This window comes from Labrenzia sp. CP4, from assembly GCF_001579905.1.
GTDB lineage: Bacteria > Pseudomonadota > Alphaproteobacteria > Rhizobiales > Stappiaceae > Roseibium > Roseibium algicola.
Genome location: NZ_CP011927.1, coordinates 2,826,263 through 2,941,605, shown reverse-complemented (window position 1 = coordinate 2,941,605; position 115,343 = coordinate 2,826,263). Strand labels below are relative to the sequence as shown.

Genomic DNA, 115,343 nt, shown 5'->3' with positions numbered 1-115,343 from the left:
CTTGCCCATGGCCCCCATGAACAGCAGCAGGCAGACAACCGTCATCGCTGCATGCGGATCAAGATGGTAGCCGAGGAAAGTCATCACCTCGCCGTGCTCCTGGATGAAGGACGGCGCGTCGTTGAAGATGGTGGTGAACTCGATGCTCTGGAACAGATAGAAGACGCCGAAGATGCCGAGCGCAAATCCGAAGTCACCAACGCGGTTGACGACGAATGCCTTGATGGCGGCCGCATTTGCGGACGGTTTCTGATACCAGAAGCCGATCAGAAGATAGGAGGCAAGGCCCACACCTTCCCAGCCGAAGAACATCTGCAAAAGGTTGTCTGCCGTCACCAGCGACAGCATCGCGAAGGTGAAAAGCGACAGATAGGCGAAGAAACGCGGCCGATGCGGGTCATGGTGCATGTACCCGATTGAGTAGACATGCACGAGCGCGGACACAGTGGTCACGACGATCAGCATCACAGCGGTCAGCGTGTCGACCCTGATGGACCAGGACACCTTCAGATCACCGGTATCGATCCAGCGGAACAGATCGACGATCTGCATTTCCGAGCCGCCGAGCCAGAACCCGAAGAAAGTGATCCAGGACAGCAGCGCAGCGAGGATCAGGAGACCACTCGTAATATATTCACTGGCCTTGGCGCCGATGGCGCGGCCGAAAAGACCGGCGATCAGGAAGCCGATCAGCGGCAGGAACAGGATTGCGGAATACATCAGCTCCTACCCTTTCATCACGTTGACGTCTTCCACGGCGATGGAGCCGCGGTTCCGGTGGAAGACCACCAGGATCGCAAGGCCGATGGCGGCCTCTGCGGCAGCCACGGTGAGAACCAGCATGGTGAAGATCTGGCCCATCATGTCGCCGAGGAACGACGAAAAGGCGACAAAGTTGATGTTCACCGACAGCAGCAGCAGTTCGATAGACATCAAGATAACAATCACGTTTTTCCTGTTCAGGAAGATCCCGAAGATCCCGATCGTGAACAGGATCGCCGCGACCGACAGATAGTGCGACAGACCGATTTCCATGGGCGCCTCGCCGTGCTCCCCTCGTTTACCCCAACCGGAAACAGCACGGAGGAGCGTGCCGGTTCCCGGACTTTCTCGAAAACGCAACCAGGTTGCGTCAGATACCCTTGCCCGTTTCCACCTTGCGGACCTCAACTGAGGCTTCGCGGTTTCGCGCAACCTGGTCCGGAATGCTTTGACGTTTGACATTCGGCTTGTGGCGCAGGGTCAGGACGATTGCCCCGATCATGGCCACCAGAAGAACCAGGCCAGCGACCTGGAAGAAGTAGATGTACTTGGTGTAGAGCACAGACCCGATCGCCTGGATGTTGCTCACGTCGCTAAGTGCCGGCATCGGCTCTGCGCCATGCCCGAGAACACCCGGTGCAATGATCCAGGCCCCCAGACCCATCAGCAGCTCGACCATCAGGATCACGCCGACCAGCGCGCCGACCGGCAGATACTGCAGGAAGCCCTGCCGCAGTTCGACGAAGTCCACATCAAGCATCATGACGACGAACAGGAACAGCACCGCCACCGCGCCGACATAGACGACCACCAGAAGCAGGGCCAGGTATTCGGCGCCCAACAGAATGAAAAGACCAGCGGAATTCACAAACGCCAGGATCAGGAACAGAACCGACGTCACCGGATTGCGCGACGCGATCACCATGAATGCTGACGCCAGGGTGACGCCGGCAAACAGGTAGAAAAAGAGGGCTTTCAGGATCATTTCGAAGACCTGCCTGTCGTGTGGCCTTGCGGCCGGAAGTGCGGTGCCCGGCCGGATTGCCGGGCTGGAAACCATTGTTGGGTATGCTCCTAACGGTAAGGAGCATCCATTTCAATGTTACGGGCAATTTCGCGTTCCCAACGGTCGCCGTTCGCAAGCAGCTTTTCCTTGTCGTAGTAAAGCTCTTCGCGGGTTTCCGTGGCGAATTCGAAATTGGGGCCTTCGACAATTGCATCCACAGGGCAAGCTTCCTGACAGAAGCCGCAATAGATGCATTTGACCATGTCGATGTCGTAGCGCGTGGTACGGCGCGTGCCGTCGTTGCGCCGCGGTCCGGCCTCGATGGTGATTGCCTGTGCCGGGCAGATGGCTTCGCACAGCTTGCAGGCAATGCAGCGTTCTTCGCCGTTCGGATAACGGCGCAGGGCATGCTCACCCCGGAAACGCGGGCTCACCGGGCCCTTCTCGAACGGATAATTGACCGTTGGTTTCGGCTTGAAGAAGTAACGCATCGCCAGAACGAAGGCCGACACGAACTCCTGCAGAAACAGCGATTTGACGGCTTGACTAAGTCCCATCGCTTTTAGCCTCTCTTTCCTCAACCAGCCAGCTGACTGGCGGCCCAATAACCGATGATCGGGAAACCGAACACCGGAACTCCAAAAACCAGTGCGCCCAGGAGCGCCTTATGTCTGGCCGCGACACCACCGTCGCCGCCAGCTTGTCTGTTCTTCGTCTCCGCCGCCTGAAGCATTCCCTTCAGGATCTTCCAATCGAGCCAGCCGACATAAAGACCGACGGCGGCACCAATTGCACCGGCGAGCGAGATAGTCACGCTGCGCCCGGTGCCCAGCCCATGATCATCAGGACTGCGGCGACCACCACGACCATGGCCAGCGACAGCGGCAGGAAGACTTTCCAGCCCAGGCGCATCAGTTGGTCATAGCGGTAACGCGGAACCATTGCCTTCACCATGGCGAACATGAAGAAGCCAAGGAAACACTTCAGCAGGAACCAGACGATGCCCGGCACCCAGGTGAACGGTGCAAAATCGAACGGCGGCAGCCATCCCCCCATGAAGAAGATGCTCATAAGCGCGCACATCAGGCAGATGGCGACATATTCACCGAGCATGAACATCATGTACGGGGTTGAGCCGTATTCCACCATGAAGCCGGCAACCAGTTCCGATTCCGCTTCCGCAAGATCGAACGGCGGACGGTTGGTTTCAGCCAGAGCAGAGATGAAGAACACCACGAACATCGGGAACAGCGGCAGCCAATACCAGTTCAGGAACGACAGCCACGGCACACCCAGCATGTTGGCAAGGCCGGTTTCCTGTGCCTGCACGATACCAGTCAGGTTCAAGGTGCCGGCACAAAGCAGCACTGTCACGATGACGAAACCGATGGAAACCTCATAGGAGACCATCTGCGCGGCCGAACGCAGCGCTGACAGGAACGGGTATTTGGAGTTGGAAGCCCAACCACCGATAATCACACCGTACACTTCCAGCGACGACACTGCGAAGACGAAGAGCACACCGAGATTGATGTTGGCAATCACCCAGCCGTCGGCAACCGGAATAACGGCCCAGGCCGCCAGCGCCAGAAGCACGGATACCAGCGGAGCCAGCAGGAACAGAACCTTGTTGGATCCAGACGGGATCACCGGTTCTTTCAGAACGAACTTCAATAGATCGGCGAAGCTTTGCAGCAAGCCCCAGGGACCAACCACGTTCGGGCCGCGGCGAATCTGCACGGCAGCCCAGATCTTGCGATCCGCGTAAAGCACGTAGGCGACAATCACCAGAAGCACGACCATCAGCAGAATGCTCTGGAATGCCATCCAAAGGAACGGCCAACCGTAGGTCGTCATGAACTCAGCCATATCGGTCCCCTACCCCTTATTCTGCTGCTTCTGCCGCTCGCGTCTTGGCGAGCGCCGAGCACTCGGCCATCGTCTTGGACGCGCGAGCGATCGGGTTGGTCAGGTAAAAGTCGCGGATCACGTTGGCGAAGCCTGCGCTATCCATCTTGGCCTTGGCGTTGCCAAGCTTGGCGATATCGCCAGCATCACCTGCCTCGATCGCATCGATGCCCGTCATGTGCGGAACAGCTTCGAACAACTTTGAGCGCAATTCGGCAAGAGAGTTGAACTCAAGCGTCTGGCCAAGCACCGCGGACAATGCGCGAAGGATCGCCCAGTCTTCGCGGGCATCTCCCGGAGGGAACGCGGCCCGGTCGGCCATCTGGACGCGACCTTCGGTGTTGACGTAGATCGCGGATTTCTCCGTATAGGCAGCGCCTGGCAGGATAACGTCGGCGCGGTGTGCACCGCGGTCACCATGCGTTCCCTGGTAGACAACGAAAGCGCCTTCCGGAACTTCAACTTCGTCGACACCCAGCAGGAACAGCACGTCAAGTGCACCCGGCTCCAGCATGGACCCTGTGTCCTTGCCGCCCTCGCCCGGTACGAAACCGAGATCGAGAGCACCAACCTGGGACGCTTCGGTGTGCAGGATGTTGAAACCGTTCCAGCCGTCCTTGACGACACCAAGCGCCTTGGCGGCTGCAGCAAGCGTCGCGAGCACTTCAGCCCCATCCGGACGGTTCAGCGCGCCCTGGCCGATGATGAACATCGGGCGTTCGGCCTTTGCCGGAGCGTGGTTCACGAATTCCTTCAGGCTATCCGGACCGGCACCCAGATAAGTTACCGGATAGGTCAGATCGGCATTTTCACCAATCAGGCCAATGGTCACGTCGCCTTGGACCCAACGCTTGCGGATGCGAGCGTTCAGAACCGGAGCTTCCTGACGCGGATTTGTGCCGATCAGCATGATCGCGTCAGCGTCTTCAATGCCCTGGATCGTGCTGTTGAAGAGATAGCTTGCGCGGCCGTTCTTCGGATGCAGCGGAGACCCCGGGAAACGGCTGTCGATGTTGGCAACGCCGAGCTTGTCCATCAGCGCCTTCAGCGCGAACATGTCCTCAACGCCTGCCATCTGTCCAGCCAGAGCACCGATTTTGTCGGCGCTCGCGCCTTTTACCTTTTCGGCGATGATCTGGAACGCTTCACCCCAGGAAACGGGCTGCAGCTTGCCGTCCTTCTTGGCGTAAGGCCGGTCGAGGCGCTGGGTCTTCAGACCGTCCCAGATGTAACGGGACTTGTCGGAAATCCACTCCTCGTTGACCTCTTCGTTGAGCCGCGGCATCACCCGCATGACTTCCTTGCCGCGCGTGTCGACACGGATCGCGGAACCGACCGCGTCCATCACGTCGATGCTTTCGGTCTTGGTCAGTTCCCACGGACGGGCGTGGAATTCGTAAGGCTTGTGGGTCAAGGCACCAACCGGGCAAAGATCTGCCACGTTGCCCTGCATTTCCGACGACAGGGCCGCTTCGAGATAGGTAGTGATTTCCGCATCTTCGCCACGGCCGACCAGACCCATGTCGGTGACACCACACACTTCCGTGGTGAAACGCACACAACGCGTGCAGTGAATGCAGCGGGTCATGATCGTCTTGATCAGCGGACCGATTTCCTTGTTCTCAACGGCGCGCTTGTTCTCGTGGAACCTGGAACCGTCGACGCCATAGGCCATCGCCTGGTCCTGCAGATCACACTCGCCGCCCTGGTCGCAGATCGGGCAATCCAGCGGGTGGTTGATGAGCAGGAACTCCATCACGCCTTCGCGGGCCTTCTTGACCATCTCGGACTTGGTCTCGACCACTGGCGGCTCGCCGTTCGGGCCCGGACGAAGGTCCTTCACGCCCATGGCACAGGAGGCGGTCGGCTTGGGCGGTCCACCCTTCACTTCCACCAGGCACATGCGGCAGTTGCCGGCGATAGACAGCCGGTCGTGGTAACAAAACCGCGGAACCTCGGCGCCCGCCTCTTCACAGGCCTGAAGCAGCGTGTAGTCCGCCGGGACATCCACTTCCTTGCCGTCGATGATGAGCTTCGTCATCCGTTGCTCTCCAAATCCCGTTCCGCTTACTCAGCCGCCACCATGGTCGAAGAAGACTTCGACTTGGCGACATAGTCATCGATGCGTTGCTCGATAACAGGCCGGAAATTCTTGATCAAACCCTGGATCGGCCAGGCGGCCGCGTCCCCGAGTGCACAAATCGTGTGGCCTTCGACCTGCTTGGTCACCTTGAACAGCATGTCGATTTCCTCATAGGAGGACTCGCCCTTGACCATTCGTTCCATCACACGCCACATCCAGCCCGTGCCTTCGCGGCACGGTGTGCACTGGCCGCAGCTTTCGTGCTTGTAGAAGTAGGACAGGCGGGCAATGGCCTTGATGATATCCGTCGACTTGTCCATCACGATCACGGCTGCAGTCCCCAGGCCGGAGCCAAGACCGCGCAGCGTGTCGAAATCCATCGGCGCGTCCTTGATCTGCTCTGCCGTGAGGCACGGAACAGACGAACCGCCCGGAATAACCGCGAGAAGGTTGTCCCAGCCACCGCGAATACCGCCGCAATGCTTGTCGATCATCTCGGCAAACGGAATGCCAAGCTCTTCTTCGAAGGTCGACGGCTTGTTGACGTGGCCGGAAACACAGAAAAGCTTGGTGCCGGTGTTATTCGGACGGCCGAGCGCCGAGAACCACGCAGCACCGCGGCGCAGGATGGTCGGAGCAACCGCGATCGATTCAACGTTGTTCACCGTGGTCGGGCACCCGTAAAGGCCGACGTTTGCCGGGAACGGCGGCTTCAGCCGCGGCTGGCCCTTCTTGCCTTCCAGGCTTTCCAGCAGCGCGGTTTCCTCGCCACAGATGTAAGCGCCGGCACCATGGTGAACATAAATGTCGAAGTCGTAACCGTTCTTGTTGTTCTTGCCGATCAGACCGGCGTCATAAGCCTGATCGATCGCAGCTTGCAAACGCTCGCGCTCGCGGATGAATTCACCGCGAACATAGATGTAGGCAGCAATGGCACCCATCGCATAACCGGCAACAAGGCACCCCTCGACAAGCGTGTGCGGGTCATGGCGCAGGATCTCGCGGTCCTTGCAGGTGCCCGGCTCGGATTCGTCGGCGTTGACGACGAGATATGCCGGGCGGCCATCGGATTCCTTGGGCATGAACGACCATTTCAGGCCGGTCGGGAAACCGGCACCGCCACGGCCACGCAGACCTGAATCCTTCATTTCCTGAATGATCCAGTCGCGCCCCTTGTCGATGAGGCCCTTGGTATTGTCCCACTGTCCGCGCTTCTTCGCGCCTTCCAGGCCCCAGTCGTGGAGACCGTAGATATTGGTGAAGATCCGATCCTGATCCTTCAGCATCTCTTCCCCCTAGTCTTCGCTCTTGGAGGAGGCCACTTCACCGGCTTCCACGCGCTTGGAAAAATCTGTTTCACCGCCGGATGCCAGAACCTTGGCCTGCTCAATCCAGCCATCACGTTCGATACGGCCCTTGAACTTCAGGCGGCTGTCGACCCAGGCAACTTCCTGCGGCCCCCATGAGGCCACCTGATCGAAGTGGAAAAACCCGAGTTCGTTCAGTGTCGCTTCCAGTTTCGGACCGACACCCTTCAGCTTCTTCAGGTCGTCCGGCTTGCCGCCGCGCGCTTCCTTCAGAAGTTCAGGTTCTTTTTCCTGACCGTCGGTGCTTCCACTGGTGTCGGCTGTGCGGGCAACTTCAACTTCGGCACGGTCGTCGGAATCAGGCTTACCCTTGTTCTGACTGCGCGCTGCAGGCGTAGCTGCTTTTTCGGCCTTTGCTTTCTTGGCCGGTTCAGCCTTTGCCTCAGCCTTCTTGGGCGCAGCTGCCGCTGGCGCTTCACTTGCCTTGGTCGACTTGGCTGCATGCGCCGCCTTTACCTTGGCAACAGCATCTTCTGCAGGGGTCGGCACGCCATCATAGTCGTTGCCACCTGCATTGATCGGTGCGCCGGCAAAAGCATGAGACGCCTTTTCCGAACCATCGACAAGGTGGGGAACCGGCAGCTCACCCTTCGTGTTGTCATCGATTTCAGTGAGCGACGTCTGACCGCCTTCGGCCATTGCAAAACGGCGGCCGTTCTGCGGGCCCGGCGTTACTTCCTTGCCGGCGGCGATATCGTCGATCAGCTGGTTGAAGCTGTCTTCCGTGAGGTCTTCATAGGTATCCTTGAAGATCTGCACCATCGGCGCATTTACACAGGCTCCAAGACACTCGACTTCTTCCCAGGAGAACATGCCATCCTCGGAAATCTCGTGCATGTGCTTGGCAATGCGGCTCTTGCAGATCTTGATCAGGTCTTCCGACCCGCGCAACTGACACGGCGTCGTGCCACAAACCTGAATATGGGCCTTCTTGCCGACCGGCTGCAGCTGGAACATGGTGTAGAACGTCGCCACTTCCAGAACGCGGATCTTCGGCATGTCGAGCAGGTCCGCGATATAGCGGATTGCCGGCTCACTCACCCAACCTTCGTTCTGTTCCTGCGCACGCCACAAAAGCGGAATGACCGCGGAGGCCTGACGGCCTGCCGGATAACGGTCGATCAGCTTCTTTGCCCAGTCGAGGTTCTTCTCGGTGAACGCGAAGCTTTCTGGTTGTTCCGCGGCAAGTCGGCGAACTGCCATGGTGTTATCCCCGTTCTGTCAAAATGACCGGAGCCGGACGGGCGGCTGCCAGGGTCGAAAATTGGTTGTGTGCCGTCCGCATCAGCGGTCGACCTCACCGAACACGATGTCCAGAGACCCCAGCACTGCCGAAACGTCGGCAAGCATGTGCCCGCGGCACAGGAAGTCCATGGCCTGAAGGTGGCTGTAGCCAGGCGCCTTGATCTTGCAACGGTACGGCTTGTTGGTACCGTCCGCGACCAGATAGACGCCGAACTCACCCTTGGGTGCTTCAACGGCTGCGTAAACTTCACCAGCCGGGACGTGATAGCCTTCGGTGTAGAGCTTGAAGTGGTGGATGAGCGCTTCCATCGAACGCTTCATTTCACCGCGCTTCGGCGGCACGATCTTGCCGTCGATGGACGAGACCGGACCAGTTTCGACCGTCAGCTTTTCCAGGCACTGCTTCATGATCCGGACTGACTGGCGCATTTCTTCCATGCGGATCAGGTAGCGGTCGTAACAGTCGCCGTTCTTGCCGATCGGAATATCGAAATCAAGTTCGGAATAGCATTCGTAAGGCTGCGACTTGCGCAGATCCCAAGGTGCACCGGATCCACGAACCATCACGCCGGAGAAGCCCCAGGCCCAGGCATCGTCAAGGTCGACAACGCCAATATCCACGTTGCGCTGCTTGAAAATACGGTTGTCGGTCAGGAGACCTTCGATGTCGTCAAGCGTCTGCAGGAACGGATCACAGAAGTCCCAGATGTCGTCGAGCAGGTCACGAGACAGATCTTGGTGAACACCGCCCGGACGAACGTAAGCTGCGTGCATGCGGGCACCGCAAGCACGCTCGTAGAACACCATCAGCTCTTCGCGGGGCTCGAAGCCCCAGAGCGGCGGTGTCAGCGCGCCCACGTCCATGGCCTGCGTCGTCACGTTCAGAAGATGTGACAGCAGACGACCGATTTCCGAATAAAGGACACGGATCAGCTGGCCGCGCTTGGGCACTTCCACACCAAGCATACGTTCGACTGCAAGCGCAAAAGCGTGTTCCTGGTTCATCGGCGCCACGTAGTCGAGGCGGTCGAAGTAAGGCACAGCCTGCAGATAAGTCTTCTGCTCGATCAGCTTTTCGGTGCCACGGTGCAGCAAGCCGATGTGCGGATCCACACGCGTTACCACTTCGCCGTCGAGCTCAAGCACGAGGCGCAGCACGCCGTGCGCCGCCGGGTGCTGCGGACCGAAGTTGATGTTGAAGTTACGAACCTGAGCCTCAGCCATTTTGAGGTTCCTGCATTTTTTGCGTGAAATAGGCGATGACTTCGGGACCGGTCATTCTGCGGGTTTCATTAGCGAAAGCGTAGTTTGCCGGCTGTTCGTCAACGAAAATTTCGGACGTGAATTTGAAAACGGACGGATCGTCAAAGGCTTGCGCGGAAACGCTCACGTGTGAGCCGTCGGCCATGCGCCACATCAGCGAGGAACCGCACTTGCTGCAGAAAACCCGCTCGCCGTAGTCGGATGACTTGTAGACGCCGAGGGCATCGTTGCCTTGAACGTCCAGACTGTCCATCGATCCGCAGCTGACAGCCATATAGGTACCACCAGTCCAGCGGCGGCACATGGCGCAGTGGCAGACTCCCATTTCGCCGTCCACCGGCGTTGCGGCAAACCGCACCTCGCCGCAAAGACACCCACCTGAAAGCCGTTCGCTCATCCCTGCCCCGCCCTTCAGTTGGTCGTTGCCTTCTCGTCACCGGGCAGCACGTAGTCCGTGCCTTCCCAGGGCGAGAGGAAGTCGAAGGAGCGCATTTCCTGGTTCAGGCGTACCGGTTCGTAGACAACGCGTTTCTTCTCGTCGTCATAACGAACTTCGACAAAGCCCGTAACCGGGAAATCCTTGCGCAGCGGATATCCGTCAAAACCATAGTCGGTCAGGATGCGGCGCAGGTCCGGATGGCCGGAGAACAGAATGCCGTACATGTCGTAGGCTTCACGCTCGAACCATTCAGCACCTGGAAACAGCGGGGTCAGCGAAGCAACCGGCGTATTTTCGTCGGTTGCGACCTTCACACGAACGCGCTGGTTCTGAACGGGAGACAGGAAGTGGTAGACAACGTCAAAGCGCTTCTCGCGCGAAGGGTAATCCACACCGCAAATATCCGTCAGATTGACGAACTTGCACGAGCTGTTGTCGCGCAGAAAGCGGATCGCATCGAGAATGTCGGTCGCGTTTACGGTCAGCGTCAGCTCACCGTATTCGACCTTCCAGGACACAAGGGACTCACCCAGACCGAGCTCGATATGCTCAGCGAGTTCCTTCAACGTCTCGTCCATCGTGTTCGACCTCACTCGTAGATCTGCAGCGTTCAACCGGTTCCGATTGAGTGCCGACTGCCGATCGATCCAGTTTGCCGGGTCTTTGTTGCGCCCCGCTGGACGCGACCCGGAGAGTCAGTTGAACGGGCGCCAGGCGCCCACTCCCTCAAAAATCCGCCGCCTCTTCGGCGGCAGATCCTTATCTTTCGATAGTGCCCGTGCGGCGGATCTTCTTTTGAAGCATCAACACGCCGTAGAGCAGCGCCTCGGCTGTCGGAGGACAGCCTGGAACGTAGATATCGACCGGCACCACGCGGTCGCAGCCGCGCACCACAGAATAGGAATAGTGGTAGTAGCCGCCACCATTGGCACAGGACCCCATGGAAATGACGTACCGCGGCTCAGGCATCTGGTCGTAGACCTTGCGCAGCGCAGGCGCCATTTTGTTCGTCAGCGTGCCGGCAACGATCATCACGTCCGACTGGCGCGGTGAAGCGCGCGGCGCGAAGCCGAAACGCTCGGCGTCATAGCGCGGCATCGACATCTGCATCATTTCAACGGCGCAGCAGGCCAGGCCGAAGGTCATCCACATCAGCGAGCCGGTACGGGCCCACTGGATGAGGTTGTCGGTGGAGGTTACGAGAAAGCCCTTGTCGGCCAGTTCGTTATTGACTTCCAGGAAGAATGCGTCATCCGCGCCGACAGGCTTGCCCGTATTCGGGTCGATAATACCCTGCGGCTGCGGTGCGACGAGCGGCTCGGTCGTGGTCAATCCCATTCCAGCGCTCCCTTTTTCCATTCGTAGATGAAGCCGACGGTCAGGACACCGAGGAAGACCATCATGGACCAGAAGCCGTACCAGCCCAGGTCACCGAACACGGTTGCCCAGGGGAACAGGAACGCGACTTCCAGGTCGAAGATGATGAAGAGGATCGAGACCAGATAAAAGCGCACGTCAAATTTCATGCGTGCATCGTCGAAAGCGTTGAAGCCGCACTCATAGGCCGACAGTTTTTCCGGATCCGGATTCTTGTAGGCCAGGATGAAAGGCGAAATCAGCAGCGCAAGGCCGATCACCAGCGCAATGCCGATGAACACGACGATCGGGACATATTCCCGCAAGAGTTCTTCCATGTCTTTCGCGTCCTTGCATATGGAGGCGGATCGGGAGGCGATCCGGTGCCAGGGCTGCGCGCCCCGTTGCCTTCATTATACCGGCAGGTCACGCTGTGCCCGTCGGCGTTATGAAACCAACATGCGAGCGCACGCTTAGCTTACGACTTGGTGCAACGCAAGACCCACATGCGGTCAAACTCTTGCCATGTTTGCACCTGTTTCGCACCTACCCCCGACAAATCCTTAATTTCAGCCAGTTTGCAGGAAGGCAAAAACTTTGCACAACCCTTCAGGAAATATGCCGCACCTGCGTTCGTTTTCCACCCCCCTCGCAGAATCGAAGCAAACGCCAGACAAACACCAAAAGAGCTGAAATTTGAATGGACTGCGTCGCCCCTGCCTTGAACGCATGATAGCCATCTTGGCGACAATGCCAAGGGGTTGCCTGTCTGCGCGGCAAAGCGCTCGCTTTGCGCGAGGCTTGATGTTTTCGATTGAACAGTCTGGGGAAACAAGAGGTACCGTGAGTGGCGCGAGTGACGGGGCTCGAACCCGCGACCTCCGGCGTGACAGGCCGGCACTCTAACCAACTGAGCTACACCCGCACATTCACGGTATATGCGCCAATTCCCGAAAGTACCAAAGCACTTCTATGGGAAGTGGCGCGAGTGACGGGGCTCGAACCCGCGACCTCCGGCGTGACAGGCCGGCACTCTAACCAACTGAGCTACACCCGCTTCGTCAGGCAACGCGTTGTCGCCCTGAAGTGGCGCTGATGTACGGCGGCTGGTTTTGGAAGTCAAGCACCCTATTCCGTCCGAATTGCCGTTTTTTGACAAAGAAGCGCCCAATCGCAGGTTTTCCCCAGAGCCGCCTTGCCGATCAATGTGGATAACTTCCTGTTTCGTAATGGAATTATCCGCGTTGCCACGGACTGTTTTCCGATTGGCTTAGCCTCAAACACATTCGCCAGCTCATAAAAACGACCTGAGCCACGCAGATTCTCGTTCTTCAGCCGTGTTTTATTCAGCCGGCACCAGCCGCGTATCGCGCAACAGGCCTTCTCTGGCAAGAATAGGCACCGCCGCAGCTGCGAACAGCGAATTGATTTCCTTGAGGCTGCGCATGACCTCCAGATGGGCGTTGCTCGATTCCATGCTCTGAAGCGTTTTCGATTTCAGCCGCTCCAGATGCCGGTTATGACTTTCGCGTTCCAGGGTGCGCATCTTGTCCTTTTCTGCAATCAACTCGCGCGCGGATGCGACATCCGCCGAAACGAGCACATTGAGGGCAAGCTCCATGTTCGCCAGAACACGGTCGTGCATCCAGGTGAGCTCCTTCAGCCCCTCCTGCGAAAAGCTGATCTTGTTCTTCTGCAACTCCAAGGCAAGTTCGAGAAGGTTCTTTGCCACAAGATCTCCAGCGCGCTCCAGATTGACCGCGAACCCCACCAGTTCCATGCTGCGCTCAGCCTGTTCGCCGGTCAGCTCCCCACGATTCACCTCTGCGATGTAGAGTTTCACCGAAGAATGGATCGCATTGACCTGCTTATCCAACTGCTGCAAGCGCCTGATTTCCGGCTCACTGCCCTTCTCCAGCATCATGAGAACCGGTCTTGCCATCACCTCGACCAGTTCCCCCATACGCAAGAGTTCGCGCGTTGCACTGGCCAGGGCAAGCCTGGGGTTGCCGACCAGTTGCTTGTCCAGCGCGCTTTGCGGTGTCAGCCGGTCCGCCTCTTCTTGTTCCTCTCTGTCCGGCACCAGGCGTTCAACCAGCCAGGCAACCGGTCTTGTCAGTGGCAGGCAGACGAGAACAAGCAGGAGATTGAAAAGCACATGAACGGCAACGATCTGCTGGGCCGGATCATTGCTGATCGAAGCCAGAGGCAGATCTTGGAATTTTAGCGCCAGCATGACCAGCACAGCACCGGTGGACCTGAAGAGAAAATTGCCAAGCGGCAGAAGCTTGGCCTTGCGATCCATTCCCCGTGTCAGCCAGAGCGCGACGATGCCGGCGCCAATGTTCGCCCCCAGAACGAGTGGAATCGCAGCCTCGTGCGGCAGGCCGGTCTTTTGCACCAGGGCTGCGATCATCAGCACGGCCGCCACGCTGGAATGCACCAGAAACGCCAGAAGCGCCCCAACCGCCATCGCCGTCGGTGTGTCCTGCGCAAGGAAGCCGGCAAACTGCGGCATGAACCGCGCTTCCTTCAACGGCGTCGTCGCTTCGCCGATCATTTGCAGCGCAATCAGGATGAAAGCGATTCCCAGAAGAATGCGTCCGATCTGTTTCGCGGACCGAGCGTCGAGCTTCAGGAACAGCCACGCTCCTCCACCCAGGAGCAACGGCACCAGCCAGCTGAGATCGAATACCAGAAACTGTACGACAAGCGCCGACCCGAGATCAGCGCCCAGCAGAACCGCTAGTCCGGCAGCTGTGGAAATGAAGCCGGATGTCGCAAATCCCGCCGCCAGGATCGCAACCGCCGTCGCACTTTGCAGCAAAATAGCAACCGCAGTTCCAGACAAGGCGCCGGCAACCGGTCCGGAGGACGCTTTGCCGATGGCGCGTCTCAACGTTGGCCCGGCCGCCCTTTCAAAGCCTGTCCGAACCATGCGAACCGCGTAAAGGAGCAGCATGACTGCCCCGAACATCTTGATGAAAACTAGGATTCCCATCTTGCCAAGTAGCTACCTTTAAACGAGTTTTTTATTTAGCCGCAGAAGTTTATCGGACAAAAAGGAAAAAGAAAACTCACCATTCGAAGGCCAAACGAAATCAACCCGCCACCGAGATACCCAGCAACAGCGGCAAAGCAAAATGACTGTAAATGTGCGAATTTCCGAAACAGCGAACTGCCTGGCAATGTGAGAGCGGCAGCAAACAGCAGAAAACACCCCGGTGCGCAGGCACCCTGGTTACAAGTGACGGATTTCATAAGGGGAATGGTGGGCGATGAGAGACTCGAACTCCCGACATCTTCGGTGTAAACGAAGCGCTCTACCAACTGAGCTAATCGCCCTCAACGAGGTGAGACGCCTTTTAGGGGCTCGTTTGCTGCTTGGCAAGAGCAAAATCTCAGATTTCCGTTTCAATGATAAAGCCTGTGGATGACGGCTCCGAAAACCGGCAAACTGACCGCTTCAAAAGCTTGAGAAAGCCGCACCCATGGTGACATCCCGCCGGTTGTTTCTGACTGGAATTCTGGCAGCCCTCACCGGCCTGCCGCTGTCTGCCAGAAAAAGCTCATCACAATCCGTGGCCGGACAGAGAGTGGTTGTTGTCGGTGCCGGCATCGCCGGTCTGGCTGCTGCAAGAACACTTGCAGATGCAGGCTTCTCCGTAACCATGCTTGAGGCTGGTAACCGGATCGGCGGCCGTCTGCATACGGACAGTTCGTTAGGGGCACCTCTCGACCTTGGAGCAAGCTGGATCCATGGAACACGGTCCAACCCCATCACAGCGCTCGCGCAGCGCTTCTCACAGCCGATGTTCGAGTGGGACTACGACAACGAGGAGGTCTTCGACCTGACCGGCAACGGTGGCAGAGCAGTCGAACGTTTCGAGACTTTCGCGAACGCCCTGGAAGATTTTCTGGACGACACTGAAACCTCCCTCACCCGGATATCGGCAGCCAATACCATTGAAAAGATACGCCGGCAACGAGCCCTGTCGAGCCTCACTGACGCTGAACTCGGCTTCATGGCGCATATTCTGCTGGAGCAGGAATTTGCAGCCCCAGTGAGCAACCTTTCGCTTGCAGCCGTTGAAGAAGGCGGTGCCTTTGAGGGACCCGACGCCGTGCTTCCGCAGGGCTATGACAAGATTGCATTGGGGGTGGCGGAGGGATTTACCATCCAGACCGAAACCGTCGTGACCCAAATCGACCATTCCCAAAGGGGCGTTTCGGTAAGAACTGAGAACGGTGTACTGGAGGCCGATTTTGCAATCTGCGCAGTGTCTCTGGGTGTCCTGAAGGCTGGCGACATCGTCTTTTCACCTGGTCTTCCTGACAACAAGCGCAACGCCGTCAATTCCCTGCGCATGGGCGTGCTTGATAAAATCTATCTCTCGTTCCCGGAAGCCTTCTGGGATGAAACTGTCCACAACTTCGGTCGCATATCCGGCAAGCCTGACACTTTTGCCTACTGGCCGAATCTTTCGCCCGTGACCGGAAAACCGATTTTATGTGCGCTGAATGTCGGCGAATTTGCTCAGAACCTTGAGACACTTAGTGAAGAGAATCGCAGACAGGCGGCCTTCGAAGCGCTTCAGACCATGTTCGGCCGCGACATACCGCCGCCTGACGCCAGCATTAGTTCCGCCTGGCAGCAAAACGAACGAACGCGAGGATCCTACTCGTTCCTGCCTGTCGGGGTGGAGCCGCGAGCAAGAAAAGCACTGGCTGCCGACCTCAATGGAAGGGTCTTCTTTGCGGGAGAAGCCACCGCCCAGGACTATCCGGCAACAGTGCACGGCGCCTGGCTTTCCGGCCAGCGCGCCGCACGCGACGTGATCGCAAGTGCCCGCTAAGTCTATTGGAACTTATAGGCGAACTGGAGCATGTCGGTGAGCCCGCGCTGCGGGTTGTCCGCGGCAAGTCCGTTCTGATTGAAGAACTGAACCAGACGGGCAATCCCCTGCTGGTCGTTCGGTCCTCTTGGCGGCGGCTGATCCATGAGCTTGGCGGCAATGATCCAGGACATCGTCCGGCGAAGGCGATTCTGATTGGCACTGAATTCTGGATTGCTGGCTGCTCGCTCGAACAAACCGCCCCACGCCTGATTGACGGCATCTTTGATGGCTTCGATGCGAATGAACCCGGCTTTATTGGGACTACGTGCCTTGTTGAGCAGGTGGTCGATATTGTACCCGGCAAGATCCGACGGCGCGGCCTTGATGCCGTAGACCTGCTCGACAAAGCGTAGCCAGGCTTTCTGATAGGACGAATAACCCGCCCTCACCCATACGCTGGCATTTTCGTCCGCGTTTCCGGGTTTCTGCACGATGGCTACGTTCTTCAGGCTGCTTCTACCGGCTTTTCCGGTCTGGACGTCCTCGTCGAAATCGTCGAGGAACACGAGTCGTCCAAGTGCCTCGGGGTGTTCCACCTGAACCTGCACCAGGGGGTCACGGACCCAGGCATCAAATAGCGCGCGTTGGCGCCGGCGGATCAAGGCTTGCAGTGACATTCCAAATCCTGTCGAGCAATTGGCATCACCTCACGACAAACGCAATATAATGTAGCAATGGCAATTCGCCAGAGCTCAATCAAAAATAGAAAATAGGCAAGGAAAAACCCCGCATCCGTTTCCGGATACGGGGTTGAGCGAAGAAATCGCTCGTGAGCGCTATTAGGCGTTCACGGCGTCCTTCAGGCCTTTACCGGCCTTGAACTTCGGCGTCTTAGAAGCCGGGATCTGGATCGTTTCGCCAGTCCGCGGGTTACGGCCTTCGGTTGCTGCACGTTCGGAAACGGTGAAGTTACCAAAGCCGATGATGCGGACTTCGTCGCCGCTCTTCAGCGTAGAGGTGACAGCTTCGAAAGTTGCGTCAACTGCTTCGCCTGCCTGCGCCTTGGTGAGGCCGGTCTTTTCTGCAACAGCTGCGATCAGATCGTTCTTATTCATAGCAGATACCTTTCTAAGAAACGGCAGAGTGCCGACGATTCCTGTCAGCGCCGTTGCGCGAAATTCGGTTGAATTGAACTGAAACGCAAGTGGTTTTTTCGCAGAAAACAGCCATTTTGACCGATTATTCAAAAGAAAAGCCCCGGTTTTCCCGGGGCTTTCCAATTTGTGCGCTGCAATGTCGCGATTAGTGGGCAAGAACACCGGAGGTATCATCGTCCTTTTCTCGCGCCTTGGTTGCAGCTTCGTGAGCTGACTCATCCCATTCGATGGCCTCCGGCAAGCGAACAAGAGCGTTTTTCAGCACTTCTTCCATGCCCGAAACCGGGATGATCTCAAGCGAGTTCTTGACCGAGTCCGGGATATCCGCCAGATCCTTGGCGTTGTCTTCCGGGATCATAACCAGCTTGATTCCGCCACGAAGGGCAGCAAGCAACTTCTCCTTCAGACCACCGATCGGCAGGATGCGACCACGCAGGGTGATTTCACCGGTCATGGCAACATCCCGGCGAACCGGAATACCGGTCATGGTCGAGATCACTGCCGTAGCCATCGCGATACCGGCGGACGGACCATCCTTCGGGGTAGCCCCTTCCGGAACGTGAACGTGAATGTCCTTCTTTTCGAAGGTCGGCGGTTCAATGCCGTAATCAATCGCACGCGAGCGGACATAAGATGCCGCCGCAGAAATCGATTCCTTCATCACGTCCTTCAGGTTGCCGGTGACGGTCATCTTGCCCTTGCCGGGCATCATCACGCCTTCGATGGTGAGAAGCTCACCGCCGACTTCGGTCCAGGCAAGGCCGGTAACCACACCGACCTGGTCTTCCAGTTCAGCTTCGCCGTAGCGATACCGCGGCACACCAAGGTATTTCTCGACGACCTCGCTGGTCACCGTGATGCTTTCCTTGTCGCTCATCAGGATGTCCTTGACCGCTTTACGGGCCAGGGTTGCCATTTCACGTTCAAGGTTACGCACACCGGCTTCGCGGGTGTAGCGGCGCACGATGAAGTGAAGCGCTTCATCCTCGATGGTGAACTCACCTTCGCGCAGGCCATGATCCTTCTCAGCTTTCGGGATGAGGTGACGGCGGCAGATTTCCACCTTTTCCTCTTCCGTGTAACCGGCGATGCGGATCACTTCCATACGGTCCATCAGCGGGCCCGGAATGTTCAGCGTGTTCGCCGTGGTCACGAACATCACATCCGAAAGGTCGTATTCGACTTCCAGATAGTGGTCCATGAAGGACGAGTTCTGTTCCGGATCCAGCACTTCCAGCAGAGCCGATGACGGGTCGCCGCGGAAGTCCATGCCCATCTTGTCGATTTCATCGAGCAGGAACAGCGGATTGGACTTCTTGGCCTTCTTCATCGACTGAATGACCTTGCCGGGCATCGAGCCGATGTAAGTACGGCGGTGACCACGGATTTCCGCTTCGTCCCGCACACCGCCGAGCGACATGCGTACGAATTCACGGCCGGTCGCCTTCGCAATCGACTTGCCGAGCGAGGTCTTGCCGACGCCTGGAGGACCAACGAGACACAGGATCGGACCACGCAACTTGTTGGCCCGGCTCTGGACCGCCAGATACTCCACGATCCGTTCCTTGACCTTTTCAAGGCCATAGTGGTCGGTGTCGAGAACCTTTTCGGAGAAGGCCAGGTCGTGCTTGACCTTGGACTTCTTGTTCCACGGAATGCCGATCAGCCAATCCAGATAGTTCCGCACGACGGTCGCTTCCGCGGACATCGGGCTCATCTGTTTCAGCTTCTTGATTTCGGCCGCAGCGCGTTCGCGTGCTTCCTTGGTCAGCTTGGTCTTCTTGATCTTGTCTTCGAGTTCGGCAACCTCGTCGCGGCCGTCCTCGCTGTCGCCAAGTTCCTTCTGAATGGCCTTCATCTGCTCATTCAGATAGTACTCGCGCTGGGTCTTCTCCATCTGCCGCTTGACGCGGGAACGGATACGCTTTTCCACCTGCAGGACGGAGATTTCGCTCTCCATCATGCCCAGGACGCGCTCAAGCCGCTCGGCGACGGAAACGACGCCAAGGATTTCCTGCTTTTCCGGAATCTTGATCGCAAGATGGGAAGCTACCGTGTCGGCGAGCTTGGAATAATCGTCGATCTGGTTGATCGCGCCCAGAACTTCCGGCGAAACCTTCTTGTTCAGTTTCACGTAGTTCTCGAACTCGGACACGACCGAGCGCGCAAGCGCTTCCACTTCGATGTTCTCGCCATCACGCTCCGGCAGAACCGTTGCGGAGGCCTCGAAATAGTCGGCACGGTCGGTGTATTCGCCGATCTGTGCACGGGCACCGCCTTCCACCAGAACCTTGACCGTATTGTCGGGCAGCTTGAGAAGCTGCAGCACGGTCGCGAGCGTGCCGACATTGTAGATCTGGTCAGGCTTGGGATCGTCGTCAGCTGCATTCATCTGTGTTGCCAGAAGAATGTGCTTGTCGGTGGTCATCACCTCTTCGAGCGCCTTGATTGACTTCTCGCGGCCGACAAACAGCGGCACGATCATATGCGGGAAGACAACGATGTCGCGCAGGGGCAAGACGGGGTAGACAGACGTGCTGTCCTGATCTGTGGCGCGAATTTCTGCGTCGCTCATTTTTTTTCCTTTCTCAGCGTGTCCCGGCCCCACTCGGTAAAAGGCAGCCAAAACACTGGAAAACGGCTCCGAACCGGTAGGTCCTGAAGGCCAGATCACGGCACCCCAGATGGGCGCGCCGACAATCCGCATAAGCCGTCCTTAGGTCTATTAGGTGGACACCAGACCTGCCGGTGTCAAGGCAATCGGTTGCTGCCCACAAGTCTTGTCTGTTGACGACTCATTGCACCAGTGGAAAACGGCCCCGAACAAGCGCATGACCGCCCAAAAACAAAATGCCGCTCAAGTTGAGCGGCATTTATTCACGGTTTCTTGAAACAGCCTTCAGTGCCTCAGGCGCTGGTAGCCGACGTTTCTTCCCGGTCTTCGTAAATATAGAGCGGGCGTGCCTCGCCCTTCACGACTTCCGGTGAGATCACGACTTCCTTGACACCCTTCAGGCCCGGCAGCTCGTACATCGTATCGAGCAGGATGGCTTCCAGGATCGAACGCAGGCCGCGTGCACCGGTCTTGCGTTCGATGGCCCGGCGAGCGATCGCCTTGAGGGCTTCCTCGTGGAAGGACAGTTCCACCTGTTCCATTTCGAAAAGACGCTGGTACTGCTTGACCAGAGCGTTCTTCGGCTCCGTCAGGATCGTAACCAGGGCTTCCTCGTCGAGGTCTTCCAGGGTCGCGATAACCGGCAGACGGCCGACGAATTCGGGGATAAGGCCGAATTTGAGCAGATCTTCCGGCTCAAGTACCGAGAAGAGTTCGCCAATCCGGCGATCTTCCGGTGCATGGACCTGCGCTTTGAAACCGATGGACGTCTGCGTGCCACGATCGGAAATGATCTTGTCGAGGCCCGCAAAGGCGCCGCCACAGATGAACAGGATGTTGGTCGTGTCCACTTGCAGGAATTCCTGCTGCGGATGCTTGCGGCCGCCCTGGGGCGGCACGGAAGCAACGGTGCCTTCCATGATCTTCAGAAGTGCCTGCTGAACACCTTCGCCCGAAACGTCGCGGGTGATCGACGGATTGTCGGCCTTGCGGCTGATCTTGTCGACCTCATCGATGTATACGATGCCGCGCTGCGCGCGTTCGACGTTGTAGTCGGCGGACTGCAGCAGCTTCAGGATGATGTTTTCAACGTCCTCACCCACGTAACCGGCTTCGGTCAGCGTGGTGGCATCAGCCATGGTGAAAGGCACGTCCAGAATGCGGGCAAGGGTCTGCGCAAGCAGGGTCTTGCCGCAACCGGTCGGGCCGACCAGAAGGATGTTGGATTTCGCCAGCTCGACATCGTTGTTTTTCGATGCGTGATTGAGGCGCTTGTAATGGTTGTGAACGGCGACCGATAGAACCTTCTTCGCGCTGCCCTGCCCGATGACATAGTCATCCAGAACGTCGCGAATTTCCTGAGGGGTCGGGATCCCGTCCCGTGACTTCACCAGCGAGGATTTGTTCTCCTCGCGAATGATATCCATGCACAGCTCGACACATTCATCGCAAATGAAAACAGTCGGGCCGGCGATCAGCTTGCGAACCTCATGCTGGCTCTTGCCGCAGAAGGAGCAGTAAAGCGTATTCTTGGAATCGCTGCCGCTGGCCTTGGTCATGTAGTCAACCTCGCGTTTACGGGGAGTGTTTCCCCTTATCTCTCCGGTTGCGGCCAAATTATGACTGAACCGGTTCTGAAGCGGCGCACAGTCGCCACCTCACCATGTAATGTCATCATGCTTCGCCATTAAAAATCAATATAGGTTTAAGGCGAAGATGAAAACCCGGCATCACCTGGGGATTTTCCGGCTTTAAGCGTGGAAATTCAATCCATGATTAAAGCCGGGTAAGTCCCTCACTTCTCTTCGTCGCCGCCAAGCGTGTTGCGGTCGGTGATCACCTTGTCGACGATCCCGAATTCCTTAGCTTTGTCAGCGGTCATGAAGTTGTCACGTTCCAGCGCCTCCTCGACCTGGTCGAGGGTGCGTCCGGTGTGCTTCACGTAGATTTCATTCAGCCGGCGCTTCATGGCCAGGATTTCCTGTGCATGAAGCATGATGTCGGCAGCCTGACCGCGGAACCCGCCGGACGGCTGATGCACCATGACCCGCGCGTTCGGCAGGATATAGCGCATGTCTTTCTCGCCTGCGGCAAGAAGAAGCGAGCCCATGGAGGCTGCCTGGCCGATGCAGAGCGTCGACACAGCCGGACGGATGAACTGCATGGTGTCATAGATCGCAAGACCGGAGGTCACGAGACCTCCCGGCGAATTGATGTAGATCGCGATCTCTTTGGTCGGGTTTTCAGCTTCCAGATACAGAAGCTGTGCGCTTACCAGGGTTGCCACGTGATCCTCGACCGGGCCGGTCAGGAAGATGATGCGCTCCTTCAGCAGGCGCGAATAGATATCGAAGGCCCGCTCTCCCCGGTTGGTCTGCTCGACAACCATCGGCACGAGAGTGTTCATGTAGATATCGACAGGATCCTTCATACCTCATCCATATGCTTGAGATGTTGCCCGGAGGGTCTCCGGGCAGGAAACAGGCCATGAAGCGCATCGATTCAGGGCCTGACTCGAAAAAAGCGACACCCCGTATATATGGGATGTCGCCCTCAACGCAAAGTCATGACAGATGCGGCGTGAATGCAAGGTTAAATCTGCGGCCACATCTGGGGATAGACGGGAAAACCAACCGGCCAATCTGGCCGCTTTCGAGAGCCTACCCTCGAAAGCGGATTGACCTTAAGCCTCGTCTTCTTCCTCGGCGACCAGCTTCTCTAGCTCTTCCTTGGTCACCGTCTTGTCGGTCACCTTGGCGAGTTCCAGCATGAAGTCGACGACCTTTTCTTCGTAGATCGGCGCACGCAGGGAAGCCAGAGCCTGCTGGTTGTTCTTGTAGAATTCGAACACCTGCTGTTCCTGGCCCGGGAACTGGCGGACGCGGTCGTAAAGAGCGCGCTGCAGTTCTTCGTCGGTCACCTGGATGTTGTTCTGCTCACCGATTTCGGACAGAACCAGGCCGAGACGAACACGGCGCTCAGCGATCTTGCGGTATTCCGCCTTCGCTTCTTCTTCCGTGGTCTCTTCGTCTTCGAAGGTCTTCTCGTTGCGCTTCATGTCTTCTTCGACCTGGCGCCAGACAACATCGAACTCGGAGTTCAGCAGTTTTTCCGGCAGATCGAACGAATAATGCTCGTCCAGCTTGTCGAGCAGCTGACGCTTCACGCGCTGGCGGGTCATCTGACCGAACTGGCCTTCGATCTGGCCGCGGACGATTTCCTTCAGCTTGTCGAGAGACTCAAGGCCGAGGTTCTTAGCGAACTCGTCGTCGACCTTGGCTTCACCCGGTGCGGCAACTTCCTTGACGACGATGTCGAAGGTGGCAGCCTTGCCGGCCAGATGTGCAGCCGGATATTCTTCCGGGAAGGACACTTCGATGACCTTCTCGTCGCCAGCCTTGACGCCAACAAGCTGCTCTTCGAAGCCCGGGATGAACTGACCGGAACCCAGAACCAGCATGCCGTTCTCGTCGGCACCGCCCTCAAAAGGCTCGCCGTCGATCTTGCCCAGGTAGGACATGGTCACGCGGTCGCCGTCTGCAGCCGCGCCGTCTTTCGCATCGAACGGTGCGTTGTTCTTGGCGATCTGGGAAACTTGCTCGTCGACTTCTTCTTCAGCGATTTCAACGACCGGACGCTCGATTTCGATACCGGCGAAATCAACGATCTCGAAGCTCGGCAGAATGTCGTAGGTCATCTTGAAGGAAAGATCGGCGTCACCAGCCATGATCTTCTCAGCATCTTCTTCCGGCAGATCGATTTCCGGGGTCAGAGCCGGGCGCTCGGAGCGCTCCTCAACAGCCTTCTGGGTGGTTTCCTGGATGGTGTTCGACAGGATCTCGGCCATGGCCTGACGGCCATACATCTTTTTCAGATGGGCGAGCGGAACCTTGCCAGGGCGGAAGCCCTTGATGTTGGCCTTGGATTTCAGGTCGGCCATGTAATCGTCGAGCTTGGCGGCGAGATCACCAGCCGGAATGTCGATTTTCAGCTCACGCTTGAGGCCCTCGGAGAGGGTTTCGGTTACCTGCATGGGTTTTGTCGTCCTCGGTCCCGAGCGGCAATCCGCCCCGGAGGTTTCGTTTTTAAAATCCCGTGTGCCACATCGCCTGCACTCCCCTTTTGCCGGGAGCGTTCAAACGGCCATGCATCGCCTTGAAGAGACTCCAAGACGCACGATGGGAGCGCGATACTGCGTAGGCCCGAAAGTGTCAAGGGGAGAGCGGGGTTTTGCTGGCGTAAATCGCCTAAAATCAGCTCTTTCGACCAAGTGATTTGGTCTCTTCCAGGAGCCGGAAGCCAATTCCGCCAACCTCGCCGGCCTGCAGTAAAGAACCGCTCCCCGTCACTGATGTTGACAGCCTGATGCCAGACCACGCTAAACCAGAGCTTGACCAGAGCTTGACCAGACCGGCCCGCACTGCTGAAGCCACACGGAATGCAAATTTGCGCTGCGCAACAACTCCGCTCAGTCAACAGTGCCCCACCAGGCCTGACGCTTGGTGATCAAAAACCGGCGACCAAATACGAGGGTTCTCGACAAAAAGCACAACGTCGAACGACAAGCGCCGAATGCGCACAGGACGGAATTCACTTTGAAGAATGGTGCGGATGGAGGGACTTGAACCCCCACGCCTTGCGGCACCAGAACCTAAATCTGGCGTGTCTACCAATTTCACCACATCCGCGTCGCAACAAGTGGCAAACCACCCTGCGATTGAAGCGGGGCCTCTATAGCATCGCTGATTTTCCCGTCAAAGGAAAAAGCAGTGCCCTGCCTCACCGTAAATCGGATTTCTCCACAAGTGCGCGAAGCGCGGGTTTCAGGGCACTCTCAAGATCTTCAGCGATCAGCCCCGGCCCGGCCTCGCGGCCTGCTTCGCCATGTAGCCAGACGGCCATTGCGGCCGCCTCGAAGCCTGAAACACCCTGCGCAAGCAGACCAACTACAATTCCGGCAAGCACATCACCAGACCCGGCCGCTGCAAGCCATGGAGGTGCGTTGCAATTGATTGCCATACGCCCATCCGGCGCAGCGACAACACTGTCCGGGCCCTTCAGAATCACGACTGCGCCGGACATTCGTGCTGCCTCCCTGGCACGGGTCAGCTTGTCGCCGGCAAGTTCCGGGAAAAGGCGAGCAAACTCTCCCTCATGCGGCGTCAGAACGACCGGCGCCTTATGCGACCTGATGCTTTCGAAAAACGGAGCGCGATCAACGGCGCAACTCGTCAGACCATCGGCATCGAACACACTTGCCCGGTTACAGTCCAGGATCTCCGCTACCGCCGATCGGGTCTGTTCACCAACACCATAACCCGGACCGATCAGTACCGCGTTGAGACGCTTGTCCGACAAGAGATCGCGAATACCGTTTTCAGAGGCAACCTTCTTCAGCATTACCGCCGTCAGATGGCCTGCATTGACCAGAAGCGCATCCGGCGGTGACGCCAATGTTACGAGCCCCGCCCCCGCCCGCAGCGCAGCGCCAGCCGACAACCGCGCAGCGCCGGTTGCCGTGACCGGACCGCCAAAGACAACCGCATGCCCTTTGGAATATTTGTGACCGGTCGGCGCGACTTGTGGCCAATGGTCAAGCCAGAGGTCCGGCCCATTGATAAAAGTATCGGGCGCGATTTGATCGAGAACGGTTACGTCGATGCCAATCTGCGCAACTGTAACCCGGCCGCAGGCTTGACGACCGGGATAAAGCAAATGCCCAGGCTTTTGCCGAAAGAACGTGACCGTCTCTTGCGCACTGACAGTCTCACCACAGACAACACCGTCTGCGCCTTGAACTCCGGATGGAAGATCTACCGCAAGAACAGGTGCCCCGCACTTGTTGACAGCTTTCACCAAAGCTTCGGCGACACCACCTAAAGCGCGGTCCAGCCCTGCCCCAAAGAGAGCATCCACGATCAGATCGGCGCCATCCAATAAAGCACCTAGATCGCTCGCGATATGATCGCCCTCAACAGAAAGTGCATAAGAAAGCCCCATGCGCCGAAAGGCTTCAAGCGCATCCCCCTTCAGAGCATCGGGCGCTTTGAGCAACCTGACATCAACGCCGTATCCGGCGGCCGCCAGACAACGTGCCGCAATGAAACCGTCACCGCCATTGTTGCCGGGACCGCAAAGAATGACTATCCGACCTGAAGCCGGAACCATTCGCGCCGCAGCACGTGCCACAGCCTGGCCGGCCCGCTCCATGAGTTCGATACCTGGAACACCACCCTCAATGGTCAGTCGATCGGCTTTCGCCATCTCCTGCGGGGTCAGCAAAACATAATTCAGGACCTTGCCATGCTGGCTCATTTTTAGGCAGTCCCTTCCATGTTCAAACGGCGCTTGAGAATGCACTCAGGCAAATCGTGGCCCAGCAGCCGATTCTCAGACCAGAGGCACGGAAATCCGGATGGCGACACCCTTCTCGGTGAACTGCCGATCGATCTTGCCATTCATCTCACCAGCCACCAGCGCTTCCATGAGCCTGCTGCCGAAGCCAAAATTTTTCGGAGCTTCGATCACTTTCCCGGTCTCCTCAAGCCAGTCGAGCTCAAGCTGCTTGCCTTTTTTGGCCGGCGAGACCTTCCAGATAACCTCGAAACGTCCGTCATCAGCAAAGACATCGGAATATTTCATCGCGTTTGTCGCAAGCTCGTGAAACACAAGACCGAGCGCATGGGTGCCGGTCTCGTTCAATTGAACGGCCGGTCCTGCAAGCTTGATGCCCTTTGCCCCCTCACCAAACACCTGCTCCAGTTCCTGCAGAAGCAATGCTTTCAAGTCCGCCTTCGACCACCTGGACCGGGTCAACAGATCCTGCGCATTCGCCATGGCCTGCAGGCGAGAGCTGAACGAATCATTGAATTCCTCCAGGCTTTCGGAGGCACCGGCGGTCTGGCGAGCAATCGCGAGAATGCGGGCAATTGAATTCTTGATCCGGTGCTTCATTTCCTGAAGCATCAGATCCTTTTCCTGGATCGTCTTTTCAGACATTTCCTTCAAGCGCTGATTGGCCTCCCTTGCCCGCAGGCGGGAGCGAATCGAAACCGCGAGCGCAGCGGAGAAAAGCAAAGATATCGACCCGAGCATGAAGGTACGCCAATAAAGAAAGGCGTTGTCCTTTGAAGCAGCTTCGATAACGGAGATTTCCCAAACCCGTCCGCCGACTTCTATCTGCCGCGTCACGAGATTTTCAGCTTCCGCGGCGCGCGCCTCATAGTCTTCAGAGGTGTACAGGTGCTCCGGCTGCTCGTCCGTCACGTCGGTCGTGTTGACAAGAACCGGTACCGGGGTCGGAGAAGTCAGGGCAGCCTTGTGCAGGTCCCCGGCACGGAAAGGCGCATAGACAAAGCCCTGGATGCTTTCTTCGCCGTTCAGTTTTTCTCCGGCAGCTTCCTCTTCACTTGCCAGCGGGAGATACGCCAGGAATCCCGTCTGCTTCTCCTCCGTGATTTCCTGAACCAGCATGACAGGGGCTGATACCTTGACTGTGAAGGTGTCTGCGGACGCCAGCATGGCCTTGCGACGGGTTTCGTCACTGAACATGTCGAAGCCGAGTGCAGCCTTGTTTCGCAGGTCCAGCGGTTCAAGAAGTATGATGGGGGTACGATGCGCCTGGTCCGTCTCGGGCCAGACCTGACGTTCCAGTTCGTAATTCTGCTGCAATGCCAGGCTTGCTTCATCTTCCCTGCCGGTCTGCATCAGCTTGGCAAAGCCGATACCCTGCATGCCGGACAAATGCCCCTTCAGGAACAGGCCAAGGGCAAAGCTCTGGAATTTGGCCCTCGACATGGCTCCGCCATCCGCTTCGAAAAACGAATGCGTCGCAGCAATGAGAGAAAAGTTCTGCTCGGTGCGCCCGCGGATCCGGTCGACAGCCTCTTCTGCGAGTATTTCGAATTCCCGCCGCTCAACCGCTCGCTCCCTGTCCAGAATGACGTAGGTCAGCGACAGGCCGATAGCGGCACTTATCACGAACACAAGAAGGGGAATGTGTCTTTTCATCGCCGCGGGCCTGATCCGGGAAGAAGGTATGGAGAAACCAGAATTAGGAAGTTTTCACGATGCAAGCAACAAAAATCACTTGTAGAACCAACAACAAATTTCAAAATATCATCATAACATTTGTTAATTTCAATATTCATTGAAGTATTTAAAAACAACCATTCCGAGAACGCCCTACAACCGTCGACCAGCCGAATGAGTTACTGCGAGAAGTGAAGAATTTGAACGCAGAATTCAAGCCCGAAGCAAGTCTTCACCCACTTCCCGCCGAACGTTGTACTCAGTCTTCGGAAACACCATGCTGTAATCTATTCCGTCAGGGGAGATGCTCAATTCGGCAGACCCGCTCAGGGATTGCGGCAGCACTGTTTCGAGCAGCAAGGCGGAAAATGCGGTTCTGTCACCATCTGCTTCACCTGCGGCAAGCGCCTTTTTGGTGTCTACCCTGCCCCTCTCTCCTGCATTCCAGTTGAGAACGAGGCACAACCGGCCCTGCCTCATCACCGTTTTGCAGGTGAGCAATATTCCCTGGTCAGCCGAAGCCCAGCCGACGTCCAGTGTTGCGGCGATCAATTCATGCAAGCCCAAGCCGATGTAAAGCGCAGCATTGGGGGTCAGCAAAGGGTTTTCGCCCGTCATGGAGATGGGAATGACCCGCTTTGAATCAAACAGCGTGCGTTGAGCTCGGGCAAGATCGAACAGGCGAACACCGAACCAGTCAGCTTCCGTCACAAGATCCTGTGAATTTGAAAGGGAAAAGATCCGCCCCTGAAACTCGGCAAGAAACTGCTCGAGCGACCCGGCGTAGCGGGCGGACTGGCCTGCCAGGCTCTGGATGACAGCCAAAAGGTTCTTCGATCTGTGACTGACTTCCAGCAGCAAATCCTTGAGTGCCTGCTCTCGTCGGCGGCTTTCCGTAACATCGACAATGGTTGTCAGCACCTGGGTGATGCCTTCAACACCGGCAATCGTTTCGATGTGAATCTCGAAAACGTGGCCACCTTCAGCCATCACCTCGAGCTTTTCCGACCGCCCCGTCTGCAGCACTGTCTTCTTGGCGTCGTCGAGCTGCCTGCCCACGGATTGACCGAAGACCGTTTCGTCCTTCGGGATTTCTCCCTCGGGCACCGACCATATGTGAGGCAGGTTCGCGATATAAAGGTATTGAAGCGCGTCGTCCTGCAAGGTGACGCAGGCACGCGAACGAAGCAATGCGAGAATGAGATATTCTCGAAGCTGCTCATCAGACTGGCTGGCGTTATGCCATGTGAGCCTGCGCACGGATAACCTCACATTAAAATCAAAAGAAGCGAACCCCGATGGCGTTTCGTGGGTCCAGGATATTCGTGACTACCTTCGTAGCATGCCCGCAATCAGGGAAAGCACAAAAACTGCAAGGAACAGCCCGATCAAGATTTGTGCAATCGAAGCCGACATGCCCGCCATTCCAAAAAACCCGAACAAACCCGCGACGAGAGCAATGGCCACCACAGCCAAAGCGTAGAAAAGCATAGCCGTCTCCATATTCCAGTTCTTCTGCAACGCGTAAGGGCGGGGATGGTTCCTCATTCCGGAAATCAGCCAGGAACTGCCCGTACATCGGAGCAACGCACCCGGCAGCGCCGGCAGGAGCTGTCGATTGACTTGAGATTGTGCAAAATCATGCAACCACTGAGCAGGGCAATCTCATCCGATTGCTAAAATTCAGCCTATTTTTTAGGCTCTTTGCTTATTTTGTGATCATATGACAAATGGGATAGGCGACTGACCACCACCCCGCTGATGGAATTTGCCGCTTTTAGTGGCGGATTTCCCAGCGCGGGTAAAATTTACGGGTTGTCATGGCCGTTTGGCACACATCGTGCTTTATAGGTTGCAACGGTCCCTTCCGGGCCCGACCGGGTCGTTTTGTCCCGCAGGATCGGAAAAGGGCACGCCGAAATTATCCGGCCTTAAAAGTGGAGAGAGACACAAGGTGATGAAAAAGATCGAAGCGATCATCAAACCCTTCAAATTGGACGAGGTCAAAGAAGCTCTGCAAGAGGTCGGTCTCCAGGGCATCACCGTTACGGAAGCCAAGGGCTTCGGCCGTCAGAAAGGCCACACGGAACTCTATCGCGGCGCTGAATATGTCGTGGATTTCCTGCCGAAGGTGAAAGTGGAAATTGTACTTGGCGACGACATGGTCGAGAAAGCCGTTGACGCAATCAGATCCGCTGCGCAAACAGGCCGCATTGGCGACGGCAAGATTTTCGTTTCAAATATCGAAGAAGCAGTCCGTATCCGTACCGGTGAATCCGGCATAGACGCTATCTGACCCACCCATTCCGGCATTTGCCGGCAATCCGAATTCCGGTCCCACGCAACGGAGCCAAATTTAAGACACTCTGCCGGGCCGGAACAGTACCCAACCGTTCACATGAAAAACTAAAGGGATGGACATTATGACCACTGCCGCTGAAATCCTTAAGGAGATTCAGGAAAAAGACGTGAAATTCGTCGACCTGCGCTTTACCGATCCTAAGGGTAAAATGCAGCACGTCACCATGGACGTAGTACTCGTTGACGAAGACATGTTCGCTGAAGGCGTCGCTTTCGACGGTTCGTCAATCGCAGGCTGGAAGGCCATCAACGAGTCCGACATGATGCTGATCCTGGATCCGGAATCCGCACACATCGACCCGTTCTTCGCACAGTCCACCATGGCGATCTTCTGCGACATCGTCGACCCGGTCACCGGTGAAGGCTACAACCGCGACCCGCGCATGACCGCGAAGAAGGCAGAAGCCTACGTGAAGTCCGGCGGCTTCGGCGACACCATTTTCGTCGGCCCGGAAGCTGAATTCTTCATGTTCGACGACGTCCGCTTCACTGCCGACCCGTACAACACCGGCTTCCTGCTCGACAGCTCCGAACTACCGTCCAACATGGGTTCCGAGTACGAAACCGGCAACCTGGGCCACCGTCCGCGCACGAAGGGCGGCTACTTCCCGGTTCCGCCGATCGACAGCGCGCAGGACATCCGTTCCGAAATGCTGTCCGTCATGGCCGAAATGGGCGTTCCGACAGAAAAGCATCACCACGAAGTGGCTGCTGCACAGCACGAACTCGGCATGAAGTTCGATCACCTGACCCGTTGCGCCGACAACATGCAGAAGTACAAGTATGTCGTCCACCAGGTCGCACATGCTTACGGCAAGACGTCCACCTTCATGCCGAAGCCGGTATTCGGTGACAACGGCACCGGCATGCACTGCCACCTGTCCATCTGGAACAACGGCGAGCCGACCTTTGCCGGCAACCAATATGCCGACCTTTCGGAAAGCTGCCTGTACTTCATCGGTGGTATCCTGAAGCACGCCAAGGCCCTGAACGCCTTCACCAACCCGTCGACCAACTCCTACAAGCGTCTAGTCCCGGGCTACGAAGCACCGGTTCTGCTGGCCTATTCCTCGCGTAACCGTTCGGCTTCCTGCCGTATTCCGTTCACCGCCTCTCCGAAGGCTAAGCGCGTTGAAGTTCGCTTCCCGGATCCGTCCGCGAACCCGTACCTCTGCTTCTCCGCCCTGCTGATGGCCGGCCTCGACGGGATCAAGAACAAGATCCACCCGGGCGACGCGATGGACAAGAACCTCTACGACCTTCCGGCCGAAGAGCTTGCAGAAATCCCGACCGTTTGCGGCTCCCTGCGCGAAGCACTGGAAGCAGTCGATGCAGACCGTGAGTTCCTGAAAGCCGGCGGCGTGTTCGACGACGACCAGATCGATGCTTACATCGAACTGAAGATGGAAGAAGTCGAGCGTTTCGAAATGACCCCGCACCCGGTCGAATTCGACATGTACTACTCTGTCTGATCCCTTCGGGTTCAAACATGCGGAAAGGCCGGGCATTTGCCCGGCCTTTTTGTTTTCCGAGCATCCCGCTTTCCATGCCTCAGCGCAAAAGTGAGTTGGTTACCACCGACGGTTCCTCAAGCAGCCTTGGCCAGCCTGACAAGCCCCACGAGAAAATCGCGAGCGACCTAGGCGTGCCCGTCAAGCCAATCCGCAAGAGACGGCCGTTTGCTACGCCCCCTCCCACGCATGGCGGGAGACGCGATCATCGCATTGAGTACAGACTCCTGCGTCGTTTCAGCTGCTGCCTGAAACAGGACATCGATCTTGTCTTCCTTGAGAATATCGCGAACGACGAAATCGCCCTCCTCGAAATGGGCAATCTTGCAGGCAGTTGAAAAGGCAAGTGCGATATCGCCGCTTCCATTGCCGTAGTAGGCACCCAGCCGCGCCAAACCCGCCCCGGCTCTGCGGGCAATGCGTTTCAGTTGCCGGCTTTCAAGAGGCACATCAGTCGCCAGAACAACGATGACCGAACCGCGTTCTTCGCTATGGCGCGCCTCCTTGGGATGCGGTCTGCGTCCATCCGGCAGGACAAGGTCTCCGGGGCGGCCGAAATTGGCAAGCACCAGGGCGGCAAGTCTGTGCTGACGGCCTCCAAGCTCAAAGAGGCGGGAGGCCGAACCGATACCCCCTTTGAAGCCGAACGCGCTCATGCCCGTCCCTGCCCCGACACTGCCCTGCTCCACCGTCGAACCTGCAGCCTTCAGAGCCGCTTCCGCATCGGCTTCGCTCAAGGCCATTGCCTGAATATCGCTCAGGTAGCCGTCATTGCACTCCATCACCACCGGATTGATGGTGCCTGTGGACCGGCCTATTTCAGGATTTTCGGCAATTGCCCTGCGGATGAGCGCATTCACACCGGTTCCAACGCCAAAGGTGTTGGTCAGAAGGATCGGCGTTTCCAGTGTCCCGAGTTCATCGACCTGTATCAAACCAGCACTCTTTCCGAAGCCGTTGATCACCTCGACGGCGGCAGGAAGTTTCTCGCGAAAGAGATTGCCCGGGTGCGGCACGATTGCCGTGAAACCGGTTCTGAGGTCGCCCTCGCACATGGTTCTGTGCCCAACCGCAATACCATCGATGTCCGCAAGGGTATTCAGGGGGCCGGGTTCCAGAGTGCCGCATATGAGGCCATGAACGCGAGTGGGAGAGAGCGAGGGAAAGGAAGACATGGAACACCGGACGAATAATTTCACTGTCCCGTGTTGAAAAGGAGGTTCAACCAAATCTCAAGACGAAAAAGCCTCCCGAAGGAGGCCATTCGCTTGTGCTGTGGATGAGATCAGTAACAGACGCGCTGGTATCCGACGACGATATACCGACCATGGTAAGGGCTCCACCGGGTCACGGGCCGGTTCTGGCAACGGACCGGCTGGTAGTAGCGCGGCTGAGCCTGGGAGGCGATGATAGCGCCGGCAGCAAGGCCGATGATGGCACCTGCAGCAATCGCGCCACCATGACGGTTCTTGGCATGAGCTTCGTTCGGGGTAATGGTGACGGCAGCGGTTGCCATGGTGGCGACTGCGACGGCGGCTATTGCAAACTTGCGAAACATGACGGCTCCTTTCAATTGTTGAACAGCGGCTTTCGTTGCGCTGCTAATGAATTGAATGTAGGCGCCGCCTGCTATGTTGGCTGTGACTGTGATCACGCTGCGTCACTTTCGCCAGTGTGTGTGACGGGGCGTGTTGGGAAAACGTTGGGGACCTGGGGTCTCACAAATAAGTAGGAGTTATCCATGTGGGTGATTATGGCCGTATCCATTCAGCTTTTGAGCGGTCCCAATGTCTGGCCGGTCGCCGATGAAGGCACTTTTCAGGATGAAGCGGAATGTCAGGCTGCCTTGAGCGAAGCCGTTCCGCGGACACTCTCGGAAGGCATGCGCCTTGCCTGGGAGGGGGGCGAACTGAAATTCGTCTGCGTGAAGGTGCGCGCCAACGGCCAGGTCGGCAACTAACCAGCGGCAGAGCGCTGCAGCGTCCTGATTTTCCGGCAGGCGCAATTTACAAGTCCTGCGGCACGCGCTAGAGCACGACCGCAGGAATGCCGGCAGGCACACAAGACGGACGGACAGGCGACTATGAGCGAGTTCAAATCGGACTTTCTAAACGTTCTTTCAGAACGCGGTTTCATTCATCAGATCTCGGACCCGAAGGGCCTGGACGAGCTTTGCGCGAAAGAAACCGTAACGGCCTATATTGGTTTCGATTGCACCGCACCGAGCCTTCATGCCGGGTCTCTCGTGCCGATCATGATGCTACACTGGTTCCAGAAGACCGGCCACCGGCCGATTGCCCTCATGGGCGGCGGCACCACGCGCGTCGGTGATCCGTCCGGCAAGGACGAATCCCGCAAGATGCTCACCGAAGAGCTGATCGAGGACAACAAGGCCGGCATCCGCAAGGTCTTCGAGAAACTTCTCACCTTCGGTGACGGTCCGACAGACGCCATCATGCTGGACAATGCGGACTGGCTTCTGAAGCTCAATTACGTTGACTTCCTTCGCGACATCGGCCGGCATTTCTCGGTCAACCAGATGATCCAGCGCGACAGCGTGCGCCTGCGTCTGGAACGCGAACAGCATCTGTCCTTCCTCGAATTCAACTACATGCTCCTGCAGGGCTACGACTATCTGGAAATTTACCGTCGCACCGGTTGCCGGCTACAGATGGGCGGCTCCGACCAGTGGGGCAACATCCTGTCCGGCACCGATCTCGTTCGCCGTCTGGCAGAAGTCGAAGCCTTTGCCCTCACCTCTCCGCTTCTGACCACGTCGTCGGGTGCAAAGATGGGCAAGACTGCCGCCGGCGCTGTGTGGCTCAACGAAGAGCAGCTTTCCGCCTATGACTACTGGCAGTACTGGCGCAACACGGAAGACGCCGATGTGGAGCGTTTCATGAAGCTCTTCACAGTTCTTCCTATGGACGAAATTGCCCGTCTTGCGGCACTGCAAGGCTCGGAGATCAACGAGGCCAAGAAGATACTGGCTACGGAAGCGACTGCCCTGATCCATGGTCGGGAAAACGCTGAAGCTGCTGCCGAGACCGCCCGCAAGGCATTTGAAGAAGGCCAATCCGCCGAAGGCCTGCCAACGGTAGAAATTGCCAAGGCCGAACTGGAAGCCGGTATCGGTGTGCTTTCCGCATTCGTGAACGCAGGCCTGTGCGCCTCGAATGGAGACGTCCGCCGCAACATCAAGGGTGGCGCGGTCAAGATCAACGACAAGGGCGAGCAGGACGACAAGCGCCAGATCACGCTTGCTGATCTGACCGGCGACGGCATCGTCAAACTGTCGCTCGGCAAGAAAAAGCACGTGCTCCTAAAGCCGGTCTGAGCTGAAGCACTCCAGAACTGACAAAAAAGCCGGGCACCGCCCGGCTTTTTTGTTCGGCAATAAGAGAAACAGGAACAAAGGCCTACGGTGGCAGACTGGTGCGCCGGACATCGGCTAGTGCAATTGCTCAGTTCGCCTGAAACTCGAACATCTTGCGGAAAATGCCCGGTGCTATCGCCGAAATCGGGTTGACCGAGAGCACCGGGTCGGACACCGAACCAGACAAGCGATAGGTCACACCGATCAGGCCTTCTCCGGAATTGCCACCGAGCGCAAAGCCCAGCAGCGGGATCTTGGCGAAAAAATTGTTGAGAGCGTAGATCGGCACGAAGGTACCGGTAAGGTTGAGCGTCTGCTGCGACAGATCCACCGAGCCGCTGACAGTTCCTCCCAGTGCATTGCCCTGGAGAGCTCCGCGACTGATGGTCAGCAATTCGCCTTCCCGTGAGAAATTGATATCCAGCGTTTCGAAACTGGCGGTGTCCGCAGCTTCGTTGGTATTGATCGCACGCCCGTCCGGGATGCGATTAGAGCGGTTCTGCTCGCGAATACGCTGAATGGCCGGATCTTCCGTGATCCGCAGTGAGCGCACGTTGAAATCGCCGACCCAGCTGTTCTCGTCGGCCATCGCCACATTCAGGACCCCGGTTCCACCGCGCATACGCTTGTAGAGGTCAAGGAAACGCAGTGTTGCGCCTGTGTTTGCAAAACGGCCAATTGCCGCCTGCGTGCCGCCCTGGTCCGTCACCGTGAATTCGAAATTCGCACGGCCGTTCACAAGTCCCTTCAAGTCCGCAGAGACCAGTCCCTTGGCACCGGTATCGATCTTGCCCGAGAATTTCTCGATCGCCTGATTATTGAACCCGGTGACACGGTCAATATTGGCGGCAATTCTTGCACCGCCCGAAAAATCACCCGCTCCCTTGCTGCCGCCGGGGCTCCGCATGCTCTTGATCAGGCCGCGCCCGTCAAAGGAAGATCCGGCGAAGATGATGTCGTAGCGTCCGTCCGTCGCCTTCTGGATATCGACTTCGACATTGTCGCCCGGACGCAGCTTGAATGTATTGAACGATGCGCTGACAAGATCGCCGGCCATCGACAGTTGCATCGAACCGGCAACATCGACGCCCTCTGATACCAGCTTGAAGTCCTTCACACGGCGCTGTGTGTCCGTCTCAACCAGCTTGAAAGACGCCGTTGCGGGAACACCCTTGGCTTTTTGCCAGCCGAGCGCCTGCAGCCGGACATCCGTCTGTTTCAGGTCGATGACGAATTCCTGTCCGTCGCTGACCTTTGCAACGCTCAACGTCATGTTGCCTTGGAGAAAGGCGGTCAGATCCACCCCCTTCTCTTTCAGCTGCTTCGCGTTGAGCGCAACAACAACATCCTGTCGTGCCGCAACACCGGATTCGCCCAAGGGCACCACAAGGTCGATATCGGCCTGCAATCCGTCGAGTATCCCCTTGCCGGTAATCGCGACCTGATCCTTGTTGGCCTCCAGCGCAACATCCGACTTGCGCACCGTGTGCCCCATGATCGGATTGCTGTCCGAGAAATTCGTCAGACGGCCTGTCGCCTGCCAGTCGATATCGGCAAGATCGATTTCATTGCCCAAGGGAAACGAAGCAGTGAATTCAAGTTCTCCCGCCCCTTCGACGCCATCATTCTTCAGATCAGCCCGGTCCAGCACGCGGAAAGGCGCACTGTTGACCATCGCACCAAGGTCGCTCGCCGATCCCTCCATGCGGGTCTTCACGCTTGCCATCTTGCCGTCCCGCAAAGGCAGGTTCTGGATCGCGAAGACACCATCCGGCAGGGTAACCTCGCCACCATTTGCGGCCGTCGCCGTTCCGCCTGTCGCGGTCACGGTCAGTGTCTCGTTTTCAATTGTGAGCGTACCGTCGAGGCCATCAATCTGCGGAACGTCCCCAACAGGCGTGACTGCACCATCGGAAAACGTCATGTCCAGGCGCATGTCGTCCCCCGCCCAGCCCGGGTCCGGATCCCGCGGATCAAATGCCGGCGGGCGGAGCGCGCCCGTATAGGAAACGGTCTCGATCAAGCCGCTTTTCAGGCGTTCGATGATCCAGCGGCGCGCCGGCGGCACAAGCGTGATCGGCCAGAGCTGCTTTGCCACTGCAACCGGTATCAACTCCCCATCAGCGGCCAGCGCCAGATAAGGTCCTTCCGGTGTAATCTGCAGCGAGGCGACACCATGCACGACGGCCTTGCCCGAGCGAGCCGTGAAGCGGTCGACGGAGAGCAATTTTTCAAGCGGATCGAAACGCGCACGAATCTGGACGCCGTCCAGCATATGCGGCTCTTCGGGAACATCGGCTGAACCGAACTGCGGATATTCCGAATCCAGATTGATCTGCCACTCGGGACTATCACCAGCAACCGGCGAAACAGACCCCGTGAAGAAGATGCGTGAATTGCCGCGAATGACGTGCGAACTGGTAATTTCAATTGCGTCTTGTCCCGCCTCGAACAACAGGGACAGTGCTGCATCGTCAAAAGCGACCAGTGTCTTGCCAAGCTGGAACCAGCCGTTGCGCACACGCGCAACCGCATTGGCGGAGACGAACTTACCATCGCCTGTCAGTCTGCTCTCGATTTTGGCGGAGGCCGGAAGTCCCAGCCCCTTGCCCTGCACCGATTTCGCGTTTGGCCCCAGCAGTTCGGCAAGGGTGATTCCGTTGACCACGACCCCGATGCTCTTGGCATTCGCACCCGGCGGCGCGTTGCGCGCAAGCTCCAGTCGCCAGGTGGAGATATTGCCGGCAACTCGCGCGAACGCCCGTATCGAACGGTTGTCGTCACGCAGGATGTCCGCGTCAATGCCTCGGTATCGTCTGGGGATGGAACCGGCCAACTCGAAAGAAGCGTCACGGATCTTGACGAAGCTGAGGCCTCGGCGGGCAAACTGATCGTCCACTACATCGCTGACCCTGTCGACGGCTTCCATGAGCGGCCCCATTTCCGGAAACTTCGCCGGCCCGCCAGCCAGGACAATCCGCACATGGGGCCTTGTCAGGATTAGAGACGAAAAATGGAGCTTCCCGGAGAGCAGTGCATCCCGGTTCAGCGGCGCAGTCAGTTCAGGAAGACTGATGCTTACAGGTGACCCACCGGCGATCTCCGCCCTGGCATCCGAAATCAGGATATTGATGCCGTCCGGCGCAGTAAAATCGACACTTGCGCTGCCAATGGAAAGTTCAACCTGCCCTCGGGTGCCTTGATAGGCCAGCAGGCTGCTTAGAAGCGGAATGTGCACCGGCCCGGTTGCAAACAGAATGGCGATCCCGGCTACAAGACCAACCAGAACGGCGGCGACGACGTAGCGCAAGCGCTTGCGTTTTTTCGGCGTCACTTTGGCCGTGTCCTGAGATCCGCCGGTTTTAGGCAAATACGTCAATCCAATCTTTCGCCTGCATGCGTAAGACAGGCGCTTGGGTTCGGGTTCGGAGCAAAGCGCCGGGTTACCTCACTACAGCTCCGGACGAGTCGCTGAGCGATTGATGATACTGCGAAAGCTTTGCTAAAAGCGACCGCAGCCATTGTAGACGCAGCCGGAAACCGGCATTAACGCACAAACTTTGACAGAAGGAAGGCATGATGAGCGAATTGGCCGTCGGGGATGTCGCACCGGATTTCGAACTGGAAGGTGATGGCGGCAACAAGGTGTCGCTGAGCGCCCTCAAAGGAAAACCCGTCGTAGTGTATTTTTATCCCAAGGATGACACGCCGGGCTGCACAAAGGAGGCTATTGCCTTCACTGAACAGTCCGATGCATTTGCCAAACTTGGCGTTACCATTATCGGGCTCTCGCCTGACACAGCCGCCAAACACGACAAGTTCATCGCCAAGCACAATCTGGCGATCAGACTGGGGGCGGACACGGAAAAGGAAGTCGCGGAGGCCTATGGGGTCTGGGTGGAAAAATCCATGTACGGCAAGAAATACATGGGTGTGGAACGCACCACCTTTCTCGTCGGTGCAGACGGCAAGATCGCCGAGATCTGGCGCAAGGTGAAAGTTCCAGGGCACGCGGATGCCGTTCTTGAGGCTGCGCGGGCCCTGTGAGTTCCCCACTGGAAACGGCAACCGGCAGCGCCTGGAAGGTGACCGGAAGGGACAACTTGCCGCACACTCTGGTTGCCGGAGCGCGAGCAATCGTGTGCGCTTCCGATACAGCCGAAAAAGTGCGGCTTGCCTATGCTGTCTCCAGGGCCTGGTTTCAGCGTGAACTCGCTCTCGGATCTCCCTCGAGAGATGGTGCGATGCCGGATCGGCCGGGCCGGCCGGAAAAACCTGTTCTGCTTGCACCGCGAGACATGCCAAAACGCAGCTTGAAGGGCAAGGCGGGCCGCCTTGCCCTGATTCACTCCCTGGCACACATCGAGCTCAATGCAGTGGACCTGACATGGGACCTGATCGGACGCTTCGCGCACGTCACGCTGCCCAGGTCCTACTATGACGACTGGGTGCGAGTCGGGCTTGAGGAAGCCAAGCATTTTGCCATGCTGCAGGAGCGCCTGGCGAAACTGGACGCCACCTACGGAGACCTGCCTGCCCACGACGGTCTCTGGCAGGCTGCGCAGGACACCGGACACGACCTTGCTGCCCGCCTTGCCATCATCCCGTTGGTACTCGAGGCAAGAGGCCTCGACATCACGCCACCGATGATCGAAAAAGCCCGCGAAATCGATGACGAAGACACCGCCAAATGTCTCGACATCATCTATCGGGACGAGAAAAACCATGTCGCCTTTGGCGCAAAATGGTTTCGGTTTCTGTGTGACCGGCAGGGAATCAGGCCTGAGTCGGCATTCCACACCTATGTGCGCCGTCACTTCAGGGGTCCGTTAAAACCTCCCTTCAACGATCGCGCGCGTTCCGAAGCCGGACTAACTCCCGGTTTTTACAAGCCTCTTGCGCCTCTCATCGGATAAATTTCACTGCCGTGAAGACGAATTATTAACCTTACCAAATTCTAATCAGGCTCAGATCTTTTGCAGAATGCAGGCAGTGACTGAGTGACAATGCAACAGCGCCAAGAATCGACGCGGACCTATCAAGCCCCCCGGACAGAGCCACATCATCCGGTTCTGGAAAAGGGCGAGAAGACGACCACGTACAGTGTAAGGCCGGTTCATCTTATTTGCGGTGCAATCGGCTGCGTGACGGCAACCTTGGCGGTTGCAGGCACAATTGGCTACTACGCCCTGCGCAGTGACATGATAGCCGAGGCCAGCGCTGAAAGAACAGAGCTGGTGCTGGAGTATCAGGACCACATCGACCGCCTGCGTACCGAGATTGCAAATCTGACGAGCCGCCAGATGGTCGACAGGGAAACCGTCGAGATCCAGGTAATGGACGTTCTGCGCCGGCAGCAGGACCTCAATCAGCGCCATGCCATCGTGGCCGACCTGGTTGCCAGGGCAGAAAGCGTCGGTATCTACCTCAGCAACGACAAGCCCCTGCCCCCGGAGAAACCTTCGCTCGACGAGCGCAACCTCGCTTCCCTGGATGGTAGCGACAAATCTGCAATCGGCGGCGAAAGCGAGTTGATCGAGGAACCGGTAAAGGCATTGGGATTGCGCGATGGTTCCACAAGATCCTTCGATCCTCTGGCTATTCTGCAGCAGCCGGCAACCGATACCGCAACGCCGGATACCGACGTAAAAAAAAAACTCTGAGAAACAGGCTGCCCTCGACGCGGTAAAGGCCGACATCTCCATGATGGACGAAGAAAGTACGGCGGCCGTCGATGCGATCACGATCGCGACGGAAGGCCGTATTGAGGACATCCTCCGCATCACGCGCTCTATCACGCCCGGCCTCAACGCCACACTGCGTGAAAAGACCTCCCTCGGCGGCCCGTTCCAGCCGATAAACGACGAGAACTTTCCAGACCGTCTGGACCGCGCAAACACAGCCCTGGACACACTGCGACGCGTGAAATTTACCGCACTGCGTCTGCCGATCAAACGGCCGGTCCGGAACGGCTCCGTGTCAAGCACCTACGGCCCTCGGGTTGATCCGTTCCTGGGCCGGCTGGCCATGCACACTGGCATCGACTTCAAGGCCCCTTACGGCGCACGCGTATTCGCAACGGCACCCGGCACAGTGATCAGCGCGGGACGTAACGGTGGCTACGGCAAGATGGTGGAGATCCGTCATGCGAACGGGTTCGTCACCCGCTATGCTCATATGAGCCGCATCCAGGTATCGGAAGGCGACCATGTTCTGGCGGGCGATCTCGTCGGCAATGTCGGCTCCACCGGTCGCTCCACAGGTCCACATCTCCACTACGAGATCCGCCGGCATGACAAGCCCGGCAATCCGGCAGCTTTCCTGGCGGCAGGCGATCGCTTCTCGGCACTCGACCTTTGAAGGGTGAACAAGGCCGAAACAAAAAAACGGGGCCGAATGGCCCCGCTTTCAATTGTATTTTCCACTGTGCCGTTAGTCGATATCGGCGACTTCGACCGGATCTCCACCAAAGACGCGCTGTGCCAGCGCAGCTTCCATGAATTCATCCAGATCGCCATCGAGAACATCGCCCGGAGACGTGCTCTCAACGCCCGTGCGCAGGTCCTTGACCAACTGATAGGGCTGAAGCACGTAAGAGCGGATCTGGTGCCCCCAGCCGATGTCGGTTTTCGAAGCAGCTTCGGCGTTGGCCGCTTCTTCGCGCTTCTTCAACTCCGCTTCATAAAGGCGGGCCTTCAGCATCGACCAGGCCGTTGCCCGGTTCTTGTGCTGTGAGCGCTCGGACTGACACTGCACCACGATACCGGTCGGCTGGTGCGTGATACGCACGGCGGAATCGGTCGTGTTGACGTGCTGACCACCTGCACCGGAGGCGCGGTAGGTATCAATGCGGCAATCACTTTCGTTGATGTCGATCTCGATGGAATCGTCAATCACCGGATAGACCCAGGCACTGGAGAAGCTGGTGTGGCGGCGGGCGTTGCTGTCATAGGGCGAAATCCGCACGAGGCGATGCACGCCCGATTCGGTCTTCAGCCAGCCATAGGCATTCTCGCCCTTGATCAGCAAGGTCGCAGACTTGATGCCCGCTTCTTCACCGTCATGATATTCCAGCACTTCGACCTTGAAGCCTCGCTTTTCCGCCCACCGGCGGTACATGCGAAGCAACATGGACGCCCAGTCCTGGCTCTCGGTACCACCGGCACCGGAGTTGATTTCCAGGTACGTGTCGTTCGCATCGGCCTCACCGGACAGCAGCGAATTGAGCTGCAGCTGGTTGACCTTGCCCTTGAGACCACGAAGCGCTTCCTCGGCATCGGTAATGACGGACTTGTCGTCTTCCATCTCGCCGAGTTCAATCAGTTCGATATTGTCGGAAAGGTCCTGCTCCAGCGACTTGATGCCACCAATGCTGTCATCAAGCTGCTGACGCTCGCGCATCAGCTTCTGGGCCTTGGACGGCTCATTCCAGAGGTTCGGATCTTCGGAAAGGGCGTTCAGCTCTTCAAGTCGGACGACGGCTTGATCCCAGTCAAAGATGCCTCCTCAGCAGGCTTATGGCCTGCTTGATTTCATCGACGATCGCTTCCATTTCGGCGCGCATCGGATACCTCGCTTTTGATGTGAAGCGGCCCGGTCTCCAGCAAGAGGCACCGGGCCGAGAATTGGAGCGGGACATTACCCAAGCAGGACTTCACTGTAAACCGTCGAAAAGGATCTCGCGATGACCTGACAGTCGGCCAGCCCCTGCAAGAACAGACGGGCTAGTAAAGACCGCCTGTACCGACCGTAACGGCCTGTTGCGCTTCCGGAGAAACCGCAGTCGGAACTCCCATGGTGTCCTGGAACCCGATGACGGAGTAACTGTCCGGCGGGGCCATGCCCGGCTTGAAGGCTTCCAGAATCGACCCCGGATCGCCGGCAGCGGTTCTAAGACCGGTACGGCGGTTGATCGGGATCAGCTGAAGACCCTTGGGTACACGGAATTCCACCGGCGGCTTGTCGGCCAGAGCAGTCTTGACGAACTCGGTGAAGATCGGCGCCGCCACCTGACCGCCGGTTGCCCCGCGGCCCATCGGTTTCGGATTGTCGAAGCCCACAAACACGCCCACCGCAAGATCCGGTGTAAAGCCCATGAACCAGGCGTCTTTTTCGTCGTTGGTGGTGCCGGTCTTGCCGGCGACCGGACGACCAACCGCACGAACGGACGTTGCCGTACCGCGCTGAACCACGCCTTCCATCATAGATGTGATCTGATAGGCAGTCATCGGGTCGAGTACCTGCTCGCGGTCGTCGATCAGGGTCGGTTCGTCCTGGCCTTCCCACACATCCTGCGTACAGCCGTCACAGATACGGCTGTCATGCTTGTAGATGGTGCGGCCGTAACGGTCCTGAATACGGTCGATCAGGGTCGGTCGAACTTTCCTGCCGCCATTTGCGATGGTCGCATAAGCGGTGGTCAGCCGCAGCACGGTGGTTTCCCCCGCACCAAGTGACATGGACAGAACCGGAAGCATGTTGTCGTAAATGCCGAAACGCTTCGCATATTCTGCGACCAGCGGCATGCCCATGTCCTGAGCGAGCCGAACAGTCATGACGTTCCGCGAGAGCTCGATACCTGTGCGCAGGGTCGACGGACCGTAGAATTTGCCGCCGTAGTTCTGCGGGCGCCATGTGCCGAGACCCGGGCCCTGGCTGATTTCCAGAGGCGCGTCCATGATCACGGAAGACGGCGTGTAACCGTTGTCGAGAGCGGCTGCGTAAAGGAACGGCTTGAAGGACGATCCTGGCTGCCGGTAGGCCTGCGTTGCACGGTTGAATTCACTCTGCGCAAAGCTGAAACCACCGACAAGTGCAAGGACACGGCCGGTATAGGGATCCATCGCCACCAGAGCACCCGACACCTTCGGGATCTGACGAAGCTCATAGGTTCCAGGCGCAACCGGGCTTTCCTGGACATAAACAACATCGCCAGGCGTCAGCACATCGGAAACGGCGCTCGGTGCCCTGCCCTTGACCCGGGCCCATTTCATGGTGCTCAGGAACATCGGGCCGGTCTTGCGTTCTTCGGAAAGCTGGCCACTGACCTGCCGTTCCGGCTGAACGCCAATCTTGGCCTCTTCACCGCCAGCTTCCAGAACCACCGCGAGTTTCCACTCCGGCAGATCGCTCAGGGCTTCCACCTTGGCCAGATCGATGCCCCAGTCGGCACCAAGGGTGATCTTGTCGACAGGGCCATTCCAGCTGCCACGCTGATGATCGAAGGCAATCAAACCGTCCATCAACGACTTGCGGGCCAGTTTCTGCATTTCGGGGTCAAGCGTCGACCGCACCGAAAGCCCGCCTTCGTAAAGGCGCTTGTCGCCGAAGATGTCAGCCACTTCGCGGCGGACTTCCTCGGTGAAGTACTCGGCAGCAAACAGGCGAGAGCCGGTTTCACGCGGCTTGACGACAATCGGTTTCTGTTTGGCTTCCTCGCCGTCCTGAGCGCTTACGTAACCATCTGCGATCATACGGTCGATCACGTAGTTGCGGCGCGCAATGGCGGCCTCTGTCTTCCTGTAAGGATGATAGTTGCTCGGACCTTTCGGCAGCGCTGCCATATAGGCGATTTCTTCAAGCGACAGTTCGTGAACCGACTTGTCGAAATAGATCAGCGAAGCGGCCGCGACGCCGTAGGCCCCGAAGCCGAAATAGATCTCATTGAGATAGAGCTCGAGAATTTCGTCCTTGGTATAGGCCTGCTCGATGCGCAGGGAAAGGACCGCTTCTTTCACCTTGCGCTCATACGCGGCGGAACGGCGTTCACGCTCTTCGCTCACGAGATCGGACAAGAGGAAGTTCTTTGCGACCTGCTGCGTGATGGTCGAAGCGCCTTCCGGACGACGGCCGGACCCATAGTTCTGGATGAAACGCACCGCCGCACGGGCAATGCCTTCCGGGTCAACACCAATGTGGGTGTAGAAATTCTTGTCTTCGGCTGCGACAAACGCCTGCTTGACGCGATCCGGGATCGCCTGGATCGGCAGGAACATGCGCCTTTGAGTCGCGTATTCGGCCATAAGACTACCGTCAGCGGCATGCACACGCGTCATGACCGGTGGCTCATAGTTCTTCAGGGCGGTATAATCCGGCAGATCCTTCGTCAGGTCCTGCAGGTACATCCAGACCCCGGCGGCAATCAGCAGCGCAAAGATCGCGCCGATTCCGAACAGGTAGCCAAAAAACTTCACCAAAAATTTCATACCGCGGGCTCGTCTTTCCCCGTTCTTAGCGCTTCCAGCTTTTTAACACGGAAACATTTGCTCAGCATCACCGATGCCGACAGTCGCACAAACTTGTCTGCCTTCCTCGTGCACCAATATGGCGATGCTGAGGCAATCGCCAGTGCTAACCTGCCATTTTGAAAGCAATGCAAGGATTTTTACTGTGACGGTGCTGCTTGTTGCCGCGCAAGCCGCGGCCGGAAAAACCCGTGAACAGCCTCGGTCATGGCATTCGCCATGCGTTCACGCCATTCGTCGGAAATCAGAAGCTTCTCGTCATGTTCGTTGGAGAGATAGCCGAGCTCGACCAGCACCGAGGGCACATCATGGGCTTTCAACACCCGAAAACCCGCAGAACGATGCGGATTGTTGATCAGCCGGACAGCGCTTTTCAGCTCGTCCACCAGCGACCTGGCGAAATAGACCGAAAACGACCTCGTTTCGCGTCGCGCAAGATCGATCAGGATATCTGTCACCTCTGTTGGCTCTTCCGTCAGATCCACACCAGCGATGACGTCCGACATGTTTTCCGATTGGGCCAGATCTTCGGCCAGTTGGTCCGACGCCCTGTCTGAAATTGTGTAGACGGTTGCGCCACGCGCCAATTTCTGACCGCGCCGGACAGAATCGGCGTGAATGGAGACGAAGAGATCGGCTTCGAGTTCATGACCGATTTCAACTCGGCGCCCCAGCGGGATGAATGTGTCATCATCCCGGGTAAGTTGAACGTTGTAGAGCCCGCTTTCGTCCAGCTTTTCCTTGAGCAGTTGAGCGAAGTCGAGAACGATCGCTTTTTCGAGAGTTCCGTGGACGCCTGTCGCCCCGGTGTCGATACCGCCATGCCCCGGATCGAGGACGATCAGCGGCTTGTCTCTGTTCTTTGGAGCAGTCAACCGGTCACTTTTCGGTGCGGAATCACTCCCGGCGACGACGCGCTTGGGCCTTGAGGTCTCGACAAAGGTGTCGAATTCGTCGGCTGTCGCGCTGACAAGGTCCACAACAAGCCGCGCAGGCTGGTCATCGACAGCCGGCAGGAAAAATGTCTTGTCGACCTTCACCGGTCCCGTCAGGTCCATCACCACACGGGATCTTCCAACCGCAAAGAGGCCGAAGCGCCAGTCGGTGACAAGCCCTCGCCCGCTCTCGCCAGAATCGGCCGGCAGCGAAAATGTCACTTCGGGAAGGTCAATGATCAGCCGGGCCGGATTGGCAAGGCCGGAGATGGTCGGTGTCACCTGACGGTTCATATCAAGAACGAATCGCGTGCGCGCCTCGTCTCCCGCCACGCGCGCTCCGGTTACCCGGGCCTTTTCCGGTTCGGCAGATGCGGCGCAAGTCAGGCCGGCAAACGCAGCAACGCAGATGCTCAAAACCACTGCGAAAGACGTCGCCAGTCTCAAAACAGTGCCCGGTCCCTGGTCTACTTGCGGTTTCATTCTGTCCTTGAACTCAATTATTTCGGCCATGTCGCTCGAAAACTTCGCGTGTTGAGCCCCCGTCAGCCCTGTCATACGCCATCCGCCACGCAAGGAAAATGCCATATCCAATTCACATTGCTTGCAATGCGCTGCGACGGAACGTAAAAGTACCTTACGGATTTCGGTTTGAAACCGATACCTTTCCAGATAGCTGACATGGGTGTCTATCCACAACGCTATCGCATTCCCAGGCCTTCTAACGACAGAACAGAGGCCGTTCTGCCGCTTAAAGACAAGCCCTGGAAGACAGTGGATCTGGTATCGGCACCTCTTTGAGACCGCCCCGCCTCGCGACGTGTTGCCCTTACAAAACGGCAGTTTCCCCGGCGAGGTTTTCGGCGGCCGTTAGGAGCGGACCCATTCCGGAACCGGATGCAAGCCCATTGGCGAAGCCAGGCTGCATACCGGCAGAAGGTACAACGACTTAACTAAAGGGCCTGCGTTGCCTGAAGGACCCGCGCGATGCACATGGTGATCAACATACAGCAAGGTACCGCTTCAGCGGCTGCTTGCGTTGATCATACGACCGCGCCGGGCGCAGACGCTCTTTCTCATCTTAGCAAAACAAATACGGCAGACATCCTCCTGCTGCGCGATGCGCGTTTCGCACATGCGCCCATGAGTGCTGCCGTGGAGAAGTTCAATAATGGCAAACAAAATGCTGATCGACGCGGGCCACCCGGAAGAGACCCGGGTCGTCGTCGTGCGTGGCAATCGGGTTGAAGAATTCGACTTTGAAGCAGCTAATCGGAAGCAACTGCGCGGTAACATATATCTTGCCAAGGTAACCCGGGTCGAACCGTCCCTGCAGGCCGCATTCGTCGAATATGGCGGAAATCGCCACGGGTTCCTCGCTTTCAGCGAAATTCACCCTGACTACTATCAGATCCCCGTTGCCGACCGGGAAGCACTTCTGGCTGCGGAAGCAGCCGACAGACAGCGTGATGATTCGGACGGTGAAGAAAAACCAAAGCGCCGCCGCCGCTCCCGTGCAGCACGAAACGAAGCTGCTGAAACCGTTGCCAGCGACAAGGTTGAGGCGGATACCGCAGAAGGCGACGAAGAGGCCGTAAAAGCCACGGAAGAGCCTGACGCAGTTTCCGAAGAGACTTCAGCCGACGAAACGGATGGCGAAGCCGTATCCGCGCGCAGCACGGACGAAGACGCCTCCGACGAAGATGACGACGAAGCATCCTCTTCCGAGGAAGAAGCGGACGAAGAAGAAGAGGCTCCGGTTCGCTCGCGTGGCCGTGGGCGCGGTCGTCGCCGCCAGCGCCAGAACGACGATGACGATGATGCCGACAATGATGTCGACGCCGTCGAATCCGTCGGCGCGGAAGATGCGATGGAAGAAGTTCCTGAGCGCATTATCCCGCTGCGCAAGCAGTACAAGATTCAGGAAGTCATCAAGCGTCGCCAGATCATTCTGGTGCAGGTAGTCAAGGAAGAGCGCGGCAACAAGGGCGCCGCACTGACGACTTACCTGTCGCTCGCAGGCCGCTATTCCGTGCTGATGCCGAACACCGCTCGTGGCGGCGGCATTTCGCGCAAAATTACCCAGCCGACTGACCGCAAGCGACTGAAGAAGATCGCCTCCGAACTGGATGTGCCGGAAGGCATGGGCGTGATCCTGCGCACCGCCGGTGCAAGCCGGACGAAGGCCGAGATCAAGCGCGACTTCGAATACCTGATGCGGCTTTGGGAAAACGTTCGCGAGCTGACCTTGAAATCCAGTGCTCCAAGCCTCGTCTATGAGGAAGGCAGTCTGGTCAAGCGATCGATCCGCGACCTCTACAACAAGGACATCAACGAGGTCCTGGTTGCGGGCGAAGAAGGCTACCGCGAGGCCAAGGACTTCATGCGCATGCTCATGCCGAGCCATGCGAAGAACGTCCAACCCTACCGCGACCCCTCGCCGCTGTTTATCCGCTACGGTGTCGAACCGCAGCTCGATGCAATGTTCTCGCCGCAGGTTACGCTGAAGTCCGGTGGTTATATCGTCATCAACCAGACCGAAGCTCTGGTCTCGATCGACGTGAACTCCGGCAAGTCAACCCGCGAACACAATATCGAGGACACCGCGCTCCAGACGAACCTGGAAGCGGCGGAAGAAGTGACCCGACAGCTGCGCCTGCGCGATCTTGCCGGCCTGATCGTCATCGACTTCATCGACATGGAAGAGTCGAAGAACAATCGGTCGGTCGAACGCAAGCTGAAGGATTGTCTGAAGAACGACCGCGCCCGCATTCAGGTTGGCCGGATCTCGCACTTCGGCCTGCTGGAAATGTCGCGTCAGCGCATCCGCACCGGCGTTCTGGAAAGCTCGACCACGCCTTGCCCGCATTGCCAGGGCACCGGCATGATCCGGTCTGTGGAATCCGTTGCCCTGCACGTGCTGCGTTCGGTTGAGGACAACCTTCTGAAAGGCGCGTCCCACAACCTGATCATTCGCACCACTACGCAGGTAGCGCTCTATATCCTCAACCAGAAACGTTCGAACCTGGTCGATCTGGAAACCCGCTTCGCCATCGATGTCGAAGTGCATGCGGACGACATGGTCAATGGCCAGCTCTACGTTCTGGAGCGCGGTGCACCGGTCGATCGCGACCGTGTGCCGATGCCGGTTCCTGCGATTGTCCAGCCGGATACGATCGAGATCATCGACGAAGACACCGAACAGCCGGACATCGAGGAATTCGCTCAGGAAGACGACAATGACGGCCGCCGCCGGCGCCGCCGGCGCAAGCGCCGGAGGGGTGGTTCCGATAACCAGCAGGACGATGGCGAATCGCGTCAGGTCAACGCCGAGGCAGACGATGCCGATGGCGATGACGAGCAGCCGCAGGAAGCCCGTTCCGGTGGTGATGAGGACGGTGACGATGAACCGCGTCGCAAGCGCCGCCGTGGACGCCGTGGTGGTCGCCGCGGCCGTCGCAACGGTGACGATATGCAGGCAGAAGGTGGCGCTGAAAACGACGGCGAGACCAATGACGAAACTCGCGAAGCCGCTTCCTCTGAAGAACAGCAGGACGATCAGACCGGTTCTGAAGCCGTAGCCGTCGCCGAAAGCGGTCAGGAATCAGAAGCTGCGGGTGCCGCATCACAGGATGGTGCCCAGGCCGATGAGGCAAAGGCCGTCGATGGCGACACGGTTTCGGACGCTAGCGGCGAAAGCCCTGCGGAAGAAACTGCGCAGCAGGACGGTGCCGCCGTTCCTGTAGAGGCCGATGCGGCAGATGAGACACCGGTGATGGCTGAAGCTGACACCATCGTGGTCGAAACGCCGACTTCCGAACAGCCGATTGCCAGCGAAGCCGATGCCGATGCCGAAGAAGAAGCACCTGCGCGCAAGGCGCCGGCCGAGCCTGTCGTAACCAGCGAAACATCTGGAGACGACGACAAGGAAGACAAGCCGAAACGCGGCGGCTGGTGGCAGCGTGGCCGGTCGTTCTTCTGAACCGGTGACATCAACCAGCTTTGAATTGGAAAAGGCGGCCAGTGTGCCGCCTTTTTTGTTGTCCGATGCGATCGATGATCAGACTGCTTTGAGAAAACCTCTGAGCTTCTCAAGCGCCAACTTCATATCGTCATGCGCACCTGCAAAGGAAAAGCGCAAGAACTCATGACCGTGCACGGGATCGAAATCGACACCGGGCGTTGCCGCGACACCTGCCTCGTGCAGCATACGCCTCGCGAAATCGAGACTGTCCGAGCTGAACTGGCTTATATCTGCATAGATGTAAAAAGCCCCATCTACCGGCAACAGCTTGTCGAGACCGATTTTCGGCAACCCGTCGAGAAGCAAGGCGCGGTTGGCAGCATACCCTGCCTTGACCGCTTCCAGTTCCTGCACCGAGTTGAGTGCTGCTCCCGCAGCGATCTGGGACAGCTCCGGCGGAGAAATATAGAGGCTCTGGGCAATCCGCTCTGTTGGGCGCACCAGTTGCTCCGGCAACACCAGCCAGCCAATGCGCCAGCCCGTCATGCAATAGTATTTCGAGAAACTGTTGACGATAATGACATTCTGCGATGTTTCCAGCGCTGTCTTCTCTTCACCGTCGTAGCAAAGCCCATGGTAGATCTCATCCGAGATGAACCATATGCCCGCCTCGTCGCAATAGCGGATCAGGTCTTCCAGCGCGTCGGCCGTCATCATCGTTCCGGTCGGATTGGCTGGACTGGCAACCAGGACGCCTTTCACAGGACCTTCTTTTTGAGCCTCTTCCAGATGCGCTGGCGTCAGGCTCCACCGGGTTTCCTCCCCGACTTCGATCTCGACCGCAACGAGACCAAGGGCTTTCAGGATGTTGCGATAGGCCGGATAACCGGGAGCCGTCAGGACAATTCGGTCCCCGGGATCAAACGCGGCAAGGAAGGCGAGATTGAAACCGGCGGATGAGCCCGTGGTTGCCATGATCCGCTCGACAGGCACGTCGACGCCATAGGCCGTTCGATAATGCGCAGCCAATGCCTCGCGCAATGGGCGGATGCCAAGCGCTTCGGTGTAGCCGAGACGACCATGATCCAGAGCTTTTCTCGCCATATCCAACGCAGCCTTGGGCGCCGGGGCCGATGGCTGCCCGACTTCCATATGAATGATCTTGCGCCCCTGCGCTTCCAGACGTGCCGCTTCGGCAAGAACATCCATTGCGATGAAGGGGGCAACGTCACTGCGGCGAGACGGCTGAAAAAGAGGCTGGTTCATGTGTCCTGAAAATCCGGCTGAGAAACTGGCTTCACCCTATCGCGGATTTTTCCATCCGATGCAACGCGTGCGACCAGTTGAAACTTTTGGGCTGTTCCGGCACGACAACGGCCCGGCACCTTACCTTTTTGTCATGCCGGCTTCCTTGACCCGCATCGCACACCTCCATACCTTCGCCACACATCCATGTCCCAGGATAACATCTGAGCAAAGATGAGCCTGGAAAGCGTTCCGGTCCGGATTGGAGTTTTGCACCTGTGCCTGGTTCCGCCATTTTGAAAATCGATTTTCCTCGCAGCCTTGCGCGTAAAGCGGTCGCACTTGCCTGTGCAAGCGCCCTCGCCCTGCCTCTTGTTTCGGTACCAGCGATGGCACAGGGGCGCAGCCTGCCGCTCGTGCGCGATGCAGAAACGGAACATCTTCTGAAGGACTATGCGACGCCGATCTTCAAGGCTGCCGGCATTTCCAATTCAGAACCGGAAATCATTCTGGTCAACGACAAGAGCTTCAACGCTTTCGTTCCCGACAGCCGCAGGATGTTCATCAACATCGGTGTCATCATGGAATCGGAAACACCCGGTGAAGTGATTGGCGTGATTGCCCATGAATCGGGCCACATCGCCGGTCGTCATCTCGTGCGCCTGCGTGCCGCTGCCGCCAATGCCCAGATCATCTCTGTCATCGGCATGATTCTCGGTGCGGGGGCCGCGGCAGCCGGTGCGGCCTCCGGGTCCGGTGAGGTTGCTTCGGGCGGTGGCGCTGTGATCATGGGCTCGGGATCCGTCGGCCAGCGGTCGTTCCTGTCCTATCAGCGCGGCGAAGAAGCCGCAGCCGACCGGGCCGCACTCAAATACCTGAGTGCCACCGGACAAAGTCCGCGCGGCCTGCTGAAGACCTTCGAGCGCATGTCGGAACAGCAGATGTTCACCCGCAAATACGCCGACCCTTATGCCCAGAGCCACCCGATGGCACAGGACCGCTACAACAGTCTGGCGACCGACGCGCAGAAATCGAAATACTTCAACCAGCCGGAAGACTATGTACTGCAATACAGGCACGACATGGTGCGGGCCAAGCTGTTCGCCTTCACCAGCCATCCGTCCGCCACGTTGCGAGCCTATCCGCGCAGCGACAAAAGCCCTCAGGCACAATACGCACGCGCTATTGCCGCAATGAAGAGCCGGGGAAAAGGCGCGGTCAAGGAGATAGACGCCCTGATCCGCACGCAGCCGAACAACCCCTATTATTACGAGCTCAAGGGGCAGGCCCTGATCGAAGGTGGCGATCCCAAAGGCGCGATCGCGCCCTTCCGCAAGGCTCTGTCGTTCAAACCAACCGAACCGCAGTTCCTCACCTGGCTCGGGTATGCGCTGGTTGCTTCGAATGACAAGTCCAATCTGCCGGAGGCAGAACGCATCTTGAAGGAGGCAATCCAGCGGGACCAGAACTCGGGCGTTGCCTACAGTCAGCTGGCCATTGCCCACGGCCGCCAGGACGAGCGTGCGGAAGCTGATTTGGCAACTGCGAAAGGCCTGATGGTAAGTGGCGATTTCCAGGCTGCGAAACGCTACGCGGCGCGTGCTCAAAAAAGTTTGAAGAGAGGAACGCCGGCATGGCTTCAAGCGGACGACATTGTAGCGTACAACCCACCTAATCTGCCTAACAACGGCCGCTGATATCTCAGACACATATGGGTGCCGTTCGAACGAAAGACGGTTACCTGAGGAGCCTTGAATGACCGACACTTCCCCGAAGATCCAGATCCTGAAGACCGGGTCGCTCTGCCCGCCGATGCTGCTGCGCGTTCTGTCGGCTTGCGCGCTTGCGCTTACCCTGCTGGCTGGCCCGGTTGCCGCTCAGGATCTGAACCGTGGTGAGATTGAAAAAATCGTGCGGGAATACCTGCTTGAGCATCCTGAAGTGATTGCCGAAGCGCTGACCGAACTCGATCGCCGTGAAAAGGAAGCTGCCGAAGTTGCGCGCGTAGAAGCCCTCAACGAAAGCGCCGACGTTCTTTTCAATTCGTCGCGGCAGGTGGTGCTGGGCAATCCGGAAGGGTCTGTCACCCTGGTCGAGTTCTTCGATTATAACTGCGGCTACTGCAAGCGCGCGCACGGCGACATGGTCAAGCTGATCGATGAAAACCCCGACCTCAAAGTCGTCCTGAAGGAATTCCCGGTTCTCGGCCAGGGCTCTGTCGAAGCTGCCCAGGTGGCTGTCGCGGTCAACTCTGTGGCGCCAGAGAAATACGGCGAATTCCATGAAAAACTGCTTCTGAGCCGCGGCCAGGCGAACCGGGCCAGCGCCCTCGCGGCAGCGACGTCCGTCGGCATTTCGGAAGACGATCTCCTGGCGTCCATGAAAACGGACGAAGCCGGCCAGACGATTGAAGAAGTCTACTCCCTGGCCAACCGTCTCGGCTTGACCGGCACTCCGTCCTATGTGGTCGGCAACGACGTGGTCATGGGCGCGGTCGGTTATGAGGAACTGAGCCAGAAGCTCGACGCGCTGCAGAATTGCGGCCAGACCACTTGCTGAACCTGTGAGCCGAAACAGTGTTTCGGCGTTCACTTGCCTGTTGGAAACCCCCATTCCTCATGTCAGTGAGAAATCGGGGGTTTTCCTGTTCCAATTGAATCCCTATAAGAAGCGTGGCTCGCCTCCAGGAAGAGACGGGCCGAAGATCTTTGTCCGCCCAACAACGGCGGAGCAAGAGCGTGGTTGCGGCCCCGGCCTTACGGACCCTGATCGAGTTGCAGGGCTGGATATTTCGGGTCTGACCCCATCCCGGTATGGAGCGGTCGCCCGGCGAGCCGGCCAGCTGCGTGTCTTGCGGACCGAGTATGAGAGCCAAACATGATGCGTAATGATAACAAGAAATTCGACACGGCCCTGATCCGGGACCTCGCCGTTCTCCTGGATGAGACAAATCTCTCGGAAATCGAACTGGAACAGGGTGACACGCGCATTCGCGTGGCCCGTCAGATGACGATCAGCGCACCGGTGAACGTTGCAGCACCTATGGCCGCACCGACAGCACCGGCCGCAGCGGCTTCCCCGGCAGCAGCAGCGCCTGCCGCCGAACCGGCCCACGCCGGCACGACCGTAACCTCGCCAATGGTCGGCACGGCCTATCTCGCCGCCGAACCGGGCGCACCGGCCTTCATTCAGGTTGGCGACAAGGTAGTGGAAGGCCAGACGATCCTGATCATCGAAGCCATGAAAACCATGAACCACATTCCTGCCACCAAGGCGGGCACCGTCAAGCAGATCCTTGTGGACGACGCTCAGCCGGTGGAATTCGGCGAACCGCTTATTATCGTCGAATAAGGAGCCGTTGTGGCCATGTTCTCCAAGATTCTCATTGCCAACCGCGGCGAGATCGCCCTGCGCATCCTGCGCGCTTGTAAAGAGCTCGGCATCTCCACCGTTGCGGTTCACTCCACCGCTGATGCGGATGCGATGCATGTGCGCCTGGCAGACGAAAGCGTCTGCATTGGCCCGCCTGCCGCGCGCGACAGCTACCTGAACATCCCGCAGCTTCTTGCGGCTTGTGAAATCACCGGAGCGGATGCTGTCCACCCGGGTTACGGCTTCCTGTCGGAAAACGCCCGTTTCGCGGAAATCCTTGAAGCACACGGTATCGAATTCATCGGCCCGACCGCTGAACACATTCGCATCATGGGTGACAAGATCCAGGCCAAGCAGACGGCCAAGGAGCTTGGCATCCCGGTTGTTCCTGGCTCCGACGGTGCCGTGACGGCTGGTGACGACGCCCACGCGATCGCCCGCGAGATCGGCTATCCGGTTCTGGTAAAGGCAGCTGCAGGTGGCGGTGGCCGCGGCATGAAGGTTGCCCGCACCGAAGCCGAGCTTGATACTGCCCTGTCCACTGCACGTTCCGAAGCAAAAGCTGCCTTCGGCGACGACGCGCTCTACATGGAAAAATATCTCGGCAAGCCTCGGCATATCGAGATCCAGGTACTGGGCGATGGCAAGGGCAATGCGGTTCACCTCGGTGAACGTGACTGCTCGCTGCAGCGCCGCCACCAGAAGGTGCTCGAAGAAGCTCCCTCCCCGAGCCTCAATGCCAGCCAGCGCAAGGAAATCGGCGAGATCGTCGCTGCTGCCATGCGCAAGCTGAAGTATCGCGGCGTCGGCACGGTGGAATTCCTCTATGAGAACGGCGAGTTCTATTTCATTGAAATGAACACCCGTCTGCAGGTTGAACACCCAGTTACGGAGATGATCACCGGCATCGACCTCGTCAACGAGCAGATCCGCATCGCCGCAGGTGGATCGCTGGATATGACCCAGGACGACATCACGTTCGAAGGTCACGCCATCGAATGCCGCATCAACGCGGAAGATCCGGTCAACTTCACGCCGTCACCAGGCACAATCACCTACTACCACCCGCCGGGCGGTCTGGGTGTTCGCGTCGACAGCGGTGTCTATCAGGGCTACAAGATCCCGCCTTATTATGACAGTCTGATCGGCAAGCTGATCGTTCATGGCCGTAACCGAGTGGAATGCATGATGCGTCTGCGTCGTTGCCTGGACGAATTTGTGGTTGACGAAATCAAGTCGACTATTCCGCTTTTCCGCGATCTGGTGGAAAATCAGGACATAGCGAACGGTCAGTACGACATCCACTGGCTGGAACAATATCTGGCGAAGAAGTCCAGCTGACCGGATCCTGGGACGAGTGCCGGGAGCATCGCGTGTTCCAAGGAATGCGCATGAGGTGCTCCGGCACTCCGGCCGATCAGATTTTGGGTGCTCAAGTCGACACCTGCTGATCTGCTCATCCCGTCTGGTAAGTGAGGCCTCATGGCTGGTTACAAAGACGACATCATCATGGAAATCACACCGCAGGTGCTGTTGAAAGCCTATGCCTGCGGCCTGTTTCCGATGGCAGAATCTGCCGACGACCCCGGCCTCTTCTGGCTGGAGCCAGAGCGTCGCGGCATCCTTCCCCTCAACAACTTTCACCTGCCTCGCCGCCTGCGCCGGACGATTCGCAACGACGTGTTCGAGGTGCGGGTCAGCACGGATTTTCAGGGCGTTATCGATGGCTGTGCCGAGCCCATGCCCGGACGCCAGAAAACCTGGATCAACCGGGAGATCAGGCGCCTCTACGGCGAGCTTTTCGACATGGGCTATTGCCACACCATTGAAGCCTGGCAGGATGGCGAACTTGTCGGAGGGCTTTACGGTGTCAGCCTGAACGGCGCCTTTTTCGGCGAGAGCATGTTCACTTTCCGCACCGACGCTTCCAAGGTATGCCTTGCGCATCTGGTTGCCCGGCTGATCGTCGGCGGCTATTCCCTGCTCGATACTCAGTTCGTAACCGAGCACCTCAGCAAGTTCGGCACCGAGGAAGTTCCTCAAGCTGCCTATAACGAACTGCTCAGCGAAGCTCTGAAGCTGGAAACCGATTTCTACGCCCTGTCACCGCAAGCCAGTGGTGAGGAGGTTTTGGCGGTGCTCGATAGTTGGTACGAGCGTTAGTTTTGCGCTCAGGCGTCACGCGATTTTTGACACTTCTCGTTTCAATGGGCCTCACTGCTTCACCGTTCGCCATCGCAGGGTGCAACCCTGCAATTTTAGCTGCGTCATCGACAACCATCTAGCCCGTACAAGACCTGACAGTCAGGTCCTCTTGGCAGAGTCATGGACGTCCAAGAAGTATGGACGAACAAAAAAGCCCCGCAATTGCGGGGCTATTTCATTCCTGATTTTCGCAATGCGCGGTTATCAGCTGCCCGGGGTCCAGGCTTCATAATCGCCGGTCACATCCGGGCGTTTTTCCGGGGTCAGGATGGAACCGTGCGGCCGGTAAGCGGCCGGAGTGCCCGTCGGATTGGCCTTGTGACCCTGCTGCCAATGTTTGGCGTGATAGGTTTCTTCGGACGGCGGCGTATCAACGCGGTGATGCATCCAGCCGTGCCAGCCCGCGGGAATGGCAGAGGCTTCGGCAAGACCGTTATAGATCACCCAGCGCTTCTTGCCTGCGCGTTCCTTGTAGTACTTGTTACCGAACTCATCCTCACCGACAAACTCACCCTTGCGCCACGTGAAGAAGCGGGTGCCCATTGTCTGGCTGTTCCACCAGGTGAACAATTCTAGCAGCAGAGTTTTCATGGCCCTTTGAAGGTCCCTTGATTGCAAGTCGGAAACATCCGTTGCCCCGCCAACATGACAGGACGGAATTTCGCGGACTATGGCGACAACGGCCGCATCTGTCCAGACTTGGCAGCCAGAAAAGAACGGGATTTTGCGCCTGCGGGCCGATTGCGGCAGTCACGCCCGGTGCACACCGCACCCATGTGGTCACAAACAGACTGCTTCAGTGAAGTTTCAAACCCTTGAAGGGTGCAAAGCCGGCATTGCGGATATGTTTGGCAGCGGCGGAATGCTGTTTGGGAGGCGCTTCCTTCTTCACACCGGCGAAGACCTTTTCCGGCTCTTCTTCCTTGGTGTCGAATGCCGCCTCAACGGCTCCTTCCACTTCCGCACGCTTTTGCGTGGCAACGCGGTGGTGCAGCCGGGCTCCGGCAAGCGACTGCATCTTTTCCGCCTGTTCATCCATGGCCTTTTGAATGCCATAGATATTGTAGAAGCCGGAGTTCTCCAGGATCATCGGCCGGTCGTCTGCAAGAAGCCACTTGAGGCGCTTGAAAAGCGTCGACGGCGAAACCGGCTTGACCAGCACATGGTGCGCACCTGCCCGCAAGGCCTTGTCGACCAGCGGTCGCGTGCCATGTGCCGTAATGAAGAGAATCGGCACATAACAAAGCGGCTCCATGTGGCGATGCCGCACCAGACGCAGGAACTGGTAGCCGGATGTCGGCGCCATGCGCCAGTCCGTGAGAATCACGTTGGGTGGTTCGGCGAGACTTGCCTCGAGCGCTTCGTCGACCGAATCGAACACCCGCACGCGCGCAACCTTGAAGCTGAGCAATATCGACCGGAGAATCGTCTGCATCGGCTTGCTGTCCTCGACGACGACAGCATCGATGTCCTCCATCGCTAGTCCGAATGCGGCGTGATGTTTCATGAATTGCGGACCTTTTTCCCTATCCCGTCATCATGAAACCAGACCCGGCTTAAACCCGGTTGAAATCGATCACCGCCATTTTCTTCAAATTTTCATAAAATGCGGTCTATCGTCATCCACAGGGTCTTGTGCCTTCCTGGCGGGCACTCCTTCGCCGGGAAAGCAAGCGCTAAATCCCTTGCTAAAACGCTGTCCCCGCTCCGTTCCCCATTATCCACACGACCACACAAGATTTTGCGTTTGCCCACAATCCAGGCACTAGCTGTTGTCACTCGGTCCTTGACCTTAAGAATTCGTTTACATTAGTTTCTCATCATTGCGATGTGCGTAGTCGGGTGCCTATCCGGGCGCTCCGGTCATCCAAAACCATCAGTATCCAAGAGTACCGCTCCAGGTCTTTGACCCCAAAGCCGGGAGACGGGTTTTGTTGTGCCGACTTCAAGGCGCATGTCGTGACAAACCTGTTGATGACCACTATATATAGTGGATAGAAACACAAGATACGCTACATACAGGCTCGAAGCCTGTAACTTGCAGGGCGGCATTCGAGAACAGAGGCAGGCGGCCACGCCAGTTCGGATGCAATGCGGTCAAGCCCGGTTCGGGGGAACCGGCTGTAATCTAAAAGGGGACTTGAGAAGATGCGGATCGAGCGGCGCTACACCAAGGAAGGTCAATCGCCTTACGCCAGCGTAGAATTCCGGAACGCTACCAGCGAAATCCGGAATCCTGATGGATCCATCGTGTTCCGTCTGGAGAACATTCAGGTCCCGACCCAGTTTTCACAGGTCGCGTCCGACATTCTGGCTCAGAAGTATTTCCGCAAGGCCGGCGTGCCCGCCAAGCTGAAGGCCGTAGAAGAAAACACCGTTCCGTCCTGGCTGTGGCGCCATGAGGCCGATGAGGCCGCACTGGCAGACCTGCCAGAGGACGAGCGCTACGGCTCTGAAATTGACGGTCGGCAGGTCTTTGATCGTCTAGCTGGAACCTGGACCTACTGGGGCTGGAAGGGCGGTTATTTCGACAAGGAATCCGACGCTCAGGCTTTCTACGACGAACTGCGTTACATGCTGGCGACCCAGAAGGTGGCGCCGAACTCTCCGCAGTGGTTCAACACCGGCCTGCATTGGGCCTACGGCATCGACGGCCCGGGCCAGGGTCACTTCTATGTCGACTTCCAGACCGGCAAGCTCGTCAAGTCCAAGAGCGCCTATGAGCATCCGCAGCCGCATGCCTGCTTCATCCAGTCCGTCGGCGACGACCTGGTGAACGAAGGCGGCATCATGGACCTTTGGGTCCGTGAAGCGCGCCTGTTCAAATACGGCTCCGGCACCGGCTCCAACTTCTCCCACGTGCGTGCAGAAGGCGAGCGCCTGTCCGGTGGTGGAAAGTCCTCCGGCCTGATGAGCTTCCTGAAGATCGGCGACCGGGCAGCCGGCGCGATCAAGTCCGGCGGCACCACCCGCCGCGCGGCCAAGATGGTCGTTGTCGATGTCGACCATCCGGATATCGAGGAATACATCAACTGGAAGGTCAAGGAAGAGCAGAAGGTGGCCGCGCTCGTCACCGGCTCCAAGATCTGCCAGAAGCACCTCGGCGCAATCATGCGCGCCTGCGTCAACTGCGAGGCGGACAACGGCGACTGCTTCGATCCGGCCAAGAACCCGGCGCTGAAGCGTGAAATCCGCGCAGCCAAGAAGATGATGGTGCCGGAAAACTACATCCAGCGCGTCATCCAGTTTGCAAAGCAGGGCTTCACCAAGATCGAATTCCCGACGTTCAACACGGACTGGGATTCCGAAGCCTATCTGACGGTTGCCGGACAGAACTCCAACAACTCGGTGCGTGTGACCGACGGCTTCCTGAACGCCGTTGTTGACGACAGCACCTGGGACCTGACCGCCCGCCGCTCCGGTGACGTTCTGAAGACCGTCAAGGCCAAGGAACTTTGGGAACAGATCGGCTATGCCGCCTGGGCTTCCGCTGATCCGGGCCTGCAGTACCACACCACGATCAACGACTGGCACACCTGCCTTGCCGATGGCGAAATCCGTGCATCCAACCCGTGCTCGGAATACATGTTCCTGGACGACACGGCCTGTAACCTGGCGTCCCTGAACCTGATGCAGTTCCGCCGGGAAGACCGGTCCTTCGACATCGACAACTACGAACATGCCGTCCGCCTGTGGACCATCGTTCTGGAAGTCTCGGTGCTGATGGCTCAGTTCCCGTCCAAGGAAATTGCAGAACTGTCCTACAAGTTCCGGACCCTCGGTCTCGGCTATGCCAACATCGGCGGCCTGCTGATGACCTCCGGCATTCCGTACGACAGCGACGAAGGCCGTGCACTTTGCGGCGCCCTCACCGCGGTCATGACTGGTGTTGCCTATGCCACTTCCGCTGAAATGGCAGGTGAACTCGGCGCCTTCCCTGGCTACAAGAAAAACGCAAGCCACATGCTGCGTGTCATGCGCAACCACCGCCGCGCCGCCTACGGCGAAGCGGACGGCTACGAAGGCCTCAACACGGCTCCGGTTGCTCTTGACCACGTATCCTGCCCGGATCAGGTGATCGTCGAGCGGGCCAAGAAGGCCTGGGATCGTGCCCTTGAGCTTGGCGAGAAGAACGGCTACCGCAACGCCCAGTCCACCGTTATTGCCCCGACCGGAACCATCGGTCTGGTCATGGACTGCGACACCACCGGTATCGAGCCTGACTTTGCGCTGGTGAAGTTCAAGAAGCTGGCCGGCGGCGGCTACTTCAAGATCATCAACCGCGCTGTTCCTGAAGCCTTGCGCAAGCTCGGTTACACCGAAAGCGAGATTGGCGAGATCGAAGCCTACGCCGTTGGCCATGGTTCCATCGATCAGGCACCGGGCGTCAACCCGTCCGCGCTGAAGACCAAGGGTTTCACCGACGAGAGCCTGACCAAGCTGAAAGACGGCATGAAGTCGGCCTTTGACATCAAGTTCGTCTTCAACCGCTGGACCCTCGGCGACGAGCAGATGAAGGCCCTCGGCGTTACCGACGAGCAGCTGGAAGATCCGGAATTCGATCTCCTGACCTTCCTCGGCTACTCCAAGGCTGACATCGAAGCCGCCAACACCCACGTGTGTGGTGCGATGACCCTGGAAGGGGCACCGTTCCTGAAGGAAGAGCATTATCCGGTCTTCGACTGCGCCAACCCGTGCGGCCGTATCGGCAAACGCTTTCTGTCGGTGGAAAGCCACATCCGCATGATGGCAGCGGCCCAGCCGTTCATCTCCGGCGCGATCTCCAAGACGATCAACATGCCGAACGATGCGACGGTGGAGGACTGCAAGGAAGCCTACATGCTGTCCTGGAAACTCGCGCTCAAGGCGAATGCCCTTTACCGCGACGGTTCCAAACTGTCCCAGCCGCTCAACGCCCAGCTACTGGCCGATGAGGACGAAGACGAGGACGAGGCCCTCGAGGCTCTGGCCGCCAAGCCGATGGCTGCAAAGGCCGAAGTGGTTGCCGAACGCATCGTCGAGCGGATCGTCGAACGCGTTGTCCGCGAACAGGAAAAACTGCCGACCCGCCGCAAGGGCTATACCCAGAAGGCAAAGATCGGTGGTCACACCATCTTCCTGCGCACCGGCGAATATGACGATGGCCGCCTTGGCGAAATCTTCCTCGACATGAACAAGGAAGGTTCGGCTCTCCGGGCATTCATCAACAACTTCGCGATCTCGGTTTCGCTTGGTCTGCAATACGGTGTGCCGCTCGAGGAATATGTCGACGCGTTCACCTTCACCAAGTTCGAACCGGCCGGCATGGTCCAGGGCAACGATGCGATCAAGAACGCCACGTCGATCCTCGACTACGTGTTCCGCGAACTGGCAGTATCCTACCTCGGTCGTCACGACCTTGCCCACGTCCCGCCGGAAGCCTTCAGCGGCCCGGTCAGCGCTGGCGCGGTCAAGACCATGGACAAGGGCAGCTCAGGCGGTGTGGTTTCCCACGGCCTCGTCCGCGGCCAGACCGAGCGGTTCCGTCTCGTCGCCGGCAACGAGCCTTCCGGCGAGATCACCGAAGCGGTGAAAGTGGAACTGGGCACAACAATCGCCGCCCAGACCTCCGCCGTCGCAACGGCTTTCGCCCGCGGCTCGGAAGCAGCTGCCGCTGTCGAAGTGACCTCGGCCCCTGCCCCACAGGTGAAAACCGCGGCTCAGCAGATCGCCCAGGCCCGAATGAAGGGTTACGAAGGCGAGAGCTGCTCGGAATGCGGCAACTTCACCATGGTGCGCAACGGCACCTGCCTGAAGTGCGACACCTGCGGCTCCACCAGCGGCTGCAGCTGACGATCAACAGACTTCTGGCCGGCACCGGCCGGAAGTCTGAATTCGATCGCACACAAAGCTTAGCCGGGAGTTCGCCCAGGCTGGTTCCCACTGGCCACAGCGCGGCTCCCGGCGCCCAGACGAAAGAACCCGCCCATCGGAAACGATCGGGCGGGTTTTCTTTTTGTCAGCACCGGTTTCCGCCATTCCATGCCACGGTTCTCGATACCATCGGCATTCGAAGGGCCGCTGACAGACCATGAGCGAGTAGCCAAAGAGAATCCCGCAAAAAGAGCCGGTTTCCAGGGTGACGATCGCAGGTTCGAGTAGTGCTTCCCCATCGTCGCTTTTTGGCAAATTTGCAAAACAGACCACCTGATTGATCAAGATTAATTACCAAGCCCGAAAAATGGGTGCAAAATGAATGCAACTTCTCGCTAACCGGGAGACGGTCGAGAACAATAATTGGCCTGATCGCAGATCCGATGAAAATCTCATCCTGATCATGAAGGAAGGCAAGATTTACAAGAACACGATCAACCAGGATCGGTTCTTGTCGAACGAGCACGCCAGGAGACCAACATGAAGTGCCCCACCAGATATGCGGCCGGCTTTTCACTCGTGGCGTCCATTGCCTTCGGCGCAACTGCCTTGGCGGAAGAGCCGCAGGATTTCTCTTCCAAGCAAATGAAAGGCGTCGAGCAGATTTCCATCGACGTCGACCTCGATGGCGCGGTGGAGCGACTATCCAAGGCCGTGCAGTTTCCGACGATCTCGAACCAGGACCGGGACGACTTCGACACCAAGGCGTTTGAGGACTATCACGCGTTCCTTGTCGAGGCCTATCCGGAGGTACACAAGGTCTTGAAACGAGAAATCCTCGGTGATCCGCGTCCCTACAGCCTGCTTTACACCTGGCAAGGCAAGAACCCGGATCTGGAGCCAGCCCTCTTCTACGCCCATCAGGATGTGGTGCCAGTGCCGGCGGACTCGCGAGATCAGTGGGAACAAGATCCTTTCTCCGGGGCAGTTGCAGACGGATACATCTGGGGACGTGGTGTCCTTGACGACAAGAACCAGATTCACGGCATTCTTGAAGCCGCTGAAATGAAGATCAAGGAAGGCTGGCAGCCGGAACGGACGATTTATTTCGTCTTTGGCCAGGATGAGGAAGTCGGCGGCCCGGAAGGGGCCAGATTTATTGCGGAGACCCTGGAAAAACGCGGCATCAAGCGATTTGCCTTCGTCATGGATGAGTCAGCTCCGCTGGTGCCCGGTCTGTTCCCCGGACTTCCAGACAATACGGCGCTGATCGGCATAGCGCAAAAGGGCTACGTCAGCCTTGAACTGGCGATGCATGGGGTCGGAGGTCATTCATCGCAGCCGCCCGAGGAATCGAATATCGGCATTCTCGCAAAGGCGATCACCAAGCTGGAAGCCGCGCAGTTTCCCTACCGCATTCATCCTGCGCTGCGTCATCAGTATCGTTACCTCGGGCCTGAACTGGATGAAGCCTATCAGCCGCTTTATGCAGCCGTTGCCTTCGGCAAGGACGGCGAAATGACCGATCTCGAAAAGCAGTTTGTCGAGGTCATGGCCGGCGATCAGGTCACCCGGGCCATGATGCATACGACAATCGCCGTCAGCATGTTCAATGCCGGCATCAAGGATAACGTTCTGCCACCTTCAGCGACGGCAGTCGTGAATTTTCGCCCCATGCCCGGCGACACGCCCGAGGTCATCATCCAGCACGTAAAGGATGCCATCGGCGACGACCGCATAACCATTCGGGACATCTCCGCCTCGACACCTGCAACCGCCATGGCTGACCCCGAAGGCCCCGGCTACAAGGCACTGGAAAAGACCATTCGCCAGATCTGGGGCAATGATCTCGTCGTGGCGCCGTTCTTCGTGATCGGCGGCTCGGATTCAAAACACTTCCAGGCCCGGCCGTTCGCTCCGGACGTTTTTACCATCACCGGCATCCAGCTTGAAAACACGAAGGAATTTGAAGGTTTCCATGGCGTCAATGAGCGCATCAGGGTCGATGAATACGGCAAGACCATCGGCTTCTTCTACCAGATGATGGACAATCTGGACGACCTGTGAAATCGGGCCCAGCATTGTTTGGCAGAACTGCAGGGACAACGGTAAAGATAGTACCAAATAAGCCTTTTCGGAAACGCGGGCATCCAGCGGGCGAACACAAGGGGCAAATACCGATCTCAATACCGCCTTTTTGACCGGGGCGTTCGTCTTCGAGCTGAAGGATTGCCTAGCAAAATTGCTTTCGGCAACGCGTCGGGCGACTTGCGTTCAAACGCTTTTTACGACCGAAACCAGAAACAACCAATAGATGTTCCTCGGCCTCTGTAGAAGTTGGTTTGGATAGATCTTTGAAAGCTCTGGCTTCTTTTGGAAATCGACTGCGCAATCCTGAAGTTATCCCTCTGCAAAGACGGATCTGGTTTTGCGCCGCTCGCCTGTCTTGAAAAAGGCCACATGTACATGTGACTTGAGGTCTTCATGGCCTGCTGAACAAGATAAAAATTTGCCCAGTCAGCGCTAGTGTTTCATGCTTAGCGGGATCGTCAGGGTGAGATAGGCCGACGTCCCTTCCAGACGATTTTCCGCAGCGAACTCCCGGTAAACCTTCACGCGTGTCGAGACCGGTGTCTGGCCGAGCTGGAAATTGTAGCCCGCCGTGCCGCCAAATGCGGCAACGCGTCCCTCGAAATCGCCGAGCCTGGCGCCGGATCCGCTGTCGGCTGTAATCTGGTCGTAGTAATAGCCGACCAGCCCCGCCGAGAACTGGGGTGAAAAGGTTTTGGTGAGCGCCCCTTCGAAGTGAAATTCCGTTCCGGTGGTGTAGTTCGTGGCCGGGTTTTCGCCGTTGAAAGTGAAACCGGCAACACCGGAAACCTCCCAGCCGCTTTTGGGATCGAACCAGGTTACGCCACCGTTGATGTCGAGCCCCCAACGGTTGAAGGCAACGTTGGCAATCTCGCCTTTCTGGTAGTCCCCCACCGGCACATTGACGAGGAAACCCGTCGTCCAGTGCCAATTGCCGTTGTGCCAGCCCAGCGAGGCGCCAACCACTGGGTCACCAATCGTGAACACCGTATCGCTGACAGACGCTCCGAGAATTCCGCCGGCATCAAGTGAAGCATCGACGGATTGTCCACCCCAGGGAACCGTCGCCTGCAAGGCAAGGCTGCCCCCAAGTACGCTTGTCGGCACAACCCACAAGCCAGTTGCGAGATCGATATAGGCGGTCGCGTCGACATTGCCGATAACCCTGCCGCCAACAGGCAGGTCACGGCTCGCCCCGGCAGACCCGGAATAGAAATAGACGTCATTTTGAAAGTAGACACCCGGCCCGGGCAGCACCGCTGCAAATGGCCCCTTCGACCCAAGTAGATAGAACCCGACACCGCTCTCAGCCGAGTTCGCCAACTGCGGTGTGCCTGCTAGACACATCAGGCCTAACAGGGACACCTTCAAGGCGAGTGCCTGCCTGCGTGCTTTTCCGGTGCTTGTCTCACTCACGTCCGCCTCTCCTGCCTCAAAAGTCGCTACGGGTATGCTGCTTGACCCCGAGTGTCGAATTCAACTTGCTTGCGCGCTTACCACCCCTGTTACAGATGGTTCTGTGCACGAAGGCAGATTTCCATCCCTTACTCGCCGCCTGCCTGGCCACCGTTTTCAAAACAAGTTGCCAGAAACCCGAAGAAAAAAGAGCAACTTCAATTTGGTGGCGAAGCTCCAGTATGCAATTTTTCCGGGATATTTTCCAGCAGCGAATTGGGCTTCGCTGTGCGCGTTACATCAATGCTCCCTAATCTGTCTGGTCGGTGCAACTTTGGAAGTCATTGCCACTATATCCCGAAATCAGCAGCTCGGCTTCCGGCTGCACATAACCGCCTCATTCGGACACTCAAGTTAACTCACACCCAAAGTTTGCATGCGGAATTTTTGCAATCCATTTGACGTATGGGATCATTAGGCTGTTTGATGGACATAGCATTCGTGAAGGAGCCGTGTGATGTTGAAGTATATTGCGGCAGCGGCACTTGCTGCCTGCCTGGCCCCGGTAGCTGCCACAGCCCAGGAACCAGACAAGCCAAATATTCTCGTCATCTGGGGGGATGACGTCGGGATGTGGAACATCTCGGCATACCACCGAGGCATGATGGCAGGCGAAACGCCGAATATCGACAGGATCGCAAACGAAGGCATGCTCTTCATGGATCATTATGCCCAGGCGTCCTGTACCGCAGGCCGGGCGGCCTTCATCACGGGCCAGTACCCGCTTAGGGTCGGCCTGTCCACCGTCGGTCTCCCAGGTGCGCCGCAAGGACTTTCGACCGAAGATCCGACATTGGCCGAGATGCTCAAACCCCTGGGGTACCGCACCGGACAATTCGGAAAGAACCATCTTGGTGACCGGGACGAACATCTACCCACCAACCACGGGTTCGATGAATTCTTCGGGATCCTCTACCACCTGAACGCCGGGGAATATATCGAGCAAGTGGATTATCCGGCACAGGCTTTCGAAGATGCGAACCTGGCACAGCGAGGCATCATTCACAGCTTTGCAAAAGCAGATGGTGGTCAGGAGATCGAGGATCTCGGGCCCTTCGGCCAGGAAGTTCAGCGCAACCTGGACCAGGACGTGCTTGAAGAAAGCAAGCGCTTCATTACGGAGGCTGTCTCTGCCAACGAGCCGTTCTTCGTCTGGCACAACACCACCCGCATGCACTATCGCACCAACCTGAACGACCATTATGACGGCATCACCGGCACCGGCAATGTTTATGCCGACGGTATGGTGGAACTGGACGACGACGTGGGTGAGCTTCTGAACCTGCTGGACGAACTCGGCGTCGCCGACAATACGATGGTGATGTTCTCCACCGACAACGGTGCGGCGTCCAATTCCTGGCCCGACGGCGGCAACCAGCCTTTCCGGGGGGAAAAGGGCGTGGGCGGTTATGAAGGCGGCTTCAAGGTGCCCATGGCAGTGCGCTGGCCCGGAGTAACGCCGGCAGGAACCACCACCGGCGAACTTATGACCATGGAGGACTGGATCCCGACCATCATGTCTCAACTGGGTCAGCCCGACATCAAGGAACAGCTGCTGGCAGGTGCGGACATTGGCGGCAAGACATTCAAGGTTCATCTGGACGGCTATGACCAGACCCCGTTGCTGACCCAAACCGGGCCTTCCAACCGGATGGAGTTCTTCTATTTCACTGAAACCACTTTCCACGGCCTGCGCTTCGGGGAATGGAAGTTCCTGTTCACCAGCCAAGACCGTTGGTTCAACGGCAACCAATACGAAATGACCTCCCCGTTGATCACGCGCCTCGATCTCGATCCCTTTGAACGGTTCCACGACGCCCGGGGATTTGACGAATGGCAGGAGAACAGGTCCTGGGCCATCGGTCCAGCACTCGGCCTGGTGAACAAGTTTGTTGCCTCCTTCGAGGAATTCCCGCCGCGGATTGCCAGTTTCTCCACGTCTGTTGAGGACATGTCGAAGCGGATTATGAACGCTGCACCGCCACCGCAGTAAGCCTAAGCAAGCGGCGGATCTTCAATTCCACGAATACAGCCTTCCGGACTACAAAGTCCGGAAGGCAAAAACGCGAGGCAACAGGCGCGGCGCGCGAAGAGCACCGGGAGGTCTGACAACCCGAAATGAAAATAGAGATCGCTCAACCTCCTTCCTGCCCGCGCGCAGTACCACGTGTTACCACTCTCGCTGCCAATCAGCTTCGGAAAGCCAGAAGTCCGTCCGACGTATAGGCGTCCCCGGAGGCGGATCGCACTTTGCATGGCCCCACCGATGACATGATGCCTTGCTGCGTGATATTTTCCACTTCTGGAGGAGCCAGATGTCTGAGGTTCTGCTGTTTCACCATGCGCTTGGCTTGACTTCCGGGGTGCTGAAGTTTGCAGACGATCTGCGACAGGCCGGCCACAAAGTGCACACGCCGGATTTGTTCGAGGGTAATACGTTCAACAGCATCGAGAAGGGCCTCGCCTTCATCGAGGAAACCGGCTTTGACGAAATGCGTGAACGCGGTGTCCGTCTGGCAGATGAACTCCCCCACGATCTCGTCTACGCGGGTTTCTCGTTTGGTGTGCTACCGGCGCAGAAGCTAGCTCAAACCCGGCCTGGAGCACGGGCTGCCTTGCTGATCCACTCCTGCCTGCCGATCAGCGGTGACTGGTCTTTTGGGCCCTGGCCTAACGGCGTCCCTGTTCAAATTCACGCAATGGACAATGATCCTTTTTTCGTCGGCGAGGGTGACATCGATGCCGCGCGCGCGATCGTCGAAACGGCAGAGGATGCGGCTCTTTTTCTCTATCCCGGAGAGGAGCACTATTTCGCTGACAGCTCGCTACCATCGTTTGATGCAGAAGCGTCTGCCCTGCTCACCCGGCGGGTCATTGAATTCCTGCAACGCGTCTAAGGAAACCAGGAGGCCAAACTGCTGCGGTTGCTGCTTCTGACACCGGACAGTCTTCTTGACCCGCATGGCGTCCTCAGACCCTTCGTCTGTGAGGCACTGGATGCGATTGGCCAGATGAGAGGTGAAACAGGAGCTCGGCTTGCCTTTGCGCTGGTTGTTCGCTCGTCGAATGACGCAGCTGCAGTCCTGTCCACCTTGAGAGAGTTACGGCTTCCAGCTGGCCCGTCCCAGGTCATTGAGACGAATAAACCCGGCGTTGACGCAACAATCCTGGGAGAATTGCAGGAACGTTTCTCAGTAAATGATCCCGCATCGGAATGTGTTTTGATCGACGCCGGACCCGGCAGCACGGACGCCGCTCTTCCGCCAGGTTTGCCGAAACTTCTTCTGGAAGAGACTGGCGCCGATGGAATGTCTGGCTGGCCTGCAATGCTATTGAAGATTGCCCGGAAAACCGGAAGAAACGCGGCCGAAAATCTGCAACTGGTGCTACCGGTTCTGGCGGCCGCGGAAGGTGTTGTCGACCTCCTGCAAGTTTCGTTCCGCCCGGAGCGGATCGAAGCAGAAGGTCATTGCCTGATATCCGTGGAAGACAGCGCTCTTGGCGCCCTCTCCGGCCTGTTCCTGAACCTTCCCACGTCGTTTGTCATTGAACAGCCCGACAGCCCTCACCCTGTCGCATTCAAAGAGGTTGCTGAAGACACGATCCAGGAGGCAAAGGCCTACATTCAAAGTCTGCGGGCCAATGGCCAGCTTGAGATGGCACCAGGTGAGACAGGTCAAGCTGAAGCAGGAGAGCTTGAAGGCATGGCGTCGCCACTGCTCGGTCAACCGACGCACTATGTCGAAACTGATGAGACCGGCAGACGCATACTTCGGCGAAGGGGCTTCAACTGATCAAGTGCACAGGAAAGCCCTTGCCGTACCTGGAAGAGCGTGACACCGGCAATTGAAACGCTTTCGAAGCAATCGACGCTCCTTCCCCACGTTACTGACCACATGGCTCACGGCACCGATCGTATCGTCGCCCGCCTGGCTGTGGGCCTCTTCTGAAATCTGACCGGCGGCATGCAGGCTGAAGACAAAGCTTTGCGCCTCGACAGCGGATTGCCGTACCGTCTCCACCTCGCCCAGCAGGGCGGCATTCCCGTTTTGCTCACCGATGAGGACGTCTTCCTCGACGTAGCAATAGACGCCTTCCAGATCGCTGGCGACATCTGCGAGCGAGACTTTCTGGCGCCGCCGAACGGCTGCTACCGACTGGTCGCCAAGCTGAACCCGGCTGCCGTAGAACCGTTGATCCGTATCATCTCCGGTGACTTCAAGCAGGCTGCGGCGAGAGGCCTGTGTCAGCACATCACGAACGGAATGAACGGTTTCCGAAGGCGGCCGGCCAGCCAGAACCACGGTGGGAGATGTCAGTTGTTCGGCATTCAACAGCACATTATGGCTCTCGAACCCGTCCCGGATCGCCTGGGCATTGACCCCGGCATTGCGCATTCCGTCCGCAATCAGCATGGCGTTGCCGACAGCCTGGAAAAATCGAGGTTTAAGTGGCGCCGTACGCGCAGCAGCAACCAGCAACTCTCCCGCCGTCCTTGCCGCCGCCAGCAATCCTTTTTCGCTCTCCACACCGCGCGACTGATAGATGTTCGTCAGCGTGTCGTAAAAACAACCGCTGAAGATCATGCCCAGCGAATGTACTTCGTTGATCAGAACGCCCGGGCCACCTGACACCGGCAAGGAGGCCGGCATCACCCATTGATGTGTGTTGAGAGCGCGCCGCGGGACCGCCGCATTGTGATTTGCGTCGACCAGGACGGCAATACCGTGGGACAGATCCTCTGCAGTGGTCTCGACAAAGTTCTTCTGTCTCAACAGCCCTTGATCCACAAGCACCTGGCGGGTCGCCTCGTCCTGAAGCGCGACGAGAATTGCGATGCAGTCTCCAAAGGCTTCGTGAAAAGCACCCTGCTCCGCCTGAAAAGCACCCCAAAGATCCGGGCGGATTGCATCCAGAAAGGCATGGCCCGCCTCGTGTGCGACAACATCGGTACTTGCCCCTGAGCGGTAACTGTCTCCCCCGGCAGCATCCACCTGAAAAAAGGAGAGCGAAAGCCTGTCGTAAAAGGCATTGAGCTGGGGCTGCCCCGGTGTCTTTTGTTTCAGCCGCAGGGTTTTCCCGTTCTGCCACGTGGTCAGCGTGCTCCCGTCGATCAACTCCCAAAGGTCGATGGCTCTGAGAGCGGCCTCGCGGCATTGCCAGAACAGAAAGCCGTCGCTGTCAGTTGGATATGTGTCTTCCGGGACGGAGCCCAGATAGACATACCGGGCCAGTTCATCTGGTCGCTCAGCATGCGCCTCGATGACGGCTGCAGGCGGGTGTCCGGCTCTCGGGTCATTCGGAATGAAATTGATCGGCATGATTTCCTCCTCTGACCGTCAATGGCGTGTCCGGACTGGCTGGCTTGTTGCAGCAAGCGGCTTGGTGTGGCGCAGACTGTGCCTGTTCGGTCCGCAGCCTCCAGGCAGGAGCGACACCCCCAGGACAGTTTCCAGTGCCGGAGGCAGTCGCCAGACCGGCGTAGCAGGCGGTGCAATCCGGTCGGCGAAAAGATAGAGACCTGTCAGCACCATCACGGCAATGTGGCCGGTCTCCACCTGCAAAGGCACAAGCATCCAGGGCCAGCAGGCAAACACACAGGCCGCCCCGGTTCGAAGACCGAACCAGCAACCATCAGCCTGTGCCTCTTGTCCGAAAGCTGCAATCCGGCTGGTGCCGTGGCACTTGTTTCTGGCCCATTGGGCAAGCGGGGACATGCTCCAAACGACAGCGACACCGAGCGCCAACGACAGGTCGAGCCAGGCACCGGCAAGCGCCAGGACAAACGCCAATGGCACAAGCAACAGGCCGGACAAAATCCAGACGCAGAGATAACCGAGCAGAAAGGCAATACTTGCAGCCACCTTTTGGGATGCATGCACCACTCGTCCGACATAAGACAGGTTGGCAGCGACCAACGGCGTCATCATGGCCACGACCATCAGGATCCAGTCCGCAGCTACCGCTTGCAAGATCTGCGAGAATTGAAGGTTCGATGCGGGCAGGAAAACGGATTGCGCAACATTCAGACGCCCGCAAAGAGCCGCGACGTTCGAAGCAGGTTGCGCGAAACCGAGCAGGAGGTAGCTGCCCGCGCTCAAGGCAACCAGCCAGGGCATTGCGCCCCGACCGGTCTGCACGGCAAAGGCCGCCAGCCGGGACATGTCATCTAACCCTGAGACGGTAGATGCTGATCCGGTCGACGGTAATTTCCGACGAGGTTCCCTCTGGCTGAACGAGACTGACTTCAAGCTCCTGGATTGCAGCACCAGCACGCGCCTGCATGGCCGCAACCTTGTCGGTGATTTCCACGGTTGATGACAGGCCGTTGCCTGCGTGCGAACCGTCGGTTGAACTGGCCTTTCCAAGGCCGAAGAACACCAGAGTCTCGTTGACTTCCGCATCCGGTATGCCTGGCGCAACAACACGAACGGAAAGAACACCGCTTGGAGAGTTTCCCCGGACACCTTCAACGTTGAGATAAAGTCGCTCCGCTGCGGCCGGAGCTGCAGCAGCAAGGGCCGCAGCTGGCGCCGCAGCCAGCTTCACGCGTGCCGTTACCGGACTTGCGGTAACCTGCAGCACCTCGTCGTTTGCCCCGACGAGTGTCGAAGTGCCCCGGCCTGTCGGTGTGGTGGCCATTGCAATCCCCACGGTGGGCGTAATGCCCGTTCCATCGATCAGATTATCATAGACCGGCGCAAGAGCCGCGCCCGGAAGCGTGTCTTCCGGCGTGAAAATGGAAATATTTTGCTGTGCGTCCGGCATCGCAAACTGGCGCGGGAACGGCCCGTTGAGCCAGGGCCGGCTGGTTTCCTGGGAGTTGCCTCCCCCGGTCATCCAGGCCGCCCACAAGCGGTCGATGTTGCAATGGTGAACCCAGAAGATCGGATCGAGACCGGCAAAATCCGGATCGTACATCCAGCCGGTCGGACTGGGCGGTACGTTGCCGCCCACCATGACATGCACGAAATTGTGCGGGTCACTTTCGACCGCACCATAGGCATTGCCCTGCTGGTCGAAGCCGCTGATAGGACCGCCATATCCAAGCGTGCCGGGGATTGATGTATAAACGGTCTGCGTGGTTTGCGCGTCGAGCGAAATGTCGACATTGATCCAGGCCTGCGGACCAACTTTCACGGCAGGGCCACGAAACGCGTTGGCCAACGGGTTCGGCGTGTTATCACCCGGAATGGTGCTGTCCAGAAACTCCTGCGGATAGTCTCGCGACGCTGGATCAGACCCGTTGAGATAATTCCAGTATGGCAATGCCCATGTAGTCGGACCGCCCTGGCTGACAATCCAGTCTGCCAGGATTGCCTCGAACGCATGCAGATAGCCCCTGTGCCAGGGCAGGAAAAACCAACCCGCGTGCTGACACTGGTTGAACATCAATCGTTGCTCGTCGGCGTTTGGCGCCGGCGTGGTCGGTGAAATGATGTTCTGATCAATCCAGCCCTGCGGATTGATGCCGTGGATCGCTGCCAGGTAGAGCCAGCTTGTCCGATCACGCAACTGGCGCGTCCGCAGTTCACCAACGGCTCGCGCATACCAAAGCATCGTGTCGGACCATGGCCCGCCGAGCTTGGCAATGTCTTTTCTTATGCCTGCCATTATTTCCTCCCATTGAAAACTCGAGAGAACGGTCATCTGAATTTTGAAAAGCGAAAATTTACTTGCAGCGCCTGCAAATCAAAAGCGCATCAATCTGTTTTTCTAACAGGCAGCTACGTTAGCATGAAATAACGAAGATGTAACGCCTTAGGTTGACGGAATGCGGAAGCAATACCATTACGTGCATTGAAAGTTGCAATATTCCAAGATCCCCCTCTTCCCGGCGTTGGAAGACGAAATCACTTTGACTGGCTAGATAGCCGGCCCACACGGATCAATGACCTCCGCCGGTACCGGCAGGTGCCGGTTTTGGCCACCCCACGAAAGAGAGCGCGGCGACAAAGGCAAGGACCAAATCTGTCAGGATCAAGAAAACAGCCGAAAATGACAGCCGAAAGGCTTCACGAGTGCAAATTGCACCGAAAGCACCTCGCCCCTCCCTACTTCCCGACGATCGCGTGCAAGTGCGCATCCAAAACAATCTAAATCAAATATTTAAGAAAAACTTCCCTAGCGTAATAAATGTATTTCTTTACATATGACTAGATTTAAGGCAAGCTAGAAGCGACAAAAGGAAATATTTTTTCGAGCTCGCAAGTGGACACAGAGCGTTTTCGCCTGTCCATGGCGAAACTCGCGTTGAAAATGCGTGTGAAAATCTATCTACGTGAAACAATCATTGTTAATTACCTCATTATTTCTGAGAAAAATTGGTGACTAAACTTTGTTATTAGACTGTTTTCAGGTTGAGCGATTTTGTCGCTACGAGGAAATTCATGCAGGCGGCCGCTGAATACCGAAAGCCCGTACGGCTATTCGAAAAATGGGAGAATCGGCAGAAAGTAATACTTTTTGCCGACGTAGTTGGATCTGCGCGGCTGTTTACGACCGCCGACAATGCATCCATAGGAGCTTGGCTCTCCTTTGTCGCCTACCTGAAAGATGACCTTCTGCCGGAACACGATGGCAGGCTCGTGAAGTCCTTGGGCGACGGCATTCTGGCTGAAATCGAGCACGCAACAAGCGCAGTCCGGTTTGCAATGCGTCTCACCGCGGAACTGGCAAAGATCAACGAGCAACTCCCTGCCGTGAACCGGTTGCAGGTACGCATCGGTATCGACACCGGCGACGTGCTCACCACCGGCGATGACGACATTTATGGCAACCACGTCAACATTGCCGCCCGTCTCATGTCGCTTGCCCGCCCCGGAGAGATTGTTGCCTCCGCGGAGGTCAGGGATGCATTGGCAAGCGAACTCGACGCGGAATTCGAGGATCTTGGGGATTGCCACCTCAAGAATGTCGCCGAGACGGTGCGGGCCTTCAGGGTTCATCCCGTGGGAACTCACCCGAGCATTTTCCCGTTACAGCAATTCGAAGACCTGTTCCCCACCGTCGCGGTTATTCCCTTCACGCCACGCAGCAGATCAAGAGACAATTACGTGCTCGGTGAAGTGCTCGCAGAGGAATTGATCGTCGCACTGTCCCGGTCCACGGAACTCAATGTTATTTCCCGCCTTTCGACGACAGGTTTTCGCATGCGGAATATCTCCCTTGCCAAGATCTCGGAGACGCTTCAGGCGGATTTTGTCCTGTCCGGAACCTATAGCGGCGATGCGAACCACGTAATTCTGGACGCAGAACTCGCCGACGCGAAAACCGGCCGCGTGATCTGGTCGGATCGCCTGAGCGAAGAGGTTCCTACCCTCCTTAGCGATTCATCCGTCATGTATCAGTTCGCCAAGGACTGCCATGCGGCAATCTTCCGGAGCGAAGTGCAACAGGCACTGTCCTGCCCGATGCAGACACTCGACGCCTATTCGCTTCTGATGAGCGCGATCGGACTGATCTACAGGCTCTCGCGCCACCATTTCGAATACGCCGCCGAACTTCTTGACGAACTGATTCATCGTTCGTCGCGCCAACCCGCAATGGCCCTGGCATGGAAGGCAAAATGGCACGTTCTGGCGGTTCAACAGGGTTGGACGGATTCACCCGAGCGCGAAAAATCCCTTGCCTTGAGCTGCACGCAAACCGCGCTCGACCACGACCCGACAAATGTCACGGCCCTTGTTTCCGAAGGATTTACCCTCACCAATCTCGCGCACAAGCTCGAAGAAGCTGAACAGCGTTACAACATGGCCCTCGAGTACAATCCGAATTACGCCATGGGTCGCCTGCTGCGCGGCACTCTCTTCGCGTTCAAGGGAGCTGGCGAGGAGGCTGTCAAGGACACGGAACTGGCCCTCCGCCTGTCTCCCATCGATCCCTACAGGTACTTTTTCCTGTCGCTTGCGGCATCCGCTTGCGTTACGGCCGAAAAATATGACCGCGCTCTCGAGTTCGCCAACCAGTCGCTTCGCTCCAACCGCGCGCACACCTCGACGCTGCGTGCCAAGGCTGTCGCGGAAATGCGTCTTGGACACACCGAACTGGCAGCTCAGACCATCAGCGAACTGCGCGAGCGTCAGCCGGATCTGACCGTAAGCCGCTGGCTGAAGAATTCGCCAAGTGCGCAGTTTCAGGTTGGGAAGGACTTCGCCGAAACCCTAAGGCAAGCCGGACTGCCGCCCTGAGAATGGAGTGAAACCGGCCAATCAAAAAGGTAGGGAGAGTTAGTCATGACACCAAGGGAAACAGCATATCCGGCAGGCGGCTTCGGGGGCTTTGGAGGATTTGGGGGCTTCGGCGGCTTCGGGGGATTTGGCGGGTTCGGAGGGTTCGGAGGGTTTGGGGGCTTCGGGGGATTTGGCGGTTTTGGCGGGTTCGGCGGCGCCCCTTCCTTCGATTCACCGCTGATCGTGAACGCGCTGATCACCAATCACGATGGCATTGCCGGAACCTGGCAGCCTGTTACGGCGGCCATCCAGGAGAACTGCCCGGAATACGATGCTTTTCTAGGCCGCCTCTCTCCGGAAGTCCGGCAGAGCATTTACGCACTTGAACTGGCATCGAGGCTCGGCTTCACTTTCAAGTTTGAGGGAACGTGCTCCGGAACGGCTCAGGTATGGCACCTGAACGTGACCAGCAACCCTGACGGGACCGATACGCCACTCGCGGCTTATGCCATGCTCGCCAGGATGTCTCGCCCAACCATGGCGATCTTCAAGAAGCAGCTCGATCTCGTGGCAAATTATGCAGACCTGCGGCAGGATCGTGCGGCTGAAATTATCGCCCAACTCAGCACACCTGTTGAATTTCTGCGGTCAATCGCATTCATCGCACCGGCTCGAACACCATATACGATCGAGCTTTTGGCAACTGCGCAGGGTCTCGCCAACCTGGTGGAGATGCGGATCAAGTATGCCCTGGCCTGCAAGCGTCCGATAGAATTCTCCCCGCAGATCCAGCCGATGATCCTGACGCCCACGCATGGCACCCTGCCGAGCGGTCATTCGACGGAAGCCTTCACGCTGGCCCGGGTCCTTTGGCTCCTCCTGAGGGATGCCGGTGTCGTGCCTTATGACGACACGATCTGGGGCAAGATGTTCATGCGTCAGGCCTCGCGCATTGCAGTAAACCGCACCGTCGCGGGTGTACATTTTCCGGTCGACAGCGAGGCCGGCGCAATTCTCGGACTTACGCTCGGCGCCTATTTCGCGGGTCGGTGCCAGGGTTCCAATGAAATCAAGGGATGGGCTTTCCACGGCGACCAGTATCCTGACAGCCGGGATTTCGACTGGACGCAGCTCTACGATCCGGCAACCCACACGCAGAAGGACCCGGGAGCCTGGGCCGACGAAACCACAACGTCCCTCACCGGTACGACCATTCAATCCAGGCCGCTGGCCTGGCTGTGGAACCGCGCAAAGCAGGAATGGCTGGACCTGAGGGAACCCTGTGCCGGTGGCAGCAGCGGTGGCGGAACACTCGAGGATGGTGGGGATGGTGCCTCGCCTTTGGAAGACGACAGCTCGTGATCGCATAGCAAAGTCGAACCGGAGGTCAAGTCATGTCGGATACCAACGGAACCCTTGATGAATTTTCAATCGATCCGGTCACGAACTGGCGGCTGGCTGTTGCAGCAAAGTTCGGATCCGGAGAAGAAGACACTTGGTGGGACATCCTCGTCGAGCTCGATGACATCTCACTCGATGATCTGATCGCCAGGGCCAAGGATATCGGCGGTGGCAACGGGCTTGAGGACGCAGTCCTCATCCCGAATTTCTACACCGCGCAACAGCGCGCGGCCAAAGAAGCGATCCTGTATCCCTCACTCTACGCAAAAGACATCTTCTTGCAGGAAACGACGAGGAACGCGGGACAACTCGGTATAAAGCGCATCATCCTTGGGACTGTCGTTCCGGTCGGACAGCTCGACACGAGCGCGCAGATTATGTCCGGCAATCTGCCGGAAATATTTGTCGAGGATGGTTCCGTTGTTACCGCTGTCATCGACAACGGCATCGCGTTCGGCCATGAACTTTTCCGGAAAGCCAACCCAAATGCGTCACGCGTTTCCTTTGCCTGGATCATGGACGCCAGACCGCGGACCGGCACCCTCGTCGTCCCGCAGGGGCACGCCCTTGCCAGGAGCGAAATCGACGGGTTGCTTGCCGCGAACACGGCCAGCGGGCTCCTCGATGAGAATCGATTCTACAGTCAGTGCGGATTGATCGACTACAACTGGCCCGGCCTCAAGCCCGCCGCCATGCGAGTGTCCCACGGCACCCATGTGATGGGACTTGCCGCCGGTTACCAACCCGGCACGAAGGACAACACGCGCCCCATCATCTGCGTGCAGCTGCCAACCGATCTCACCATGGATGTCAGCGGAGCGCAGATCCTGCCAGCTCTGGGACGCGCGATCGACTTCATCAAGATACACGCGGAACGCTACCGGCTCGAGACCGATCACGGCAAGCGGATCCCGCTGGTGGTCAATTTCAGTTTCGGGAATTTTGCAGGACCGCACGATGGTACCGGTCTGATCGAAGCGAAGATCGATCACGAGCTTCACTCGACCACCCAGCGTGAAATCCAGGTGGCTCTTCCTGCCGGGAACGGCAATCTGGCGCGCACCCACGCGGAGGTTACCTTTACGGATGAGGATACGGGTAACGTCAGGCCCGCAAGCCTCGACTGGCGCATTCAACCTGACGACCGCAGCGCGAGCTACGTTGAGATCTGGATGCCGCCGAAGGAGAACCCCGACAACCTTGTGAGAGTGCGCGTTACGCCTCCCGTGGGACCGAGGAGTACGCCGGTTTCAACAGTGCCTGGAGAGACTGCGATCCTCCATTCCGGAGACAACGTGGAATTCGGCCGGATCCTCTACACACCTCCCCACGCGCCAACCTGGCGCGGTTGCATTGTCGTCGGCGTTCACCCGACCTTTCATCACGACGTCACGGATGACTTGGCACCTTCGGGTGTCTGGAAAATCGAAATCGAGAATGTTGCCTTGACCGAAACCGATAGGGTTCAGGTCTGGATCCGGCGCGACGAAACCTTGCCCGGGTTCCCGGCATTGGGACGTCAATCCTATTTCGATAATGACGACTATCAGCGTTTCGACAGCTTTGGTGCCCCCTTGCCGATCGATCCGCCCGGATCCGATTGCCTGGTCAAGCGCAGCGGCACCATAAGCGGCTTTGCCTGCGGCGAGTTTCCCGCCGTTCTTGCTGGATATGTCGAAACCCGCAACGATCTGGCCGGCTATTCTGCCGCCGGTCCGGTAACAACCGCATTCAATGCAACCGGTCCGACGAGAAACGGTCCGGATGCAGCCGCGGTCAGCGACGACACACCGGTCTTGCGAGGCATATTGAGTGCCGGATCACGCTGCGGATCGCTGGTGTCTCTCGACGGAACAAGTGTCGCGACACCTCAGGTTGCCCGATGGATGGCCGACAGGCTTGCACAAGGCCAAACCGCAACGAAGGGTGACGTGAGTGCACAGGCCGCATTTGACGATCATCCGCCACCGTCAAGACCGGCCAATACGCGAATTGGCGGCGGCCGGATGCAACGAAGAATTCGTTTCGGACCGGACAGAAAGGCCTGATCGACACGGCAGCGCTCGTCCGGATGATCCACTATCTTGAAATCAATGACCGCCGCCACCGGCAGGTGCCGGTTTCGGTCGCTCCACGAAATAGAGCGCGGCGACAAGAGCGAGGAACAAGCCTGTCAGGATCAGGAAAATATCCGAGAAGGAAAGCAGGAACGCTTCGCGGGTGACGATGCCAGACAACGTCTTCAAGGCCGCTGTTTCCGCATTCTGACCCAGTTCCGAGAACGCATGTGTCATGTTGGTCAATGTCTCATTGACGACGGGACGCGACCAGTTGACCGTTTCGGAAATACGTTCGTAGTGGAAATCCTGCCGATTGGTCAGCAGCGTGTTGATCACCGCAAGTCCGACGGCACCTCCCAGGTTCCGGGTCAGGTTGAACAGGCCAGATGCGTTCTTGATCATCTGCGGCGGCAACATACCAAGGGCGATATTGTTGATCGGCACCATGCACAGCATCAGCGAGCAGCCACGCAGGATCTGCGGAACCAGCAGCTCCCAGAAATCCCAATCGTGCGTAATACCGGTCACCATGTAAGTGCCGATTGCAAAGCCGGAGAAGCCGATTGCCATCATCACACGCGGATCGAGCACGGACATCAGCCGCCCCGCAATCGGGGCTGTAAGGAACATGGCAAGACCGCTCACGAACATGGTCTCGCCAATCTGCAGCGAGGTGTAGTCGCGAACGCCGCTCAGATAGACCGGATAAAGATATGTCAGGCCGTAGAGCCCCACCCCCATAATGAAGCTGAAAAGACTGCCCATGGCGAAGTTCTTGTCGGCAAAGGCTCTCAGATCGACAATGGGTTCTCGCGCCGTGAACGCCCGCCAGAAGAAGATCGCAGCTCCCAGCACAGTGATTGCGGAAAAGAAAACGATCTCGCCGCTCTGGAACCAGTCTTCGCCCGAGCCTTCTTCAAGAACGAATTCCAGAGAACCGAGGAAGATGGCCATGGCCGCGAAGCCATACCAGTCAAAATGATCGAGCAGAGACAGATCCGGCTCGTCGAAATCGATCAGGGTAACAGCGGCAAGCGTAACGAAGATGCCGGGCACCACGTTGATCAGGAACAGCCAGTGCCAGGAGCCGAATTCGGTGAGATAACCGCCGAGCGTCGGACCGATGGTCGGTGCCAGCGTTGCGACAAGACCGATCACCGGAGAGATGACGTTGAATTTCTCACGCGGGAAAATCAGATAAGCCGTCGCGAAAACCGTCGGGATCATGCCGCCACCGAGAAACCCCTGCAAGGCACGGTAGACGATCATTTCCTCGATCGTGGAGGCAGTGGCGCACATCAGGCTCATCACCGTGAAACCGGCCGCTGACAGCGCGAACATCCAGCGCGTCGACAGCATGCGCGAGAGATATCCGGACAACGGGATCATGATGACTTCCGCTATCAGGTAACTTGTCTGCACCCAGGGAATGTCGTCCTGGGAAGCTCCAAGCCCGGCCTGGATTTCCGACAGGGATGCGGACACGATCTGGATATCCAGAATCGCCATGAACATGCCGAACACCATGCAGAGGAAGGTGAACAGCTTGCGTCCGTCGATGGATGCGCTTTGTGCCGTCTCGCTCATGTGACGTAGCCTTGAACCGGCGGTCATTCAGCCGAAAGAGACGGAATGGCCTGTGGCCGATCATTCGATACTGTTGGAACATCCGCGCAGCTGACGCCGTCGGCGGATTGCTCTTCAAAGGGGCGGCATCCGCAAGATGCGGATACCGGGCTTGTGCGGTTGGAGGCCGCGGGGAGGACTTGATTTGATACGGACCCTTGATCCGCACCTGAAGGTCTAGTGGAGCGCCGACAGGGCGACGTTTTCTTTCTGGCCACCGGTCCTGGTGTCGACTTCGACAACCACCGACATGCCAGCTCGCAGATGTCCGCTTGTTATTTCTTCTTCCGGAACCTTGATCTTCACCGGCACGCGCTGAACCACCTTGGTGAAGTTGCCTGTCGCATTTTCGGCCGGCAGAAGGCTGAAGACGGAACCGGTCGCAGGCGCAATGCTTTCCACGGTTCCCTTGATCGGCTGGTCCGGATAAGCGTCGACGGAGATTTCAACCTCTGCCCCGGGCTGGATACCCTCGAGCTGAGTTTCCTTGAAATTCGCATCGATGTGTGTGTCGGCCAGTGGCACGATCGCGGCAATCCGGCTTCCCGGCTGCAGCAGGGAGCCGACCTGGGCTGCCCTGTTGCCGACGATGCCATCGACCGGTGCCCGAATGATGGTGAAGGCGAGGTCGCGCTCGGCTTTCTCAAGAGCTGTCTTGGCAGCAACCACTGCCTGTTCGGCTTCTTTCTTCTGGCCGTTGAGCACATCGATATTGGCTTTGGCCAGCGTCACTGCTGCCTGCGCATTCTCCAGATCCGCCTGCGCGCCTTTCAGTGAGGCATTGGCAGTATCAAGCGTTGCCTGGCTGGCAAACTTGTTGTCCGCCAGTCTTTTCTGACGATCGTAGTTCGCGGAAGCTTCGTCCTTCTGCGCTTTGGCGGAAGCAACAGACGCTTCAGCCTGCAGCACGGATGCCTTGGCAGCCGTAATCTGGGTCGCGATACGATCGACCGTTGCACGGGCACTGTCGATGGAATCCTTTGCGGACTGGACGGCAAGCTTGTAGTCGCCATCGTCGATCTTCAGCAGCACGTCACCGGCTTTCACGCGTTGATTGTCGCCGACAGCGACAGACGCAACATAACCGGACACCTTGGAAAGGATGACGGTGATATCCGCGGTCACATAGGCGTCGTCCGTGCTGGCAATGAATCTGCCTTCGGTCCACCAATGGTACGCCTCATATCCGCCAAAGCCGAGACCGGCGAGCAGAACCAGCGTGAAGACCCGCTTGGCCTTGCCTTTCTTTTTCGGTGGAGGCGCTTCTGCGGTGGTCGTTGCGGTTGTTACCTGTGTCTGAGACGAAACTGCCACCTGCCCGCCTTTGTCATCGCTTGTGTCTTTTGCGGAAGTTGGTGTTGCCTGTCCGCTTTTCGAGGCTACTGAAGTCTCGTTGTCTTGATCCTGGCGGCTCGCAGCCTGCGGCCCACCACCGATTGCGCCGCTTTCATTGCGGCCTTCTCTGAGTGCCACGATGGTATCCTTTGCCCAAAATTCTTGACCGCCCAGGCATTGACTGAACGGTTCGGTCAATGGCATTTATATGTTCATCCCCTTGGCGAACGCAAGGGTTCCGGCGAAATTTTTGCAACGCACAAGCCCCCCCTGTTCAACAACCTGGTTGATCGAGACGGCAACAAGACACTTTGGGAGGGGGACGCGCGACGCATCACCTGTCCGGGAGTCGGATCCTGTCGAAGATATTTTTTAGGGGGCGTTTTGACTTGCAGACACAGCTGGTCTGACCAGGAAAGATTGAATGGTTCGTCCTGTTGGCCGATAGTGTTGAGATTGACCAACAACCTGCCGAACAGTTGACCTTTGCATTTATGGGAATGCTTTTTGCAGCAAAAACCGTGTGTTTGACAGAATACTAGCGATAAACTACTGAAAGACGGCAGAAATTCGAGATTGCGATGACAACCGAAACACAGGAACTACCGGCGACAGCCGAAGATCCGGCTCAGAAGACCGACAACGCCAAGTGCAGGCAGATTCTTGCCGGAGCACGAAAAGTCTTCCGGGCAAAGGGATTCGATGGCGCCAGTATGGAGGTTATCGCTAAGGAAGCCGGCGTTTCCAAAGGCACGCTCTACGTTTACTTCAGCAGCAAGGAAGCGCTGTTCGAGGCGCTGATCCTGCAAGAACGTTTCAGCCAGGCGGAAATCCTGCGGGAAACCCTCGTCAGCAGGGCTGACGTGAAAAGCGATCTGCACCGTATCGGCCGCAGTTATCTGCAGAAAATGGCGAACCCGGAAAAATTGTCGACCCTCCGCATGGTAGTCGGCGCTGCGGAAAAATTCCCTCAGTTCGGCGTTCTGCTCTACGAAGCCGGTCCATGCCAGGGCCGACGCGACCTTGGCGCCTTCATCCAGGAGCGGATCGACCGCGGCGAGCTGAAGGACTGCGATGTCGAACTGGCTGCAGGCCAGTTTTTCGACTTGTGTGTGGCGGGCGTTCTGAGGCGCATGCTGCTCAATGCCGGCCCAAAGCCGAGCGAAGAAGAAATCGAAACCAACGTTGCTGCAGCGGTGAAGGTGTTTCTGGCGGCCTACGCAGCGTGACAGGCCTGCTGCGCCTTCTCAAAGTTCACATGAATTCGATTTCCGACCTGACCGGGGCGGACAGACGGCCGTAACTTCCTATATTAAGCGGTAAAGCTATTCCCACCGCACACTGTAGGTTCCATGACCGCCCGACCGCCCATTTTCCAGTTCGACAATTCCTACGCACGGGATCTGCCCGGCTTTTATGTGGCCTGGGAAGGCGCGAAGGTGCCAACGCCGCAGCTTGTGGTGTTCAATCGTGAACTTGCAAAAGAACTCGGCCTTGATTCCAACCTTCTGGAAACATCCGAAGGCGCAGAGATCTTTGCCGGGGTCCGTCAGCCGGACGGCGCGTCCCCCCTTGCCCAGGTGTATGCCGGCCACCAGTTTGGCGGCTTCTCGCCACAACTGGGGGATGGCCGCGCGCTTCTTCTCGGAGAGATTATCGACAGCACCGGCAATCGGAAGGACATTCAGCTGAAAGGGTCGGGACCGACCCCCTTCTCCCGTGGTGGAGACGGCAAGGCTGTCGTGGGACCGGTCTTGCGCGAATACATCCTCGGCGAAGCCATGCATGCACTCGGCATTCCGACGACACGAGCATTGGCAGCGGTAACTACCGGAGAAACCATCTACCGGGATGGTCCGAAACCGGGCGCAGTGTTGACCCGTGTCGCCGCAAGCCATTTGCGGGTCGGTACCTTCCAGTATTTTGCGGCACGCGGTGAAACGGAAAAAGTCCGCCAGCTCGCCGACTACGCCATTGCCCGCCACGATCCGGATCTTGCCGGACAACCGGACCGCTATATCCGGCTGTTTCGGGGAGTAGTCGAGCGCCAGGCAGCGCTGGTCGCCAATTGGGTGCTTGTCGGGTTCGTTCACGGTGTCATGAACACCGACAACACGACGATTTCCGGCGAAACAATCGACTATGGCCCTTGCGCCTTCATTGACGCCTATGATCCGGCAGCCGTGTTCAGCTCCATCGACCACGGTGGACGATACGCGTTCGGCCGCCAGCCCGTCATCATGCAATGGAACCTTGCCCGGCTTGCCGAAACCCTGTTGCCCCTGATCCAGCCCGATGATCTGGACAAGGCAGTCGACCTGGCAAGCGCCGAACTCGGCCGCTTTCCTGATATCTACCGCGCAGCCTGGCTGAACGGGATGCGCGCAAAGCTGGGTCTGGTGAAAGAAACCGCGGAAGATCAGGAGCTGTTCGAAACGATGCTGTCGGTCCTGCAGGAACAATCGGTCGACTACACGCTCTTCTTCCGGCACCTGAGCGAGGCCGCTATTGGCGAACCGCAAAAGCTGCGCGAACTTTTTGTCGATCCGACGCAGATAGACGACTGGCTGGAGCGCTGGCGGCAACGCCTTGAAAGCGAAGGCAGAGCGCCGGCAGAAACCAGGGCGGCGATGAACCTTGTCAATCCGCTCTACGTTCCACGGAACCACAAGGTGGAAGCGGCACTCCAGAGTGCGGAAACAGGAGAGTATCTTTTGCTCAACGAGTTACTGGATGTTCTAAAAGCTCCATATGAAGAAAGATCCGGCTTTGAGAGCTATGCCCTTCCTGCCCCGGAGGCTTTTGGTCCCTATCAAACATTCTGTGGAACCTAAGGTTTAACCGCGCTCCCCTCACAGTCGGTTCGATTGCGCCAGGAGCCACCTCGCTCATGAACGCCGCCGCCACAACCCTTGCAGTAATCGGATTGCCATCTGCAGCCGGAACCCTATTCTTACGTAAGGTAAAAAGAATTCCCCGGGGGTGCTGAAATGAAAATTATCCCACTTCTGCTGACGAGCACCTTGCTGCTTTCCGGATCTGCCTTCGCTGAGGAAAACGGCCTTCCCCCACTCACCCCGGACGACCTGCAGTTCTCGCCCGAGAATATGGATACCTCCGTGGATCCGGCCGACGATTTTTATCGCTATGCCTCAGGCAAGTGGCTCGACCGGGTGAACCGGCCAGCGGACAAGGCGCGTTGGGATGTTTTTTCGATCATCGGCGAAAGACTGATCAAGCAGCTTGCGGCTGTTTCCGAAAAGGCAAGCCAAAGCTCCGCGGAAGCGCCCAAGGGTAGCCCGACGCAGCTCGTTGGTGACTTTTACAAGGCCTATATGAATGTCGAGGCGATGGATGCTGCAGGCATCGAACCGATCCAAAGCGACCTGCACTCCATCGAAGCCTTGGAAACCCTGAACGACCTTACCCGGTTCGCGGCTGACCAGGCCGCAATGTCCGGACCTGCCCTGTTTGCGATTTTCGCGCCGAGTGCAGATCCAGCCGACAGCAAGCGCTACGCCATTTTTTCAGCGGGCCCCGGCTTCGGTGTGGAAGACCACCATCTCGAACTCTTGCGCAACAAGGAAGGCGATCCGCGTATTCCCGCCTACCGTGCCTATGTGGCGGAGGTCATGAAGGTCGCCGGTTATCCGGAGGACGATGCCGCTCGCATCGCCGACATCACGCTTCGAATAGAAACAGCGCTTTATGCCGGGATACTGACACCCGAAGAAGGCAACGATCCACGAAACCGCTATAGCAAACTTGGTTATGAGGAGGTCCAGGCCCTGGTGCCGGAATTCGACCTCGATCTCTATCTTGAAACAGTCGGCTTCGAGAAACCCGACGCAGTCTACATGTTTGAACCAAGGGCTTTGCCTGAGCTCTCAAAAGTGCTGAAGGAAACACCGCTTGAAGATCTGAAAGCCTATGCGGCTTATCGGGTTATTGAAAACTACAAGGAATTCCTGACATCCGCCTTCGAAGAACCCGCCAAGGAGTTCAATCTTGTTCTGACCGGTGCACGAACGGACCGTCCTCGCCAGGAACACATGTACGACCTGCTGAAAGAGAACCTCGGCCATCCCGCCAGCCAGCTCTTCGTGGAAACTTACTATTCCGACGAGACCAAGGCCGAAGTCATCAAGATGGTCGAGCGCATTCACGGGAAGTTTCGCGAGCGCGTCGAAACGCGGGATTGGTTGTCGGAAGATACTCGCGCCGAAGCCCTGAAGAAGGTCGACACCTTCTACTACAAGGTCGGCTATCCCGATGAATGGGTCGATTATTCCAAACTCGAGATCGGGGCCGATCCCGTTGCAAACATGCGCAATCTTGGAGCCTTTTCCATGAACCGCATGCTGGAGAAAATTAAGAAACCCGTCGTGCACGAGGAATTCAACACGCAGTCAACGCTGCCGATCGTCATCAATGCCGCCTACACGCCTTCCATCAACGGCTTCGAGGTAAATGCGGCCATCACCCAGCCGCCAGCCTATAGCCACGATATGGACGCTCCCTTGCGCTTCTGCCGGATCGGCGCGGTCATCGGCCACGAAATGACTCACGGTTTCGACAGCGGTGGCCGCCGATACGATGCGGAAGGCAACTTCCGTGACTGGTGGACGGAAGCCGATGCAAAGGCCTTCGACAGGGAAGCCCAGAAACTGATCGACCAGGCCAACGCCTTCGAAGTGCTGCCTGGCCTTAACGCCAACGGCCCCATGAATGTCCGAGAGAACATGGCCGATGTCGGCGGCATCACGCTCGCCTATGAAAGCCTGATGGATTATCTGGCCGAGCACCCTGAGGAAAATGTCGAGATAGATGGCCTGTCGCCGGCCAAGCGCTGTTTCATCGGTTGGGCCCAGTTCTGGACGGCCAAGGCCTCCGACCCGTTCCTGCGCATGCTTGTCGCCGGTGACGGGCATCCTCCTAGCCCTTACCGAGCTTTTGCGGCCCTACAACATGTCGATGCGTTCTACGAGACTTTCGGCATCGAGGAGGGCGACCCGATGTGGTTGCCACCGGAGAAACGGGTAAGAGCCTGGTAAACTTCAGCAGGATAATCTCCAGCCTGGTAGTCAGGGACCTCCCTACCCTGCCAGGCGCTCGACCAGAAAGTTCATTTCCTGCTCCAGCTTTTCTCCCAACAGGCCGACGAACCGTGCTTCCAGGCTGATCGTGACGAGACCGTGTACCGCCGCAAAAGCGGTACGTGTCCGGGCTGCGAGATCTTCTTCCATCATGCTTGGATCGAGTTCGCGCAACGGTGCTGCGATGAAACCGAGAAGCGCGATATTTTCCTGAATATGCCACTCAGGCACCGCCTTGCCTTCAGGCAAGTGATGGCTGAACAATGTCATCCAGAGGTTTCGATTGTCGCGCGCAAACGCCAGATAGGCCAGCGCCAGCACCTTGAGCCGTGCCAAGGGCTCATCCACGGTTTCGACTTTCGATGCCATCAGATCCTTGATGCGGCCGAGCGTTACCGAGTTGACCGCAAGCAACAACGCATCCTGGTCCGCGAAATGCTTGTAGACCGACCCTACCGAGTAACCGGCATCAGCCGCGATCTTTCTGATGTTGACCGCTTCCATGCCCCCTGCTTCCACGGCGGCAATCGCCGCTTCCAGAACGCGACGATGGGTTTCTTCGCTTTTTGCTTTTTGAACTCCGGCCATTAACCGTATCGCACCTCAAAAGTGAACTTTGTTCATTTTTCATCTTGACCTAATCAAAATGATGTGGCTTTGTCAAATAGTGAACAACGTTCACCTTTTGAGAGAGGCACGATGTTTGAGCCATTCATGAACCAACTGAGGGCGCTGTTTCTAACCAGCGCCGAGGAAAGCCGGGACAATCAGTCTCTTGCTCTCCTCTCCATCAACACGCGTACAGCCGCCGCTTCCGTCCGGGCTGCCCAGGTTGCTCTGGCCCGCGCCAAGGCAGAACAGCAGCAGGACCGCAAGCGGCTGTGGCAAATCAATGCATCCCTCGAAGATCTGGAGAACAGGGCTCGCAACGCCCTCCTCAAAGGTCTTGAACCCCTCGCGAAAGAGGCAGCGGAAGCTATCGCACTTCTGGAAGACGAAAAGTCGGCGCTCGAAGAGGCGATCCGATCGTTCGACGGCGATCTTTCAAGCCTCACGGAAACCTTGCATCGCGCCCAGAGCCGTCTGCGCGCCCTCAAGCGCGGTGAACGCACCGTTGAAGTTCGCGACCAGATCCAGAAAGCACAGTCCTTTGGCTCCAGTACCGGCCAGTCGGCGCTCGCCCTTGCAGAAGGACAGCTGGAGGACATCCGCCGACGCCAGGAACGCGACCAATTGGCCGAACAGGAATTCAAGACCTTGTCGGCAGCGGATAACCCGAGTGCGGTTATCGAAAAACTGGGCGATGCCGGTTGCGGCGCGCCTGTCAAAACCAGAGCGGACGATGTGCTCGCCCGCCTGAAGTCCGACATTCCCCTTCTTCTGGAAGAAAGCAGCTAACACGAGGACAAGACCATGCAGGAACCCACAGTCAAACATTCCAACAACTGGACCATTTTTACCGCCGGCAGTTTCGCTGTAGCCGCTATCATGATGGCCCTGGGCATCTGGAACCTTGAAGCAAGCTTCTCCGCGAAAGGCTTCTACGCAATGGCCGCAATCATGCTGGTCCATACAGCGGTCACCCTGACCAAGACCATGCGTGATCGCGAAGAAGCCAACAAGTTCCATAACCGCCTGGAAGACGCAAAGACGGAAAAACTGCTGATGGACATCAGCAAGCCGGAACAAGTCTGATCCAGAAATAAAACCGGGCGGAGTTTCTAACCCTCCGTCCGGGTTTCAAAGATTGAAGGTTATGAAGCAGATTGACAGATAGCTGCTTCGAAGGAGGACCTCATGAGCGCGTCACTGATGACATCCAGACGTTTCGCACCGCTCTTCTGGACGCAGTTTTTCTCTGCATTCAACGACAATTTCCTGAAAAACGCCCTGGTGTTCCTGGTGTTGTTCCAGGTTGGTGGACACGGCGCAGACGGTGGCAACACCGGTGTTCTGATAACGTTGGCCGGGGCTGTCTTCATCGCGCCCTTCCTGTTTCTGTCCGCACTCGGGGGCGAACTCGCAGACAAGTTCGACAAGGCTCGGATTGCCCGGGCAACCAAGCTTGCAGAAATTGCAGGCGCAGGCCTGGCCGTGACAGGCATGGCCTTGTCCTCCCTCCCCATCCTCTTTGCCGCGCTATTCGTGTTTGGTGCCATGTCTGCCTTGTTCAGCCCGGTCAAATACGGGCTGCTCCCGGATCATCTGCCGGCTTCAAACCTGCCGCGCGCCAATGCCTGGATAGAAGCGGGAACTTTTCTGGCAATCCTGGGCGGCACGATTTCCGCCGGCCTTTTGTTCAGCACCGGTGCTCCCACCCTGATCTTTGCCCCAGTTATGATAGCCTTGGCTATCGCATGTTACGGGCTGAGCCGGCAAATTCCCTCCGCATCGGCAGCAGCCCCTCATCTGACGATTGACTGGAACCTTGCGACATCCACATGGTGCGTGGTGAGAGATCTGGCTGCCGATCGTCGTCTCTTCCTGGTAGCCATGATGAATGCCTGGTTCTGGCTCATCGGTGCCATGGTGCTCGCTGTTCTGCCGCTGATGGTCAAGACGTTCCTGGGCGGTGAAGAAATTGCCGTCACCTATTTCCTGACCGTCTTCGCCGTTTCGATCGGCATCGGGTCGGCAATTGCCGCCTGGCTTCTGGCTGGCCGTGTCGTCCTTTTGCCGGCTCCTGTCGGAACGCTTCTGCTGGCGCTCTTTTGCCTGGATGCGGCATTGACCCTGGCAGGCCTGCCAGCAACCGCAACAGCATCTGGCTTGCGCGAGTTCGTCACCCATGAGGGCGTAATCCGCCTCAGTGTCGATATGGCCGGCCTTGCCATTTCCGGTGCGTTGCTGGTTGTTCCCACCTTCACGGCACTCCAGACCTGGGCGAAACCGCAGGTGCGTGCCCGCCGGATAGCAGCGTCCAACGCCCTTGGCGCTGCCCTGATGACGGTTGGCGGACTGTTGCTGGCAGGAGCCCAGAAACTTGGATTTTCCGTTCCCGCAATTTTTCTGGCGCTGGCCGGGCTGAACCTTGTCGCAGCTATCGTGATGCTCAAGATCCTGCCGACCAACCCGATGCGCGATGCGATCTCAATCCTCTATCGCGCCATCTTCCGGATGGAAGTCAAAGGCCTGGAAAATCTGGAAAAAGCCGGCGAAGCCCCGATCCTGGCGCTGAACCACGTTAGTTTGCTGGACGCTGGCCTGGCTCTGACCCTGACCGACAAGAAGCCGTCCTTCGCCATCGACTATGACATTGCCAGGCGCTGGTGGGTAAAACCCTTCCTGCACCTTGCGAATGCCTTGCCGATCAACCCGTCAAAACCCATGGCCACCCGCGCACTGATCAAGGTGGTGAACTCCGGCGAACCGATGGTGATCTTCCCGGAAGGCCGGCTGACTGTCACCGGCAGCCTGATGAAGGTCTACGACGGTGCGGCCATGGTGGCCGACAAGACCGGGGCCATGATCGTCCCGATCCGCATCGACGGCCTCGAAAAAACGCCGTTCTCCTACCTGAACCCAAGCCAGATCCGCAAGCGTCTGTTCCCCAAAGTGAAGGTGACAATCATGGAACCTACCCGCCTGGACCTCGACGACGAACTGAGGGGACGTCAGCGGCGCGCTGCAGCCGGCGCCAAGCTGTACAGCGTCATGTCCGAACTGATGTTTGAAACCAGCCTGACGGAAGACGTGACGATCCTGGAGAAGGTAATCGCCACGGCAGAAGAATACGGCTACGGCAAGCTGGCGGTTGAGGATCCGGTGTCCGGAAAGCTGAATGCAGGCAAACTGCTGACAGGCGTCTCAGTGCTTGGCCGCAAACTGTTGCGGCACACCGGCGGAGAAGAAACCCTCGGCATCATGCTGCCGAATGCCAATGGTGCTGCCGTTACCGTTCTGGCGACCATGTCTGCCGGCAAGGTGCCCGCCATGATCAATTTCACCGCCGGTCAGGAAAACATTCTCGCGGCTTGCCGTGCTGCGGACGTTCGTACGCTGTTGTCTTCCCGCGCCTTCGTCAAGCAGGCTCGCCTGGAGCAACTGGCTTCAAACCTGGAAGACAACGTTCGCATCATCTGGCTGGAAGATCTGCGCTCTGAAATCGGCTTCATGGACAAGATCCGCGGCCTTCTGACCAAAAGCCGCCCCCTGGTACGCAGGCAGGCGGACGACACGGCAGTGATCCTGTTCACCTCCGGATCGGAGGGAACACCGAAAGGCGTTGTGCTGACACACAGGAACATCCTGTCCAATGCCACGCAGGCAGCCGCCAGGATCGATTTCACCCCGAACGACAAGGTGTTCAACGTCCTGCCGATGTTCCATTCCTTCGGCCTGACCGCGGGGACCATCCTGCCGCTGATATCCGGTGTCCCGGTCTATCTCTATCCCTCGCCCCTGCATTACCGGATCGTTCCGGAGCTGATCTACACCTCCAATGCGACGATCCTGTTCGGCACCGACACCTTTCTCAATGGTTATGCCCGTGTGGCCCATGCTTACGACTTCCGCTCCCTGCGCTACTGTTTTGCAGGCGCGGAGCCGGTGAAACCGTCAACCAGGCAGATCTATCAGGAACGCTTCGGCCTGCGTGTTCTGGAAGGATACGGCGTGACCGAGACCGCACCGGTCATCGCGCTCAACACGCCGATGTACAACCGTCCGGGCACGGTCGGCAAACTGATGCCTGGCATGAAGGCACGCCTTGAGCCCGTACCTGGTGTGGAAACCGGCGGCAGACTGCATGTGTCGGGACCGAACGTGATGGTCGGTTATCTGAAGGCCGAAAATCCCGGCGTCGTCGAACCACTTGTCGACGGCTGGCACGATACCGGCGACATTGTCGAGATCGACGACGACGGCTACATCATCATCAAGGGCCGCGCCAAGCGCTTCGCCAAGATTGCAGGCGAGATGGTGTCTCTGTCCGCCGTGGAAGCCCTGGCGGGCCAGATCTGGCCGAAGCATCTGTCCGCAGTTGCCGCCATCAAGGATGCCCGCAAGGGCGAGAAACTGGTGCTTGTGACGGAAAATCCGGATGCGGACCGCGCAGCCTTCGTTGAAGGCGCCAAAGCCCGAGGCGCACAGGACCTCATGATACCGGCAGAAGTCCGTGTGGTATCCAAGGTTCCTGTCCTGGGCTCCGGAAAGCTGGACTTCGCAGCGGTTGCAAAACTGGTCAAAGACGGATCTGAACTGGGCGAAGCCGCCTGACATTCCGCCCCGACCTGACGCAAGCCGGGTCGGGGTGAATACTGATCACCACACCTCTTTATCTTATCTAGAGAGATTTATCAGCATCGCCAACAAGACATCAGAAGAACATTTCCCGATTTAAACCGCCAGTAACGCAAGAATTGCCCTCCCGGCGAAACTAAACCTTAAGACGAATGATACAACCTGTGAACGCATACCCAACGCCAGACATTTCCGGAGCTTACGGATGCGTTTTAAAAAAGGATTTGCCGTAGCCTTATGCTTCGGTTTGCTCGCCTGCTCGGATAACGTTCCATCCGGAGACCCGCAGTCCGGTCTGAAGCGCGACATGCGCGGTTACAAGGCATCACCCGGCGTCCTCGTAGCGGAAGACGGGACACCTCATTGGATCCAGTCCGCGGTGACCGGGTACAAGGAAACGACCTTGGACACCGACCTTCCCGCGAAGGTGGTCATGCAGCAGCCCACTGCGTTCTGCCGCTTCCGCAAACCCAACCTCGGAGAATAAATCGGCAATGTGCATGTCGGCACAGGCAACATGCATGCGCCGATCTATACCTGGTCGAAAACGAAAATTCGGGAACGGGCACAAAAGCTGGCTGAAAACGCCCAAAAACCAGCCGACGACCCCAGAAAGATCCGTGTCGACACGATGGTACTCAGTGCAAAGGACGACAGTTTTCCTGTTGTCGATGTCGTGGTTACGGAAACCGAAAAGCCGGTCTACCTGATCCTGCAAAACGAATTCGGCAAGATCCTATGGAACATACATCTGGCACCTGGCGCCCGCATCTCGCATGTGGTGGCACTCGGTGTCGGCGATATCGCTTTCGCCAATCTTGATCCTGAAGTGCCTGTTGAAATGGCCGGTGCAAGAACCCTTCGTTCCTGCGGTGTTCAGCCCTGGCGAAAGATGCAAGATCACTGGCTTTTCGCAAGAAACGCCAAGGAAAATCCGAGCCTTCATGAAGAGCCAGTTGCCAAGAACAAGGCGGCTTATCGCAAGTACGACAGCTGGTTCAAGAGCGCCTTCGGCATAAGAAGCGAGCAAAATCTCGCGGGCGTGGAACGGTCAACTCATGTGCTCGTTGGGCCACTCCCGGAAAATCTTGATGACCGGATTCCCTTCCGTCCACTGGGGGGATCACTCGTCATCATGACGCCGGTTGAGAACATCGCAGTAGCTGGCAAGTCCGGCTACGAGGACAAGGCGATGGCGCAGATCAGGCCGCTGGTCGACAAGGCTCTCGGACGTGACAGCACCGCCAATTCCAATTCCGGTTCATAAGCAACAGGGAACAGTCTTGATGCGTATCCTTCAAATCGCCTGCGGAGTGATCTTTTTCGCAGTGACGCTCTACTACGGCTACATCATGTTCAGTGTTGCCAACGTCGCGAACACTGTCTTCGGCTTCAAGAACGATCCGCTAAAAGGACAGGCGACAGTCCACAACGCCAGGCATGGCTCAGGCGGTTCCCTGAAAGACGGCTACGTCGCCCTCACGGACTTCAAGAACCTCGATGCCGGACGGGTGGTCAATATCGTCATGCCCGTATCGGTGAAAGAGCTCTTGAAGGAAACAGGGGCTCCTGCTGACATGGACATGATCGAGGTCTTCATCTCCGGTCAGGCCCCCAGAATCGCGGAAGCCGAATGCAAGCTCCTAGTGAAGACAATTGCATCGAATTGCCGGGTAAAGCTGACAAAAGCCAAGCAATTCAAGGATGATCCGAAATTTGCCGAGATCAGGATGCAGCTTGAGTTCGTAGAGAAGCAAGTCCCCGGTGCATTCGAGACAGAGAAGCCTCTCAACTACCAGGAAGTGGACGCCGATCTGGTGGATAGTGCCGGAATCTATGCCGAAGCCTGGCTGAACGAATTCAAGAACCGACGGGCGAAACTCTATACCACTGCAGCCCGCGCCTGCGATCCCTTGCGGCGTCAGCACGGCAATTGTTCGGTGACTGAAATCAACGTTTTGGGACGATGGGAAAAACGCGAGGAATTCGTGGTCATACGCTCGAACGCAACCCTGTCATATCTGTGGCCCGAAAGGACCTGACCAGGGTTGCGTCTTCTGCAATGTGAGCTGCATCAGGCCGGGGCCATCACCTCGGCCTTTGCCTTCGCAACAGCAGCTATCAGCCGGTCCACATCTTCCGTCCGGGTTGACCAGTTCGAGACGCTGATGCGAAACCCCTGTCGTCCTTTCCAGGAGGCCTGACCGAACCAGGCTTCACCGGAAGCCTGAACATGGCCAGCGATGCGGGCACAGGCGTCTTCCGCCCCCGGCAGCGTCGCAAACACCTGGTTGAAATGCACCTCATGTGGCACTTCGAACCCGAGTGCTGCCAGATCCCCTGAAATGCGCCTTGCATGACTGTGAAAACGGCTCAGCATGTCCTCCAGGCCTTGCCGGCCGAGGGAAAGCAGCGCAGCCCAGGTCTCGGCTCCGCGCGCAGACCGGCTGAACTCAGGAGCGCGGTTGGCGGGGTTTGATACGGTCGCCGGCAGATAGGTGGCCCCGATTGCCATCGACGCCTGCATTTCCTGCGGATGGCGGCACAATGCCAAGCCTGAATCATATGGCGTGTTGAGTGTCTTGTGGCTGTCGACCACCCAGCTGTCTGCCTTCTCAAGTCCCTTGAGCGCCGTTGCCGTATCGCTGCAGGCCCTTGCCCACAACCCGAAAGCGCCGTCGACGTGAAGCCAGGCACCAGCGGCATTACACTTGTCGCCGAGTTCATCAAATGGATCGAAGGCTCCGCTGCAAACGTTTCCTGCCTGGCACAAAACGAGCGTGCGATCATCCAGTTCGGGTAGCCTGTCGATCCGCATCCGCCCTTGATCGTCCACTTCCACCCACTCGATCGATTTCGTGGCCAGGCCTGCCATCCGAAGGGATTTCAGCACGGTTGCATGAATTTCGGCGCTGGCGACAATCCGCAAGCCGGGAGCGCCAATCAGGCCCTCTCCTCTTTCGTGGCCCAGGCGCGACAACAGCGTGTCGCGCGCGGTGACCAGTAGCGCCATGTTCGACATGGTCGCACCGGTGGTGAAAGCGCCATCGGTACCTTCAGGCAGCCCCAGAAGCCTAACGATCCAGGACACCGCCGTTTCTTCCATCTTGATCACGGAAGGTCCCGTCAAACCGTCTGCAACCTGATCCCACGCGGAGAGCAAAGCCCGGGCCGCGGAGGCTGCAGGCAACGCGCCGCCAATGACATAACCGAAGTACCGACCTGCCGCCGTCGCAACAGTGCCCTCACCGCCCACGGTCTCGAGCAGATCAAGAATATCGCCAACGTCGGCGCCCTGCTCCGGCAAACCTGGATCGAGTTCGGCAAGACGAGACAAATTCGGCCCGACGCTCCGATCCGGCAATTGTTTCAGATAACGCACGCCGCGCGCCGCGCCGTTCGAAAAGGCTTCCGCTTGAAGGCCGAGAAGGCTATTTTCCATGTTCGAACCACCAATCTATATCGAAGAGTATCTATATAGATGAATATCAATATAGATGTAGAGTCAAGTTCATTGGCAATGGCGGCACTGGCGAGCCCTGTGCGGCTGCAGATCCTTTTGTGGCTGCTCGACCCTCGAGCCCACTTTCCCCGCCAGCGGGACGGAGACCTCGTGGATGACGGCGTGTGTGTCGGTTTCATCACCGACAAGGTGGGCCTCAGCCAACCGACCGTAAGCTCGCACATGAAAAAGATGTCGGAAGCAGGCCTGGTAACTGGAAAGCGGATCGGCAACTGGATGTTCTACAAACCCGACAGGACAAGGCTTGAAGACCTGGGGTTGAAGCTCACTTGCGCATCGCAAACGGATCCTGAAGCCTCAAATGCTGGCCAACTGGCCAGCGAAACCGTTTCCTGAACAACCGCGGCTTGAGCAAACTCATCCGGGCGGTTCTGCCGCATGTCACGGCTTGCAGCTGCAGGAAATCTCGGACTAGATCAGGAGTAACTCTTGATCGGAATCGATTGATAGTCCTTTGATCAACCCTGAAGTGTCGGGGTGGCTCGTTTCTGAACACCGCTTCGCGAAATTCTTTTGCCTATCAGACAGGAATGCAAACATGTCCACGCCCGCTTATGACGACCAGAATGTCTTTGCCAAAATCCTGCGCGGCGAACTGCCGAGCCACAAGGTTTACGAGGACGACAAAACACTGGTGATCATGGACATCATGCCTCGCGGCGATGGTCATGTTCTGGTGATCCCGAAAGCCCCTTCCCGCAACATTCTGGACATCGCGCCGGAAGATCTCAACGCGGTCATGGCAACAACGCAGACCATGGCCAGGGTGGTGATCAAGGCCTTTGATGCCGACGGCACGACCATCCAACAATTCTCAGAACCTGCCGGTGGCCAGGTGGTGTTCCACACCCACGTCCACGTCATTCCACGTTTCGAGGGCGTGTCGCTGAAACCGCACACCGGTGCGATGGCAGACAATGACGTGCTGGCAGCCCAAGCAGAAAAGATACGAGCCGCACTGGCCTGAGCCAGGCGAGCATCTTCAGCCATTCAGCAAACAACAGACAACGCCCGCCCGGCTTCAAACCGGGCGGGCGTTTTTCTCGATGCTCAATCAGCTATCGAACCACCAGCGGCTGCAGGCACGGGCACCGTCGAGCTCCCAGCTCGATGCCAGTTGCTCACCATGCTGAACATTGCTGCGGCGGGCATAAACGAAGTTGCGGAAGAACGGGATGATCGTGCCGCCGTCGTCATGCGCAAGCAGCGCCATTTCCCGGTACATCTCCGCCCGCCTGGTGTCGTCCAATTCGGCTTTCGCCATCAACAGCAGTTCGTTGAAACGCTCATTCTGCCAATGGCTCTCGTTCCAGGCGGCATCGGACTTGTAGGCCAGAGAATACATCACGTCCGGTGTCGGACGTGCGCCCCAGGCCACCACACAGAACGGTTTCATCAGCCAGACATCCGAGTAATAGCCGTCGTTCGGTTCACGCACGACCTTAATGTCGATGCCTGCCGCCTTGGCATGTTCGGCATAAAGCACGCAAAGATCGACCGCGCCGGAGTAGATGGATTCAGCAGAGGAGATGCTGATGGACAGTCCCTCGGCACCGGCCTTTTTCAGCAGCGATTTCGCCTGGTCCGGATCGTAGTCGTGTTGGGGAATGTCATCCGGCCAATAGGGCATGGCTGGCGAATGGTGGAAATCGTTTGCCTTTGTCGCTGCACCAAAGGCGATCTTCTCGATGATCTCGTCGCGGTTCATCGCGAGCTTGAGTGCGTTGCGAACATCCTTGTTGTCAAACGGAGGCGTGTCGCAGAACATCGGCATCGTGAGCGTCGAGGCAGACGGCACATTGTCGATCTCCAGGTTTGGATTGCGCGCAAGCAGACCCATCGTCTTCAGATCGATGAGCGAAACGGCATCCACGTCGCCAGTAACCAGAGCCGTCTGACGGGCGTTCGGATCGGTCAGGATGATCAGTTCCACGCCGTCGAAATGTGCACCGTCCAGATGCCAGCCGTCATGGCGCGTCAGAGAGAACCTGACACCGAAGTCACCGGTTTCGATCTTGTAGGGACCGGTTCCGTCGCCCGAAGCCCAGTCGATCGAGCCATCGTCGTTCGCCGGACAAATGGCCAGATGGTAATCGGTCATGAGCCACGGCAGATCCGCATTGCCCGAAGACAGTTTGAAAACGATCGTGTTGTCGCCGTCCTTAACTATATCAGCGACGTCAGTCAGCAGAGCCTTGGCCGCGGAGGTTGTGCTGTCGCCGCGGTGGTGGTTCATCGATGCAATGACGTCGTCGGCTGTCATCTTGCGACCGGAGTGGAAGGTAACGTTTTCGTTGAGCTTGAAAGTCCACTCCGTTGCGTCCGCATTCGCCGTCCATTCGGTGGCGATATCCGGCCCAAGAGACCCGTCTGGTTCGATCAGGGTAAGATAGCTGCGGTGAGTATGCGCCAGCACGATCATGGCGATGGTGAGATAGGTGCCCGGATCGTGGGTGTCTGATGTGTTGCCGTCATGAATGCCGACCTTGAAGGTTCCGCCCTGCTTTGGTTGCGCCTTGGCTTTCGTGGTCCAGAGCCCTGTTGCGGCGGAAGCTGCAACACCGGCAGCCATGGAATAATTCAGGAAATCACGGCGGGAAATGCGGCCAGATCTTGCGGCCTCGCCCAGCTTTTCCAGCATTTCCGTATCTTTGTACTTGTCCTTCATCGTCAGATTACCTCCAAGTTTACAGTCACCATCTGGCTTGCGCCCGGTTTCAATCGTTAACTCTAGGTCGGCTGCGTTTTATCCGATCATCCCCCATTCGAAGTTTAGTGCCGCAAAAACGACGTTTCGTTAGATAGTGCGCGGCAAAAGATTGTCCTGTCAGGATTGCGGATAGAAGAGAGGGTAACCGCAGACGGTGCTACGCATCGCTGAGAAGACGCCGCTTGTGACAAGATTTTACGCGACACCCGCCTGAACAGCAGCGTCTTCCTGCTCCCTGGCCATGTTCTGGTCTTCCTGCAGCACCTTGACCACCGACGGCCTTTCGGCGAACCGCTCGATGTAGGCGGTGAATTCTTCGAATTCCGGTACGATGCCGAACATTGTTCCCCACCGCAGCCCCATTCCCCACAGAACGTCGACAGCCGTCATCCGTTCTCCAAGAACGAAAGGTCCCTTTGCCAGCTGGGCACGCATGCTTTCCATGACGGTGTCAAAAGAACCATAGGCGGACATGGAATGCGGCGGTTCTTCACGCTTGAGTGCGCGGTCAATCAGTGCCGGCTCAAAACAGGATGCCATATGCACGAACCATCGCAGGTACGGTCCACGCAGTGGATCATCCAGCGAGGGTGTCAGTCCTTTTTCAGGAAACAGGTCGGCCAGATAGATATAGATCGCGACCTGTTCGGTAATGACTGCCTCGCCAACGCGCAATGCCGGAACTTTGCCAGCCGGGTTGACGGCAAGATATCGGGGTGTCCGGTTTTCACCCAGCTTCAGATTGAGCACATTCAACTTGTAAGGTGCGCCCAGCTCCTCCAGGAGAACACGTACGCCGGTGGCGCGTGTCTGAGGTGCATAAAAGAGTTCGACCTGATCCGCCATGTTCCTCTCCTTGACCGGGTGCAATCGCCGTACTCTTCAACCTAGCCTATCTGGCGGGCAAGTGAACACGGGAAATCGCTTGGTTTCAGGAAGCCATCGTGTCGAGGATCAGCCAACCGGAAACGAGAAAGACTTCTGCAGCAAGTACGCCAACAAACACACGTTGCCGGGCTGCAAAAAACGATGCGAAGCCGAAACCGGCGGCAGCCAGACGCAGCCAGAGCGGTGTTTCTGCCAGCACACCTTGCGGGAACAGGATCAGCTTGGAAATCACTCCGGCCACCAGCGCGGTTGCAACACAGCGCACCCAGATCAGCAGTTCGCCGTCTTCACGCAGCCGGCCACCGGCAAAGACACCCAGCCACCGCCAGACGTCAGTTGCAAACCAGCCGGCGATGATGATCATCACCAGTGGCCACCAGGTTTCGGATACCAATCCACCTGCCGTCGATCCCTCCATCACGACAGCCCCCTGCGCATGATCCTGGTTCCGAGGTAGGCAATCGTGCCGCCCACAAGGCCGGTCCAAAGCAGATCCAGTCCGGGCAGATAGGTGAAGAAGACCGGTCCGAGCAGCAGTCCTGCGACCATGGCCGCCCGGTCGGCATTGAGCCTTGCAGCCCCCCAGAGCGAGCACAGGAAATAGACAGGCGTCAGCAGGAACAAGGCACCTGCCACCATGCCCGGCATGCTTTCAACCAACAGGTAGGAGACACCGGTCATGCAGAAGACGAAGCTGGTCACCGCCGCGCCAAAACCAATGAAGAACGGCAGACGCCCTTCCCTCGGCATGTCCGGCAGGTGCTTCATCGCGAACACCCAGGCAGTCACCGCGACGAAATGAGACGCGATCAGCAATTGCCAGGTCTTTGTCTTGCCCGGCACCTTGACCAGCGGCATCAAGGCCATGGTCATCGGCATCAGGCGGACTGACGCAAGAGCGACGGCAATTCCGGCAGGAAGGATACCCATTCCGGAAGAAATCGCGCCGGTCAGAACCACGATGGAAGGCAGCGCCCAGACGAAACCGGTCATTGCCAGCGTCTCAAAGAGCGTCAGCCCTGTTTCACGGGCAAGCCCCGCATATCCGACAAACGCCGCGGTCAGAATAAACGCTGGAATAGACACCGCTGCCCTTGCTCCACGCGCCATCCAGACCCTGGCATGTTCCGGCGGGTTCTGGGATTCCTGTTCGATATCTGGCTGATCAGGAGCCGTCATCAAGCTGACTCATCTCTGGGCAGTTAGTAAGGTAGCCTTACCTTTTTGGAGATTTTCTGTCCAGAGTGCTTAATTGTGAACCGGTACGCCAGAGAGCCGAACCGGCTAGCCTACTCATCGTTAGTGCCAAAAAGACGCGACCGCCAGTCGACACAACCCATGACTGCATTTGCGCCACAATTGAAGACGATCAGGGTTAGATCATTTTTTGTTTCAGAGTGGCCTGAATGTTGCGCAAACTATTTTTCCTTCCGACATGCCTCTTCGTATTTCTGTTTTCCAACTCCCCGGGCATCGCTGACGTCTCGGACATTTCGTTCAGATGCGGCGGGCCGTTCGACCTCTGCGGCTATGTCGACAGAAAGTCGGGACAAACTCTGATCCCCTTCAAGTTTGAGGATGCACTACCTTTTAGCGAAGGACTGGCCGCAGTTAAGAGAGAAGGCAAATGGGGATATGTCGACAGCCTCGGCTCTATGGTTATCGAACCGCGCTTCGACCTTGCAGGCACTTTTTCATCCGGCCATGCGGAAGTCGTTATCGATAATCACGCAGGCGTCATTGACCGAAACGGAAAAGTCGTCGTCGAGACACAGTTCGCCCGAGCAATTCCGTTTACTGAAGACGTTGTTCTTGTGGCAGAAGGACAACGTCGCCTCGAAGACAGGTTCAGACTTGCCCCTTTAGACGAACTCAGCAGCATCTTCATCAAAAAACGATTGGGTCTGTATCGGATCGATCAGGGTTGGATTTCAAAGAAGCGATACAAAGTTGCCTATTTTGACGAGCTGAGCCGTGGCCTGATTTGGGCGTCTGAAGCTAAGGGTAAAGAGCCGCTCTTCGGCCTTCTGAGAGCTGATGGCTCGTGGCAAGTTACACCGCGGTACACAAGCGCGTATTGGCTCATTGACGACTTTGCAACGGTGCAAGGCATTCCTGATGAGGTCGAGCCAAAGTCACCTCAGACTGTGAAGAGAATGTCAGGTGCCGTTGATAGAAACGGCAAACTCGTCATTCCACTCAAGTTTGAAGGTCTCAGTTACTGGATGGGTGGGTATGGGCTTGCGCGCAAATATGACAACCTTTCACAACTGGGTTTGGTAACCCGACGCGGCGAGCTATTGACCGGCCGTTATTATGAAAATGTTGACCGACCAACCGATGGCCGCTGGCCGCGAGTTCTGGAAAATGGGCTTTGGCGCAGCGTTACGCCTGAAGGAGATCTGGTGCCTGATCAACGCAACGGTCACGTGCACATTTCTTGCCCCAAAGGACTTCAGGTAATCGAACTGAACGGGCTCTTCGCGATCCGCCATCTCAAGCTTGACACCTTGGTGAAGACGAAAGTTAGCGCTATAAACAAGCGGTTTTCTGACGACTTCTGCTTGTCGCCCTATTTGGTCTCAATCGGCGACAACCAGTATAAGTTTGTTACGCAAGACGGTCGAACACTGCCGTCCAAAGGCTGGTATGACAACGTTCTCTACGTCAACGAAGGATTGTCTGCGGTATTCTCCGCTGGAAAATGGGGTGTAATTGACGACGATGGACAATTTTTAGTTCCCCCGCTTTACGACAAGCTCCAAATACACAGACACAACAAAACTTGGTTCGTCGTTCGGTCTCAGACAGGTCCCCAAAAAGACCCGGTTGTCTTAAAGGTCGAGCAGAATGGAAGAGAATTCTGGATCGACACCCAAAACAAAGAAGTCGTAAAGCCCAGAGACCCAACCAAAGAAGAGAGCGAAGCAATCCTGGCCTGTGGCGGTATGCTGAAGCGCTTCGAAGAAAATGGGCTCTGGGGTATGATAGGCCCAAGCGGCAGAGTGATTATCGACCCGGATTATCGAGCGTTGACGTGTTTCAGGCGGGGCGTTGCTTGGGGAGCACTCAAACAGAAAAAACTCTGGTGCCCAATCGGTTCCGATGGTCGGCAGAAGGTTGCCCTTTCTTGCAGGAAATCTGTCGACGTTGTGGGGCGTACTGAAACTCGCCCTGAGGAACTGTCCCAAGATCCGCACGAAAACAGCGTTCTCTGGCTACGTGCATTGTTGGACTACGCTCAGGGAAAACGGCCAGAGCCGCCGGGCGTTCTAGGAATGACCTTCTAACACTCGAATTACCTCACACCGACCGCGTCAGCCCACCATCGATACGTATGTTCTGACCTGTGATATAGGCCGCCTCGTCGCTGGCCAGATAGGCGATCAGGCTTGAGATTTCGTCCGAGCGGCCGTAGCGGCCCATGGGGATTCGCGCCAGGCGATCTTCCTTCTCCGGCAGGCTGTCTATGAAACCGGGCAGGATATTGTTCATGCGCACGTTCTCGGCAGCGAACTTGTCGGCAAACAGCTTGGTGAAGCTGGCCAGCCCTGCCCGAAACACACCGGAAGTCGGAAACATCGGATCCGGCTCGAAGGTGGCGAATGTGGAGATATTGATCACCGTTCCACCACCTTGTGCAGCCATGATCGGGGCGACAAGGCGTGCCGGGCGAATGACATTCATCAGGTAGTAATCCATGCCGAGGTGCCAGTCCTCGTCGGAGATTTCCAGAATATCGCCTTTCGGGCCATGTCCGGACGAATTGACGAGAACATCGATCCGGCCAAGAGCGTCCACCGTCTTGCTGACAAAAGAGGTCAGGTCGTCTGCAACAAGATTGGATCCGGTGAACCCGACCCCGCCCAATTCCTCCGCGAGCGCTTCCCCCTTGCCGGAGGACGACAGAATTGCGACCCGGAACCCATCTGCAGCCAACCGTCTTGCTGCATCGGCTCCCATGCCGGAGCCGCCAGCGGTGATCATCGCAACCTTGTTATCGCTCATGTCCGTTCTCCCGAAAGTGTCTGCTTCATAGCTAGGCAAGCAGCCGGGCGGCGGCAAATGATTTTCCTGAATGGTTTCAATTCCAAACATGAATGAGAACAAGTCCAGTACGCCTGTTGGAGAACAAGCCCCGGAGTGTGTACCAACCCGGCCCGCTTCGCGCATTGCGCGTCGTCTGTGCAGGCGAAAAACAAAAAGGCCCCGAATCTCTTCGGGGCCTTTCCGATCTGATTGTGCAGGGCCTCAGTCGGCCAGCGGCACCTTGGGCACAAGGCTTTTCTTGGCCGGACCGCTCTTGCCTGCAGGCGGCTTCGTATCCTTGGCGGCCGCTGCCTTGGCAGCAGGCTTGCGCCGGCGCTTCGGCTTTGCCTTGGTTTCGGTCTTGGCCTTGGCTTTTGGCGGTGTCGCACGCTCCTCGATGCTTTCCAGAAGCAGACCCTTGCCGTCCTCGGACACGGTGACCTTGACCATTCCGCCTTTCTTCAACTTGCCGAAAAGCACCTCGTCGGCCAGAGGCCGCTTGATGTGCTCCTGGATGATCCGCCCAAGCGGGCGAGCCCCCATCTGGCTGTCATAGCCCTTGTCGGCAAGCCACTTGACGGCATCTTCCGTCAGTTCGAAGGTCACGCCGCGGTCAGCCAGCTGGACTTCCAGCTGCATGACGAACTTCTCGACCACCTTGTAGACGACCTCCATCGGCAGATTGCCGAACGGAATGATCGCATCGAGACGGTTGCGGAACTCCGGCGTGAACAGCTTGTTGATCGCTTCCGCGTCGTCGCCTTCCCGCTTCATGCGGTTGAAGCCAACCGGCATCTTGGCCATGTCCGCGGCACCGGCGTTGGTGGTCATGATCAGGATGACATTGCGGAAATCGACCTGCTTGCCGTTATGGTCGGTCAGCTTGCCATGGTCCATCACCTGCAACAGGATATTGAACAGGTCCGGATGGGCCTTTTCGATCTCGTCCAGCAGCAGCACGCAGTGCGGATGCTGGTCGACACCGTCGGTCAAGAGGCCACCCTGGTCGAAGCCGACATATCCCGGAGGTGCACCGATCAGGCGCGACACGGTGTGCCGCTCCATGTATTCGGACATGTCGAACCGGATCAGTTCAACACCCAGAGAAGATGCCAGCTGCCGAGCGACTTCCGTCTTGCCGACCCCTGTCGGGCCGGAGAACAGATAGCTGCCGATCGGCTTGTCAGGCTCACGCAGACCGGCACGCGCCAGCTTGATGGCAGACGCCAACGTCCCGATAGCTTCATCCTGTCCGTAGACAACCCGCTTCAGATCCTTGCCGAGGTTCTCCAGAATCTCCGCATCATCCTTGGAAACGGACTTCGGCGGGATCCTGGCCATGGTGGCAATCGTGTTCTCGATTTCCTTCACGCCAATGGTCTTGCGGCGGCGGGCTTCGGGAACAAGCATCTGCGAGGCACCGGTTTCATCCAGCACGTCGATCGCCTTGTCCGGCAGCTTGCGGTCGGAAATATATTTGGCCGACAGCTCCACTGCCACCTTGATGGCATCGTTGGTGTAACGAACCTTGTGGAAGTCCTCGAAGTAAGGCTTCAGGCCCTTCAGGATATCGATCGCGTCCGGGATCGACGGCTCGTTGACGTCGATCTTCTGGAAACGGCGAACCAGCGCCCGGTCCTTCTCGAAGAACTGGCGGTATTCCTTGTAGGTGGTCGAACCGATGCAGCGGATCGCTCCGGAAGCAAGCGCAGGTTTCAGGAGGTTGGACGCATCCATCGCCCCGCCAGAGGTTGCACCTGCGCCGATCACCGTATGGATTTCGTCGATGAACATCACCGCACCCGGGTAGTCCTCGATCTCCTTGACCACCTGCTTCAGCCGCTCCTCGAAATCGCCGCGATAGCGGGTACCCGCCAGCAGCGAGCCCATATCGAGCGAGAAGATGGTGGCATCCTTCAGGACATCCGGCACATCGCCATTGACGATGCGGTGCGCCAGCCCTTCCGCAATGGCGGTCTTGCCGACACCCGGGTCGCCGACGAAGAGCGGATTGTTCTTCGACCTGCGGCACAGGATCTGGATCGTGCGCGAAATTTCGCTGTCGCGCCCGATCAGCGGATCAATCTTGCCGTTGGTGGCCTTGGTGTTGAGATTGACACAGTAAGCTTCAAGAGCGTCCGTCTTCTGACTGGACTTCTTCTCGGTTTCAGCTCCGGGCATCACATCTTCTTCATCCGCCCCTTCGACTGGACGGGCCTCGGACATGCCGGGACGCTTGGCAATGCCGTGCGAGATATAATTGACCGCGTCGTAACGGGTCATGTCCTGATCCTGCAGGAAGTAGGCCGCATGGCTTTCGCGCTCGGCAAAGATCGCAACAAGCACGTTGGCACCGGTCACCTCTTCCCGGCCGGACGACTGGACGTGGATAACCGCCCGCTGAATCACGCGCTGGAAGCCCGCGGTAGGCTTGGAGTCCTCGTCACTGTCCGTGACAAGGTTGTCCAGCTCGGTTTCGATATATTCAACCAGATTGCGGCGGATCGTTTCCAGATCCACGTTGCAAGCCCGCATGACCGCAGCCGCGTCCTGGTCGTCCAGCAACGCCAGCAGAAGATGCTCCAGCGTTGCATACTCCTGCTGTCGCTCGTTGGCGAAGGCCAGAGCCTGGTGAAGTGCTTTTTCAAGACTGCGTGAGAAGGAAGGCACGTGCGTTTGTCCTCACTTTTTTTCCATGACGCATTGCAACGGATGCTGATGCTTGCGCGCGAAATCCATCACCTGGGTGACTTTCGTCTCCGCGACCTCGTAGGAATAAATCCCGCATTCCCCGACGCCGTGATGGTGAACATGCAGCATAATGCGGGTCGCCTCTTCGCGGTTTTTTTGGAAGAAGTTCTCCACAACGTGAATGACGAACTCCATCGGAGTGTAGTCATCGTTCAACAGCAGCACTCGATAGAGATTTGGCCGCTTGGTTACTGTTTTGGTACGGGTGACTGTAACCGTTCCGGCGTCGCCACCGTCATTGTCATAATCAGAGCCCGCCGACATTGCCGTTTCTTTTGCCTCTATCACTCCGGCCATCACCAAATTTCGAATCCTGAACACACTGCCCTGCGCAGCTGGTCCAGAGCTTTCCGCAGCACGGACTGCGCCGCGAATACGCATTCTCAGTGGTAATCCTGCCGCGCAAGCCGCGCTCGCGCAATGGTCGATTTCATCAACATAAAGGTCAACAGCGCATTTGTAGTCCCTGCGCTGCCGGTCAAGAGGAATGTAGGTTGCCCGTTAATGATTAAAAGGTGGCAAGAGAACGCATTTCGAAATCCGGCTGCAAATGGCAGGATGAACCTCGGCAAGCCTGTAAATCTGTGCATATACGAAAAAACCCGGCTCGTCGGAGCCGGGTTTGAAACTTCAAGCCGTCCTGCGACGGCTAAAAGGAAAACTTATTTCGCAAGCTTGCCCATCACACCTTCGTAAGGCTTGTAGGCGTCCTTGGACATGTCAGTGACCATTTCACCAATCTTTGTCATCTCGCCAACAAAACCTTCGTAAGCGGTTTTGACGTAGTCGGCCTGCGCTTCAAATGCCTTGTCGAGGGACTTGGAGGAAACGAGCTTCTCAACAGCTGCGGAACCTTCCTCGAAGGACTTTTTCTGATAGTCGGCCATTTCAGCGGCGATGGCCTGGAAACCCTTGCTGACGGAGCCGAAAGACGCCATGGCCATATCCATGTTGTCTTTGCTCATCTTCTGCATTTCATCAAAGTTGTTCATCATTTTTCTGCCCTTTTCCGGCGAACCGGTTTCCAATCCCAAGCATCGGCCTTATGGGGCGGCCCGGCGCGCGTATCGCGTTACCTAACGGGATTTTGTCGTAATGCACTGCACAATAAGTGTCAAGGCGATTTTGCATTGCAAAAACAACCATTACGCGAAATTGACAATCCTTCCATGGCGTAAGCTGTCAGACTTCCCTCTGAAAACAGATACCCCTGATCGAGACCGGCACCAGCAACCGGAAGCAGGAAACAACAGAGCCTCAGCAAGATTTCAGTCAGATTCTTGAATTTGACCAACTTCGGAACAACAGACACCGAAAATAAACGAACGCTTAACCAATAAAACAAATGGGAATAAGATTTAGATCTAAACAATTCTTAGCAAGTACGTAAAATACAACCTTAACCAACAATTAACTCTAACAAAAAACTATTTTTTAAAGTGCTTTTTCGATCATTCATTTACTCATTCGTAACCGTGATTCCATCAAATGACATGGAGAACGACGGGGCCGCGGCTTTGAATCGCAGGGGGTTAAGATCCGAACCGTGCCGCTCCAGATACGAACCACGTGACCCAGAATGGGATAGTAATTGTGTTTGGGATGCGTATTTTTCGCAAAGGACGGGCTCTCGCCCGCACCGCTAAGATCTTGACCCTCGGCCTGGTGCTCCTGGGGGTCCCGGCAACGGCGATGGCCAACCCGAAATATGCGGGGATCGTCGTTGATGCAAAAACCGGCAAGACACTTTACTCCTCCTCGGCTGACGCCTACCGGTACCCGGCATCGCTCACCAAGATTATGACGCTTTATCTTGTGTTCGAGGAACTGGAAGCCGGGCGACTATCGCTGGACTCCAACCTGAGCGTTTCCAGCTACGCTTCAGCACGTCCGCCCTCCAAGCTGGGCCTCAAGCCCGGCGGCACGATCAAAGTCAAGGACGCCATCCTCGCACTTGTTACCAAGTCTGCGAACGACGTCGCATCCGTGATCGCTGAAAACCTGGGTGGCTCTGAAAAGAAATTCGCCGAGCGCATGACCCGTACGGCGCGCCAGATCGGCATGTCGAAAACCACTTTCCGCAACCCGCACGGCCTGCCCGACAGCGGGCAGCGTACGACTGCCCGCGACATGGCGACGCTTGGGCGCGCAATTCAGGAACGGTTCCCGCAGTACTACGGCTACTTCAAAACCCGTGCCTACAAGTACAACGGACGCACCTATGGCAACCACAACAAGCTGCTGGGCCGCGTAAAGGGTGTAGACGGCATCAAGACCGGTTACATCCGGGCTTCCGGCTTCAACCTGGTGACTTCTGTGAACCGGGACGGGCGGCAGATTGTGGCCGTCGTGATGGGTGGCAAGACCGGCGCGTCACGCAACGCGCAGATGACAAAGCTCATCAACTCCTATCTGCCCAAGGCAAGCCGCGGCCCGAAAACGGCCCCGCTGATCGTTCAGAACACGTCTGAACCGACTTTCGTGGCAATTGCGCTGAAGAACCCGCCTCTTCCGAACAGCAAGCCGGGAAGCGAGCCCGTGCCTGCAACGGGTGAGCCGATGGTGCTGGCATTCACCGCACCGTCCAACCCTGGCGCCATTCCGACACCGGCTCCGGCCCCCCTTCCCGTGACTGCGTCCAATGCGCCAGTCATGGCTTCGGCCCAGGCCCCTGCTCCGGTTCCAGGCTTTGGCAACGACGTTCCGCTGCCGCCGAAACTGGTCAAGCAACGCTTTGACAGCACGTTTGCGGTCGCAACAGCTTTGCCGCCGATCCCGCCTTCAAGCCCGGATGAGCCGCTGAACACCAATTCGATTTCCCGGACTGCCCTGATCGAAGCTGCAAGAGCAGAAGTCGTGAAGTCGGACAACAGCCAGCGCGCTGTCGGCTCCGCGCAGTCGGTCAAGACCGTCTCCGTTCAGACGATCGCGGTCAACACGACGCCGGTTGAAACAGTTGCAGCGCCTGAAACCGCAGCTGCCGACAACAGCAGCGACGACGACAGCGTTACGGTTGCAACCAGCGACACCCGCGATGTCGAGCCGGGCTGGCAGGTCCAGATCGCCGCAACAGAATCCGAAGGCCAGGCAATCACGATGCTGAAGAACGCCAAGGCCAAGACCGGATCCGCCCTTCGTGGCCGGGTCCCTTACACCGAACCCGTCGACACCAACGGACAGACCCTCTACCGGGCCCGCTTCGTCGGCTTCGACACCAAAACAGCTGCGTGGAATGCCTGCAAAAGCTTGAAAAAGGCAAAATACGCTTGCTTCGCCATCTACCAGTAACCGCGTAACGGATGCCGTCAATGTCTTCTGAGAAGCGTGTCTTTAGCCTCGTTGATTTTCGCCGCGAGGAAACCGGAGCCTCCCTGGTCGGGATGGACCCGCATCATAAGCCTGCGGTGCGCGGCTCTAATTTCCGCGTCCCCGGCATCGGGCGTAAGCCCCAGGATCTGGTAGGCCTCCTCATCTGTCATGGGGCCAGAGCTCGCCGCTCTTCCCTGCCGCTCTGCTCCATTCGCCTGGAAGTGTTCACGCCAACCGGCAAGCCTGCGGTCGAGATAAGCTTCGACTAGCTTCTGGCTCTGACCGTCCTGGGCCGTTTCCTGCCAAAAGGCTTCCAGGTCCGTTTCGGTCAACTGATCCAGCTCGCGCCCCTGATAGGTGCCTGCCAGCACGATCCCGGTCATGTGACCGGAATCGTGATCGAGTTCCATCTCCACCATAGCGGTCCGCACGCGGGAACGTTGTCCGGAGGTTTTCTGAGGTTTGTAGCCTGACGAGAGCCAGTTCAGCCCGGACATCCCCAGCACCGACAAGCCAAGCCCGAACAACGGGATGGCAAACACGAACCGGCCCGTCAGCGCAAAGACCAGCGCCAACACCATCAGAAACGCTCCTCCGAAGAGGCGCAGTCCTCTGGCCAGATTTGCGGGATTGGCGTTCACGAACTTGTTGCCGAGCGTCAACAGGGCGGTCAGCAGTATCAAGCCGATAATCAAATAAATCATGTGGCGGTTGGTTCCCCGTTCGCCGGCCCGGGACCATCACATTGGGATGCCCCGGCCCTACTCCAGTCACGTGTCGAAAGTTGCCGAGTATGTAAACCTCCGGCACCGGCTACAGCAAGGAAGTGCAAGCCCGGCGCTTTCCGGGCTCTAGCGGGCCGATGGTAGCTGCTGCAGCAGAAGCGTTGCGCCCTTGCCGCCTTGCTTTTCCAGCTGCTGGAGTGCCGTCCGGCCTCCGCTGGCGAAAACGGCAACCGCTTTCAAAAGATCGGCCAGTTGCTGGGCAGACCCGGAATCAAACCGGCAAAAGGCGCCGTTGGTCAGTCTGGCCATCTCGCGAAACGCGCGCTCAGCGACGCCGTCACGCCCCTCCTGAAACAGGAACATCGGCACACCAAGCATGCCCAGCTGACCAGCCTTGTCACACAAGGCGTCCACGTCCTCCTCCATGCAATCGCCGACATAGACCAGCGCCGCAATTTTCTCGGTATCGGCAGCGGACAAGGCAGCCGAGAGTACCTTTCGGATCTGGGTACGCCCACCCTGACAGGAAATCCGGCTCATGGCCTGGGCAAGCTCAGTGCCGCTGGAAAACCAGCGGGACGCCCGGCATTCACCGAAACCGCGAAAATAGACAAGCTTGATGCTGAGGCCTGAAATCTTGCCGGCTTCCTGAAACATCTCCGCCTGGATCTGACAGGCCTGGTCCCAGGTCGGTTGACGGCTCATGGTAGCGTCCAGGGCAAACACCAACCGCCCGCCGCTGCCCGGTTGCGGTGAAATTTCCTTGGCCTTCTGAAGAAAGGCAGCGACATCGGATTCGGCTGAAGGCACGCGGGCGTCCTGCTTGACCATAGGGTCTACCGTGCCTTTGCCGGTCTTGACGTTCACGGCCGCCTCCTTCTGCCAATTGGTGACACTCAACTTGGGTCGGGGCAGCCGTTTTGGCAAGTCTCAAGCCGTCGGATGCGACATAGCGCAGCCGATCATGTTCTTATGCTGTCGCTGAAATCAGGCGTGTCTTTCCGGGCCGAGCCATCTGCAGGTATGCCTCCATGACGAGGACGTTAGGCACCCAGCACAGCCAGGCGATAAGTGGATAGGCGACATCAAAATCGACCCCTGCCGCCATACTGCTCCCCAGATAGACCCGCAATGTTACGGCAGCAAATGTAAGAGCTGCCGAACGCAGCATCCAGGCTCGGTGACGCGGGAATTGCCGCCTCAACGCGAAGGCGAACGCGATGCCGGTCGTCGCCAGCCACAAGACTGCGAGAATCGCAAAGCCTGTTGCAGCGAAGGAGCCTGCAGTCGTGTGAAAGGCCAGCTGAAGTCCCGCAATCCCCGAGATCAGGATCGACACGACGTACCCTCGCCCCAGCCAGCGATGCAGTTTCGGCCTGCTGGCTCGCAGCCTTGTCATGAATTGAAACGGCATCAACGCAAGTGCGATCGGTGCAACACCGATATGGGCGTAAAGCATCAGCGCATTTCCGTCGAGGTTATGCGCCACGAATTCCATTGAAGCAGATACCCCCAGCGCCAAAAACCTCAATGAGGCCACGGCGACCAGAGCGGCGCTCACGGCTGCCGTCCAAAAAGCGACGTTTGCTGTAAACCTAGAAACCATCGACATACCGATCCTCCAACCTAACTTGACAGTGTCAAGATAGAGCGAAACTTGACACTGTCAAGCGAATGGCCGATGAAGACCTCATGACAGTTACTCCTCCTCGTCGCAAAAGAGACGGCAGTCTTCGAAAAGCCCTGGTTGATGCAGGTGTGGCGCTTTTGCGAGAACGTGGTCCGGACAAGCTCTCGTTGCGTGAATGCGCTGCCAAGGCGGGTGTGTCACACGCTGCGCCCGGTTATCACTTCAAGAACATCACAGGTTTGTCGACGGCGATTGCAGGGCGCGGCTTCGCCCTGTTTTGCCAGGCGATGGAACAACGCCTCGATGCGTCTCCTCCTGCAGCAACAGAAAGACTGAGCGCGATCTGTCAGGGGTACCTGGATTTTGCCACCGGCCAACCGGAGCTGTTCCTGTTCATTTTTTCGGGACAGAAGTTCAATGAGGATGACGAGGAATTCGCGGTGCACGCCTCAAGGGCCTACGCCATCCTGCGCGAAACATGCGCACCGCTGATCCCTGAAGGGACCGATCCGGAAGAAATCGAGATACTCGTGTGGTCGCTGGTGCATGGCTATGCCCAGCTTGCCATGACACGAAAGAAGGAGAACCCGGGCCTAGGGCGCGGCTGGCCGGAACTCGGCACACTGGTCACGCATCTTCAGAAAGCCCTGCCGGATCCAGGCTGATATCAGCGGATCAAAGCAGGCAGAGTTCCGTAAGATCCCGCCGCATGTCCTCCGGCATGGCGTGTGCCGCGCCACCAGCCTTCAGGTCCGCCGGCGCGTCCTGCGCCTTCAGATATCGCCAGCCTTGAAACGGCCGCTTGGGCTGGTACTGCGTCAGGATCAGTCTCGGCTCCATCACCAGATCGCAGCGTTTGACGCCCGCCTGATCCGTAAACGGCCTGATGTCGATCAGGTGCTGACGCACCTGGATCTTGCCCTTGATCACCCAATAGAGAGACCCACCGTCCAGAAGCTCGTCCTTGCGGGTTGGCACCATGCGCGTCGTATGGATCGTTTCCGCCGGAAGTCCCGATTTGCGGGCGTTCTCCATACGAAAATCGATCCAGGCCTGAAGAGATTCGACGCTGTCCGCGCCGACGCACAGTTTTACCAGATGCAAGGTCATGCTTCTGACGTATCAGGCTTCCCGCCAAGGTCAAGATTGTGGCGAGAAACGGCGGTGGATTGTCCAATTTCACAGGCAGCTTCAGCTTGCGCCGATGGCAAGAACGGGGTTCTCTTTGCCCATGGAAGTATTTGTAACGGGTGGAACCGGCGAGATCGGTTCTGCCGTGGTAAAGCGGCTGGTTCAGGATGGTGCCAGGGTAATCGGTCTGGCCTGCTCTGACGCGTCCTCGGCAAAGCTGCGTGCGTCCGGTGCAAGCGCCTACCCGGGCGACCTGCGAGCACCGGAAAGCTGGGTATCACGGGCGGCCTCATGCGATGCCGTCATCCATCTTGGTGCAACTTTTTCCGAAGACATGGGCCGTGTTGACCGCCAGAGCATGCTTGCGCTGAAGCAGGCATCAAGGCACCGCAAGCAGCCGCTCAAGATTATTTACACCGGAGGCATCTGGCTCTTTCCCGCAACGGCAGGCGACAGCCTGTTGACCGAGAAAACCCAGTTCGCGCCCCTACCCGCGTTTCGCTTCATGACCGAGACGATCAGGACCCTGTCACACGGAACAGATCTCAATCTGACGGTCATTCATCCGGCCCTCGCCTGCGGCCAGACGACCGGTCCGATTGCCGAGATGACGGCCGCGCTGAAAGAAGGCAGGCCGTTTGAAACCCGCGCGACGTCGCAAACCAAATGGGCGCTTGTTGAAATCAACGACCTTGCCGCGCTTTACGCTCTTGCCCTCAAGAACGCACGGTTCCGGATGTCCCTGATCGCGAGCTGCATTCCCGGCATCTCAGTCGGTCATCTGGCATCTCACATTTCAGCCCGCCACGGACTGCCGCTGGAAATCGTGACAGTTCCGGCCCCTGAGGCAACCGAACCACTTACCGACTGGGCCGCCGGTTTTGCCTTGTCGCAGTCCGTCGACATCAGCCATGCCCAAAGGGCAACTGGCTGGCAACCGGAACATTCGACAATAGAGGACCTCGTGGTGTCCTTGTCAAAATAGACGATAACCTTGAGTTTTGAGCAGCTTAGCGCCCCGATTCCGGTATTGGA

The 115,343-nt window shown here is 57.8% G+C and carries 92 protein-coding genes and 4 tRNA genes (1 of these 96 cut by a window edge); 38 read left to right on the top strand and 58 right to left on the bottom strand.

Annotated features, from left to right (window positions below):
- The 18 genes from nuoL to ACP90_RS13630 all read right to left on the bottom strand — a co-directional run.
- A protein-coding gene (nuoL, locus tag ACP90_RS13715) for an NADH-quinone oxidoreductase subunit L (protein WP_055654518.1) crosses the window boundary here: on the bottom strand, positions 1-720 show its beginning. Its footprint begins 1,284 nt before the window's first position; the window shows 720 of its 2,004 coding nt (coding positions 1-720); it begins with the start codon at positions 718-720; its stop codon lies off the left edge, out of view.
- A 6-nt stretch (positions 721-726) separates the two neighbouring features.
- On the bottom strand, positions 727-1,035 hold the full coding sequence (gene nuoK / locus ACP90_RS13710; RefSeq protein WP_006934707.1) for an NADH-quinone oxidoreductase subunit NuoK: 309 nt from the start codon (positions 1,033-1,035) through the stop codon (positions 727-729).
- Between the two features lie 97 nt (positions 1,036-1,132).
- Positions 1,133-1,747: an NADH-quinone oxidoreductase subunit J gene (locus ACP90_RS13705; RefSeq protein ID WP_031268414.1), complete on the bottom strand. Its 615-nt coding sequence runs from the start codon at positions 1,745-1,747 to the stop codon at positions 1,133-1,135.
- 89 nt (positions 1,748-1,836) lie between these two features.
- A complete protein-coding gene (nuoI, locus tag ACP90_RS13700; RefSeq protein ID WP_006934709.1) occupies positions 1,837-2,325 on the bottom strand; it encodes an NADH-quinone oxidoreductase subunit NuoI in 489 nt (162 codons plus the stop codon).
- A 20-nt stretch (positions 2,326-2,345) separates the two neighbouring features.
- Positions 2,346-2,582 carry a hypothetical protein gene (locus ACP90_RS13695; RefSeq protein ID WP_006934710.1) on the bottom strand — a complete coding sequence of 79 codons (237 nt, stop codon included), beginning with the start codon at positions 2,580-2,582 and terminating at the stop codon, positions 2,346-2,348.
- Positions 2,579-3,637 (bottom strand): NADH-quinone oxidoreductase subunit NuoH, encoded by a 1,059-nt coding sequence (nuoH, locus tag ACP90_RS13690; protein ID WP_031268412.1) that lies wholly within the window; start codon positions 3,635-3,637, stop codon positions 2,579-2,581. Before nuoH ends, ACP90_RS13695 begins: the two co-directional genes overlap by 4 nt.
- A gap of 16 nt (positions 3,638-3,653) precedes the next feature.
- Entirely contained in the window at positions 3,654-5,717 is a 2,064-nt protein-coding gene (nuoG, locus tag ACP90_RS13685; RefSeq protein WP_062488657.1) for an NADH-quinone oxidoreductase subunit NuoG, read from the bottom strand.
- Positions 5,718-5,743: 26 nt separating this feature from the next.
- Positions 5,744-7,045 (bottom strand): NADH-quinone oxidoreductase subunit NuoF, encoded by a 1,302-nt coding sequence (gene nuoF, locus ACP90_RS13680; RefSeq protein ID WP_022998431.1) that lies wholly within the window; start codon positions 7,043-7,045, stop codon positions 5,744-5,746.
- A gap of 9 nt (positions 7,046-7,054) precedes the next feature.
- Positions 7,055-8,329: an NADH-quinone oxidoreductase subunit E gene (locus ACP90_RS13675; protein WP_062488656.1), complete on the bottom strand. Its 1,275-nt coding sequence runs from the start codon at positions 8,327-8,329 to the stop codon at positions 7,055-7,057.
- Positions 8,330-8,410: 81 nt separating this feature from the next.
- Complete coding sequence (locus ACP90_RS13670) at positions 8,411-9,595, bottom strand: NADH-quinone oxidoreductase subunit D (protein WP_022998429.1); 1,185 nt, start codon at positions 9,593-9,595, stop codon at positions 8,411-8,413.
- Positions 9,588-10,031, bottom strand: coding sequence for a GFA family protein (locus ACP90_RS13665; protein WP_062488655.1), 444 nt, complete (start codon positions 10,029-10,031; stop codon positions 9,588-9,590). Before ACP90_RS13665 ends, ACP90_RS13670 begins: the two co-directional genes overlap by 8 nt.
- 14 nt (positions 10,032-10,045) lie before the next feature.
- The gene (locus ACP90_RS13660; RefSeq protein WP_022998427.1) at positions 10,046-10,651 is read right to left on the bottom strand and encodes an NADH-quinone oxidoreductase subunit C; all 606 of its coding nucleotides are present in this window, start codon (positions 10,649-10,651) and stop codon (positions 10,046-10,048) included.
- Between the two features lie 181 nt (positions 10,652-10,832).
- Positions 10,833-11,411, bottom strand: a complete 579-nt coding sequence (locus tag ACP90_RS13655) for an NADH-quinone oxidoreductase subunit B (RefSeq protein ID WP_006934718.1) — start codon at positions 11,409-11,411, stop codon at positions 10,833-10,835.
- The gene (locus ACP90_RS13650; protein WP_006934719.1) at positions 11,402-11,767 is read right to left on the bottom strand and encodes an NADH-quinone oxidoreductase subunit A; all 366 of its coding nucleotides are present in this window, start codon (positions 11,765-11,767) and stop codon (positions 11,402-11,404) included. The genes ACP90_RS13655 and ACP90_RS13650 overlap by 10 nt, the downstream gene beginning before the upstream one ends.
- Positions 11,768-12,277: 510 nt before the next feature.
- Positions 12,278-12,354, bottom strand: a tRNA-Asp gene (locus ACP90_RS13645).
- A gap of 55 nt (positions 12,355-12,409) precedes the next feature.
- Positions 12,410-12,486: transfer RNA gene (locus tag ACP90_RS13640), tRNA-Asp, on the bottom strand.
- 285 nt (positions 12,487-12,771) lie between these two features.
- Entirely contained in the window at positions 12,772-14,430 is a 1,659-nt protein-coding gene (locus ACP90_RS13635; RefSeq protein ID WP_062488654.1) for a Na/Pi cotransporter family protein, read from the bottom strand.
- Between the two features lie 268 nt (positions 14,431-14,698).
- Positions 14,699-14,774: transfer RNA gene (locus tag ACP90_RS13630), tRNA-Val, on the bottom strand.
- Positions 14,775-14,920: 146 nt separating this feature from the next.
- Here ACP90_RS13630 and ACP90_RS13625 point away from each other — a divergent pair.
- Positions 14,921-16,285, top strand: coding sequence for an FAD-dependent oxidoreductase (locus tag ACP90_RS13625; protein ID WP_062488653.1), 1,365 nt, complete (start codon positions 14,921-14,923; stop codon positions 16,283-16,285).
- Positions 16,286-16,287: 2 nt separating this feature from the next.
- Here the strand turns inward: ACP90_RS13625 and ACP90_RS13620 are convergent, their stop codons facing one another.
- The 11 genes from ACP90_RS13620 to ACP90_RS13570 all read right to left on the bottom strand — a co-directional run bounded on the left by ACP90_RS13620 (position 16,288) and on the right by ACP90_RS13570 (position 29,560).
- Complete coding sequence (locus ACP90_RS13620) at positions 16,288-16,944, bottom strand: hypothetical protein (protein ID WP_062488652.1); 657 nt, start codon at positions 16,942-16,944, stop codon at positions 16,288-16,290.
- 162 nt (positions 16,945-17,106) lie between these two features.
- Positions 17,107-17,382: an HU family DNA-binding protein gene (locus tag ACP90_RS13615; RefSeq protein WP_031268410.1), complete on the bottom strand. Its 276-nt coding sequence runs from the start codon at positions 17,380-17,382 to the stop codon at positions 17,107-17,109.
- Positions 17,383-17,569: 187 nt separating this feature from the next.
- Positions 17,570-19,999 carry an endopeptidase La gene (gene lon, locus ACP90_RS13610; RefSeq protein ID WP_031268409.1) on the bottom strand — a complete coding sequence of 810 codons (2,430 nt, stop codon included), beginning with the start codon at positions 19,997-19,999 and terminating at the stop codon, positions 17,570-17,572.
- A gap of 332 nt (positions 20,000-20,331) precedes the next feature.
- Positions 20,332-21,597 (bottom strand): ATP-dependent Clp protease ATP-binding subunit ClpX, encoded by a 1,266-nt coding sequence (clpX, locus tag ACP90_RS13605; RefSeq protein ID WP_022998421.1) that lies wholly within the window; start codon positions 21,595-21,597, stop codon positions 20,332-20,334.
- Positions 21,598-21,833: 236 nt separating this feature from the next.
- On the bottom strand, positions 21,834-22,469 hold the full coding sequence (locus ACP90_RS13600; RefSeq protein ID WP_022998420.1) for an ATP-dependent Clp protease proteolytic subunit: 636 nt from the start codon (positions 22,467-22,469) through the stop codon (positions 21,834-21,836).
- 252 nt (positions 22,470-22,721) lie between these two features.
- Complete coding sequence (gene tig, locus ACP90_RS13595) at positions 22,722-24,071, bottom strand: trigger factor (RefSeq protein ID WP_055654535.1); 1,350 nt, start codon at positions 24,069-24,071, stop codon at positions 22,722-22,724.
- A 570-nt stretch (positions 24,072-24,641) separates the two neighbouring features.
- A tRNA-Leu gene (locus tag ACP90_RS13590) sits at positions 24,642-24,726 on the bottom strand.
- 91 nt (positions 24,727-24,817) lie between these two features.
- On the bottom strand, positions 24,818-26,353 hold the full coding sequence (locus tag ACP90_RS13585) for a bifunctional ADP-dependent NAD(P)H-hydrate dehydratase/NAD(P)H-hydrate epimerase (protein WP_062488651.1): 1,536 nt from the start codon (positions 26,351-26,353) through the stop codon (positions 24,818-24,820).
- A gap of 75 nt (positions 26,354-26,428) precedes the next feature.
- Entirely contained in the window at positions 26,429-28,048 is a 1,620-nt protein-coding gene (locus tag ACP90_RS13580) for a CHASE domain-containing protein (protein WP_062488650.1), read from the bottom strand.
- 234 nt (positions 28,049-28,282) lie between these two features.
- The gene (locus ACP90_RS13575) at positions 28,283-29,329 is read right to left on the bottom strand and encodes a sensor histidine kinase (protein ID WP_145915773.1); all 1,047 of its coding nucleotides are present in this window, start codon (positions 29,327-29,329) and stop codon (positions 28,283-28,285) included.
- Positions 29,330-29,398: 69 nt separating this feature from the next.
- On the bottom strand, positions 29,399-29,560 hold the full coding sequence (locus ACP90_RS13570) for a DUF1328 family protein (RefSeq protein ID WP_031268407.1): 162 nt from the start codon (positions 29,558-29,560) through the stop codon (positions 29,399-29,401).
- Positions 29,561-30,026: 466 nt separating this feature from the next.
- Between ACP90_RS13570 and ACP90_RS13565 the strand changes: the two genes are divergently transcribed.
- Positions 30,027-30,365 carry a P-II family nitrogen regulator gene (locus tag ACP90_RS13565; RefSeq protein ID WP_006934743.1) on the top strand — a complete coding sequence of 113 codons (339 nt, stop codon included), beginning with the start codon at positions 30,027-30,029 and terminating at the stop codon, positions 30,363-30,365.
- Positions 30,366-30,492: 127 nt separating this feature from the next.
- Positions 30,493-31,902 (top strand): type I glutamate--ammonia ligase, encoded by a 1,410-nt coding sequence (gene glnA, locus ACP90_RS13560; RefSeq protein WP_062491614.1) that lies wholly within the window; start codon positions 30,493-30,495, stop codon positions 31,900-31,902.
- A 167-nt stretch (positions 31,903-32,069) separates the two neighbouring features.
- On the opposite strand, the gene ACP90_RS13555 is transcribed toward glnA, so the two are convergent.
- Positions 32,070-33,116: a P1 family peptidase gene (locus ACP90_RS13555; RefSeq protein ID WP_062488648.1), complete on the bottom strand. Its 1,047-nt coding sequence runs from the start codon at positions 33,114-33,116 to the stop codon at positions 32,070-32,072.
- A 110-nt stretch (positions 33,117-33,226) separates the two neighbouring features.
- The gene (locus ACP90_RS13550; RefSeq protein WP_031268405.1) at positions 33,227-33,499 is read right to left on the bottom strand and encodes a hypothetical protein; all 273 of its coding nucleotides are present in this window, start codon (positions 33,497-33,499) and stop codon (positions 33,227-33,229) included.
- 183 nt (positions 33,500-33,682) lie between these two features.
- On the opposite strand from ACP90_RS13550, the gene ACP90_RS13545 reads away from it, so the two are divergent.
- Both ACP90_RS13545 and tyrS read left to right on the top strand, forming a co-directional pair.
- Positions 33,683-33,901 carry a hypothetical protein gene (locus ACP90_RS13545; protein ID WP_022998411.1) on the top strand — a complete coding sequence of 73 codons (219 nt, stop codon included), beginning with the start codon at positions 33,683-33,685 and terminating at the stop codon, positions 33,899-33,901.
- 123 nt (positions 33,902-34,024) lie between these two features.
- Positions 34,025-35,278, top strand: a complete 1,254-nt coding sequence (gene tyrS / locus ACP90_RS13540) for a tyrosine--tRNA ligase (protein ID WP_062488647.1) — start codon at positions 34,025-34,027, stop codon at positions 35,276-35,278.
- A gap of 127 nt (positions 35,279-35,405) precedes the next feature.
- On the opposite strand, the gene ACP90_RS13535 is transcribed toward tyrS, so the two are convergent.
- Positions 35,406-38,651, bottom strand: coding sequence for an AsmA-like C-terminal domain-containing protein (locus ACP90_RS13535; RefSeq protein WP_208993528.1), 3,246 nt, complete (start codon positions 38,649-38,651; stop codon positions 35,406-35,408).
- 245 nt (positions 38,652-38,896) lie between these two features.
- Between ACP90_RS13535 and bcp the strand changes: the two genes are divergently transcribed.
- The 4 genes from bcp to ACP90_RS28635 all read left to right on the top strand — a co-directional run bounded on the left by bcp (position 38,897) and on the right by ACP90_RS28635 (position 41,677).
- Positions 38,897-39,364, top strand: a complete 468-nt coding sequence (gene bcp / locus ACP90_RS13530) for a thioredoxin-dependent thiol peroxidase (protein ID WP_062491612.1) — start codon at positions 38,897-38,899, stop codon at positions 39,362-39,364.
- A gap of 56 nt (positions 39,365-39,420) precedes the next feature.
- On the top strand, positions 39,421-40,233 hold the full coding sequence (locus ACP90_RS13525) for a ferritin-like domain-containing protein (protein WP_208993582.1): 813 nt from the start codon (positions 39,421-39,423) through the stop codon (positions 40,231-40,233).
- A 90-nt stretch (positions 40,234-40,323) separates the two neighbouring features.
- A complete protein-coding gene (locus ACP90_RS28640) occupies positions 40,324-40,980 on the top strand; it encodes a hypothetical protein (protein WP_062488645.1) in 657 nt (218 codons plus the stop codon).
- Between the two features lie 40 nt (positions 40,981-41,020).
- Positions 41,021-41,677 (top strand): M23 family metallopeptidase, encoded by a 657-nt coding sequence (locus ACP90_RS28635; protein ID WP_062488644.1) that lies wholly within the window; start codon positions 41,021-41,023, stop codon positions 41,675-41,677.
- 72 nt (positions 41,678-41,749) lie between these two features.
- Here ACP90_RS28635 and prfB read toward each other — a convergent pair.
- From prfB to ACP90_RS13500, 3 genes are all read right to left on the bottom strand, one after another.
- Positions 41,750-42,881 (bottom strand): peptide chain release factor 2 gene (gene prfB, locus ACP90_RS13510; protein WP_139314079.1). Its coding sequence is split into 2 segments (ribosomal slippage): positions 41,750-42,814 and positions 42,816-42,881, totalling 1,131 coding nucleotides; the frame shifts between segments, so codons are not numbered across the junction.
- A gap of 160 nt (positions 42,882-43,041) precedes the next feature.
- Complete coding sequence (locus ACP90_RS13505) at positions 43,042-45,513, bottom strand: penicillin-binding protein 1A (protein WP_062491600.1); 2,472 nt, start codon at positions 45,511-45,513, stop codon at positions 43,042-43,044.
- Between the two features lie 188 nt (positions 45,514-45,701).
- Positions 45,702-46,979 carry an N-acetylmuramoyl-L-alanine amidase gene (locus tag ACP90_RS13500; protein WP_055656584.1) on the bottom strand — a complete coding sequence of 426 codons (1,278 nt, stop codon included), beginning with the start codon at positions 46,977-46,979 and terminating at the stop codon, positions 45,702-45,704.
- A gap of 688 nt (positions 46,980-47,667) precedes the next feature.
- On the opposite strand from ACP90_RS13500, the gene ACP90_RS13495 reads away from it, so the two are divergent.
- Positions 47,668-50,478, top strand: coding sequence for a ribonuclease E/G (locus ACP90_RS13495; RefSeq protein WP_062488643.1), 2,811 nt, complete (start codon positions 47,668-47,670; stop codon positions 50,476-50,478).
- Between the two features lie 78 nt (positions 50,479-50,556).
- Here the strand turns inward: ACP90_RS13495 and ACP90_RS13490 are convergent, their stop codons facing one another.
- Positions 50,557-51,726, bottom strand: a complete 1,170-nt coding sequence (locus ACP90_RS13490) for a pyridoxal phosphate-dependent aminotransferase (protein ID WP_062488642.1) — start codon at positions 51,724-51,726, stop codon at positions 50,557-50,559.
- Between the two features lie 368 nt (positions 51,727-52,094).
- On the opposite strand from ACP90_RS13490, the gene ACP90_RS13485 reads away from it, so the two are divergent.
- The 5 genes from ACP90_RS13485 (at position 52,095) to aat (ending at position 57,240) form a co-directional block, all read left to right on the top strand.
- Positions 52,095-53,402, top strand: coding sequence for a M48 family metalloprotease (locus tag ACP90_RS13485; protein ID WP_082809924.1), 1,308 nt, complete (start codon positions 52,095-52,097; stop codon positions 53,400-53,402).
- A gap of 58 nt (positions 53,403-53,460) precedes the next feature.
- On the top strand, positions 53,461-54,264 hold the full coding sequence (locus tag ACP90_RS13480; protein ID WP_022998399.1) for a DsbA family protein: 804 nt from the start codon (positions 53,461-53,463) through the stop codon (positions 54,262-54,264).
- Between the two features lie 321 nt (positions 54,265-54,585).
- Positions 54,586-55,056 carry an acetyl-CoA carboxylase biotin carboxyl carrier protein gene (gene accB, locus ACP90_RS13475; protein ID WP_031268390.1) on the top strand — a complete coding sequence of 157 codons (471 nt, stop codon included), beginning with the start codon at positions 54,586-54,588 and terminating at the stop codon, positions 55,054-55,056.
- A gap of 15 nt (positions 55,057-55,071) precedes the next feature.
- The gene (gene accC / locus ACP90_RS13470) at positions 55,072-56,418 is read left to right on the top strand and encodes an acetyl-CoA carboxylase biotin carboxylase subunit (RefSeq protein ID WP_062488640.1); all 1,347 of its coding nucleotides are present in this window, start codon (positions 55,072-55,074) and stop codon (positions 56,416-56,418) included.
- Positions 56,419-56,559: 141 nt separating this feature from the next.
- The gene (aat, locus tag ACP90_RS13465; RefSeq protein WP_022998396.1) at positions 56,560-57,240 is read left to right on the top strand and encodes a leucyl/phenylalanyl-tRNA--protein transferase; all 681 of its coding nucleotides are present in this window, start codon (positions 56,560-56,562) and stop codon (positions 57,238-57,240) included.
- A 246-nt stretch (positions 57,241-57,486) separates the two neighbouring features.
- On the opposite strand, the gene ACP90_RS13460 is transcribed toward aat, so the two are convergent.
- A complete protein-coding gene (locus ACP90_RS13460; protein WP_022998394.1) occupies positions 57,487-57,873 on the bottom strand; it encodes an NADH:ubiquinone oxidoreductase subunit NDUFA12 in 387 nt (128 codons plus the stop codon).
- A 205-nt stretch (positions 57,874-58,078) separates the two neighbouring features.
- The gene (locus ACP90_RS13455; RefSeq protein WP_208993526.1) at positions 58,079-58,789 is read right to left on the bottom strand and encodes a response regulator; all 711 of its coding nucleotides are present in this window, start codon (positions 58,787-58,789) and stop codon (positions 58,079-58,081) included.
- 641 nt (positions 58,790-59,430) lie between these two features.
- Between ACP90_RS13455 and ACP90_RS13450 the strand changes: the two genes are divergently transcribed.
- Together ACP90_RS13450 and ACP90_RS13445 are read left to right on the top strand one after the other, a co-directional pair.
- Positions 59,431-63,114: a vitamin B12-dependent ribonucleotide reductase gene (locus tag ACP90_RS13450; protein WP_022998392.1), complete on the top strand. Its 3,684-nt coding sequence runs from the start codon at positions 59,431-59,433 to the stop codon at positions 63,112-63,114.
- A 561-nt stretch (positions 63,115-63,675) separates the two neighbouring features.
- Positions 63,676-65,202, top strand: a complete 1,527-nt coding sequence (locus tag ACP90_RS13445) for a M20 family peptidase (protein ID WP_062488639.1) — start codon at positions 63,676-63,678, stop codon at positions 65,200-65,202.
- 456 nt (positions 65,203-65,658) lie between these two features.
- Here the strand turns inward: ACP90_RS13445 and ACP90_RS13440 are convergent, their stop codons facing one another.
- On the bottom strand, positions 65,659-66,642 hold the full coding sequence (locus ACP90_RS13440) for a transporter (RefSeq protein ID WP_286145758.1): 984 nt from the start codon (positions 66,640-66,642) through the stop codon (positions 65,659-65,661).
- 496 nt (positions 66,643-67,138) lie between these two features.
- Between ACP90_RS13440 and ACP90_RS13435 the strand changes: the two genes are divergently transcribed.
- From ACP90_RS13435 to ACP90_RS13425, 3 genes are all read left to right on the top strand, one after another.
- A complete protein-coding gene (locus tag ACP90_RS13435; RefSeq protein ID WP_062488637.1) occupies positions 67,139-68,674 on the top strand; it encodes an arylsulfatase in 1,536 nt (511 codons plus the stop codon).
- A 322-nt stretch (positions 68,675-68,996) separates the two neighbouring features.
- Positions 68,997-69,578, top strand: a complete 582-nt coding sequence (locus tag ACP90_RS13430; protein ID WP_062488636.1) for a dienelactone hydrolase family protein — start codon at positions 68,997-68,999, stop codon at positions 69,576-69,578.
- A gap of 27 nt (positions 69,579-69,605) precedes the next feature.
- Complete coding sequence (locus ACP90_RS13425; protein WP_062488635.1) at positions 69,606-70,475, top strand: hypothetical protein; 870 nt, start codon at positions 69,606-69,608, stop codon at positions 70,473-70,475.
- Here the strand turns inward: ACP90_RS13425 and ACP90_RS13420 are convergent, their stop codons facing one another.
- From ACP90_RS13420 to ACP90_RS13410, 3 genes are read right to left on the bottom strand one after another with little or no spacing between them, the layout of a single operon-like run.
- Positions 70,476-72,002 carry a hypothetical protein gene (locus ACP90_RS13420; RefSeq protein ID WP_062488634.1) on the bottom strand — a complete coding sequence of 509 codons (1,527 nt, stop codon included), beginning with the start codon at positions 72,000-72,002 and terminating at the stop codon, positions 70,476-70,478.
- An 18-nt stretch (positions 72,003-72,020) separates the two neighbouring features.
- Positions 72,021-72,845 carry a DUF2182 domain-containing protein gene (locus ACP90_RS13415; protein WP_062488633.1) on the bottom strand — a complete coding sequence of 275 codons (825 nt, stop codon included), beginning with the start codon at positions 72,843-72,845 and terminating at the stop codon, positions 72,021-72,023.
- A 1-nt stretch (position 72,846) separates the two neighbouring features.
- The gene (locus tag ACP90_RS13410; protein ID WP_062488632.1) at positions 72,847-74,295 is read right to left on the bottom strand and encodes a tyrosinase family protein; all 1,449 of its coding nucleotides are present in this window, start codon (positions 74,293-74,295) and stop codon (positions 72,847-72,849) included.
- A 776-nt stretch (positions 74,296-75,071) separates the two neighbouring features.
- On the opposite strand from ACP90_RS13410, the gene ACP90_RS13405 reads away from it, so the two are divergent.
- The 3 genes from ACP90_RS13405 to ACP90_RS13395 are packed head-to-tail and all read left to right on the top strand — an operon-like array spanning position 75,072 to position 80,302.
- A complete protein-coding gene (locus ACP90_RS13405; RefSeq protein WP_062488631.1) occupies positions 75,072-76,871 on the top strand; it encodes a FlgO family outer membrane protein in 1,800 nt (599 codons plus the stop codon).
- Positions 76,872-76,916: 45 nt separating this feature from the next.
- Positions 76,917-78,215 (top strand): phosphatase PAP2 family protein, encoded by a 1,299-nt coding sequence (locus ACP90_RS13400; RefSeq protein ID WP_062488630.1) that lies wholly within the window; start codon positions 76,917-76,919, stop codon positions 78,213-78,215.
- 32 nt (positions 78,216-78,247) lie between these two features.
- Positions 78,248-80,302 carry a hypothetical protein gene (locus ACP90_RS13395; protein ID WP_062488629.1) on the top strand — a complete coding sequence of 685 codons (2,055 nt, stop codon included), beginning with the start codon at positions 78,248-78,250 and terminating at the stop codon, positions 80,300-80,302.
- A gap of 42 nt (positions 80,303-80,344) precedes the next feature.
- On the opposite strand, the gene ACP90_RS13390 is transcribed toward ACP90_RS13395, so the two are convergent.
- Both ACP90_RS13390 and ACP90_RS13385 read right to left on the bottom strand, forming a co-directional pair.
- Positions 80,345-81,901, bottom strand: coding sequence for a DHA2 family efflux MFS transporter permease subunit (locus ACP90_RS13390; RefSeq protein WP_022998347.1), 1,557 nt, complete (start codon positions 81,899-81,901; stop codon positions 80,345-80,347).
- A gap of 216 nt (positions 81,902-82,117) precedes the next feature.
- Positions 82,118-83,413, bottom strand: coding sequence for an HlyD family secretion protein (locus ACP90_RS13385; protein ID WP_208993525.1), 1,296 nt, complete (start codon positions 83,411-83,413; stop codon positions 82,118-82,120).
- 443 nt (positions 83,414-83,856) lie between these two features.
- On the opposite strand from ACP90_RS13385, the gene ACP90_RS13380 reads away from it, so the two are divergent.
- The 3 genes from ACP90_RS13380 to ACP90_RS13370 all read left to right on the top strand — a co-directional run bounded on the left by ACP90_RS13380 (position 83,857) and on the right by ACP90_RS13370 (position 88,329).
- Entirely contained in the window at positions 83,857-84,504 is a 648-nt protein-coding gene (locus ACP90_RS13380) for a TetR/AcrR family transcriptional regulator (protein WP_062488627.1), read from the top strand.
- A gap of 123 nt (positions 84,505-84,627) precedes the next feature.
- Positions 84,628-86,109: a protein adenylyltransferase SelO gene (locus ACP90_RS13375; protein ID WP_062488626.1), complete on the top strand. Its 1,482-nt coding sequence runs from the start codon at positions 84,628-84,630 to the stop codon at positions 86,107-86,109.
- A gap of 156 nt (positions 86,110-86,265) precedes the next feature.
- Entirely contained in the window at positions 86,266-88,329 is a 2,064-nt protein-coding gene (locus ACP90_RS13370) for a M13 family metallopeptidase (RefSeq protein WP_062488625.1), read from the top strand.
- Between the two features lie 42 nt (positions 88,330-88,371).
- Here ACP90_RS13370 and ACP90_RS13365 read toward each other — a convergent pair whose 3' ends face one another.
- Positions 88,372-88,959 carry a TetR/AcrR family transcriptional regulator gene (locus tag ACP90_RS13365; RefSeq protein WP_062488624.1) on the bottom strand — a complete coding sequence of 196 codons (588 nt, stop codon included), beginning with the start codon at positions 88,957-88,959 and terminating at the stop codon, positions 88,372-88,374.
- 126 nt (positions 88,960-89,085) lie between these two features.
- On the opposite strand from ACP90_RS13365, the gene ACP90_RS13360 reads away from it, so the two are divergent.
- The 6 genes from ACP90_RS13360 (at position 89,086) to ACP90_RS13335 (ending at position 95,654) form a co-directional block, all read left to right on the top strand.
- Positions 89,086-89,769 (top strand): PspA/IM30 family protein, encoded by a 684-nt coding sequence (locus ACP90_RS13360; protein ID WP_158514179.1) that lies wholly within the window; start codon positions 89,086-89,088, stop codon positions 89,767-89,769.
- A gap of 15 nt (positions 89,770-89,784) precedes the next feature.
- Positions 89,785-90,066 carry a YiaA/YiaB family inner membrane protein gene (locus ACP90_RS13355; protein ID WP_022998340.1) on the top strand — a complete coding sequence of 94 codons (282 nt, stop codon included), beginning with the start codon at positions 89,785-89,787 and terminating at the stop codon, positions 90,064-90,066.
- 102 nt (positions 90,067-90,168) lie between these two features.
- Positions 90,169-93,588, top strand: a complete 3,420-nt coding sequence (locus ACP90_RS13350) for an acyl-[ACP]--phospholipid O-acyltransferase (RefSeq protein ID WP_062488622.1) — start codon at positions 90,169-90,171, stop codon at positions 93,586-93,588.
- A 229-nt stretch (positions 93,589-93,817) separates the two neighbouring features.
- A complete protein-coding gene (locus ACP90_RS13345; RefSeq protein WP_062488621.1) occupies positions 93,818-94,099 on the top strand; it encodes a hypothetical protein in 282 nt (93 codons plus the stop codon).
- Positions 94,100-94,108: 9 nt separating this feature from the next.
- A complete protein-coding gene (locus tag ACP90_RS13340) occupies positions 94,109-94,879 on the top strand; it encodes a hypothetical protein (protein ID WP_062488620.1) in 771 nt (256 codons plus the stop codon).
- 19 nt (positions 94,880-94,898) lie between these two features.
- Entirely contained in the window at positions 94,899-95,654 is a 756-nt protein-coding gene (locus ACP90_RS13335) for a hypothetical protein (RefSeq protein ID WP_022998337.1), read from the top strand.
- A gap of 32 nt (positions 95,655-95,686) precedes the next feature.
- Here ACP90_RS13335 and ACP90_RS13330 read toward each other — a convergent pair whose 3' ends face one another.
- Complete coding sequence (locus tag ACP90_RS13330) at positions 95,687-97,054, bottom strand: aminotransferase class V-fold PLP-dependent enzyme (RefSeq protein WP_062488619.1); 1,368 nt, start codon at positions 97,052-97,054, stop codon at positions 95,687-95,689.
- 39 nt (positions 97,055-97,093) lie between these two features.
- On the opposite strand from ACP90_RS13330, the gene ACP90_RS13325 reads away from it, so the two are divergent.
- Both ACP90_RS13325 and ACP90_RS13320 read left to right on the top strand, forming a co-directional pair.
- Entirely contained in the window at positions 97,094-97,471 is a 378-nt protein-coding gene (locus ACP90_RS13325) for a metalloregulator ArsR/SmtB family transcription factor (protein ID WP_197923261.1), read from the top strand.
- A 202-nt stretch (positions 97,472-97,673) separates the two neighbouring features.
- On the top strand, positions 97,674-98,102 hold the full coding sequence (locus tag ACP90_RS13320) for an HIT family protein (protein WP_062488617.1): 429 nt from the start codon (positions 97,674-97,676) through the stop codon (positions 98,100-98,102).
- Positions 98,103-98,189: 87 nt separating this feature from the next.
- Here ACP90_RS13320 and ACP90_RS13315 read toward each other — a convergent pair whose 3' ends face one another.
- From ACP90_RS13315 to ACP90_RS13300, 4 genes are all read right to left on the bottom strand, one after another.
- Positions 98,190-99,803, bottom strand: coding sequence for an ABC transporter substrate-binding protein (locus ACP90_RS13315; protein WP_062488616.1), 1,614 nt, complete (start codon positions 99,801-99,803; stop codon positions 98,190-98,192).
- Positions 99,804-100,040: 237 nt separating this feature from the next.
- A complete protein-coding gene (locus ACP90_RS13310; RefSeq protein WP_062488615.1) occupies positions 100,041-100,691 on the bottom strand; it encodes a glutathione S-transferase in 651 nt (216 codons plus the stop codon).
- An 85-nt stretch (positions 100,692-100,776) separates the two neighbouring features.
- Positions 100,777-101,151, bottom strand: coding sequence for an AzlD domain-containing protein (locus ACP90_RS13305; protein WP_022998331.1), 375 nt, complete (start codon positions 101,149-101,151; stop codon positions 100,777-100,779).
- Positions 101,151-101,912: an AzlC family ABC transporter permease gene (locus ACP90_RS13300; RefSeq protein ID WP_062488614.1), complete on the bottom strand. Its 762-nt coding sequence runs from the start codon at positions 101,910-101,912 to the stop codon at positions 101,151-101,153. Before ACP90_RS13300 ends, ACP90_RS13305 begins: the two co-directional genes overlap by 1 nt.
- Positions 101,913-102,139: 227 nt before the next feature.
- On the opposite strand from ACP90_RS13300, the gene ACP90_RS13295 reads away from it, so the two are divergent.
- On the top strand, positions 102,140-104,023 hold the full coding sequence (locus tag ACP90_RS13295) for a WG repeat-containing protein (RefSeq protein WP_062488613.1): 1,884 nt from the start codon (positions 102,140-102,142) through the stop codon (positions 104,021-104,023).
- Positions 104,024-104,036: 13 nt separating this feature from the next.
- On the opposite strand, the gene ACP90_RS13290 is transcribed toward ACP90_RS13295, so the two are convergent.
- The 4 genes from ACP90_RS13290 to ACP90_RS13270 form a co-directional block, all read right to left on the bottom strand.
- Complete coding sequence (locus ACP90_RS13290; protein ID WP_022998329.1) at positions 104,037-104,741, bottom strand: SDR family oxidoreductase; 705 nt, start codon at positions 104,739-104,741, stop codon at positions 104,037-104,039.
- 243 nt (positions 104,742-104,984) lie between these two features.
- Positions 104,985-107,432: an ATP-dependent Clp protease ATP-binding subunit ClpA gene (gene clpA, locus ACP90_RS13285; RefSeq protein ID WP_055654606.1), complete on the bottom strand. Its 2,448-nt coding sequence runs from the start codon at positions 107,430-107,432 to the stop codon at positions 104,985-104,987.
- A gap of 12 nt (positions 107,433-107,444) precedes the next feature.
- Positions 107,445-107,777, bottom strand: a complete 333-nt coding sequence (gene clpS / locus ACP90_RS13280; protein ID WP_031268357.1) for an ATP-dependent Clp protease adapter ClpS — start codon at positions 107,775-107,777, stop codon at positions 107,445-107,447.
- Positions 107,778-108,175: 398 nt separating this feature from the next.
- Positions 108,176-108,508 (bottom strand): phasin family protein, encoded by a 333-nt coding sequence (locus ACP90_RS13270; protein WP_031268356.1) that lies wholly within the window; start codon positions 108,506-108,508, stop codon positions 108,176-108,178.
- A gap of 607 nt (positions 108,509-109,115) precedes the next feature.
- Between ACP90_RS13270 and ACP90_RS13265 the strand changes: the two genes are divergently transcribed.
- Positions 109,116-110,801 (top strand): SPOR domain-containing protein, encoded by a 1,686-nt coding sequence (locus ACP90_RS13265; RefSeq protein ID WP_055654609.1) that lies wholly within the window; start codon positions 109,116-109,118, stop codon positions 110,799-110,801.
- A 17-nt stretch (positions 110,802-110,818) separates the two neighbouring features.
- Here the strand turns inward: ACP90_RS13265 and ACP90_RS13260 are convergent, their stop codons facing one another.
- The 3 genes from ACP90_RS13260 to ACP90_RS13250 all read right to left on the bottom strand — a co-directional run bounded on the left by ACP90_RS13260 (position 110,819) and on the right by ACP90_RS13250 (position 113,108).
- Positions 110,819-111,526, bottom strand: coding sequence for a DnaJ domain-containing protein (locus ACP90_RS13260; RefSeq protein WP_062488611.1), 708 nt, complete (start codon positions 111,524-111,526; stop codon positions 110,819-110,821).
- Positions 111,527-111,673: 147 nt separating this feature from the next.
- Positions 111,674-112,414, bottom strand: coding sequence for a VWA domain-containing protein (locus ACP90_RS13255; RefSeq protein WP_145915769.1), 741 nt, complete (start codon positions 112,412-112,414; stop codon positions 111,674-111,676).
- 103 nt (positions 112,415-112,517) lie between these two features.
- Positions 112,518-113,108 (bottom strand): DUF2306 domain-containing protein, encoded by a 591-nt coding sequence (locus ACP90_RS13250; protein ID WP_208993524.1) that lies wholly within the window; start codon positions 113,106-113,108, stop codon positions 112,518-112,520.
- A gap of 131 nt (positions 113,109-113,239) precedes the next feature.
- On the opposite strand from ACP90_RS13250, the gene ACP90_RS13245 reads away from it, so the two are divergent.
- Positions 113,240-113,842, top strand: coding sequence for a TetR/AcrR family transcriptional regulator (locus ACP90_RS13245; RefSeq protein ID WP_158514178.1), 603 nt, complete (start codon positions 113,240-113,242; stop codon positions 113,840-113,842).
- 10 nt (positions 113,843-113,852) lie between these two features.
- Here ACP90_RS13245 and ACP90_RS13240 read toward each other — a convergent pair whose 3' ends face one another.
- The gene (locus tag ACP90_RS13240) at positions 113,853-114,287 is read right to left on the bottom strand and encodes a DUF1489 family protein (protein ID WP_055654619.1); all 435 of its coding nucleotides are present in this window, start codon (positions 114,285-114,287) and stop codon (positions 113,853-113,855) included.
- A gap of 121 nt (positions 114,288-114,408) precedes the next feature.
- Between ACP90_RS13240 and ACP90_RS13235 the strand changes: the two genes are divergently transcribed.
- Positions 114,409-115,293: an SDR family oxidoreductase gene (locus ACP90_RS13235; RefSeq protein ID WP_208993523.1), complete on the top strand. Its 885-nt coding sequence runs from the start codon at positions 114,409-114,411 to the stop codon at positions 115,291-115,293.
- Positions 115,294-115,343: the final 50 nt, after the last annotated feature.

What these genes read in the sequence shown, in the direction of transcription:
- ACP90_RS13415 (WP_062488633.1), bottom strand. Translation starts at nt 72,845, where the DNA reads ATGTCCCGGCTGGCGGCCTTTGCCGTGCAGACCGGTCGGGGCGCAATG.
- ACP90_RS13665 (WP_062488655.1), bottom strand. Translation starts at nt 10,031, where the DNA reads ATGAGCGAACGGCTTTCAGGTGGGTGTCTTTGCGGCGAGGTGCGGTTT.
- ACP90_RS13625 (WP_062488653.1), top strand. Translation starts at nt 14,921, where the DNA reads ATGGTGACATCCCGCCGGTTGTTTCTGACTGGAATTCTGGCAGCCCTC.
- ACP90_RS13410 (WP_062488632.1), bottom strand. Translation starts at nt 74,295, where the DNA reads ATGGCAGGCATAAGAAAAGACATTGCCAAGCTCGGCGGGCCATGGTCC.
- ACP90_RS13380 (WP_062488627.1), top strand. Translation starts at nt 83,857, where the DNA reads ATGACAACCGAAACACAGGAACTACCGGCGACAGCCGAAGATCCGGCT.
- accB (WP_031268390.1), top strand. Translation starts at nt 54,586, where the DNA reads ATGCGTAATGATAACAAGAAATTCGACACGGCCCTGATCCGGGACCTC.
- glnA (WP_062491614.1), top strand. Translation starts at nt 30,493, where the DNA reads ATGACCACTGCCGCTGAAATCCTTAAGGAGATTCAGGAAAAAGACGTG.
- ACP90_RS13265 (WP_055654609.1), top strand. Translation starts at nt 109,116, where the DNA reads ATGCGTATTTTTCGCAAAGGACGGGCTCTCGCCCGCACCGCTAAGATC.
- ACP90_RS13345 (WP_062488621.1), top strand. Translation starts at nt 93,818, where the DNA reads ATGCGTTTTAAAAAAGGATTTGCCGTAGCCTTATGCTTCGGTTTGCTC.
- ACP90_RS13310 (WP_062488615.1), bottom strand. Translation starts at nt 100,691, where the DNA reads ATGGCGGATCAGGTCGAACTCTTTTATGCACCTCAGACACGCGCCACC.
- ACP90_RS13370 (WP_062488625.1), top strand. Translation starts at nt 86,266, where the DNA reads ATGAAAATTATCCCACTTCTGCTGACGAGCACCTTGCTGCTTTCCGGA.
- bcp (WP_062491612.1), top strand. Translation starts at nt 38,897, where the DNA reads ATGAGCGAATTGGCCGTCGGGGATGTCGCACCGGATTTCGAACTGGAA.
- ACP90_RS13420 (WP_062488634.1), bottom strand. Translation starts at nt 72,002, where the DNA reads ATGCCGATCAATTTCATTCCGAATGACCCGAGAGCCGGACACCCGCCT.
- tig (WP_055654535.1), bottom strand. Translation starts at nt 24,071, where the DNA reads ATGCAGGTAACCGAAACCCTCTCCGAGGGCCTCAAGCGTGAGCTGAAA.
- nuoG (WP_062488657.1), bottom strand. Translation starts at nt 5,717, where the DNA reads ATGACGAAGCTCATCATCGACGGCAAGGAAGTGGATGTCCCGGCGGAC.
- ACP90_RS13670 (WP_022998429.1), bottom strand. Translation starts at nt 9,595, where the DNA reads ATGGCTGAGGCTCAGGTTCGTAACTTCAACATCAACTTCGGTCCGCAG.
- ACP90_RS13585 (WP_062488651.1), bottom strand. Translation starts at nt 26,353, where the DNA reads ATGAGCCAGCATGGCAAGGTCCTGAATTATGTTTTGCTGACCCCGCAG.
- ACP90_RS13350 (WP_062488622.1), top strand. Translation starts at nt 90,169, where the DNA reads ATGAGCGCGTCACTGATGACATCCAGACGTTTCGCACCGCTCTTCTGG.
- ACP90_RS13290 (WP_022998329.1), bottom strand. Translation starts at nt 104,741, where the DNA reads ATGAGCGATAACAAGGTTGCGATGATCACCGCTGGCGGCTCCGGCATG.
- lon (WP_031268409.1), bottom strand. Translation starts at nt 19,999, where the DNA reads ATGAGCGACGCAGAAATTCGCGCCACAGATCAGGACAGCACGTCTGTC.
- ACP90_RS13705 (WP_031268414.1), bottom strand. Translation starts at nt 1,747, where the DNA reads ATGATCCTGAAAGCCCTCTTTTTCTACCTGTTTGCCGGCGTCACCCTG.
- ACP90_RS13550 (WP_031268405.1), bottom strand. Translation starts at nt 33,499, where the DNA reads ATGTTTCGCAAGTTTGCAATAGCCGCCGTCGCAGTCGCCACCATGGCA.
- ACP90_RS13655 (WP_006934718.1), bottom strand. Translation starts at nt 11,411, where the DNA reads ATGGGATTGACCACGACCGAGCCGCTCGTCGCACCGCAGCCGCAGGGT.
- ACP90_RS13245 (WP_158514178.1), top strand. Translation starts at nt 113,240, where the DNA reads ATGACAGTTACTCCTCCTCGTCGCAAAAGAGACGGCAGTCTTCGAAAA.
- aat (WP_022998396.1), top strand. Translation starts at nt 56,560, where the DNA reads ATGGCTGGTTACAAAGACGACATCATCATGGAAATCACACCGCAGGTG.
- ACP90_RS13600 (WP_022998420.1), bottom strand. Translation starts at nt 22,469, where the DNA reads ATGAAGGATCCTGTCGATATCTACATGAACACTCTCGTGCCGATGGTT.
- nuoI (WP_006934709.1), bottom strand. Translation starts at nt 2,325, where the DNA reads ATGGGACTTAGTCAAGCCGTCAAATCGCTGTTTCTGCAGGAGTTCGTG.
- ACP90_RS13555 (WP_062488648.1), bottom strand. Translation starts at nt 33,116, where the DNA reads ATGTCTTCCTTTCCCTCGCTCTCTCCCACTCGCGTTCATGGCCTCATA.
- ACP90_RS13480 (WP_022998399.1), top strand. Translation starts at nt 53,461, where the DNA reads ATGACCGACACTTCCCCGAAGATCCAGATCCTGAAGACCGGGTCGCTC.
- ACP90_RS13455 (WP_208993526.1), bottom strand. Translation starts at nt 58,789, where the DNA reads ATGAAACATCACGCCGCATTCGGACTAGCGATGGAGGACATCGATGCT.
- nuoH (WP_031268412.1), bottom strand. Translation starts at nt 3,637, where the DNA reads ATGGCTGAGTTCATGACGACCTACGGTTGGCCGTTCCTTTGGATGGCA.
- ACP90_RS13620 (WP_062488652.1), bottom strand. Translation starts at nt 16,944, where the DNA reads ATGTCACTGCAAGCCTTGATCCGCCGGCGCCAACGCGCGCTATTTGAT.
- ACP90_RS13305 (WP_022998331.1), bottom strand. Translation starts at nt 101,151, where the DNA reads ATGGAGGGATCGACGGCAGGTGGATTGGTATCCGAAACCTGGTGGCCA.
- ACP90_RS13485 (WP_082809924.1), top strand. Translation starts at nt 52,095, where the DNA reads ATGGCACAGGGGCGCAGCCTGCCGCTCGTGCGCGATGCAGAAACGGAA.
- ACP90_RS13495 (WP_062488643.1), top strand. Translation starts at nt 47,668, where the DNA reads ATGGCAAACAAAATGCTGATCGACGCGGGCCACCCGGAAGAGACCCGG.
- ACP90_RS28640 (WP_062488645.1), top strand. Translation starts at nt 40,324, where the DNA reads ATGCAACAGCGCCAAGAATCGACGCGGACCTATCAAGCCCCCCGGACA.
- ACP90_RS13570 (WP_031268407.1), bottom strand. Translation starts at nt 29,560, where the DNA reads ATGCTTTTCTACGCTTTGGCTGTGGTGGCCATTGCTCTCGTCGCGGGT.
- nuoF (WP_022998431.1), bottom strand. Translation starts at nt 7,045, where the DNA reads ATGCTGAAGGATCAGGATCGGATCTTCACCAATATCTACGGTCTCCAC.
- clpS (WP_031268357.1), bottom strand. Translation starts at nt 107,777, where the DNA reads ATGTCGGCGGGCTCTGATTATGACAATGACGGTGGCGACGCCGGAACG.
- ACP90_RS13300 (WP_062488614.1), bottom strand. Translation starts at nt 101,912, where the DNA reads ATGACGGCTCCTGATCAGCCAGATATCGAACAGGAATCCCAGAACCCG.
- ACP90_RS13580 (WP_062488650.1), bottom strand. Translation starts at nt 28,048, where the DNA reads ATGAAAAGACACATTCCCCTTCTTGTGTTCGTGATAAGTGCCGCTATC.
- nuoK (WP_006934707.1), bottom strand. Translation starts at nt 1,035, where the DNA reads ATGGAAATCGGTCTGTCGCACTATCTGTCGGTCGCGGCGATCCTGTTC.
- ACP90_RS13635 (WP_062488654.1), bottom strand. Translation starts at nt 14,430, where the DNA reads ATGGGAATCCTAGTTTTCATCAAGATGTTCGGGGCAGTCATGCTGCTC.
- ACP90_RS13565 (WP_006934743.1), top strand. Translation starts at nt 30,027, where the DNA reads ATGAAAAAGATCGAAGCGATCATCAAACCCTTCAAATTGGACGAGGTC.
- ACP90_RS13295 (WP_062488613.1), top strand. Translation starts at nt 102,140, where the DNA reads ATGTTGCGCAAACTATTTTTCCTTCCGACATGCCTCTTCGTATTTCTG.
- ACP90_RS13240 (WP_055654619.1), bottom strand. Translation starts at nt 114,287, where the DNA reads ATGACCTTGCATCTGGTAAAACTGTGCGTCGGCGCGGACAGCGTCGAA.
- ACP90_RS13320 (WP_062488617.1), top strand. Translation starts at nt 97,674, where the DNA reads ATGTCCACGCCCGCTTATGACGACCAGAATGTCTTTGCCAAAATCCTG.
- ACP90_RS13435 (WP_062488637.1), top strand. Translation starts at nt 67,139, where the DNA reads ATGTTGAAGTATATTGCGGCAGCGGCACTTGCTGCCTGCCTGGCCCCG.
- ACP90_RS13660 (WP_022998427.1), bottom strand. Translation starts at nt 10,651, where the DNA reads ATGGACGAGACGTTGAAGGAACTCGCTGAGCATATCGAGCTCGGTCTG.
- ACP90_RS13395 (WP_062488629.1), top strand. Translation starts at nt 78,248, where the DNA reads ATGTCGGATACCAACGGAACCCTTGATGAATTTTCAATCGATCCGGTC.
- ACP90_RS13325 (WP_197923261.1), top strand. Translation starts at nt 97,094, where the DNA reads ATGAATATCAATATAGATGTAGAGTCAAGTTCATTGGCAATGGCGGCA.
- accC (WP_062488640.1), top strand. Translation starts at nt 55,072, where the DNA reads ATGTTCTCCAAGATTCTCATTGCCAACCGCGGCGAGATCGCCCTGCGC.
- ACP90_RS13615 (WP_031268410.1), bottom strand. Translation starts at nt 17,382, where the DNA reads ATGAATAAGAACGATCTGATCGCAGCTGTTGCAGAAAAGACCGGCCTC.
- ACP90_RS13405 (WP_062488631.1), top strand. Translation starts at nt 75,072, where the DNA reads ATGCAGGCGGCCGCTGAATACCGAAAGCCCGTACGGCTATTCGAAAAA.
- tyrS (WP_062488647.1), top strand. Translation starts at nt 34,025, where the DNA reads ATGAGCGAGTTCAAATCGGACTTTCTAAACGTTCTTTCAGAACGCGGT.
- ACP90_RS13650 (WP_006934719.1), bottom strand. Translation starts at nt 11,767, where the DNA reads ATGGAAGAACTCTTGCGGGAATATGTCCCGATCGTCGTGTTCATCGGC.
- ACP90_RS13675 (WP_062488656.1), bottom strand. Translation starts at nt 8,329, where the DNA reads ATGGCAGTTCGCCGACTTGCCGCGGAACAACCAGAAAGCTTCGCGTTC.
- ACP90_RS13490 (WP_062488642.1), bottom strand. Translation starts at nt 51,726, where the DNA reads ATGAACCAGCCTCTTTTTCAGCCGTCTCGCCGCAGTGACGTTGCCCCC.
- ACP90_RS13445 (WP_062488639.1), top strand. Translation starts at nt 63,676, where the DNA reads ATGAAGTGCCCCACCAGATATGCGGCCGGCTTTTCACTCGTGGCGTCC.
- ACP90_RS13500 (WP_055656584.1), bottom strand. Translation starts at nt 46,979, where the DNA reads ATGAAACCGCAAGTAGACCAGGGACCGGGCACTGTTTTGAGACTGGCG.
- ACP90_RS13330 (WP_062488619.1), bottom strand. Translation starts at nt 97,054, where the DNA reads ATGGAAAATAGCCTTCTCGGCCTTCAAGCGGAAGCCTTTTCGAACGGC.
- ACP90_RS13400 (WP_062488630.1), top strand. Translation starts at nt 76,917, where the DNA reads ATGACACCAAGGGAAACAGCATATCCGGCAGGCGGCTTCGGGGGCTTT.
- ACP90_RS13545 (WP_022998411.1), top strand. Translation starts at nt 33,683, where the DNA reads ATGTGGGTGATTATGGCCGTATCCATTCAGCTTTTGAGCGGTCCCAAT.
- ACP90_RS13235 (WP_208993523.1), top strand. Translation starts at nt 114,409, where the DNA reads ATGGAAGTATTTGTAACGGGTGGAACCGGCGAGATCGGTTCTGCCGTG.
- ACP90_RS13355 (WP_022998340.1), top strand. Translation starts at nt 89,785, where the DNA reads ATGCAGGAACCCACAGTCAAACATTCCAACAACTGGACCATTTTTACC.
- ACP90_RS13460 (WP_022998394.1), bottom strand. Translation starts at nt 57,873, where the DNA reads ATGAAAACTCTGCTGCTAGAATTGTTCACCTGGTGGAACAGCCAGACA.
- ACP90_RS13360 (WP_158514179.1), top strand. Translation starts at nt 89,086, where the DNA reads ATGAACCAACTGAGGGCGCTGTTTCTAACCAGCGCCGAGGAAAGCCGG.
- ACP90_RS13430 (WP_062488636.1), top strand. Translation starts at nt 68,997, where the DNA reads ATGTCTGAGGTTCTGCTGTTTCACCATGCGCTTGGCTTGACTTCCGGG.
- ACP90_RS13270 (WP_031268356.1), bottom strand. Translation starts at nt 108,508, where the DNA reads ATGATGAACAACTTTGATGAAATGCAGAAGATGAGCAAAGACAACATG.
- ACP90_RS13335 (WP_022998337.1), top strand. Translation starts at nt 94,899, where the DNA reads ATGCGTATCCTTCAAATCGCCTGCGGAGTGATCTTTTTCGCAGTGACG.
- ACP90_RS13390 (WP_022998347.1), bottom strand. Translation starts at nt 81,901, where the DNA reads ATGAGCGAGACGGCACAAAGCGCATCCATCGACGGACGCAAGCTGTTC.
- ACP90_RS13315 (WP_062488616.1), bottom strand. Translation starts at nt 99,803, where the DNA reads ATGAAGGACAAGTACAAAGATACGGAAATGCTGGAAAAGCTGGGCGAG.
- ACP90_RS13260 (WP_062488611.1), bottom strand. Translation starts at nt 111,526, where the DNA reads ATGATTTATTTGATTATCGGCTTGATACTGCTGACCGCCCTGTTGACG.
- ACP90_RS13450 (WP_022998392.1), top strand. Translation starts at nt 59,431, where the DNA reads ATGCGGATCGAGCGGCGCTACACCAAGGAAGGTCAATCGCCTTACGCC.
- ACP90_RS13365 (WP_062488624.1), bottom strand. Translation starts at nt 88,959, where the DNA reads ATGGCCGGAGTTCAAAAAGCAAAAAGCGAAGAAACCCATCGTCGCGTT.
- ACP90_RS28635 (WP_062488644.1), top strand. Translation starts at nt 41,021, where the DNA reads ATGATGGACGAAGAAAGTACGGCGGCCGTCGATGCGATCACGATCGCG.
- ACP90_RS13375 (WP_062488626.1), top strand. Translation starts at nt 84,628, where the DNA reads ATGACCGCCCGACCGCCCATTTTCCAGTTCGACAATTCCTACGCACGG.
- clpX (WP_022998421.1), bottom strand. Translation starts at nt 21,597, where the DNA reads ATGACCAAGGCCAGCGGCAGCGATTCCAAGAATACGCTTTACTGCTCC.